Annotated in this window: 109 protein-coding genes, 4 tRNA genes, 5 pseudogenes and 1 riboswitch (2 of these 119 cut by a window edge); of the genes and pseudogenes, 79 read left to right on the top strand and 39 right to left on the bottom strand. The window is 44.0% G+C overall.

Annotated elements, in window-relative coordinates; translation table 11 throughout:
* Both UJ203_RS17150 and UJ203_RS17145 read right to left on the bottom strand, forming a co-directional pair.
* Window positions 1-602, bottom strand: partial view of an MFS transporter gene (locus UJ203_RS17150; protein WP_322012694.1) — the beginning only. Its footprint begins 607 nt before the window's first position; the window shows 602 of its 1,209 coding nt (coding positions 1-602); its start codon is at window positions 600-602; its stop codon lies off the left edge, out of view.
* A 72-nt stretch (window positions 603-674) separates the two neighbouring features.
* The gene (locus UJ203_RS17145) at window positions 675-815 is read right to left on the bottom strand and encodes a YycC family protein (protein ID WP_322012692.1); all 141 of its coding nucleotides are present in this window, start codon (window positions 813-815) and stop codon (window positions 675-677) included.
* A 120-nt stretch (window positions 816-935) separates the two neighbouring features.
* Here UJ203_RS17145 and UJ203_RS17140 point away from each other — a divergent pair, with 120 nt between their 5' ends.
* Window positions 936-1,139, top strand: a complete 204-nt coding sequence (locus tag UJ203_RS17140; RefSeq protein WP_059335329.1) for a hypothetical protein — start codon at window positions 936-938, stop codon at window positions 1,137-1,139.
* A 51-nt stretch (window positions 1,140-1,190) separates the two neighbouring features.
* Here the strand turns inward: UJ203_RS17140 and UJ203_RS17135 are convergent, their stop codons facing one another.
* The gene (locus UJ203_RS17135; RefSeq protein WP_044160214.1) at window positions 1,191-1,391 is read right to left on the bottom strand and encodes a DUF2188 domain-containing protein; all 201 of its coding nucleotides are present in this window, start codon (window positions 1,389-1,391) and stop codon (window positions 1,191-1,193) included.
* Between the two features lie 170 nt (window positions 1,392-1,561).
* Between UJ203_RS17135 and dnaB the strand changes: the two genes are divergently transcribed.
* From dnaB to UJ203_RS20940, 14 genes and pseudogenes are all read left to right on the top strand, one after another.
* Window positions 1,562-2,926 carry a replicative DNA helicase gene (gene dnaB, locus UJ203_RS17130; protein ID WP_024123520.1) on the top strand — a complete coding sequence of 455 codons (1,365 nt, stop codon included), beginning with the start codon at window positions 1,562-1,564 and terminating at the stop codon, window positions 2,924-2,926.
* Between the two features lie 118 nt (window positions 2,927-3,044).
* Window positions 3,045-3,464, top strand: a complete 420-nt coding sequence (locus UJ203_RS17125; RefSeq protein ID WP_248337722.1) for a VOC family protein — start codon at window positions 3,045-3,047, stop codon at window positions 3,462-3,464.
* Between the two features lie 206 nt (window positions 3,465-3,670).
* Window positions 3,671-4,963, top strand: coding sequence for an adenylosuccinate synthase (gene purA / locus UJ203_RS17120; protein ID WP_256766555.1), 1,293 nt, complete (start codon window positions 3,671-3,673; stop codon window positions 4,961-4,963).
* A 222-nt stretch (window positions 4,964-5,185) separates the two neighbouring features.
* Window positions 5,186-5,261 (top strand) — tRNA-Lys (locus tag UJ203_RS17115).
* A gap of 10 nt (window positions 5,262-5,271) precedes the next feature.
* Window positions 5,272-5,343: transfer RNA gene (locus tag UJ203_RS17110), tRNA-Glu, on the top strand.
* 82 nt (window positions 5,344-5,425) lie between these two features.
* Window positions 5,426-5,502 (top strand) — tRNA-Asp (locus tag UJ203_RS17105).
* Between the two features lie 35 nt (window positions 5,503-5,537).
* A tRNA-Phe gene (locus UJ203_RS17100) sits at window positions 5,538-5,610 on the top strand.
* Window positions 5,611-5,993: 383 nt separating this feature from the next.
* On the top strand, window positions 5,994-6,701 hold the full coding sequence (gene walR, locus UJ203_RS17095; protein WP_010332599.1) for a cell wall metabolism DNA-binding response regulator WalR: 708 nt from the start codon (window positions 5,994-5,996) through the stop codon (window positions 6,699-6,701).
* Window positions 6,702-6,707: 6 nt separating this feature from the next.
* Complete coding sequence (gene walK / locus UJ203_RS17090; RefSeq protein ID WP_044160205.1) at window positions 6,708-8,543, top strand: cell wall metabolism sensor histidine kinase WalK; 1,836 nt, start codon at window positions 6,708-6,710, stop codon at window positions 8,541-8,543.
* Window positions 8,533-9,900, top strand: a complete 1,368-nt coding sequence (yycH, locus tag UJ203_RS17085; protein WP_322012682.1) for a two-component system activity regulator YycH — start codon at window positions 8,533-8,535, stop codon at window positions 9,898-9,900. Before walK ends, yycH begins: the two co-directional genes overlap by 11 nt.
* Window positions 9,887-10,732, top strand: a complete 846-nt coding sequence (locus UJ203_RS17080; protein WP_024123516.1) for a two-component system regulatory protein YycI — start codon at window positions 9,887-9,889, stop codon at window positions 10,730-10,732. The genes yycH and UJ203_RS17080 overlap by 14 nt, the downstream gene beginning before the upstream one ends.
* Before the next feature lie 14 nt (window positions 10,733-10,746).
* The gene (locus tag UJ203_RS17075) at window positions 10,747-11,541 is read left to right on the top strand and encodes an MBL fold metallo-hydrolase (protein WP_024123515.1); all 795 of its coding nucleotides are present in this window, start codon (window positions 10,747-10,749) and stop codon (window positions 11,539-11,541) included.
* 81 nt (window positions 11,542-11,622) lie between these two features.
* On the top strand, window positions 11,623-12,822 hold the full coding sequence (gene htrC, locus UJ203_RS17070; RefSeq protein ID WP_105991102.1) for a serine protease HtrC: 1,200 nt from the start codon (window positions 11,623-11,625) through the stop codon (window positions 12,820-12,822).
* A 19-nt stretch (window positions 12,823-12,841) separates the two neighbouring features.
* Window positions 12,842-12,954: pseudogene (locus UJ203_RS20940) on the top strand (hypothetical protein); the annotation flags it as partial.
* Window positions 12,955-13,046: 92 nt separating this feature from the next.
* Here the strand turns inward: UJ203_RS20940 and rocR are convergent.
* Window positions 13,047-14,429, bottom strand: a complete 1,383-nt coding sequence (gene rocR, locus UJ203_RS17065) for an arginine utilization regulatory protein RocR (protein WP_322012678.1) — start codon at window positions 14,427-14,429, stop codon at window positions 13,047-13,049.
* A gap of 239 nt (window positions 14,430-14,668) precedes the next feature.
* Between rocR and rocD the strand changes: the two genes are divergently transcribed.
* The 3 genes from rocD to rocF all read left to right on the top strand — a co-directional run bounded on the left by rocD (window position 14,669) and on the right by rocF (window position 18,466).
* Window positions 14,669-15,874, top strand: coding sequence for an ornithine aminotransferase (gene rocD, locus UJ203_RS17060; RefSeq protein ID WP_322012677.1), 1,206 nt, complete (start codon window positions 14,669-14,671; stop codon window positions 15,872-15,874).
* 224 nt (window positions 15,875-16,098) lie between these two features.
* Window positions 16,099-17,502: an amino acid permease gene (locus tag UJ203_RS17055; protein ID WP_095712589.1), complete on the top strand. Its 1,404-nt coding sequence runs from the start codon at window positions 16,099-16,101 to the stop codon at window positions 17,500-17,502.
* A 73-nt stretch (window positions 17,503-17,575) separates the two neighbouring features.
* Entirely contained in the window at window positions 17,576-18,466 is an 891-nt protein-coding gene (gene rocF / locus UJ203_RS17050; protein WP_024123509.1) for an arginase, read from the top strand.
* Window positions 18,467-18,506: 40 nt separating this feature from the next.
* Here rocF and UJ203_RS17045 read toward each other — a convergent pair whose 3' ends face one another.
* Complete coding sequence (locus UJ203_RS17045) at window positions 18,507-18,623, bottom strand: Phr family secreted Rap phosphatase inhibitor (protein WP_010332587.1); 117 nt, start codon at window positions 18,621-18,623, stop codon at window positions 18,507-18,509.
* Window positions 18,624-19,721: a Rap family tetratricopeptide repeat protein gene (locus tag UJ203_RS17040; RefSeq protein WP_322012672.1), complete on the bottom strand. Its 1,098-nt coding sequence runs from the start codon at window positions 19,719-19,721 to the stop codon at window positions 18,624-18,626.
* 109 nt (window positions 19,722-19,830) lie between these two features.
* On the opposite strand from UJ203_RS17040, the gene UJ203_RS17035 reads away from it, so the two are divergent.
* The 3 genes from UJ203_RS17035 (at window position 19,831) to UJ203_RS17025 (ending at window position 22,361) form a co-directional block, all read left to right on the top strand.
* Window positions 19,831-20,301 carry a GNAT family N-acetyltransferase gene (locus UJ203_RS17035; protein ID WP_322012671.1) on the top strand — a complete coding sequence of 157 codons (471 nt, stop codon included), beginning with the start codon at window positions 19,831-19,833 and terminating at the stop codon, window positions 20,299-20,301.
* Window positions 20,302-20,450: 149 nt separating this feature from the next.
* Complete coding sequence (locus tag UJ203_RS17030; RefSeq protein WP_322012670.1) at window positions 20,451-21,188, top strand: YiiX/YebB-like N1pC/P60 family cysteine hydrolase; 738 nt, start codon at window positions 20,451-20,453, stop codon at window positions 21,186-21,188.
* 9 nt (window positions 21,189-21,197) lie between these two features.
* A complete protein-coding gene (locus tag UJ203_RS17025) occupies window positions 21,198-22,361 on the top strand; it encodes a hypothetical protein (RefSeq protein WP_322012669.1) in 1,164 nt (387 codons plus the stop codon).
* A 73-nt stretch (window positions 22,362-22,434) separates the two neighbouring features.
* Here the strand turns inward: UJ203_RS17025 and UJ203_RS17020 are convergent, their stop codons facing one another.
* Window positions 22,435-22,731: a hypothetical protein gene (locus tag UJ203_RS17020; protein WP_322012668.1), complete on the bottom strand. Its 297-nt coding sequence runs from the start codon at window positions 22,729-22,731 to the stop codon at window positions 22,435-22,437.
* 132 nt (window positions 22,732-22,863) lie between these two features.
* On the opposite strand from UJ203_RS17020, the gene UJ203_RS17015 reads away from it, so the two are divergent.
* Window positions 22,864-23,034: a hypothetical protein gene (locus UJ203_RS17015; protein WP_322012666.1), complete on the top strand. Its 171-nt coding sequence runs from the start codon at window positions 22,864-22,866 to the stop codon at window positions 23,032-23,034.
* A 64-nt stretch (window positions 23,035-23,098) separates the two neighbouring features.
* Window positions 23,099-24,325, top strand: a complete 1,227-nt coding sequence (gene fdhA, locus UJ203_RS17010) for a formaldehyde dehydrogenase, glutathione-independent (protein ID WP_322012664.1) — start codon at window positions 23,099-23,101, stop codon at window positions 24,323-24,325.
* Between the two features lie 33 nt (window positions 24,326-24,358).
* On the opposite strand, the pseudogene UJ203_RS17005 reads toward fdhA, so the two are convergent.
* A pseudogene (locus UJ203_RS17005) lies at window positions 24,359-24,767 on the bottom strand (hypothetical protein).
* Window positions 24,768-24,951: 184 nt separating this feature from the next.
* Between UJ203_RS17005 and UJ203_RS17000 the strand changes: the two are divergent.
* The 5 genes from UJ203_RS17000 to UJ203_RS16980 all read left to right on the top strand — a co-directional run bounded on the left by UJ203_RS17000 (window position 24,952) and on the right by UJ203_RS16980 (window position 31,334).
* The gene (locus tag UJ203_RS17000) at window positions 24,952-25,122 is read left to right on the top strand and encodes a CxxH/CxxC protein (RefSeq protein WP_003236479.1); all 171 of its coding nucleotides are present in this window, start codon (window positions 24,952-24,954) and stop codon (window positions 25,120-25,122) included.
* 80 nt (window positions 25,123-25,202) lie between these two features.
* On the top strand, window positions 25,203-25,682 hold the full coding sequence (gene rlmH / locus UJ203_RS16995) for a 23S rRNA (pseudouridine(1915)-N(3))-methyltransferase RlmH (protein ID WP_003226975.1): 480 nt from the start codon (window positions 25,203-25,205) through the stop codon (window positions 25,680-25,682).
* A 357-nt stretch (window positions 25,683-26,039) separates the two neighbouring features.
* A complete protein-coding gene (locus UJ203_RS16990; RefSeq protein ID WP_322012658.1) occupies window positions 26,040-27,059 on the top strand; it encodes a DUF4297 domain-containing protein in 1,020 nt (339 codons plus the stop codon).
* Window positions 27,060-28,727, top strand: coding sequence for a hypothetical protein (locus UJ203_RS16985; RefSeq protein WP_322012656.1), 1,668 nt, complete (start codon window positions 27,060-27,062; stop codon window positions 28,725-28,727).
* A 381-nt stretch (window positions 28,728-29,108) separates the two neighbouring features.
* A complete protein-coding gene (locus UJ203_RS16980) occupies window positions 29,109-31,334 on the top strand; it encodes a protein kinase domain-containing protein (RefSeq protein ID WP_322012654.1) in 2,226 nt (741 codons plus the stop codon).
* Window positions 31,335-31,916: 582 nt separating this feature from the next.
* Here the strand turns inward: UJ203_RS16980 and fbp are convergent.
* Entirely contained in the window at window positions 31,917-33,842 is a 1,926-nt protein-coding gene (gene fbp, locus UJ203_RS16975) for a fructose-1,6-bisphosphatase (RefSeq protein WP_322012652.1), read from the bottom strand.
* A 303-nt stretch (window positions 33,843-34,145) separates the two neighbouring features.
* A riboswitch (glycine riboswitch) is annotated at window positions 34,146-34,226 on the top strand.
* Between the two features lie 115 nt (window positions 34,227-34,341).
* Here fbp and UJ203_RS16970 point away from each other — a divergent pair.
* From UJ203_RS16970 to UJ203_RS16960, 3 genes and pseudogenes are all read left to right on the top strand, one after another.
* Window positions 34,342-34,683 (top strand): annotated as a pseudogene (locus tag UJ203_RS16970) (amino acid permease); the annotation flags it as partial.
* Window positions 34,684-36,021: 1,338 nt separating this feature from the next.
* Window positions 36,022-37,332 carry a hypothetical protein gene (locus UJ203_RS16965; RefSeq protein WP_322012650.1) on the top strand — a complete coding sequence of 437 codons (1,311 nt, stop codon included), beginning with the start codon at window positions 36,022-36,024 and terminating at the stop codon, window positions 37,330-37,332.
* A 101-nt stretch (window positions 37,333-37,433) separates the two neighbouring features.
* Window positions 37,434-37,676: a hypothetical protein gene (locus UJ203_RS16960; RefSeq protein WP_322012648.1), complete on the top strand. Its 243-nt coding sequence runs from the start codon at window positions 37,434-37,436 to the stop codon at window positions 37,674-37,676.
* Window positions 37,677-38,151: 475 nt separating this feature from the next.
* Here UJ203_RS16960 and ahpF read toward each other — a convergent pair whose 3' ends face one another.
* From ahpF to gntR, 6 genes are all read right to left on the bottom strand, one after another.
* Window positions 38,152-39,681, bottom strand: a complete 1,530-nt coding sequence (ahpF, locus tag UJ203_RS16955; protein WP_059292151.1) for an alkyl hydroperoxide reductase subunit F — start codon at window positions 39,679-39,681, stop codon at window positions 38,152-38,154.
* 13 nt (window positions 39,682-39,694) lie between these two features.
* Window positions 39,695-40,258 (bottom strand): alkyl hydroperoxide reductase subunit C, encoded by a 564-nt coding sequence (gene ahpC, locus UJ203_RS16950; protein WP_024123485.1) that lies wholly within the window; start codon window positions 40,256-40,258, stop codon window positions 39,695-39,697.
* A gap of 290 nt (window positions 40,259-40,548) precedes the next feature.
* Window positions 40,549-41,964, bottom strand: a complete 1,416-nt coding sequence (gene gnd, locus UJ203_RS16945) for a decarboxylating NADP(+)-dependent phosphogluconate dehydrogenase (RefSeq protein ID WP_322012643.1) — start codon at window positions 41,962-41,964, stop codon at window positions 40,549-40,551.
* 25 nt (window positions 41,965-41,989) lie between these two features.
* Window positions 41,990-43,336, bottom strand: coding sequence for a gluconate permease GntP (gene gntP / locus UJ203_RS16940; RefSeq protein WP_322012641.1), 1,347 nt, complete (start codon window positions 43,334-43,336; stop codon window positions 41,990-41,992).
* 28 nt (window positions 43,337-43,364) lie between these two features.
* Window positions 43,365-44,906, bottom strand: a complete 1,542-nt coding sequence (gene gntK / locus UJ203_RS16935; RefSeq protein WP_322012639.1) for a gluconokinase — start codon at window positions 44,904-44,906, stop codon at window positions 43,365-43,367.
* Window positions 44,899-45,630, bottom strand: coding sequence for a gluconate operon transcriptional repressor GntR (gntR, locus tag UJ203_RS16930; RefSeq protein WP_322012637.1), 732 nt, complete (start codon window positions 45,628-45,630; stop codon window positions 44,899-44,901). Before gntR ends, gntK begins: the two co-directional genes overlap by 8 nt.
* 193 nt (window positions 45,631-45,823) lie before the next feature.
* On the opposite strand from gntR, the gene UJ203_RS16925 reads away from it, so the two are divergent.
* Together UJ203_RS16925 and UJ203_RS16920 are read left to right on the top strand one after the other, a co-directional pair.
* On the top strand, window positions 45,824-46,972 hold the full coding sequence (locus tag UJ203_RS16925) for a glycerate kinase (protein ID WP_322012635.1): 1,149 nt from the start codon (window positions 45,824-45,826) through the stop codon (window positions 46,970-46,972).
* A gap of 87 nt (window positions 46,973-47,059) precedes the next feature.
* Complete coding sequence (locus UJ203_RS16920; RefSeq protein WP_322012633.1) at window positions 47,060-48,088, top strand: polysaccharide pyruvyl transferase family protein; 1,029 nt, start codon at window positions 47,060-47,062, stop codon at window positions 48,086-48,088.
* A gap of 147 nt (window positions 48,089-48,235) precedes the next feature.
* Here UJ203_RS16920 and UJ203_RS16915 read toward each other — a convergent pair whose 3' ends face one another.
* Together UJ203_RS16915 and UJ203_RS16910 are read right to left on the bottom strand one after the other, a co-directional pair.
* Complete coding sequence (locus tag UJ203_RS16915) at window positions 48,236-48,646, bottom strand: hypothetical protein (RefSeq protein WP_322012631.1); 411 nt, start codon at window positions 48,644-48,646, stop codon at window positions 48,236-48,238.
* A 14-nt stretch (window positions 48,647-48,660) separates the two neighbouring features.
* Window positions 48,661-50,130 (bottom strand): lipase, encoded by a 1,470-nt coding sequence (locus tag UJ203_RS16910; RefSeq protein WP_322012629.1) that lies wholly within the window; start codon window positions 50,128-50,130, stop codon window positions 48,661-48,663.
* Window positions 50,131-50,191: 61 nt separating this feature from the next.
* Between UJ203_RS16910 and UJ203_RS16905 the strand changes: the two genes are divergently transcribed.
* Complete coding sequence (locus UJ203_RS16905; RefSeq protein WP_322012627.1) at window positions 50,192-50,692, top strand: DUF1433 domain-containing protein; 501 nt, start codon at window positions 50,192-50,194, stop codon at window positions 50,690-50,692.
* Between the two features lie 131 nt (window positions 50,693-50,823).
* Here the strand turns inward: UJ203_RS16905 and UJ203_RS16900 are convergent, their stop codons facing one another.
* Together UJ203_RS16900 and UJ203_RS16895 are read right to left on the bottom strand one after the other, a co-directional pair.
* Window positions 50,824-51,516 (bottom strand): LrgB family protein, encoded by a 693-nt coding sequence (locus UJ203_RS16900; RefSeq protein WP_322012625.1) that lies wholly within the window; start codon window positions 51,514-51,516, stop codon window positions 50,824-50,826.
* Window positions 51,486-51,890, bottom strand: a complete 405-nt coding sequence (locus UJ203_RS16895; protein ID WP_322012623.1) for a CidA/LrgA family holin-like protein — start codon at window positions 51,888-51,890, stop codon at window positions 51,486-51,488. Before UJ203_RS16895 ends, UJ203_RS16900 begins: the two co-directional genes overlap by 31 nt.
* A gap of 223 nt (window positions 51,891-52,113) precedes the next feature.
* Between UJ203_RS16895 and UJ203_RS16890 the strand changes: the two genes are divergently transcribed.
* A complete protein-coding gene (locus UJ203_RS16890; protein WP_095712611.1) occupies window positions 52,114-52,545 on the top strand; it encodes a MarR family winged helix-turn-helix transcriptional regulator in 432 nt (143 codons plus the stop codon).
* A gap of 71 nt (window positions 52,546-52,616) precedes the next feature.
* On the opposite strand, the gene UJ203_RS16885 is transcribed toward UJ203_RS16890, so the two are convergent.
* Window positions 52,617-53,687: an SDR family oxidoreductase gene (locus UJ203_RS16885; RefSeq protein WP_322012620.1), complete on the bottom strand. Its 1,071-nt coding sequence runs from the start codon at window positions 53,685-53,687 to the stop codon at window positions 52,617-52,619.
* Window positions 53,688-53,817: 130 nt separating this feature from the next.
* On the opposite strand from UJ203_RS16885, the gene yxaF reads away from it, so the two are divergent.
* The 3 genes from yxaF to UJ203_RS16870 all read left to right on the top strand — a co-directional run bounded on the left by yxaF (window position 53,818) and on the right by UJ203_RS16870 (window position 56,846).
* Window positions 53,818-54,393, top strand: coding sequence for a transcriptional regulator YxaF (gene yxaF / locus UJ203_RS16880; RefSeq protein ID WP_322012618.1), 576 nt, complete (start codon window positions 53,818-53,820; stop codon window positions 54,391-54,393).
* An 89-nt stretch (window positions 54,394-54,482) separates the two neighbouring features.
* A complete protein-coding gene (locus UJ203_RS16875) occupies window positions 54,483-55,496 on the top strand; it encodes a quercetin 2,3-dioxygenase (RefSeq protein ID WP_322012617.1) in 1,014 nt (337 codons plus the stop codon).
* A 147-nt stretch (window positions 55,497-55,643) separates the two neighbouring features.
* Entirely contained in the window at window positions 55,644-56,846 is a 1,203-nt protein-coding gene (locus UJ203_RS16870) for a DUF418 domain-containing protein (RefSeq protein WP_322012615.1), read from the top strand.
* 53 nt (window positions 56,847-56,899) lie between these two features.
* Here the strand turns inward: UJ203_RS16870 and UJ203_RS16865 are convergent, their stop codons facing one another.
* The gene (locus UJ203_RS16865) at window positions 56,900-57,355 is read right to left on the bottom strand and encodes an RDD family protein (RefSeq protein WP_010332551.1); all 456 of its coding nucleotides are present in this window, start codon (window positions 57,353-57,355) and stop codon (window positions 56,900-56,902) included.
* Window positions 57,356-57,512: 157 nt separating this feature from the next.
* Between UJ203_RS16865 and UJ203_RS16860 the strand changes: the two genes are divergently transcribed.
* From UJ203_RS16860 to UJ203_RS16845, 4 genes and pseudogenes are all read left to right on the top strand, one after another.
* Window positions 57,513-57,890 (top strand): MerR family transcriptional regulator, encoded by a 378-nt coding sequence (locus UJ203_RS16860; RefSeq protein WP_322012611.1) that lies wholly within the window; start codon window positions 57,513-57,515, stop codon window positions 57,888-57,890.
* 86 nt (window positions 57,891-57,976) lie between these two features.
* Window positions 57,977-58,918 (top strand): aldo/keto reductase, encoded by a 942-nt coding sequence (locus tag UJ203_RS16855; protein ID WP_322012609.1) that lies wholly within the window; start codon window positions 57,977-57,979, stop codon window positions 58,916-58,918.
* Between the two features lie 144 nt (window positions 58,919-59,062).
* Window positions 59,063-59,491 (top strand): DUF5391 family protein, encoded by a 429-nt coding sequence (locus UJ203_RS16850; protein ID WP_322012607.1) that lies wholly within the window; start codon window positions 59,063-59,065, stop codon window positions 59,489-59,491.
* A gap of 139 nt (window positions 59,492-59,630) precedes the next feature.
* Window positions 59,631-59,910: pseudogene (locus UJ203_RS16845) on the top strand (hypothetical protein); the annotation flags it as partial.
* Between the two features lie 127 nt (window positions 59,911-60,037).
* Here the strand turns inward: UJ203_RS16845 and UJ203_RS16840 are convergent.
* Both UJ203_RS16840 and UJ203_RS16835 read right to left on the bottom strand, forming a co-directional pair.
* Window positions 60,038-61,207 carry a hypothetical protein gene (locus UJ203_RS16840; RefSeq protein WP_322012605.1) on the bottom strand — a complete coding sequence of 390 codons (1,170 nt, stop codon included), beginning with the start codon at window positions 61,205-61,207 and terminating at the stop codon, window positions 60,038-60,040.
* 625 nt (window positions 61,208-61,832) lie between these two features.
* Window positions 61,833-63,170, bottom strand: coding sequence for an aldehyde dehydrogenase family protein (locus tag UJ203_RS16835; protein WP_322012603.1), 1,338 nt, complete (start codon window positions 63,168-63,170; stop codon window positions 61,833-61,835).
* A 141-nt stretch (window positions 63,171-63,311) separates the two neighbouring features.
* Here UJ203_RS16835 and UJ203_RS16830 point away from each other — a divergent pair, with 141 nt between their 5' ends.
* The gene (locus UJ203_RS16830) at window positions 63,312-64,472 is read left to right on the top strand and encodes a TetR/AcrR family transcriptional regulator (protein ID WP_322012601.1); all 1,161 of its coding nucleotides are present in this window, start codon (window positions 63,312-63,314) and stop codon (window positions 64,470-64,472) included.
* Between the two features lie 33 nt (window positions 64,473-64,505).
* Here UJ203_RS16830 and UJ203_RS16825 read toward each other — a convergent pair whose 3' ends face one another.
* Window positions 64,506-65,327, bottom strand: coding sequence for an SDR family oxidoreductase (locus UJ203_RS16825; RefSeq protein ID WP_322012599.1), 822 nt, complete (start codon window positions 65,325-65,327; stop codon window positions 64,506-64,508).
* Window positions 65,328-65,445: 118 nt separating this feature from the next.
* Between UJ203_RS16825 and UJ203_RS16820 the strand changes: the two genes are divergently transcribed.
* Together UJ203_RS16820 and htpG are read left to right on the top strand one after the other, a co-directional pair.
* On the top strand, window positions 65,446-65,697 hold the full coding sequence (locus UJ203_RS16820; protein ID WP_024123458.1) for a hypothetical protein: 252 nt from the start codon (window positions 65,446-65,448) through the stop codon (window positions 65,695-65,697).
* A gap of 189 nt (window positions 65,698-65,886) precedes the next feature.
* Complete coding sequence (gene htpG / locus UJ203_RS16815) at window positions 65,887-67,767, top strand: molecular chaperone HtpG (protein WP_105991069.1); 1,881 nt, start codon at window positions 65,887-65,889, stop codon at window positions 67,765-67,767.
* Between the two features lie 44 nt (window positions 67,768-67,811).
* On the opposite strand, the gene UJ203_RS16810 is transcribed toward htpG, so the two are convergent.
* From UJ203_RS16810 to iolR, 7 genes are all read right to left on the bottom strand, one after another.
* The gene (locus UJ203_RS16810) at window positions 67,812-69,197 is read right to left on the bottom strand and encodes a sugar porter family MFS transporter (protein WP_227598463.1); all 1,386 of its coding nucleotides are present in this window, start codon (window positions 69,195-69,197) and stop codon (window positions 67,812-67,814) included.
* 126 nt (window positions 69,198-69,323) lie between these two features.
* On the bottom strand, window positions 69,324-69,836 hold the full coding sequence (locus UJ203_RS16805; RefSeq protein ID WP_322012595.1) for an HPP family protein: 513 nt from the start codon (window positions 69,834-69,836) through the stop codon (window positions 69,324-69,326).
* A 112-nt stretch (window positions 69,837-69,948) separates the two neighbouring features.
* A complete protein-coding gene (locus UJ203_RS16800) occupies window positions 69,949-70,515 on the bottom strand; it encodes a CGNR zinc finger domain-containing protein (protein WP_322012593.1) in 567 nt (188 codons plus the stop codon).
* A 220-nt stretch (window positions 70,516-70,735) separates the two neighbouring features.
* Window positions 70,736-71,044, bottom strand: coding sequence for a DUF2653 family protein (locus UJ203_RS16795; protein WP_322012591.1), 309 nt, complete (start codon window positions 71,042-71,044; stop codon window positions 70,736-70,738).
* Between the two features lie 3 nt (window positions 71,045-71,047).
* Window positions 71,048-71,698, bottom strand: a complete 651-nt coding sequence (locus tag UJ203_RS16790; RefSeq protein WP_322012588.1) for a hypothetical protein — start codon at window positions 71,696-71,698, stop codon at window positions 71,048-71,050.
* A 214-nt stretch (window positions 71,699-71,912) separates the two neighbouring features.
* Window positions 71,913-72,845 (bottom strand): aldo/keto reductase, encoded by a 933-nt coding sequence (locus UJ203_RS16785; RefSeq protein ID WP_322012586.1) that lies wholly within the window; start codon window positions 72,843-72,845, stop codon window positions 71,913-71,915.
* A gap of 53 nt (window positions 72,846-72,898) precedes the next feature.
* A complete protein-coding gene (gene iolR / locus UJ203_RS16780) occupies window positions 72,899-73,654 on the bottom strand; it encodes a myo-inositol utilization transcriptional regulator IolR (protein ID WP_024123450.1) in 756 nt (251 codons plus the stop codon).
* A 406-nt stretch (window positions 73,655-74,060) separates the two neighbouring features.
* On the opposite strand from iolR, the gene iolA reads away from it, so the two are divergent.
* The 15 genes from iolA (at window position 74,061) to UJ203_RS16705 (ending at window position 90,260) form a co-directional block, all read left to right on the top strand.
* A complete protein-coding gene (iolA, locus tag UJ203_RS16775) occupies window positions 74,061-75,524 on the top strand; it encodes a methylmalonate-semialdehyde dehydrogenase (RefSeq protein ID WP_322012582.1) in 1,464 nt (487 codons plus the stop codon).
* 74 nt (window positions 75,525-75,598) lie between these two features.
* The gene (iolB, locus tag UJ203_RS16770; RefSeq protein ID WP_322012580.1) at window positions 75,599-76,414 is read left to right on the top strand and encodes a 5-deoxy-glucuronate isomerase; all 816 of its coding nucleotides are present in this window, start codon (window positions 75,599-75,601) and stop codon (window positions 76,412-76,414) included.
* A 23-nt stretch (window positions 76,415-76,437) separates the two neighbouring features.
* Window positions 76,438-77,415: a 5-dehydro-2-deoxygluconokinase gene (gene iolC / locus UJ203_RS16765; protein ID WP_322012578.1), complete on the top strand. Its 978-nt coding sequence runs from the start codon at window positions 76,438-76,440 to the stop codon at window positions 77,413-77,415.
* A gap of 32 nt (window positions 77,416-77,447) precedes the next feature.
* A complete protein-coding gene (gene iolD, locus UJ203_RS16760; RefSeq protein WP_322012576.1) occupies window positions 77,448-79,361 on the top strand; it encodes a 3D-(3,5/4)-trihydroxycyclohexane-1,2-dione acylhydrolase (decyclizing) in 1,914 nt (637 codons plus the stop codon).
* 15 nt (window positions 79,362-79,376) lie between these two features.
* Window positions 79,377-80,270, top strand: a complete 894-nt coding sequence (iolE, locus tag UJ203_RS16755; protein WP_322012574.1) for a myo-inosose-2 dehydratase — start codon at window positions 79,377-79,379, stop codon at window positions 80,268-80,270.
* A gap of 14 nt (window positions 80,271-80,284) precedes the next feature.
* Entirely contained in the window at window positions 80,285-81,604 is a 1,320-nt protein-coding gene (locus UJ203_RS16750; protein ID WP_322012572.1) for an MFS transporter, read from the top strand.
* Between the two features lie 22 nt (window positions 81,605-81,626).
* Entirely contained in the window at window positions 81,627-82,661 is a 1,035-nt protein-coding gene (iolG, locus tag UJ203_RS16745) for a bifunctional inositol 2-dehydrogenase/D-chiro-inositol 1-dehydrogenase (protein ID WP_305934196.1), read from the top strand.
* A 21-nt stretch (window positions 82,662-82,682) separates the two neighbouring features.
* Window positions 82,683-83,552: a sugar phosphate isomerase/epimerase family protein gene (locus UJ203_RS16740; protein WP_059335278.1), complete on the top strand. Its 870-nt coding sequence runs from the start codon at window positions 82,683-82,685 to the stop codon at window positions 83,550-83,552.
* Window positions 83,553-83,638: 86 nt separating this feature from the next.
* Window positions 83,639-84,475 (top strand): 2-keto-myo-inositol isomerase, encoded by an 837-nt coding sequence (iolI, locus tag UJ203_RS16735; RefSeq protein ID WP_322012569.1) that lies wholly within the window; start codon window positions 83,639-83,641, stop codon window positions 84,473-84,475.
* A gap of 20 nt (window positions 84,476-84,495) precedes the next feature.
* A complete protein-coding gene (iolJ, locus tag UJ203_RS16730; protein ID WP_322012567.1) occupies window positions 84,496-85,368 on the top strand; it encodes a 6-phospho-5-dehydro-2-deoxy-D-gluconate aldolase in 873 nt (290 codons plus the stop codon).
* A 107-nt stretch (window positions 85,369-85,475) separates the two neighbouring features.
* The gene (gene yxdJ, locus UJ203_RS16725; protein WP_322012565.1) at window positions 85,476-86,165 is read left to right on the top strand and encodes a two-component system response regulator YxdJ; all 690 of its coding nucleotides are present in this window, start codon (window positions 85,476-85,478) and stop codon (window positions 86,163-86,165) included.
* Window positions 86,162-87,139, top strand: coding sequence for a two-component system sensor histidine kinase YxdK (yxdK, locus tag UJ203_RS16720; RefSeq protein ID WP_322012563.1), 978 nt, complete (start codon window positions 86,162-86,164; stop codon window positions 87,137-87,139). The genes yxdJ and yxdK overlap by 4 nt, the downstream gene beginning before the upstream one ends.
* A gap of 143 nt (window positions 87,140-87,282) precedes the next feature.
* Entirely contained in the window at window positions 87,283-88,056 is a 774-nt protein-coding gene (yxdL, locus tag UJ203_RS16715) for an ABC transporter ATP-binding protein YxdL (protein WP_024123437.1), read from the top strand.
* A complete protein-coding gene (yxdM, locus tag UJ203_RS16710; protein ID WP_322012560.1) occupies window positions 88,031-89,899 on the top strand; it encodes an ABC transporter permease YxdM in 1,869 nt (622 codons plus the stop codon). Before yxdL ends, yxdM begins: the two co-directional genes overlap by 26 nt.
* A gap of 13 nt (window positions 89,900-89,912) precedes the next feature.
* On the top strand, window positions 89,913-90,260 hold the full coding sequence (locus tag UJ203_RS16705) for a YxeA family protein (RefSeq protein WP_227598475.1): 348 nt from the start codon (window positions 89,913-89,915) through the stop codon (window positions 90,258-90,260).
* Between the two features lie 41 nt (window positions 90,261-90,301).
* Here UJ203_RS16705 and UJ203_RS16700 read toward each other — a convergent pair whose 3' ends face one another.
* Window positions 90,302-91,267, bottom strand: a complete 966-nt coding sequence (locus tag UJ203_RS16700) for an iron-hydroxamate ABC transporter substrate-binding protein (RefSeq protein ID WP_322012558.1) — start codon at window positions 91,265-91,267, stop codon at window positions 90,302-90,304.
* 177 nt (window positions 91,268-91,444) lie between these two features.
* On the opposite strand from UJ203_RS16700, the gene UJ203_RS16695 reads away from it, so the two are divergent.
* The gene (locus tag UJ203_RS16695; protein WP_024123433.1) at window positions 91,445-91,843 is read left to right on the top strand and encodes a hypothetical protein; all 399 of its coding nucleotides are present in this window, start codon (window positions 91,445-91,447) and stop codon (window positions 91,841-91,843) included.
* A gap of 43 nt (window positions 91,844-91,886) precedes the next feature.
* On the opposite strand, the gene UJ203_RS16690 is transcribed toward UJ203_RS16695, so the two are convergent.
* Both UJ203_RS16690 and cotNE read right to left on the bottom strand, forming a co-directional pair.
* Window positions 91,887-92,240 carry a hypothetical protein gene (locus UJ203_RS16690; RefSeq protein WP_105991057.1) on the bottom strand — a complete coding sequence of 118 codons (354 nt, stop codon included), beginning with the start codon at window positions 92,238-92,240 and terminating at the stop codon, window positions 91,887-91,889.
* Between the two features lie 246 nt (window positions 92,241-92,486).
* Window positions 92,487-92,852, bottom strand: coding sequence for an inner spore coat protein CotNE (gene cotNE / locus UJ203_RS16685; protein ID WP_095712641.1), 366 nt, complete (start codon window positions 92,850-92,852; stop codon window positions 92,487-92,489).
* Between the two features lie 104 nt (window positions 92,853-92,956).
* Here cotNE and UJ203_RS16680 point away from each other — a divergent pair, with 104 nt between their 5' ends.
* The 18 genes and pseudogenes from UJ203_RS16680 (at window position 92,957) to UJ203_RS16595 (ending at window position 109,466) form a co-directional block, all read left to right on the top strand.
* The gene (locus UJ203_RS16680) at window positions 92,957-93,379 is read left to right on the top strand and encodes a DUF3255 family protein (protein WP_044160075.1); all 423 of its coding nucleotides are present in this window, start codon (window positions 92,957-92,959) and stop codon (window positions 93,377-93,379) included.
* Window positions 93,369-93,929, top strand: a complete 561-nt coding sequence (locus tag UJ203_RS16675; protein ID WP_105991056.1) for a hypothetical protein — start codon at window positions 93,369-93,371, stop codon at window positions 93,927-93,929. The genes UJ203_RS16680 and UJ203_RS16675 overlap by 11 nt, the downstream gene beginning before the upstream one ends.
* Before the next feature lie 39 nt (window positions 93,930-93,968).
* Window positions 93,969-94,781, top strand: a complete 813-nt coding sequence (gene yidA, locus UJ203_RS16670; RefSeq protein ID WP_322012555.1) for a sugar-phosphatase — start codon at window positions 93,969-93,971, stop codon at window positions 94,779-94,781.
* A 150-nt stretch (window positions 94,782-94,931) separates the two neighbouring features.
* Complete coding sequence (yxeI, locus tag UJ203_RS16665; protein WP_322012553.1) at window positions 94,932-95,918, top strand: penicillin V amidase; 987 nt, start codon at window positions 94,932-94,934, stop codon at window positions 95,916-95,918.
* A pseudogene (locus UJ203_RS16660) lies at window positions 95,854-96,134 on the top strand (hypothetical protein). The gene yxeI and the pseudogene UJ203_RS16660 overlap by 65 nt, the downstream one beginning before the upstream one ends.
* Before the next feature lie 185 nt (window positions 96,135-96,319).
* Entirely contained in the window at window positions 96,320-97,645 is a 1,326-nt protein-coding gene (locus UJ203_RS16655; RefSeq protein ID WP_322012551.1) for an LLM class flavin-dependent oxidoreductase, read from the top strand.
* 13 nt (window positions 97,646-97,658) lie between these two features.
* Entirely contained in the window at window positions 97,659-98,156 is a 498-nt protein-coding gene (locus tag UJ203_RS16650; protein WP_322012549.1) for a GNAT family N-acetyltransferase, read from the top strand.
* Window positions 98,157-98,179: 23 nt separating this feature from the next.
* Entirely contained in the window at window positions 98,180-98,974 is a 795-nt protein-coding gene (locus UJ203_RS16645; protein ID WP_095712644.1) for an amino acid ABC transporter substrate-binding protein, read from the top strand.
* A gap of 22 nt (window positions 98,975-98,996) precedes the next feature.
* Complete coding sequence (locus UJ203_RS16640) at window positions 98,997-99,671, top strand: amino acid ABC transporter permease (protein ID WP_024123423.1); 675 nt, start codon at window positions 98,997-98,999, stop codon at window positions 99,669-99,671.
* 12 nt (window positions 99,672-99,683) lie between these two features.
* Window positions 99,684-100,433 carry an amino acid ABC transporter ATP-binding protein gene (locus tag UJ203_RS16635; protein ID WP_105954550.1) on the top strand — a complete coding sequence of 250 codons (750 nt, stop codon included), beginning with the start codon at window positions 99,684-99,686 and terminating at the stop codon, window positions 100,431-100,433.
* Between the two features lie 15 nt (window positions 100,434-100,448).
* Complete coding sequence (locus UJ203_RS16630; protein WP_322012543.1) at window positions 100,449-101,591, top strand: M20 peptidase aminoacylase family protein; 1,143 nt, start codon at window positions 100,449-100,451, stop codon at window positions 101,589-101,591.
* Entirely contained in the window at window positions 101,588-102,934 is a 1,347-nt protein-coding gene (locus tag UJ203_RS16625; protein WP_322012541.1) for an MmgE/PrpD family protein, read from the top strand. The genes UJ203_RS16630 and UJ203_RS16625 overlap by 4 nt, the downstream gene beginning before the upstream one ends.
* 72 nt (window positions 102,935-103,006) lie before the next feature.
* The gene (gene eutH, locus UJ203_RS16620; protein ID WP_322012539.1) at window positions 103,007-104,116 is read left to right on the top strand and encodes an ethanolamine utilization protein EutH; all 1,110 of its coding nucleotides are present in this window, start codon (window positions 103,007-103,009) and stop codon (window positions 104,114-104,116) included.
* Between the two features lie 64 nt (window positions 104,117-104,180).
* Window positions 104,181-105,011 (top strand): DUF1206 domain-containing protein, encoded by an 831-nt coding sequence (locus UJ203_RS16615; RefSeq protein WP_305934209.1) that lies wholly within the window; start codon window positions 104,181-104,183, stop codon window positions 105,009-105,011.
* A gap of 132 nt (window positions 105,012-105,143) precedes the next feature.
* A complete protein-coding gene (gene deoR, locus UJ203_RS16610) occupies window positions 105,144-106,085 on the top strand; it encodes a DNA-binding transcriptional repressor DeoR (protein WP_103672009.1) in 942 nt (313 codons plus the stop codon).
* 105 nt (window positions 106,086-106,190) lie between these two features.
* Entirely contained in the window at window positions 106,191-106,862 is a 672-nt protein-coding gene (gene deoC, locus UJ203_RS16605) for a deoxyribose-phosphate aldolase (RefSeq protein ID WP_024123415.1), read from the top strand.
* A 92-nt stretch (window positions 106,863-106,954) separates the two neighbouring features.
* Window positions 106,955-108,136 (top strand): nucleoside permease NupC, encoded by a 1,182-nt coding sequence (gene nupC / locus UJ203_RS16600; RefSeq protein WP_024123414.1) that lies wholly within the window; start codon window positions 106,955-106,957, stop codon window positions 108,134-108,136.
* A 28-nt stretch (window positions 108,137-108,164) separates the two neighbouring features.
* Window positions 108,165-109,466: a pyrimidine-nucleoside phosphorylase gene (locus tag UJ203_RS16595; protein ID WP_268510177.1), complete on the top strand. Its 1,302-nt coding sequence runs from the start codon at window positions 108,165-108,167 to the stop codon at window positions 109,464-109,466.
* Window positions 109,467-109,508: 42 nt separating this feature from the next.
* Here the strand turns inward: UJ203_RS16595 and UJ203_RS16590 are convergent, their stop codons facing one another.
* From UJ203_RS16590 to hutH, 5 genes are all read right to left on the bottom strand, one after another.
* A complete protein-coding gene (locus tag UJ203_RS16590; RefSeq protein WP_059292197.1) occupies window positions 109,509-110,936 on the bottom strand; it encodes an amino acid permease in 1,428 nt (475 codons plus the stop codon).
* A 76-nt stretch (window positions 110,937-111,012) separates the two neighbouring features.
* Entirely contained in the window at window positions 111,013-111,972 is a 960-nt protein-coding gene (hutG, locus tag UJ203_RS16585; RefSeq protein ID WP_322012526.1) for a formimidoylglutamase, read from the bottom strand.
* On the bottom strand, window positions 111,965-113,230 hold the full coding sequence (gene hutI / locus UJ203_RS16580) for an imidazolonepropionase (RefSeq protein ID WP_322012524.1): 1,266 nt from the start codon (window positions 113,228-113,230) through the stop codon (window positions 111,965-111,967). Before hutI ends, hutG begins: the two co-directional genes overlap by 8 nt.
* 12 nt (window positions 113,231-113,242) lie before the next feature.
* Entirely contained in the window at window positions 113,243-114,901 is a 1,659-nt protein-coding gene (hutU, locus tag UJ203_RS16575) for a urocanate hydratase (protein WP_322012522.1), read from the bottom strand.
* Window positions 114,898-115,343, bottom strand: the end of a protein-coding gene (gene hutH, locus UJ203_RS16570; RefSeq protein ID WP_322012520.1) for a histidine ammonia-lyase. The gene runs 1,081 nt beyond the window's last position; only the last 446 of its 1,527 coding nucleotides appear in the window; the start codon falls outside the window, past its right edge; its stop codon occupies window positions 114,898-114,900. Before hutH ends, hutU begins: the two co-directional genes overlap by 4 nt.

Genomic DNA, 115,343 nt, shown 5'->3' with positions numbered 1-115,343 from the left:
TTAAGCTGCGGCGTCTGGTTGGACGCATCCCGATGGCGAAGCTGAGGTATCCAAATCAGCAAGGCTAGAAATGCCAAGCCTCCCCATAAAAGAAATCCCTGTTTCCATCCGCCATCCAACTGGGACGCTAAAGGAACGCTGATACCTGATGCTAAAGCAGCGAATATATTCATAGATGTCGTATACAGGCTGATCATGATCCCTGGCTTTTCAGGGTATTTATGTTTGATTAAGCTTGGCAAAAGTACGTTTCCGATCGCAATTCCGATTCCGATGAGTGCCGTTCCGAAAAACAAAGCGGGGGTATAGCCGGCAGATCGAATCAAAACACCGATAAACAGTATCAGGAGACCAAGCCATAAGGTTCGCTCATTTCCGAGACGCCGTCCGAGCTTAGGCGCGAGCGGAGAAAGAACGGCAAACGAAAGCAGCGGCAGTGCGGTCAAAAAACCGGCTGCCCCATTGGACATGTGCAGCTCGGTCCTGATGGAGCTGATGACCGGCCCGACTGAAGTGATTGCGGGTCTTAAGTTAAACGCGATAAAGATAATACCGGCAATCAGCCAAAACGATTGGATTTTTTTATTTTGTGGATGTGGCAAAGCAGTTACTCCTCTTTTCTAACATATACTTAATATCATTCCGATACATGTAAGCAAGTATGCGAGTGCAGGTTATGATTTGTCCTCTTTCTGCAATTCAGCCATTTGGGCAAGCAGAATATGTTGAGGCATATGCATGATCTGTTCAAGCGGCAGATTCAAAGACTCTGCAAGCTTTTGTGCAGTTTCAGCAGAAATTTGCAAAGGTCTCACAAAGATCCCTCCTCTCTTTTGTCCATTGTACAAGAATCAGATGTGAAACGTAAGAAGATATCACAAAGGGATGGTGCATTCGGAAAATGCCCCTTATAAAAGAGATAAGGAGGGTTCATCATGAACAAACCGTTATCATTATTAAAACAAATGCTGTATGAGCATCAGATAGACACAGAGAAAGCTGTCACATTGGAAGAATATATTGCATTGCGGCATAAGCTTCAGGAGCTGATGGGGAAATTTGCTTCCTTTGAAGAGTGGGAACTGTATCAAAAGGCGGCGGATCTCATGATGCGTATTGGATTCAAATGGATGGAATAGCGTGTCGCACCCGCTAAAAAAAGCCCCGCGGCAGCGAAGGCTTTCAGTTTGTTAGAAAGAGAATTCATCTTCCACATTTTTATGCTGGTCATAAATCACAAGCTTTGCCGGGCTGTTCTCTTTGGCTACCTGCTTCGCTTTTTCAATAGCGGCGTCTTTTGAGGTGTATAAAGCTGTAGGCGCCACATTCTCCACTTTGATAAACCAGCCGTCCGCATCGACGTTGGGTGTTACGGCGTATTTTTTCAGCATCATTCATTCCTCCCTCAAGATTTATCAATTTTTTTCCCAGCCTGGCACTGTCCGAAACTATCCAATCTGCTGACTGAAAAAAATGGGAAACAAAGAATTTTTCTATTTTTTTTCTGGATAAATGGTAAAATGGAGTTTGGAGATTTTTTAATGAGAGGACGGTGCTTAGCATGACAGACCTTCTGAATGATCGGCTGCCGCCGCAAAATATAGAAGCCGAACAAGCCGTGTTAGGCGCTATTTTTTTACAGCCGTCTGCTTTAACACTGGCTTCAGAGGTATTGATTCCAGATGATTTCTATAGAATGTCCCACCAAAAAATTTATAATGCGATGCTGGTGCTCGGAGACCGCGGTGAACCGGTTGATTTAGTTACGGTAACGTCAGAGCTTGCCAACACGGACCTGCTGGAAGAAGTGGGAGGCATATCGTATCTGACTGATATCGCAAACTCGGTGCCGACAGCGGCTAACATAGAATATTACGCAAAGATCGTGGAGGAAAAATCAATTCTTCGCCGGTTAATCAGAACAGCGACAACCATCGCTCAGGACGGATATACCCGCGAGGACGAGGTCGAAGATTTACTCAGTGAAGCGGAAAAAACGATTATGGAAGTGGCGCAGCGTAAAAATACAAGCGCCTTCCAAAATATCAAGGATGTCCTTGTTCAGACGTATGACAACATCGAACAGCTTCACAATCGAAAAGGCGATATTACCGGGATTCCGACAGGATTTTCTGAGCTTGATCGGATGACTGCCGGATTCCAGCGCAATGACTTAATTATTGTGGCTGCCCGTCCGTCAGTAGGGAAAACGGCCTTTGCCTTGAATATCGCACAAAACGTAGCGACGAAGACCGACGAGAGTGTAGCCATTTTCAGTCTTGAGATGGGTGCCGAGCAGCTCGTTATGCGTATGCTTTGTGCCGAGGGAAATATCAATGCCCAAAACCTTCGTACAGGAAATCTGACAGAAGAAGATTGGGGCAAGCTGACGATGGCGATGGGAAGCCTGTCTAACAGCGGGATTTATATCGATGATACACCCGGTATCCGTGTCAGTGAAATCCGCGCCAAATGCCGCCGTTTGAAGCAGGAAAGCGGTCTTGGCATGATTTTGATCGATTACTTGCAATTGATCCAGGGAAGCGGACGTTCAAAGGATAACCGTCAGCAGGAAGTATCAGAAATTTCCCGTGAACTGAAATCGATCGCCAGGGAGCTTCAAGTCCCTGTTATCGCGCTTTCTCAGCTTTCACGTGGCGTTGAGCAGCGTCAGGACAAACGTCCGATGATGTCTGACATCCGTGAATCAGGAAGTATCGAGCAGGATGCGGATATTGTCGCGTTCCTTTATCGTGATGACTACTATGACAAAGAATCTGAGAACAAAAACATTATCGAAATCATTATTGCCAAACAGCGTAATGGCCCGGTAGGAACCGTGTCTCTTGCGTTCGTAAAAGAATACAATAAATTCGTCAACCTGGAACGGCGTTTTGATGACGCAGGTGTTCCGCCTGGCGCGTAAACCCCAAGAGCTTCTTCTTGGGGTTTTTTCATCCAAAAGACTGAAGAGGAACCAGCCACTTAGCGGATGTAAAAATGAAAGCGTTTTAATAAAATGAGACAAAAAGGAGAGGGTAACAATGAGACATCGTTTTTCACAATTTCATGCCGCACAAATTCGGATAGCAAGACCGACGGGCCGGCTTGATCAGATCATTCGCTTTTATGAAGAAGGGCTGGGCTTAAAACGAATTGGTGAATTTCATCAGCATAATGGGTTTGACGGAGTCATGTTTGGCCTCCCGCATACCGATTACCACTTGGAATTCACCCAGCATGAAGAGGAAAGAACAGCCCCCGTTCCCCACCCAGACAGCCTGCTCGTCTTTTATGTGCCGAGCGAAGAAGAAATCAAAGCCATCACTGCAAAATTAAAAAGCATGGGCTACCAGGAGGCTGAACCTGAGAACCCGTACTGGAGTCATGGAGGGGTGACGATAGAGGATCCAGACGGCTGGCGGATCGTGTTCATGAACACAAAAGGGATTTCAGGCAAGTGATTCTTTCTTCTGCTAAAGGATAAAAGTTTCATGAACTTTTCAAGGCAAATCTTTAAGAAAACGCTTCTAAAGTCAATTAAAGCGAACAAATTTGGATTTACAAGAATTTAATGTTCGGATTTACAATTGACTTTCTGTTTCTTCACTGATAAACTTGATTTGTTTGAATAGAATCGTTTTTGAAAGGTTAACGGAGGTGCACGGACATGTCTTCAGTAGTTGTAGTAGGTACGCAATGGGGCGATGAAGGGAAAGGCAAAATCACAGATTTCCTGTCAGAAAATGCAGAAGTGATCGCCCGTTATCAAGGCGGAAATAACGCAGGGCACACAATCAAGTTTGACGGAGTCACATACAAGCTTCACTTAATCCCGTCTGGAATTTTCTATAAAGATAAGACGTGTGTGATCGGAAACGGAATGGTTGTAGATCCAAAAGCATTAGTCACAGAGCTTGCGTATCTTCATGAGCGCAACGTCAGTACAGATAACCTGAGAATCAGCAACAGAGCTCACGTGATTCTGCCGTATCATTTGAAGTTGGATGAAGTGGAAGAAGAGCGAAAAGGAGCAAACAAGATCGGCACAACGAAAAAAGGAATCGGCCCTGCTTATATGGATAAAGCAGCCCGTATCGGCATTCGTATCGCGGATCTTTTGGATCGTGACGCGTTTGCGGAGAAACTCGAACGCAATCTTGAAGAAAAAAACCGTCTGCTTGAGAAAATGTACGAGACAGAAGGATTTAAAATAGAAGATATCTTAGATGAGTATTATGAATACGGACAGCAGATTAAGAAATATGTCTGCGATACATCCGTTGTTTTAAATGATGCGCTAGATGAAGGACGCCGCGTGTTATTTGAAGGCGCACAAGGGGTTATGCTTGATATCGATCAAGGAACATACCCGTTTGTTACGTCATCTAACCCGGTTGCCGGCGGTGTCACCATCGGTTCAGGTGTCGGCCCGACAAAAATCCAGCACGTAGTCGGTGTCTCAAAAGCCTATACGACCCGTGTCGGCGATGGTCCTTTCCCGACTGAGCTGAAAGACGAAATCGGCGATCAAATCCGTGAAGTCGGACGTGAATACGGAACAACAACAGGCCGCCCGCGCCGTGTCGGCTGGTTTGACAGTGTCGTTGTCCGCCACGCCCGCCGTGTCAGCGGAATCACAGATCTTTCATTGAACTCAATTGATGTGTTAACAGGTATTGAAACACTGAAAATTTGTGTGGCTTACCGTTACAAAGGAGAAGTCATCGAAGAGTTCCCTGCAAGCCTTAAAGCACTTGCAGAATGTGAACCGGTTTATGAAGAAATGCCAGGCTGGACTGAGGATATCACAGGTGCGAAGAGCCTTAGCGAGCTTCCGGAAAACGCGCGCCACTATCTTGAGCGTGTGTCTCAGCTGACAGGCATTCCACTTTCTATTTTCTCTGTCGGTCCAGACCGTTCACAGACAAATGTCCTTCGCAGCGTGTACCGTGCGAACTAAGCAGAATACCCGCAAGCCCCTGTTTTCAGGGGCTTGTTTTTTGTTTGAAAACTGCAGATAAGTTGGTCTGAGAAAAAAATATGAAAAAAAACCAAAAAAGTTATTGCCACTTCTATTTGTTCGTGATATTATAAATCTCGTTGTTACGGAAACTGCTTCAATAGAGTACAAGATGAGAACTTGATCCAAGTCGTTTGCTCTATGAAAAATCCGGCATCTTAAGAGCCATTAGCTCAGTTGGTAGAGCATCTGACTTTTAATCAGAGGGTCGAAGGTTCGAGTCCTTCATGGCTCACCATTTTTGTGAAGGCCCGTTGGTCAAGCGGTTAAGACACCGCCCTTTCACGGCGGTAACACGGGTTCGAATCCCGTACGGGTCATTGATTTACTTTAGCGTTATTGCTAAATTCCTTATTTGTCTGCGAGAGTTGACACGACAACTCTCCAGACAAATTACTGTAAGGTCCGGTAGTTCAGTTGGTTAGAATGCCTGCCTGTCACGCAGGAGGTCGCGGGTTCGAGTCCCGTCCGGACCGCCATTTTACTTTACTTAGTAGAGAAAAATAAATCATTTGGCTCGGTAGCTCAGTTGGTAGAGCAACGGACTGAAAATCCGTGTGTCGGCGGTTCGATTCCGTCCCGAGCCACTTACCAAACGCATCTGCAATCGTAGGTGCGTTTTTTCTTTATAAAAAGGATAAACATGCGGAGTGTTATAATGGAAGAAAAAGGGAGAACCGGCCCTGCGGCCGGTTCAAAGAAGAAGACGTCAATGAAAAGACGCACGCAGGTGAGGGGAGGTTTCATTTAAATTATCTTTTTTAAGAAAAGTTGAAAAACATGACAAAAGATAGACAACTGGTGGATGAAGGTGAAAAATGTGTTTTTTTCTAAACCTTTATTTTTTTTATCTTTTGACCTTAAACCGTTATAATAGACAAGGACCCATTGTTCTATTTGGGCCATAAGTGATGTAACGAATGTGATATAGATGAAATGAAGACCATTCGGCAGGAGGAAATCAAAAATGATGGATAAAAAGATCCTTGTAGTAGATGATGAAAAACCGATTGCAGATATATTAGAATTTAACTTAAGAAAAGAGGGCTATGAAGTGCATTGCGCCTATGACGGAAATGAAGCCGTTGAAATGGTGGAAGAGCTTCAGCCTGATTTAATTCTTTTAGATATTATGCTTCCGAATAAAGACGGCGTTGAAGTATGCCGTGAAGTCAGAAAGAAATACGATATGCCTATCATTATGCTGACGGCTAAGGATTCAGAAATTGATAAGGTCATCGGGCTTGAAATCGGCGCGGATGACTATGTTACGAAACCATTCAGCACACGAGAGCTTTTAGCCCGTGTGAAAGCGAACTTGCGCCGCCAGCTGACAACAGCGCCAGCGGAGGAAGAATCATCTTCCAACGATATTCATATCGGCTCCCTCGTCATCTTCCCTGACGCGTATGTAGTGTCAAAACGGGATGAAACGATCGAATTAACCCATCGTGAGTTCGAGTTGCTGCATTACCTGGCAAAACACATCGGACAAGTCATGACTCGAGAGCACTTGCTGCAAACAGTATGGGGCTACGATTACTTTGGGGATGTCAGAACGGTTGACGTAACAGTGCGCCGCCTTCGTGAAAAAATTGAGGACAACCCGAGCCATCCAAATTGGATTGTCACACGCCGCGGCGTCGGTTATTACTTGAGAAACCCAGAACAGGACTAATGCCCAATGAATAAGGTTGGTTTTTTTCGGTCGATCCAATTTAAGATTACCTTGATTTATGTGCTTTTGATTATCATCGCGATGCAAGTCATTGGTGTGTATTTTGTCAATCAGGTAGAGAAGTCGCTGATTACCTCTTATGAACAATCGCTTAATCAGCGAATCGACAACCTTTCTTATTATATTGAGCAGGAATATAAGAGTGATAATGACAGCACCGTCATTAAGGATGATGTCAGCCGTATTTTGAATGACTTCACGAAGAGTGATGAGATTCGGGAAATTAGTTTTGTTGATAAAAGCTATGAAGTGGTTGGCTCTTCAAGGCCATATGGAGAAGAAGTTGCAGGGAAACAAACGACGGATCTCATTTTTAAAAGAATTTTTTCTACTAAACAGTCTTATTCTAGAAAATATTATGACCCGAAAAGCAAAATAAGAGTCCTCATTTCCGCAAAGCCCGTTACGACTGAAAACCAAGAGGTTGTCGGAGCGATTTATGTAGTAGCGAGCATGGAAGATGTCTTTGGCCAAATGAAGACCATCAACACGATACTGGCCTCCGGCACTGGTTTGGCCCTCGTTTTGACAGCCCTCCTCGGTATTTTTCTGGCCAGAACCATTACCCACCCGCTTTCAGATATGAGGAAGCAGGCAATGGAGCTTGCGAAAGGGAATTTCTCCAGGAAGGTTAGAAAGTACGGACATGATGAAATTGGACAGCTCGCCACAACGTTTAATCACTTAACGAGAGAGCTTGAAGATGCTCAGGCAATGACAGAGGGTGAACGCAGAAAGCTTTCCTCTGTTATTGCCTATATGACGGATGGCGTTATTGCCACAAACCGAAACGGCGCGATTATTCTCTTGAACAGCCCGGCGCTGGAGCTGCTGAACGTTTCACGTGAAACAGCCTTAGAAATGCCGATTACAAGCTTGCTGGGGATTCAAGAGAATTATACTTTTGAAGATTTAGTCGAACAGCAGGACTCTATGCTGCTCGAAATTGAGCGCGACGATGAATTGACAGTGCTTCGTGTCAATTTCTCCGTGATTCAAAGGGAGCATGGCAAAATCGACGGTTTAATTGCTGTCATTTACGATGTAACCGAGCAGGAGAAAATTGACCAGGAGCGCAGAGAGTTTGTAGCGAATGTATCACACGAGCTGCGGACGCCGCTTACGACCATGCGCAGTTATTTAGAGGCGTTAGCTGAAGGCGCGTGGGAAAATAAGGACATTGCACCGCGTTTCTTAATGGTGACACAGAATGAAACAGAGCGGATGATTCGGCTTGTAAACGATTTGCTTCAGCTTTCTAAGTTTGACAGCAAGGATTATCAATTTAATCGTGAGTGGATTCAAATCGTCCGATTTATGTCGCTCATCATTGATCGTTTTGAAATGACGAAGGAACAGCATGTGGAATTTATCCGCAATCTGCCGGACAGAAACCTGTATGTGGAGATTGACCAGGATAAAATTACGCAGGTGCTCGATAATATTATTTCCAACGCTTTAAAATACTCACCTGAAGGCGGACATGTCACCTTCTCGATTGACGTAAATGAAGAGGAAGAACTTCTCTATATCAGCGTTAAGGATGAAGGGATCGGGATTCCGAAAAAGGATGTCGAAAAAGTCTTTGACCGCTTCTACAGGGTTGATAAAGCGAGAACGAGAAAGCTCGGCGGGACCGGTCTGGGGCTTGCTATTGCCAGGGAAATGGTTCAGGCACACGGCGGAGATATTTGGGCAGACAGTGTAGAAGGAAAAGGCACAACGATAACTTTTACTCTTCCATATAAAGAGGAACAAGAGGATGATTGGGATGAAGCGTGAAAATATAAAAACAATATTACTTACGGTACTCGTCGTCATCAGTCTTGTTTTTACATGGAGCATATGGACATTTCAGCCTAATTTTTCTGAAGACTCGTCATCAGCAGAGTCTACGGTGCGTGAGAAGCATAAAATTGAAAAAAATACCCAAAAGCTGTCTGAAACGGTAAAACCGCGGGAAATGTTTATTCATGATGACGGTGCTCATTATAAGGTCGATGATGAAACGCTTTATGATGAAGTCTGGTCAGATTTGCCACATTGGGATGTAAAAGGCATTAAAGATATATCGGATCAATATGATAAGGCCGGATTTAAGAGCTGGTTTTATGGAAGAGGCGGTTCTGCTGCCAAGCTTGATCTGCAATTCAGTGACACGATACCTATTGATATTATTCAAACGCTGTTTAAATGGTCCAATCAATCGTTTGAATACAGCTCGTTTGATCATATTATGATCCCATTCGATGAAACAAAAACGAATAAGAAGATTTATTTGGTATCTTACAGCAAGCAGCTTATTCTGGAAGTGACGGTTGAATCAGCAAACTACCGGAATATCATGAACGATTTAAAAAACAAAGAATCAAATATGCCTGCGTACAGCTTGTTCTCGATCGGCACAAAGAAAGAGTTTTTGCTTCCGAACAAATCGCTTACGATGGATAAAAAGGAATTTGTTACGGAATCAATTAAAACAAACACTTTTAAACAAGCGCTGTTCAGCGATCCGAGCATTGTAAGAGAAGATTCGAATTATAATAACAGAAATGTACTGACGGACGGCATCAGCCGTTTAGATGTCAGCCTGACCCAGCGGCAGGTTCAATTCCAGCAGCGTAATTTAGTGCAGAGCACTTCGTATCAAACAGGTGAATTAATCAAAAAGAGCCAGAAGTACCTAGAGGATACAGGAAGCTGGACGGATCACTATCAATTTTTTAATATCAACGACAGCCAGCAGCTGAGCTTCTATATCTTTATGGATCAGCTCCCGGTCATTAACAGCATGTCTAAACCGTTTGGCGGAACTTCGGCAATCACCGTCCAATGGGCCAATGACGATATTCTCAGCTATAAACGGCCGAACTACAGTCTTGGAACGAATCCGATTAAAACAAGTGAGACACAGCTGATGAGCGGCAGGGAAGTGAGGGCCCTTCTGTCCAAACAAACGGCGTATGATACGGACAAAATTGATCAGATTTTCCCTGCGTATCAGATGATTTCAACATCAACCAACGATGATCCTCTTGTTGAGCTTGAACCGGTTTGGACTATGAAAATAAACGGAAAAATGGTGCCGATTACGAAGGAATTATTGACGAAGGAGGGGGCAGACAATGGAGTGGAATAAGACAAAAACAATCTTCATCGTTGCCTTCCTCATTTTAGATATTTTCTTAGGCTATCAGTTTTTTGAGAAGCGATCTAATAGTAAAGAATATGAAGTCATTAAAAATGATGTAGAGCATGACATGAAGGCAGACCATATCACGTATGAAGGTCTGGATAAAGAAGCGATAGAAGGCTATCGGATCACAGCGAATCAAAAAGTCTTCACGAAGGATGATATTGAATCACTCAAGGATCAAAAGCCTATGATGGATATGCCTAGTGATGATCATAAAGTAACGAACCTAAAGATGAAGTTTACGAGCCCGATAGCCCTTTCAAAGAAAAACATAGAGGACGATGCACAGGCGCTTGTGTCTTCTAAAATTCAAGATGGTGAAAAATATAAGCTTTGGAAGGTGGATAAATCTAAAAAAGAAATCATTTACTTCCAAACGTATGAAGGCCATTACATTTATCAGAAGACTGACAACTCCTCTAATATGATCGGACAAGTAATTTTGCACTTAAACGATAAAAACGAGGTTGTGTCATACGAGCAGTCGACGCTTGAAACCTTTAAACAGATTCAGAAGGAAAACTTAATTACTGAGCTTGATGCGGTTGAATTATTGTACTATCAAAATCAATTAAAAGAATACTGCACCATAAAGAGTGTGAAATTCGGCTATGTGGCGCAATATCCGCTGACAAGCACGCAGGTGCTGGCTCCGGTATGGAGAGTTACGGTGGAGTATGATAAAAAAGTGAACGGCGAGAAAAAGAAAGTGCAAGAGTATTTTACTGTGAATGCTTTGGAGAGTACGATTTTAGATACAGATCAATCAAAATAATGGAGTGAACTGAAATGAGCTTGCAATTTAGCGTTCTTGCGAGCGGGAGTACGGGAAATGCGTTTTACCTGGAAACAGAGGATCACGCGTTTTTAGTGGACGCCGGTTTGAGCGGGAAAGCCATGGATGGATTAATGGCGCAAATCGGACGTAAGCTGGATGATGTGGACGGCATTTTTGTGACGCATGAGCATAGTGACCATATTAAAGGCCTCGGCGTTATCGCCAGAAAGTACAAGCTTCCGATCTATGCGAACGAGAAGACGTGGAAGGCGATGGAGAACCAGATCGGCAAAATTGATACCGATCAAAAGTTTGAGTTTCCGATGGAGACGGTGAAGTCGTTTGGCGGACTTGATGTAGAATCGTTTGGCGTCTCTCATGATGCGGCAGAGCCCATGTTTTATGTGTTTCATTGTAATGGGCGCAAGCTCGCGTTAATGACAGATACAGGGTATGTCAGCGACCGGATGAAGGGCATTATCCGCTCGGCGAATGTGTTCGTTTTTGAAAGCAATCATGATGTCGGCATGCTGCAAATGGGAAGATACCCTTGGAGCATTAAGCGGCGGATTTTAAGTGACGTCGGGCACGTTTCAAATGAAGATGCTGCGTTGGCGATGACGGATGTCATCGGCGACGAGACGTCTCGTATCTACCTCGCTCATTTGAGTCAGGACAACAATATGAAAGAGCTGGCCAGAATGTCGGTCCAGCAGACATTGGCTTCTAAAGGATTTGTGACAGGCGAAACATTTGATTTGTTTGATACCGATCCGAAAAAGGCTACTCCGCTTTGCGCTGTATAATTTTTTCTTGTGTAACATGACTATTATAGGAGTTTCTAATCCACAATATAACCATATCAACGTTCTCTGAAAGGATGGAATATGGTGGATTACGAGCGTGAGGAAGAACATAATACTCCTGAACAGCCGAAGAGAAGCAAAAAAGGTTATTTTCTTTCAAGCCTGATTGGGGTGATTGTCGGCGCTGTATTGATGGCGTTTATTATGCCGTACCTTTCAAATGAGGGGTTTGATACGGGCGAGGCGGATCAGCAGCAGACCAACGGCCGGGAATCAATTCGAACAGTGAATGTCAGTGTGAACAACGCTGTCACTCAGATTGTCAGCAATGTGTCGCCGGCTGTTGTCGGTGTCGTAAACATTCAAAAAACAGATATTTGGGGAGAAAGCGGTGAGGCTGGGAGCGGCTCAGGCGTCATCTATAAGAAAAATGACCACTCTGCTTATGTCGTGACCAACCATCATGTGATCGAGGGCGCTTCCCAAATTGAAATCAGTTTAAAAGACGGTTCGCGTGTGTCTGCTGAGCTTGTCGGCAGCGACCAGCTGATGGATCTTGCCGTTTTGCGGGTGAAAAGCGATAAAATCAAAGCTGTCGCTGATTTTGGCAATTCAGATAAAGTAAAATCTGGGGAACCGGTAATTGCGATCGGCAATCCGTTAGGCCTTGAATTTGCAGGCTCTGTCACACAGGGCGTCATATCGGGAACAGAGAGGGCGATTCCGGTTGATTCCAATGATGACGGTCAGCCTGACTGGAATGCAGAGGTGCTGCAAACCGATGCAGCCATTAACCCGGGGAACAGCGGCGGAGCTTTGTTGAATATGGACGGAAAAGTCATTGGCATCAATTCAATGAAAATCGCGGAGTCAGCGGTTGAAGGGATTGGCCTGTCCATTCCATCTAAGCTTGTGATCCCGGTGATAGAGGATATAGAGAAATACGGCAAAGTGAAACGTCCGTTCCTTGGTATTGAAATGAAATCGTTAAATGATATCGCAAGCTACCATTGGGACGAAACGCTGAAGCTTCCTAAACATGTGACCAACGGAGCTGTGATAATGGGTGTAGATGCCTTATCACCTGCCGGAAAAGCGGGACTCAAGGAGCTGGATGTCATCACTGAATTTGACGGGCAAAAAATAAATGATATTGTGGATCTTCGGAAGCGGCTTTATCAGAAAAGAGTCGGTGATCGGGTGAAGGTGACGTTTTACCGCGGCGGAAAAGAAAAATCCGTTGAAGTGAAGCTGTCCTCCGCAGATCAGTTAGGAAGTTAATACAAGCAGTCTGGCACTGATGCCAGGCTGTTTTTTTATGCAAAAAAACGGAACGGGATCACGCCCGTTCCATTTCAAAAAAAAGATCGAATATGAAGAAAATACAAGATGGATGTTACACGTGAAACAGCGTGTAAGGGCTTGTCAGCTTTCCATTTTCAGCGTTTATTTTAATGGTTTGTTCTGTATGATTACTGGTTGTTATTTTAATGATGTACATAGGTTTATTTTGCGTGCAGAGAAAACTTCTTCAGCCGGTATTGCAGGCTTTGTCTGCTGATGCCGAGCTCCTGAGCGGTTTTTGAAATGTTATGGCCGTGTTTTCTAAGGATGTTTTCGATCACATATTTTTCAAAGCTCTCCATTTTTTCTTTCAAATCAGCGGCGGGCTGATGCCCTGCGGGTTCCGGCTTCGAGATGTCTGCCGGCTTGATTTTCATGCGGTATTGATATGGCAGATGGTTGGCCGTAATCGTTTGTTCATCTGTCATGAAATTCATCGCGCCCTCGATCATATGCTCAAGCTCGCGAATATTTCCCGGCCAATCGTAGGATAAGAAAAATTGCTTCACATCTTCACTGATATGTTCGACATTCATTTGAAACAGGTGGTTGTTTTTCTGGATGAACTCTGACGCGAGAAGCAAAATGTCCTCTTTGCGTTCCCGAAGCGGCGGGATGATCAGTGTCACGACGCTCAGCCTGTAATACAAGTCCTTGCGCATTCGTTCTCCCGCAATGGCATCAATCGGGTCTTCGTTCATCGTGGCGATAATGCGCACGTCAATCGGTGTATCCTTGGTCGAACCAATGCGTCTGATTTTCCGTTCTTGCAGGGCGCGCAGCAATTTTGCCTGCAAGCTCAAATTCAGTGAGTTGATTTCATCTAACAGAAGTGTGCCGCCATGGGCTTGCTCAAACAGGCCAGGCTGGTCAACGGCACCTGTAAACGCGCCTTTTTTCGTACCGAACAGGATGCTTTCCACCAGGCTGTCAGGCAAAGCCGCACAGTTTTGAGAAATAAACGGGCCGCTTGATCGGTCGCTGCCGTTATGGATACTTTGTGCGAACAGTTCTTTTCCCGTCCCGGTTTCACCTGCGAGAAGAACCGATGAAGACGTGCGGGTCGCCCGCTTGGCGTTTTCGATGACATCCTGAATCGCCGGACTGGTGCCGAGAATGCTGTCAAATGTGTAAGTCGCGTTTCCTTTTTTATGCATATTCTCTCTGATCAGGCGTTCCAGCTTTGTCACGTCCTTGGCAATTTCGACAGCCCCTTTGATGTTGCCGTCTTGGACGATCGGATATGTATGATTGATTGTCGTGATTTCCTGGCCTTTATTGTTGAAATAGCTCTGCTTTACATTTTTGATCGTTTTGCCTTCCTGGAGGGCTTGCACAAGTGTGCTGTCCTGCTGCTTCGAAAACATAAATACATCCATCAGGTTTTTATTTAAGACGTCCTGCTTCTCCATATCTTCAATTTGCATCATTTTGTTGTTATAAACAATCGTGTTTCCATGCTCGTCCACGACGTGCAGGCCGACATCAATTTCATCCAAAATGCTCTGAAACACTACTGTGAGGAATTCGCTGTCTTTCACCAAGTATAAACCTCCCTCATTTATTTTCTTAATATTGCTTCTATTTTATAAAAGAATAGAGAGGATATGCAAAAGAATTTTGCACTTTATGAAAATTTCGCGCGAAATATCTGAATATTTTTGCACCCTTCCCTCGAATACTGTAGAAAATACACGAATGTGCGAGTTGGCACGAAACTTGCATTTATAAAAAGGGAAAGCAGGATATAGTGTTGAAACAGAAAACAAGGGGGAATTCAAATATGCCAGCTTTATCAAAATCCAAAGAAATTATTGATCAGACGTCTCATTACGGTGCCAACAATTATCATCCGCTGCCAATTGTTATTTCTGAAGCGCTGGGTGCTTGGGTAAAGGACCCGGAAGGCAATGAATATATGGATATGCTGAGTGCTTATTCTGCGGTGAACCAGGGGCACAGACATCCGAAGATCATTCAGGCGTTAAAGGATCAGGCTGATAAAATCACGCTGACGTCTCGCGCGTTTCACAACGATCAGCTCGGACCGTTTTACGAAAAGGCGGCTAAGCTGACGGGCAAAGAAATGATTCTGCCAATGAATACGGGGGCTGAAGCGGTTGAGTCTGCGGTGAAAGCAGCGAGACGCTGGGCTTATGAAGTAAAGGGCGTGGCGGACAATCAGGCGGAGATCATTGCGTGCGTTGGAAATTTCCATGGCCGGACGATGCTGGCGGTTTCTCTTTCTTCTGAAGAAGAGTATAAAAGAGGGTTCGGCCCGATGCTTCCGGGAATCAAACTAATCCCTTACGGAGATGCGGAAGCGCTGCGCCAGGCGATTACGCCAAACACAGCGGCATTCTTATTTGAACCGATTCAAGGTGAAGCGGGCATTGTGATTCCGCCTGAAGGATTTTTGCAGGAAGCGGCGGCGATTTGTAAGGAAGAGAATGTGCTGTTGATTGCCGATGAAATTCAGACGGGTCTCGGACGTACAGGCAAGACATTCGCTTGTGACTGGGATGGCATTAATCCTGATATGTACATTTTGGGGAAAGCGCTTGGCGGCGGTGTGTTCCCGATCTCATGCATTGCGGCGGACCGGGACGTTTTAGGCGTGTTTAACCCGGGCTCACACGGCTCCACATTTGGCGGAAATCCGCTGGCATGTGCGGTGTCCATCGCCTCACTGGAAGTGCTGGAAGATGAAAAGCTGGCGGAGCGTTCTCTTGAGCTTGGAGAGTATTTTAAACAAGAGCTGGAGAGCGTTGATAACCCAATCATTAAAGAAGTCCGCGGCAGAGGGCTGTTTATCGGTGTGGAACTGACGGAAGCGGCGCGTCCATATTGTGAGCGTTTAAAAGATGAAGGACTTTTATGCAAGGAAACGCATGATACCGTCATTCGTTTTGCACCGCCATTAATCATTTCCAAAAAGGATTTGGATTGGGCGATTGAAAAAATTAAGCATGTGCTGCAAAAGGCATAAATCCGCATCATGGCGGGATATTCACTTCGTTTGTATAAATTTACAACAGAAAAATTAGCACTCCCTATTTGCTCAGCTACAGTATTTTAGTATAATGTATCTTTATGAGAAGAAGTGAATTTTATATTAAATAGATAGAGACTCTTTGGACAGCAAACTGGGATACGCATCACGATAGATGTTCCAGCTTAGATCCAATACAAGTTGCTGAAGGGGTGCAGAATGTGAATACGAACCAAGATAACGGAAATCAGCTCCAGCGGACAATGAAATCTCGCCACTTGTTTATGATTTCATTGGGCGGAGTGATCGGAACCGGTTTCTTCCTGGGAACCGGGTTTACCATTAACCAAGCGGGACCGCTCGGCGCGGTTCTGTCTTATTTAGTGGGCGGCTTTATCATGTTTTTGACCATGCTCTGCTTAGGGGAGCTTGCGGTCGCCTTTCCTGTATCGGGGTCCTTCCAGACCTATGCGACAAAATTTATCAGCCCGGCCTTCGGATTTGCGTTCGGCTGGCTGTACTGGCTCGGCTGGGCAGTTACATGCGCAATAGAATTTTTGTCAGCGGGGCAGCTGATGCTCCGCTGGTTTCCGCACGTTGATGTCTGGATTTGGTGTCTGGTCTTTGCGGCCCTAATGTTTACCTTAAATGCAATAACCGCGAAAGCCTTTGCAGAATCTGAATTTTGGTTTTCCGGCATTAAAATATTGATTATCCTTTTATTTATTATTCTCGGCGGAGCCGCTATGTTCGGCTTCATTGACCTAAAAGGCGGAGAGCAAGCGCCGTTTCTGACGCATTTTTATGAAGATGGGTTATTCCCGAACGGCATAAAGGCAATATTGATAACGATGATTACCGTGAACTTCGCATTCCAGGGAACTGAGCTGATCGGGGTTGCAGCCGGAGAAAGTGAAAACCCTGAAAAAACGATTCCGCGGTCCATCAAACAGACAGTATGGAGAACACTTGTCTTCTTTGTTCTTTCAATCATTGTCATTGCCGGCATGATTCCGTGGAAACAGGCGGGTGTTGTGGAAAGTCCGTTTGTTGCCGTATTTGAGCAAATCGGAATTCCATATGCCGCTGATATTATGAACTTTGTTATTTTAATCGCGCTGCTATCCGTTGCGAATTCAGGTTTATACGCATCGACTCGTATCCTGTACGCGATGGCGAATGAAGGACAGGCCTTCAAAGCGCTCGGCAAAACAAATAAAAGAGGTGTGCCGCTGAACGCGTTAATTGTAACGATGGCTGTAGCCTGCCTGTCGCTTCTGTCAAAAGTAGCGGCGGCCGAAACCGTGTATATGGTGCTTCTATCCTTGGCGGGCATGAGCGCACAGGTCGGCTGGATCGCGATTTCACTTTCCCAAATCAGGTTCAGACGCAAATATATCCGTGAAGGCGGCAAGATAGAAGATCTAAAATTTAAAACACCGCTATACCCGGTGCTTCCGCTGATCGGCCTGACGTTAAATACAGTCGTTCTCATCAGTCTCGCGTTTGATCCGGAGCAGCGTATCGCGCTGTATTGCGGAGTGCCGTTTATGGTCATTTGCTACATCATTTATCATGTTGTCATTAAAAAACGCAAGCAGGCAAATCGTCAGCTAGAGCTTTAAAAACGTTGTCCGCAAGTCATCTTTGTTAGAACCCGCATAGGACATTATCTTATATGTTGAGGTGGAATCACAGATGGATAAAACGATTTCGGTTATTGGAATGCCAATGGATTTAGGACAAGCACGACGCGGAGTGGATATGGGCCCGAGTGCCATCCGGTATGCCCATTTGATTGAGAGGCTGTCAGAAATGGGTTATACGGTTGAAGATCTCGGTGACATTCCGATCAGCCGTGAAAAGATCAAAAACGATGAAGAACTGAAAAACCTAAATTCCGTGCTGGCAGGAAACGAAAAGCTCGCTCAAAAGGTGAACACCGTCATTGAAGAGAAAAAATTCCCGCTTGTCCTGGGCGGCGATCACAGTATCGCGATCGGCACGCTCGCAGGTACAGCGAAGCATTACGATAAGCTCGGCGTCATCTGGTATGACGCGCACGGTGACCTGAATACACTAGAAACATCACCTTCAGGCAATATTCACGGCATGCCGCTGGCCGTCAGCCTCGGCATCGGACACGAGTCACTGGTGAACCTTGAAGGGTATGCGCCTAAAATCAAACCGGAAAATGTCGTCATTATCGGCGCCCGGTCACTTGATGAAGGAGAGCGCCAGTATATTAAGGAAAGCGGCATGAAGGTGTACACCATGCACGAAATCGACCGCCTCGGCATGACAAAGGTGATCGAAGAAACCCTCGATTATTTATCAGACTGCGACGGCGTCCATCTCAGCCTCGATCTGGACGGACTTGATCCAAACGACGCACCGGGTGTCGGAACCCCTGTCGTCGGCGGCATCAGTTACCGCGAAAGCCACCTGGCTATGGAAATGCTGTATGACGCAGGCATCATTACCTCAGCTGAATTTGTTGAGGTCAACCCGATTCTTGATCACGAAAACAAGACTGGCCAAACAGCAGTAGAGCTCGTAGAATCCCTGCTAGGGAAGAAATTGCTGTAGACATGTGAAAACCCCCGCATCCCAGCGGGGGTTTTCTTTATTATCCAATCATTTTCTCAGCGACTTTCATCTCTTGTGAGTGTGATTGGTGATCTGCAATAAACCAGCCGGATAAAATCACTGCTGCAACGCCTGCGCCAATTAGAAACTTTTTCATTTACATAACCTCCGTTTGTTTAATGAGTTCTTCAATCTGTAACGCTTCATAAAAAAAGTGGGCAGCTTCTTTATAAAGCTCATTTTCCCTATACCGTTCGCCAGCCAAAATGGAAAGTTCTCTTACACTGTCGTATTCTCTCTCCGACATCAACACACCCATATGTTCTTTGCATAAGTGAAACGTTTCCGCATGACCTCCTTCTGCGTAAATGGCATATAAAATATCGATTTTTGCCTCACATATCTTATTCGGCTCAGTATTGAATTTTTCCTTCAATTTTTGGTAATAAGCTAGGGCATGTTCTTTCTTTTCAATCTTAAACAGCTCTCGTATCAGCAAGTAAACAGAATGATAGTAATAGGCAGATCGGGCGTACTCTTCGTTCTGTAAAGCCTCTTCTAATGTTGAGATGGCCTTGTCTGATTTGCCGCTTTGAGCATGGAGAAGCCCAAAGTTATGTAAAAGCTGGGCTTCAAAAAAATAGTCCTGTAATTCTCTCGTCATGCGAATGGCTTCATCCAAATAGGTTTCCGCCTCTTCAAACTGGTTCATCTCGGTAAAATTGCCTGACATCGTAATTAATGCGGAGGCGAGTTTCTTTTTGTAATCCGTTTCTTCTCTGAACGTTTTGACCGCTTGCCTTGTATGGTTGAGAGACACAATATTTTGTCCCAGCTTATAATAGAGCTTGCCGACCTTCAGATGAAATTCGGCTTTTTCGATCGGATCGGGGATGTTGCTGAGATACTGCTCCGCTTCTTTATAGAGCCCGATGGCAATTTCATAATTATTTTTATAGGCTTCATACATGCCTTCAAACAGAAAAAAGTAATATTTCAGCATGTCTGACGTAGCATTCATATGAGGAGACTCCTCATGCTCAAAGCCCAGCCCTCTCGCTTCATGAAGCAATACTTTATGGCGCAATTCTAATAAGGAGAAGTAGGCAAGCACCTCCTGATCCTCTTCCATATCATCCAATAAAGGCTTCACTTCTTCAAAGATACGGGCGGACTCTTCAACTTCATGTTTCTTGATCGCAAGGTACCAATCGTTGAGCATGTTAGCGATTTCTGCGGGTGCAATCTTATTCATTTGAAACTCCCTTCTCTATTCATTTATCAATCTATTTGCTTATCTTGATAGTAACACCTCTTTCTATTTTATGTAAAATCCTCTAGTCAATAAATAAAGGAGAGGCGATATGACCATCACGCTAACCCCCATGCAGATCGAAGAATTTCGATCCTATCTGACATACACGACTAAGCATTATGCAAAAGAAAAGGTAAAGGCAGGATCGTGGCTCCCTGATGAAGCCATGCTTTTGTCCAAACAGACTTTTTCTGATTTGCTGCCGAATGGGCTGCAAACGCATCATCACCATTTGTGGAGTATCATCCTGAACGGAAAGGAAACGGCTGGCTGGCTCTGGATTCACGCAGAACCGGAACACCCGCAGCAGGAAGCGTTTATTTACGATTTCGGGCTGTATGAATCATATCGGGGAAAAGGTTTCGCGAAGCAAGCCTTGAACGCACTGGATGAGATGGCGGGAAACATGGGCATTCGAAAGCTGTCTCTTCACGTATTTGCTCATAATGAGACGGCAAGGCAGCTGTATGAGCGGGCTGGATTTCAGGAGACTGATGTAATCATGAGTAAGAAGCTCTAGGCCTGGGGAAGGCCTTTTTTTGTGAGATAACCTTCCTGTAAATGATTTCTAAAAATTCTGTAAATCACCTAGATACCTTCCACACTTCCCTAATATAATGTTGATAAAGGAAATCATCTTTCCTAACACACATGAAAAGAGGAGATGTTATGAGTATTAAGGGAAAAATGTTTATTGGTTTGGTAGCGCTTACAATGTGCAGCAGCCTGTTTATTTCTCCCGCCAAAGCTGTGAAGGCCACGAACTATGCTGAAGAAATCGCAGCGCTTCAGCCAGGCACGACCCCAGAAGAAATCACAAAATCCGCCAGCCAGATTGCCAAACAGCAGCGCGTAAAGACCGATGTCATTCTCAAACAGTTTTACAATGAAATCACCGCCGATAAAGCAGAAGGAGACCAGCTCGCCAAGGAAAGCGGCATGTCCATGATGGGCGGCTCATCCGGTACGAAAAAACTTCCCACAAGCTCGAAAGGAAACATCTACTACACCAACTCCTACACAGCCTACTACAACCATGGCCACGTCGGTATGTACTCCGCCGCTGACAAAATTGTTGAATCTGTTCCAAGCGACGGCGTCAGACAAATTGCTTATAACGCCAGAGACGTGGAAGACAACTCCATCGTACAGACAGTCAATGTCACTTCTTCACAAAAAACATCCGCTGCCGACTGGGCGGTATCGAAAGTCGGCGACTCATACTCGTTTAACTTCGTCAATAACAGAAATACCGGCCATGACGGCGCCAAAAACTGCTCCAAGCTCCTGTGGTCCGCATTTTTGCTCAAGGCCGGCATTGATATCGACAGCAATAAAGGGTTAGGCGTTTACCCGCGCGACATCACAAGTTCTTCCTATACGACAACCGTCATGACGATCCATTAAGGAGCGGATATGAAAAAGTGGATGATCACCATCGCCTTGCTGATGCTCGCAGGAATCGCATTAGTTGTCTTCGTTTCTCCTCTAAAAAGCCATAAAGCCGTGAGTCAGCAGGATCTCCGAGACCCTGATTTTCTGGACGGCAAGGACATTCTGCTGTATGTCTCAACCTCTGCGGATCAGGATGCATTCGGCGGCGGGAAAAGCTATGCCCTGTTTATCAGCAAAGACGGGTCTCTGTCTTCATTTAAGATGAAGGGCCTTGAGCTGGGTTCCGCCAAGGTTCATGACGACAGTGTGATGCTGGAGGATAAAAACACGATTTTCACGATCAAAGATGGACTGCACTCCCATAAAAGAGCCTATCAGCATACAGGCGACAGCGCGGGCTTTCTGCAAAATACGAACGGTTTTTATACCCTCTACAACTCCGGCTATGACAAAAAGGGAGACGGATACCGCTCAGAGCTGTACCGCCAGATGGACGGAGAGTGGAAAAAAGACGTCATCCCCTACTACATCCGAGCCTCGGGTTTTCACGATGGCGCCATTTACGCACTTGTCCCGACAGACGACGAGAAAGGCTATCAGCTCCTTCAGATTCAAGCCGATCAAAAGAAGCTCACATATCAAACCATCACTGAATGGCAGTATCGGGAAGGAGCCTCAATCGAATCTCAGCTTGCTGCGGACGATCAAGCTGTATATGTGATGGTTCGGGGGCAAAAAGCCAGCAATCTCTATCAAATGGTGAAAATTAATAAGAAAAACGGTAACGTGGAGCTTTACGATATCGTCGAATACAAAAACGACGAGCAAACCATATACAGCTCTATGCCGTTCAGCTTCAAAAAAAGCTTTTTCCCGTATCAGGGGTCCCTGTATTTCATTGACGGCTTCGGAAAGGTATACAAGATCGATGCAAAGACAGGAAAAAGCCGGATTGCTTTCGCCCTTTCCCCAGAAAAAATGAAGGCCGATTTCAAAGAAATCACACAAAAAGGCAGCAGCCTCTATTTGTTCACATACACCTACAACCAGCCTGCATACATTGAACAATACAGCCTGAAAACCGGAAAGAAAGTGAAGGAAAAAGAGATCGGGAAGGTAAAGGAGATCGTGGCGCCGAAGAGTCATTTGAAGCTGTATGATTTTGAGGTGATGAAAGAGTTTTAGGCGGCAAGTATTGTCACATTATTTCTCAGGAAATACGAAAAAGAGACTTGCAGGAAGTCTCTTTTTCTGTTGTTTAATTTGATACATATCCTTGATAGAATGCTGTCCAGCCTCCATCTGAACGTGGCTCGAAATTATAAAGTTCCAATGTTCCTTTATAACCGCCACTTGAGTAGTTATAATAGTCGGGAATATCGTTGTAACTAGAAAGCCCCCAGTAAGTCACTTTATAACCCGTCACATATTTGATATCCTGTGCTTTGACTTCCTGTGTAGAGACTTCGGCCGCAGAAGCCGGACTAGCAAAAGTGCCCCCAACACCTAGTGAAATTCCCAAAGCTAATGTACCAATCACAATTTTTTTAAACATTTTTTACCCTCCCATTTTTTTGAAATCGAATATAAAATTCAAGAGATTTCATGGGATTTCCTTCTATTTAAAATTAATTTTGTGTTAAAATTGTGAATTATTGTAAAATAAATATGGTGAAGGAGGAATCGCATGCTTACCAAACGGGTCATTCTTCTGGCAGTTATCATCAGTCTGATTTCAGCGGCTACGATGTTCCTGTTACACGGAGGTAAAGCAGATTGGTTCGACATCATCGGAACCATTATCGGCTGCTTTCTTGGCATATTTGTTGTTGTAAGAATACAGAAAAAGCAGGCGTGAAAAAGGGAAAGGGTCATGCCGAACCGAAGTCATGTTCAAGGACCAAGAGTCCAAAAAGACATGAATGGGAGGAATGGCGTTGACAGGAAACAAAGCGGTTGTGTACAAAGGCAAAGGAAACGTGGCGGTGGAGGATATCGGCTATCCGGAGTTAATCTTGAGGGACGGGCCCGGCGTTCCGAAGGCGAATGTAAACCGGAAATGTGAGCACGGGGCTATTTTGAAGGTAATTACCACAAACATTTGCGGAAGCGATCAGCACATGGTCAGAGGCCGCACGACGGCGCCTGAAGGCTTGGTGCTCGGGCATGAAATTACGGGAGAAGTCATTGAAACGGGGCGGGACGTTGAATTTATCAAAAAAGGCGACATTGTATCAGTGCCCTTCAACATTGCCTGCGGACGCTGTGTGATGTGCAGAACGCAGAAAACGCATGTGTGCCTGAATGTCAATCCGGACCGGCCGGGATCGGCTTACGGTTACGTCGATATGGGCGGCTGGGTCGGCGGGCAGTCGGAATACGTCATGGTGCCGTACGCCGATTTTCAGCTGTTGGTCTTCCCGGATAAAGAACAGGCGTTAGATAAAATTCTTGATTTAACCATGCTGTCTGACATTTTTCCGACCGGATTTCACGGGGCATATACAGCGGGTGTGCAAACAGGGTCGACCGTCTATATCGCAGGAGCGGGACCTGTCGGCTTAGCCGCCGCGCACTCCGCCCAGCTCCTTGGCGCTTCCACAGTGATTGTAGGCGATTTGAATGAAGACAGACTGGCACAGGCCAGAAGCTTTGGCTGTGAAACGGTCAACGTGCAAAAACACGACCGCCTCGGCGAACAAATTGAACAAATACTAGGTGAACCAACCGTTGATGCCGCAGTGGACTGTGTCGGCTTTGAAGCATCCGGACACGGCAGCCAAGGAGAAGCGCCGGCCGCCGTACTGAACTCGATCATGGATGTCACCCAGGTCGGCGGAAGTCTCGGTATTCCAGGCTTATACGTGACCGAAGATCCCGGTGCAAAGGATGCGGACGCCAAAACAGGCTCTTTAAAAATCCGCTTTGGACTCGGCTGGGCCAAAGCCCACACCTTCGTCACCGGGCAAACACCCGCTATGACATACAACCGCAACTTGATGAAAGCGATCCTGAGCGGCAGGGCGCAAATCGCAAAAGCCGTCAACGCCACTGTGATTTCTCTGGACGATGCGCCAAACGGCTACAGCGACTTTGACAAAGGAGCGGCCAAAAAATTCGTCATCGACCCGCACGGGATGCTGAAGTAAAAGAAAAAGCCGGACGTTCTCATAACGCCGGCTTTATTGCTGATAATCGGTTTCTTCAAAGCGATCTCCTGATTCGTCCTGGACAATTAAATCCCCTTCGATTTTATCCAGACCAATCAGAATATAAGGGTTTTTCTCTTTTGCTTTGGGAGCTGGTTTTCGCTTCACAGTTACAATCGTTTCTTTAGGTGAATATTTGACGCCTGACACCTCAAGCTTCATTTCTTTCTCGCTGCTTCCGAGAGAAACCACAACCATTTTTTTGCCTTCTGAAATAGTGAAGACTTGATACCCTTTTACGTCATCATGTGTTTGAAGATCATTTGCATACAATTCTAGCTCTGAACTGTCTTCACCGATCCTTCTCTAACACCCAATAAGACGGCTGACATCCAGCAAGCAGTAACATGATCACAAAAAGCCAAACCCACTTGAAGCGCAAATGCAGACCTCCCCAAACATCGATTACCTCCAAATTAACATACGAGCGAAATAGAGTCATCAACAGCTTGTTTGTCGATTTGTGGATAAAACCCAGCCCGAAGCACTACTAACATGTGAATAAATAGGTTATATTGGGAAGAGAATATTTGCAAAAATGCAAGAAACCATCGGAGGATTTGAACATGAAACAAACGTATTATTCCTGTGAAGAACACATCGAAACCGTGCTGGATATGTACATAGACGACCACGAGCTGCCGCCCGAAATCAGAAAAATCGAACATACTAACAGTTTATCCACAGCCTGTGAATTATGTGGAGACCCCGCAGTATATATAGTGGGGAACGAATGATCTTACACAAAATACAGAAAAGATATCCACAATTGTGGACAACATATATGAATAACTTGTTTTTAAAGTGGGGATGACCTGTGAATATCAATATTGTGACAATCGGAAAACTAAAAGAAAAATACCTCAAGCAAGGCATTGAAGAATACACGAAACGACTTTCGGCCTACGCAAAAATCGACATCATCGAACTCCCGGACGAAAAAGCGCCGGAAAACCTAAGCGACCAGGACATGAAAATCATAAAAGACAAAGAAGGCGACCGCATCCTATCAAAAATCAGCCCCGACGCCCACGTCATCGCCCTCGCCATCGAAGGAAAAATGAAAACATCCGAAGAACTAGCCGATACAATAGATAAGCTGGCTACTTATGGAAAAAGCAAAGTCACCTTCGTCATCGGCGGATCACTCGGATTGAGTGACGCGGTGATGAAGCGAGCGGACGAGAAGCTATCGTTCTCGAAAATGACGTTTCCTCATCAGTTAATGCGTCTTATTCTGGTGGAACAAATTTATCGGGCTTTTCGGATTAATCGTGGGGAGCCGTACCATAAATAGAGTTGAAGATAGGGTGGATATTTTATTACCATTAGAAGGTAAAATGTGGGATCTTAAGTGTTTCCATAAAATCAAATGAAGTTCAACTTTGTCTATATGGCATTCTAGACTTGATGATCTGTATACTTATGGGAATTCACCCCAAACGAAATTGAACTATTTCAGGTGAATAACTTTTGTATCTGATTTGTTATTTCCATTGTTAGGTACCATACCTTGTTCAAATGCTACTTAATAGAAGTGGTAGTATAATTGGCTTTGTTTGAACGATGATTTACTTTTCCTTCAAGCTTGGACAAGACTCCAAAGATCATCTGAGCATAATTAATATTAGTTATATATGAAAGGAGTATGGCAATGACAGAGGAAACGGAAATTAGTAAATTTGATAATGGTGGAGCAGAAGCTATTAAAGGGTTCAATTTTCAAAAGGCAAATTTAATATTACTATCAGTAAATAATTACCAAAAGGATAATTTTAAGATTTATATTGAGGCCGAAGATGATATTGTCGTCAGTTATGAAAATTACAAAGCATTTATACAAGTAAAAAAACAAGTACATACTTTTAAGACCATTACAAAGAAAGAAATGAAAAAAATAAATGATCCAAGTGGAAAGAGTAAGAAGAAAATCAGTGTACCTTCACCTTCTATCTTGGAAAAAAATTTAAGTTCAGGTACAGAGGAAAATACATTTAAGCTTATTGTCAAAGATGTAGGTCAAAAAGATAAAAAGCAATTAAAAATTAAAAGACCGGGTTCGATATGCTCTGAATTACATGTATTAAATGATACAGCAAAAGAAACACTTATCAAGTCACTACCGGATGAATTAGTAAAGAAAATAGAAAACTTTTATTTTTTTGTTTCTCCAGTCCATGAAGATCTTAATGAAGCAGAAAAATATTTGATAGGTTGTCTAACGGCTGTAGGTGTATCAGTTGATGATAAAAGAGGAAGATTAATTATTGCAGAATTGTCTTTAACAATAGATCAAAAAGCTCAATACGTTATTACTAACGAGGTCGATAAAGAGCTTAAATTAATGGACAAGGACTACTTCTCTAGAATTCTACAAACAAGTGAATCTTTAAATAGATTTGATAACGTTTTAAATTCACTTGATTACAATATGATAATAAAAAAGCACATAAAGAAAGAAAAATTAAAAATTGAGTTAAATAAAATTGAATTAAAAGAGGATATTAAGAATGCTATAAATGAATATATTGAGAATCAAAATGATGCCCTTAAAATTTCCGATAAAGAAATAATAGAGTACGTGGTGAATGAATTTAAGTCAACTAAAATTGAAGATATAACTTTAATCGCAGTTGCAATTGAGAGTTTATGTGAGTTAGGGGATGAATTATAGGTGATTATTAATAAAATTATAATTTATGATTATATAGAGAAAAGAATTAGAGAGTTTGTCTTTACACCTAATACTAATATATTTGTAAGCAGACTTAATAGCGTTGGGAAGTCTAGTTTAATAAAGTCTATATATCATTGTCTAGGTTACAGTATAAAAATATGGCCAAGTAATTGGGATATAAATAATATGATGTTTCAAGTAACAGTAACTAATAATGATAGAAAACACCTAATAACTCGTCATAAAAACTTATTCTATATCGATGGTAGGGAACAAATTCTCAACGAAAAGGAATATTCATCTTGGCTTCAGGACTTTTTAAAAATCCATATAAAAATTAAAAATAAGAAAACTAAAACTTTATCTGATGTGTATGCAAGTGAAATATTATTGCCCTTTTATATAGATCAGGATAAATCTTGGAATGGTTATGTATATACTAAAACTGCAGACTCATTTGCTAGGTATAACAATACAGTCAAGAATGTATTTGATTTTTATTTTAATGTAGCTAACAAATATATGACAGATTTAGAGATTAAAAAGAGTAGTATTGAAACTGAAATAAGTAATAATCAGAAAAAGATAGAGGCACTTAGTCTCTTGAGTAAAGAACAAACTGAATTTTCAAATCCGAAGAATGTGATTTATGTAGAAGCTAGTAATGAGGAACATATTGATAAATATCTAAGTTTTATTAATGAGTTGAATATAGCTGTAGCAGAAATAGAAAATAAAATCATTGAACTAGATACAAAGATTAGTGAACATAGAAGAGAAATTAAAGAGTTTAATAAGTTAAAAAAATCATATGATAAAAAATTTGCGGATATTAAATATTCTTGTATCCATTGTAATTCTAAATTGACTCAAGAACAATCATTGACGAGACTTAAAATCAGAAATAATCAGTATGAAGTCATTGAGCAAATTGATAAAGGTAAACAACAGATAGAAATGTATGAAAAAGAAAGGGAACAAGTGATTTCGGAGAAAAATAAAGTTCTCGATAAAATTAAAGAAACAGAAAGAGAATTACGAGAAACTAACGAGTATACCAAAATAGATGCCTATATAAATGATAGGGTCAATCAAGAAATAACTAATAACTATATTACTGTTGAACAAAAACTTGTTAATGAAATATATCAAAAGGACATGAACATAAGAGAGTTAAACAGAGTTATTTCTACAGAAAGAAAAATCGGAAATAAAAAAAAATCAAAGATTAGAAAGAAATACCAGGAATTATTAAATGAATACGAAAGGTACTTTCATGACATCAAGTTAGATGATATTAAGTTTTATAGCTTTAAAGAGATTTCAGGTAGTGGGGTGGCTGCAAACAAAAAAATGTTAGCTTTATATACCCTTTATTCCAATTTAGTAAGTGATTTTTCGGTAGTTCAAGCGCCATTCGCTATGGACTCTTTTATTAAAAATGAAACTGCCGAAGAATTGAAGAAACAAATGTTTGATTTTTTATCAAAACATTATTTGTCATTGAACGGACAAATTTTCTTTTCAATAATTAAAGAAAATGTTAAATATTTAGACAAAAATGTGGAATATAATTTTATTAATCTAGAAAAACCTATTTTGGAGGAAGTAAGTACCCCAAATAAAGACTTAGTTAAATATTTTGAAATAATTGATAAACATTAGCGTGCTTTCTTTCATAATATATATTCAATAACAGAAAGATTAATCTACTATATGAAAATAATAATAAATATAAAACAGAGTGCGTAAATTAACGTTATTGCACTCTGAATTTACAACAAAAATATAACAGATAACGAGTTAGTTATTTGGTCCTCCTCAAATTATTTATAAAGCATAATGTTTTGTGCAAATGCAAAAAATTATTATGTTTTATTTTTTCGCTCTAAGCGTATGGCTATAACATCACCACTAGATAATAGGTGCTTCTTAGATATTCAAGAGAACATTGTCATATTAATGGTCATTGACCATGCTGTATTCAAGAAAGAATTTTTAAGAGAAAAGTTGAAAGTATTTTTATAAATATCAAGGAGAGTAAAAATGTATAAAAATGGTGATGTATTATATAACAAAGTTGAAACAAGCCCTATTGGTAGTGGAGGAAATGCAAAGGTTTTTAAAGCTAAAACAACTAATGGAGAAATATTAGCTTTAAAGGAATTAAAAACTGGTGGGCGTAACTTTAATAAGAAGAAAGAACGCTTTAATTTAGAAATTAAAATAGTAAAAAAGATTCAGAGTGAATTAAATGGAATAATTCCAATAATAGATTTTGCATTACCTGATGAAGAAGGAAAATATTGGTATACTATGCCGATTGCACAACCATTAAATAAAAAGTTACCTAAAGAAGCGAGAATTGAAGAAATTGCTGAGTGTATAATTCAATTGGCAAATGTAATGTCTAAAATTCATGATAGAGATATTGTACATAGAGATATAAAACCAAGTAATATTTATTGGTACAATGGTAACTATTGTTTCGGAGATTTTGGCTTAGTAGATTACCCTGATAAAGAGAATCTAACCGCTACTAGAGAATCAGTTGGTCCGAGGAATACCATAGCACCAGAAATGAAAAATGATGCCAAAAATTCTGATGGGAAAAAAGCAGATGTGTATTCTTTAGCGAAAACTTTGTGGATGCTATTAACTAAGAGTCCTTATGGATTCGAAGGCACTTATGACGAATCCAGTAACATCATGGGATTAAATAGGTTTTTCCCAAATCAACATCTAGTCGAATTAAACTCCTTATTATATGACTCTACTAGGGAAGAACCAGAGTTAAGACCCCTAATGAGAGAATTTTCTGGAAGATTATCAGAATGGCTATCAGTAAGGGCTGATTTTGAAAAAAGTAATTTAAGCCAGTGGAGGTATATTCAAAATAAACTCTTTAAGGATTTTATTCCAGATACAGCTATTTGGACAGATATCAATGACATAGTTAATGTATTAAATTTACTAGGATCAATGCCAAGTTTAAATCATATGTTTATACCTACTGGTGGAGGTCTTGATTTAAGAAACGTTAGACTTTCATATGAAGATGGATGTATTGAAATAGATGCAATGGAGAAATATGTTTTAAAACCAAAAAGATTAATTGTGGAAAATATAGCGAAGGATTATATTTGGAGTTATTTTCGATTAGAACTAGCTGAATTAAAGCCTATTTTTCCAGATGAAGTAAATAGGGATTATGAACGTTTGACAGATGATTCACAAGGAAATTATTTGTCATGGATATGTGGTAACTATGGCTACTATGAAGATGGAACCCCTTTACCGGAAAACTATAAAATGGTTAGCCGTTATCTAAAAGGCAGTTTTGTGATGTTTTCTAAATCGTCTATTTATAATGAAATCACTGGTACATATGATGCGAGACATAACAAATTTAATTCAGAACAATTCAGAAAATATGTTGAATTTTTAAGAGTTACATTTTTAAGCATTCCTGAAGAACTCTTTTTTGAGTTGTGTAATAAGGACCCTTTTGAAATAGAAGATAAAGATATGGAAAACAGGAAAGTTAATGAATTTCGAAGAAGAAGAAATATAGAAAAAATTTCTAAAAAATTTATTGCTGAAAATATTACAAAACTTAATTTTCATTCTTTATTTATAAATAGTCCTAGTGTAAATGGAATTATTGCTTATCTTTTTAAGTATATAGTAAATGGCAATAAATTGTGGGATAGAAAAGAGTTTTATCTAAATAAAGATGGAAGATTCAAAAGTAATATTCAAAAAAATGATGATAATTTATATATAATTTATTCTGAAGAAGATGCAGTAACTTTTATGGAGCAATGCAATCAGTTTCTTAAAAAGGAATGTCAAAATAATGGTATAGAATATATTAATGATTTTCGAGCATTAAATGTAGAAGGCAAGAGAATAGGTCCTCCAGAGCATCTTTTTACAAGAGCTGAATTAAAAAAACTATTGATTAATGGAAATGATCATGTGAACAATACACTAGTTGTAAATAATAAAGGTTATTTGGAGTTGTTAGAGAATCATAGTTTCAATGATTTTGAACTTATAAAATATCCAGTAAGACATGAAGGATTTCAAGCTTTCAATAATTACGTAGGGAAATACTCTAATCTATATCATTTTGAAGAAACATATATAACTTCTTTGCAAGGCTGGCTAATGTACTTACAAAGAGGAGGGACAGTTTATTTAGATTATGTTAGAGAAAATAGAGACGAAAAATTATTATTAAAAGAGATTCTTTCATTCTACAAGTAGGTGTTTGGAAAATAGGTATAGCTTTAATACCCCCATGATTAAAAAGTGAGAGAAGAATATGATGTTGTAGTTTATTATTATGGAAATACCTTTAGAGTGCGAAAATAGATATTATTGAACTCTTAAATTAATTGGTTATATAAAAATCATACAATAAAACCAGTAAAATACTTCCGTAAATAGGATGAACAAGACAAAGGAGTACACCAAAATGGAACACTTTCTGAGGAAAGTTTAATATAAAGCCAATTATTCTCAGCACTTGAACAACTGGCTTTCTTATTGGCATTGTAAAGACTGAGTGTACCTTAGAATATTTCATTTATAGTGATTATCACCAAATTATCGTGTGGATAAAGATATCGTCTAAGTTTTAAAAAATGTAACGTTCAAGTGGATTAATAGGTTATTATTTCGATTTCTAGGATTTTTGTTTGTGTCATAAAACGTCCTCCTAAATTTGTACGGGGCTTATTTATGTACTATTATTGAGCAAAGAATCTCAGCAATTTACAGAGTTAAATTAAACACTGAAAACCATAAAAAAGAGCCCAGAGAAAGTCATCTCTGAACCCTATACCCTCACTTCATATACCGATACTCCCGCAAACTCTCCAAAATCGCAACTTCCTGCAACAACTCCTCACCCACATTCGTTTCCTTCACTTTCTTCCGCTCTAGCTCTTTATCAACTAATCGTTTCACCGTTAAGACGTCGGTTCCGGTGCTTAGGACTTCTGCCTTGGAGTTGAAGTGTTTATGGGCGACGAGCTGCATGCCGTAGGAGTTGTATAGCAGCGTGTAGCCGGCGATGCCTGTTGTGGATTGGTAGGCTTTGGAGAAGCCGCCGTCGATGACGATCATTTTTCCGTTTGCTTTGATTGGGTCTTCTCCTTCGATTTCTTTTACGGGTGTATGGCCGTTGATGATATGGCCATGATCTGGATTGAGGCCGAATTCTGCCAGGATGTTTCGGCAGGTTGCCTCGTCCTCGCGTAAATAATAATACGGGTTTTTCTTTTCTTTATGCGTTTCCTTCTCTTTAATGAAATACCGCTCAAATGTCGTCATGGCGCGTTTTCCGAAGAGGGAAGAGTACTCGCCTGTCCATAAATACCAAGCCATATCTGTCGCAAGATCATCGGTTTCTTCCGGGTGGGCAAACGCTTCCCGCAAGAACCGTTCAAATACATCGAGCAGCTCACGGCCCGCATACGGTTTATCCTCAATCATCATCGTTTCCATATTGCCGTTTTCATCGACAGGAATACAGCCGTGAATCAACAGGTTGCCGTTATATTTTAAATAAAGGCTCCCTTTTTTCATCATAAAATTCATATGACGGCCCAGCTTTTCGGAATGCTGGACAGAGAATAGCAGCTTGTCTATGACTTCTGCTTCTTCTTCTAATAGCTGATCTGGCTGTTCGGGATTAATTGTCGCAAAGCAGGTGTTTTCCAGCTGATATGTTTTTCCGTGCAGCGTGATTTCATTTTTATCGTAATCAATTTTCTCTAGTAACAAGCGTTCTTCCATATTAAAGTTCGGCCGTCTCTTGATAATCGGGCTCTCAAGCTTGAATTGGATCATGGCAATCGCTTGATGGATTTTTGTGATTTGCTTAATCTCATCCTCAGGCCTGTTGTCGTCTGCTTTTGGACGGAACGCTGGATTATCGTCATAGTATTTTTCGGCCAAGTTCAGCAGCGGTCTTAAATTGATGCCGTACACGTCTTCAATAATATCCAGGTTGTCATAGCGGGCACAGATACGGATAATATTGGCCAGGCACACTTTGGAACCGGAGTAGGCGCCGATCCAAAGGACATCGTGATTTCCCCACTGAATATCGACAGAATGATAATTGATTAGCTCCTCCATAATCCGATCCGGCTTCGGGCCGCGGTCGTAAATATCGCCGACCACATGCAGATGGTCGACCACCAATCGCTGAATGCTGTAGGCAAGACCGGTGATCAATTTATCGGCTTGGCCAAGCGCAATGATCTGATCTATGATTTCGGAGTAATATTGCTCCTTGTTGCCAGCTTGTTCTGTTTTGTATAGCAGCTCCTCCGTAATATAAGCAAACTGGGCAGGCAGTGCTTTACGCAGTTTGGAGCGGGTATACTTCGAGGAGCAATAAGAAACGAGCTTAATCATTCGGTTAATCGTTTCTTTATACCACTCGTTTAATGCTTCTTTCTCATCAAAGTCATGTTTGATTAACTTCAGTTTGTCTTCCGGATAATAGACCAATGCTGCTAAGTCATCAATTTCTTTATCGTAAATGACACCACTGAAAATGTCGCGTATCTTCTCTTTTACTCGTCCCGAACCATTACGCAGCACGTGCTGGAATGCCTGATACTCCCCGTGCAAATCACTGACAAAATGCTCGGTGCCTTTTGGCAGGTTCAGTATCGCTTTCAAATTAATGATTTCCGTTACCACTTTTTCTTCACAATCGTATTTTTGTGCGAGTAGATCTAAATACTTGCTTTCCAAAACTGTCCATCCCCTTTTTAGAATAAACCCCTATTTATGAGCGTGTGCATATCAGGTTAATTTAAAAGTATGTCATTATTTCATCATTGGACCTTTATATGATAGTACCTCATAAGTCCTTTTTGAGACAAACAAAACAGAAAAATGCGGCGCTTAAGGCATCAAAATATACCCTCCGCAGACAGCTCATCAACCTGTTGATAAGTGATTAAACTTCTATTAAAATAAAAGGTTAGCTGATAGTTATTTCTATCGGAAACTTAATACGTAGCAGGCTATGATTGCTGTGGGTGCACTACAGCAGGAGCAGCTTCTGGAGAGACCGCGGATTTTTCGCGGCGCCGAAGGGTTCACAATCTCAGGCAAAAGGACAGAAGAGTACTGAATATGTATTTGGCATGCTGTTGATTATCAGCGGAGCAAATATAATTTGATATTCTTATGACCATGAGATTGGAGGGCATCCAATCTCTTTTTTTACTGGCTTTATTTTCTCCTCGTTGTTCTGTCAGCAGGTGCTCTTTTAAGTAAATTGATACCGGAAGAAGCGTTTGGCATCGTGACCACCATCAGCGCGATTTGTTTCATTTTGGTGTGGGGCGTGATTCTTGTCTGCCATACCAGATACAGGAAAACCCGTCCGGACTTACACGCAAGCTCGTCTTTCAAGGCGCCGTTCGCGCCGTTTATCAATTACGCCGTGCTGGCGCTGTTTGCCGTCATTCTGGTTATAATGCTGTTTGCGGATGCGACGCGCCCGGCTTTGCTGCTGACGCCGCTGTGGTTTATTGGACTGTTTCTTATCTATCGGGCGAGAGGGAGCAAGAAAAGAAGGATCTAACATTATGCTGAGCGTTCACTTGTTGGAATTGGTGAAAGCATATGTTACGGCGAGCCACATTTAAAAGGAGCATTTTTAAGGTCAACCATCGGAATGCTCCTTTGAATGTGGATAAGATCATATCTCCCCAATATCCTTAAATATTGCTCACGCTTTCCACATCAGAATATTCTATAAGAATATCATCCTTCCTCACTATACTTACTCCCATCACTACATCTGTTTTCTGGATGTGCCGAATACGTCATTTTGTGACCTATTTGTATTAATAGTTTAGGTCAGGTGTGACCCATTGATTATTACCTAACAATATTATCCTTAAACATAATAGTTCTGATAACATGGTGAATGTTATCTTTATAAAGTTCCTTTTCCGTTTTCGGCATCATTTTTTGGCATATTGTACTGCTTTCTGTTGTCCACTCATAACTTCATTGATGATCAATTTTCTCAATCAAAAAATCACTACGGTTAGTGTATATAGTCAGATTAAGATGAAAAGGGTTTTACTAGAAAAATATAGCACAATGTACTTTTTTCTTTTATTATAACTAGAAAGGGAAACATTGGAGATGGTCATACGATAAATTCAATGTCTTAACTGTCGTCATATGACAAAAAACGTTTTTACCCAGGAAAAGCGGTTAAAATAAATATAAAACAGGACATTAATTTGTGGTTAATTTCAAGAAGACAACAAAAGTATTAGATGCAATAACTATTGCGACAGAAGAAGATTATAAGAGCTCAAATCATGGGAAAAACATAGCTAAAACCAAAGCCCTTCATTGTTTATTGCGTTTTTATCCCAACGGGAAGGAGTGGAATCCGAGTGACCATGGTTTTTATTTTTTGAAGTGCTCAAAGGGATCCGCGACTTTCACCGTTACAATTGCCAGCGGTTTGGCCATTTTAATCCGATCGGATCTGTTAATGAATAACGGCACTATACTTAAGTAAATGGCTAACAATGCGGCAGTCCGCATTGTTCAGCACATTGAAGAGATCGATACAAAGGTGGACGAATCTGTTAAATGTGTCAGATCCACGCATTATCGGGTAGTTGGGTTTTGTGAGTATAATCAATTATTAGCGGCCGTTGTTTTTGAAGTGATACAACAACTTGCCTACCATCGAAAAGGATTTTTTGAATTCCGAAGAATATGATAAATCATGATGAAGCGCTGAATATTTATATGGTGCGTCTCTCCGCCATCGGTAGTGACATAGATCATATGGACAAGGATAATCATGATGCAGATATGACATTAGCGAATAAAATGGGGATTTATTCAAATCTCTATTAGGTTAGATAAGGTTAAAAAGGAGGCTACGAAATTGAAATCCCCCAGTTCTATATTGATTTCTGAAGGGTTATTAGCAACTGCAGCTATGTCTAAATTTATTGATCGGTTAATGAAAAAAAAGGATTATTCCAAATTAGTTGTCATCATTTGTAATCTTTTATTTAGTGCCTTTATATCTTTATTTCCTTCATCACTAATCTCATTTATAATTAGCATGTTTAATCATCAGTTTCTTTTAGAATTTAAAACGTATTATCTCTTCTTTATGGTGATTTTTATTTTGATGATATCAGCAAATCTATTTACTGAACAAATTAATATACCCATGATACTTTTGCGAATTACATTTTATATTAAGTTAAAATATAAATCTGCTAGTAAAAATTATGTAATAGCTCTAGTGACAACTCTAATATTGTGCTGGCTAGGAAAGCAGTTGTTTAATATTCTCTTTTCAGCGTTAAACAGATATGGGGTTCAAGAAGAAATTGCAGGTATAATGAGTATTATTTTAGCTGTAGGGATAACTATATCTGGTTATTATACATTCCCAACAAAGAAACAAGTTAGAGATATTAATGAACTATTGTTTTCTCCTTTTTTTATAATAATATCAATTGGTATGAGTTATGTTGTAAGTGAGAGAAATATGATAACAAACTTTGCTGAGGGAAATAGAGAAATATCAGCTTATATATTGGCAGTGTTTATGTTAACAGCTATTAACCAAATAATAAATTATCTAAAAAAGTTATTTGAAAAGATGCATGAATCTCCAGAAAATAAAGAAACGATTGATCCGATTGATTTATATATAAGTTCAGCATGTAGTAAATATGTTAGTCGAAGGAAACAGTTTAAAAAACAGTTGGGATTATTGAAAGTTAAGATAATTAAATTATGTACTTTTATAAGAAAGAATTATAAAAACAAAAGGTTTTATATAAAAACCACGGCAATATTAGCCTTATTTATAGCATCATACTTTATATTGAAGAAAGTTAATATATTTCTATCTGAGTTTAAAATCCCGGAATATATAATAAATTTTTTGTCCCCATTGTTCATTATAGGGGGGTTCTTGTATATACTTTTTAAAATGATATGCTTAACCATTTTTAAACTGAGAGGAGCACCGAAAGAAAAATTTGTTGTGTTGAAGTGTTTTAGTATATTGTTATTTTTTCTAAGTGCATTTTTATATATTATAACTGATTATATATTAGGTGGTAACTCTCATCATCTTACTAATATTAGTGCTGTATTATTTGGTGTAGCATCAATTCTTTATGCAGTTAGCTATTTAGTTGAATGGTTAATAAGTGCTAGAGGAAGAGTATAGGAAGATTAATTAAATATAATAAAAGGAGTTTTCTAATTGATATTTTTAAAAAATTATTAGACGCAGATAGCTTTTTGTAAAAGCTGGAGATACGATATTATATGATTTCCTTGAATACTGCGGACTTGTCGCTCGAAAAGCTTGCGGCTAAAGATGCGTATCAAAGCCGGCAAAAAATAATACTTGTTCAAACTGTTCGCTGCCAGCTTCAATATGTGTTGAAAGTCGCACATAAGATGTGGGCCATATTAGATGAGATAGGAATGCTTGATCACGAAAGTGAAGTCCTCGGGCGATACGATAAAAGACGGTATGCCAGAGAAGGCGATCGACGATCTGACTGAGAAGATAGATGAACAGTTATCAAATGAGAGTATGCGCAAGCATGATTCAAAACTCATTGAGTCCATAAAAGTCTAATCATTAAAAAACCGGTGTACTGTCATTCAGTACACCGGTTTTATCTTTACATCTACTTGATGGTAGAATTATTTTTTTACATAACAATAAGAACCTTCCGGCGTACTAGACCAACCATAGAGTACATTTGTATTGTGGAAAACAAACAGCAACGACTGATGGAATGCATGCTGATAATAAAGAGGACGTCTTTACACCAATATGGAAGGGAAAGGAATCGGCTGTTATGAGTTGACGGAGTTTTAATAATAACATTTTTCCTCAAATGTTTGACTGGCCATATCCGTACATTTTGATCATATGTTTGTCGTCCATGATGTGAAGCCTTATTTATATGAGCTATTATAAAAAAAGCGCTATCCTGCCGTGTAAGCAGGGTAGCGCTTTTAAACATTAACATTAATTCCGGATCAAATAATCAAACGCGCCGAGAGCGGCAGTTGCTCCTGATCCCATTGAAATAATGATTTGGTTGTAAGGACCGTCTGTGCAGTCGCCGGCAGCGAATAAGCCTGGGACGCTTGTAGCGCCATTTTTGTCGACTACGATTTCGCCGATGCGGTTGCGTTCAACGGTTTCGTCTAACCATTCTGTGTTTGGCACGAGACCGATTTGGACGAATACACCTTGGAGTTCAACGTGTTTTTCTTCGCCTGTTTCGCGGTCTGTGTATGTGATGCCGTTTACGCTCTGATCGCCTGTGATTTCTTTTGTTTGTGCATTTTTGAGTACAGTGACGTTTGGCAGGCTGTAGAGACGTTTTTGCAAGACTTCGTCTGCCTTCAGTTCCGGCGCGAACTCTAGCACAGTGACGTGATTGACAATACCTGCAAGATCAATCGCTGCTTCGATACCAGAGTTTCCGCCGCCGATAACGGCTACGTCTTTGCCTTCAAACAATGGGCCATCACAATGCGGGCAGTAAGCGACACCTTTGTTTTTGAACTCTTGTTCACCAGGTACGTTGACATTGCGCCAGCGGGCACCTGTTGAAAGGATGACTGTTTTACTTTTTAGGACAGCACCATTTTCGAGTTCAAGTTCGAACAGATCTTTTTTCTCAAGTCGTTTGGCGCGCTGAAGGTTCATGACATCAATATCATATTCCTTCACGTGCTCTTCAAGACTTGCAGCAAGCTTCGGTCCTTCAGTTGCTTTTACGCTGATGAAGTTTTCGATGCTCATGGTGTCGAGAACCTGTCCGCCGAAGCGTTCAGCGACAACACCTGTGCGGATTCCTTTACGTGCCGTATAAATGGCAGCACTTGCGCCGGCAGGTCCGCCGCCGACAACAAGAACGTCGTAAGGATCTTTGTCAGCGAACTCAGATGCATCTGCGCCGCTGCCCATTTTCGCAAGAATCTCTTCGAGGGTCATACGGCCGCTTCCGAAGGATTCGCCGTTTAGGTAAACCGTTGGCACTGCCATAATGTTTTTGCTTTCAACTTCTGATTTGTATGCCGCACCGTCAATCATAGTGTGCGTGATGTTCGGGTTCAGCACGCTCATCATGTTTAAAGCTTGTACAACATCAGGACAGTTGTGGCATGTCAGGCTGATATAAGATTCAAAGTGGTATTCACCGCTGATCTTCTTCACCTGATCAATGACTTTCTGATCTACCTTAGGCGGTCTGCCGCTCACTTGCAGCAATGCCAACACTAAAGAAGTGAATTCGTGTCCAAGAGGAATACCGGCGAAAGTGACGCCAGTGTCTTCTCCGGCTCGGTTCACACTGAAGCTTGGCGTTCTGTTCAATTCAGCTTTTTCAACAGTGATTTTAGATGACATGGAAGCCAGCTCATCAACGAGAGCCAGCATGTCCTTAGAAGTGTCATCTTCACCTGCACTCACTTTGAGAACAATGTCGTTCTCAATTAGCTGCATGTATTGATTTAATTGTGCTTTGATATTTGGATCAAGTACCAATTGAATGCACTCCTTAGATTTTACCTACTAGATCAAGGCTAGGTGTAAGCGTTTCGCCGCCTTCTTCCCATTTAGCCGGGCAAACTTCACCTGGGTTTTGACGAACGTATTGTGCTGCTTTTACTTTGCTGATCAGGTTGCTTGCGTCACGGCCGATACCGCCTGCATTGATTTCAACAGTTTGGATCACGCCATCTGGATCGATGATGAATGTTCCGCGGTCAGCAAGACCAGATTCTTCGTCAAGAACATCGAAGTTGCGAGAGATCGTTTGAGATGGGTCACCGATCATTGCGTAAGTGATTTTGCCGATTTTTTCAGAGCTGTCATGCCAGCCTTTGTGTACGAAGTGAGTATCTGTAGAGATAGAGTACACTTCAACACCTAATTCTTTAAGTGCAGCGTATTGGTTTTGAAGATCTTCAAGCTCAGTTGGGCATACGAAAGAGAAATCTGCTGGGTAGAAGCAGAATACGCTCCATTGACCTTTTAGAGATTCGTTTGTTACATCGATGAATTCACCGTTTTTGAATGCTTTTGCTTCGAATGGTTGTACTTCTTTACCGATTAAAGACATAATGTTATTCCTCCTAAAAATGGTTTAGAAAGCAATAGTGCTTTCAATAATAATTCTAATTATATATGAATTATTAATTAATATATATTTTTTGTCAAGACAAAACCCCTTAATTATTTTCTCTTTTTCCTTTCATCGTGTAGGAAAGTGCTGGTGTTATCAGCATAAATTGCTCTTTGACAAATATTCAAATTTTATATGTCTGATTCTCAATTAGTTGTGATTTGTGAGTTTATCCTATAAAAAAAGCTGGCAGCTGGTATAAAAGCTCCAGCTGTCAGCCTTATCTATTAGTTTGCATCATCAGACCAATTGGTATGGAAAACGCCATCCATATCTGTCCGCTCGTACGTATGGGCGCCGAAATAATCGCGCTGCGCTTGTAATAGGTTGGCATTGGAACGCCCTGTACGGTAGCCGTCGTAGTAAGAGAGCGCGGTGCTTAAGCATGGGAACGCGCTTCCGGCGCTGATTCCCTCGCAAACGACTTTTCGCATGCCTGTCTGATAAGCTTTAAGCTTTTCTGAAAAATAAGGTGCAATCAGCAGGTTTGAGAGATCTGGCTGCTCTTTGAATGCCTCGCTGATAACGTTCAGGAAATCCGCGCGGATGATGCAGCCGCCGCGGAAAATCAAAGCGATGTCTTTAAGCGGCAGGTTCCATCCGTAAAGCTCAGATGACATTTTATATTGAGCAAAGCCTTGTGCGTAGGCGCATACTTTTCCCATGTATAAGGCTTGTCTGACGTATTCAATCCAGAGATCCTTATCGTAATGTTTTTCCTCTGTTTCCGGACCGGCTAACAATTGTTCAGCCGCCATACGTTCTTCTTTTAAGGACGACAGGTAGCGGGCAAACAAGGACTCGGTGATAATAGCGGATGGAATGCCGTTATCAATAGCTTGCATGCTTGTCCATTTTCCTGTGCCTTTCTGGCCGGTTTTATCAAGAATGACATCGATCAGCGGCTGACCTGTATGTTCGTCCTTTTTCCGTAAAATCTCCGCTGTAATCTCTATTAAATAGCTTTTCAGCTCACCTTGATTCCACGTTTCAAAGATGCTGGCGATTTCTTCGAGCGGCAGACGAAGCGTTTCTCTAAGAAATGTATAGGCTTCAGCAATCAGCTGCATATCTGCATACTCAATGCCGTTGTGCACCATTTTTGTAAAGTGCCCTGCCCCTTTTGGTCCGATGTAGACACAGCATGGGTCTTCTCCGACTTGTGCGGCGATTTTGGTCAGGATCGGAGCGGCTTTTTCATAGACGTCTCGATCTCCGCCCGGCATGATGGAAGGCCCTTTTAATGCGCCGACTTCACCGCCGGAAATGCCGATTCCCAAGTAGCCGATTCCTTTTTCCTTCAGCTCGTCATATCTTCTTTCTGTGTCTTCGTAGTGGGAGTTTCCTCCGTCCATGATGACGTCTCCTTCTTCAAGCAAAGGCATTAACGAATGGATGACGGAATCGACCGGTTTTCCCGCTGTGACCATCAGAAAGATTTTTCTGGGTGTTTCTAGTGATTGAACAAAATCTTGAAGCTCGTAGTACGGGCTCAGCGATTGTCCATCCAGCTTTTTCACAAGCTGGTCCGTTAAATCTCTGGTGTAATTATAGACGGCGACTTTTTCGCCTTTATTTTCCATGTTTAAGGCGATATTGCTTCCCATTACGCCTAAGCCTATGACACCAATTGTATTGAACATGTGTGTTACATCTCCTTCATTAATTTCATACAACTAAACTTAACAATAATATAAATCCTAGTCCAGCAACGGAGATAATTGTTTCCAGCAAGGTCCATGTGGCAAAGGTTTCTTTCATGCTTAATCCAAAGTATTCTTTGAACATCCAGAAGCCGGCATCGTTGACGTGTGAAGCGATGACGCTTCCTGCACCTGTTGCGAGCACCACTAATGCAAGGCTGGCATCGGACTGTCCCAGCAATGGAATGACGAGCCCCGTCGTGCTTAATGCGGCAACGGTTGCTGATCCTAAGGAGATGCGCAGGATCGCTGCGATGAGCCATGCCAGCAGAATCGGCGATAATGCCGTTTCTCTGAATAAATCCGCTACGTAGTCGCCGACACCGCCGTTGATTAGCACTTGTTTAAAGGCGCCGCCTCCCCCGATGATCAACAGCATCATGCCAATTTGCGAGATGGCTGTTGAACAAGAGTCCATGACGGTTTTGATGGGAATGTTGCGTGCGATCCCCATTGTGTAAACAGCGACGAGCAGCGAGATGATCATGGCAGTCGATGCATTCCCGATCAAACGGATGAAAGCCAGAAGACCGTTATCCGCAAATCCTATTGTTTCCTGAAGCAAATCAATGATGGTTGCAATCGACATAATGATAATCGGAAGCATTGCTGTAAACACACTGATTCCAAATCCTGGTGTTTCTTCAAGTTTGAATGTTTTTTGTGTGCCGAGTGACGAGATATTTCCGTTTTTCGCAAATGATGCAGGAACGATTTTTTTCGCGAACTTTGTAAATATTGGCCCTGCAATCAGGACTGTCGGAACAGCAACAATGAAGCCGTACAGCAGTACTTCCCCGATATTTGCGCCGTATTCTCCGGCAATTGCTGTCGGTCCCGGGTGCGGCGGCAGGAACCCGTGTGTGACGGATAATGCTGCGACCATCGGAATACCGAGATATAAAATAGAAATCTTCAATTCTCTTGAAATTGCGAATACGATCGGGATTAATAGAACCAATCCTACTTCAAAGAACAACGCGATTCCGATAATAAAGGAAGCAATCACAACAGCCCACTGTATATTTTTCTCGCCGAATTTGTTGACGAGCGTCATTGCTATACGCTGTGCGCCGCCTGAGTCAGCAATCAGCTTGCCCAGCATCGCACCGAGTCCGAAGATGAGTGCGATGTGGCCAAGTGTCCCCCCTATACCTTCTTCAATGGAGCTGACAACTTTATCAAACGGCATCCCAAGTGCCAGTGCCACGCCGAATGATACAACTAATAAGGAAATAAATGTATTTAATTTCAAGCCCATAATCAAAAATAGTAATGCTAAGATCCCAAGTGCAACAATGATTAATGGCATGATAATGCCCTCCCCTTCATGTCATGTGCTATTTGTGTGTAATTAGGCTTCTTTGATAATTTGCAATTTGGGTATATTGATTTTCTAATGATCTCGATAGATTGATGAATATCGGCATTAATGTTCTATATTCTTTGGCTGAGTCTTCGATTGGCGTATGTCTGTACGTACTGCCGATCATGTCGGACACGGCTTCGAACGAGTCGATTTTTCCTGTCGCATACAGGCCTAAAATGCAGGCGCCGAGACATGAGCTTTCGTAGCTTTCAGGAACGACGACTTCAGATTCAAATATGTCCGACATCATTTGCCGCCAAACCTCTGATCTTGCAAAGCCGCCAGTCGCTTGAATTCGGGTGACCGGTCCGTCCATGCATTCTGTTAGCGCCAGGAACACAGTGTACAGATTGTAAATGACCCCTTCTAATGCTGCACGTATCATATGTTCTTTTTTATGTGACATGGTCAGGCCGAAAAATGAGCCGCGTACATCCGGGTTCCATAACGGAGCGCGTTCCCCGGCAAGATACGGGTGGAACAGCAGGCCGTCAGAACCCGGTCTGACGCGTTCAGCAATCTTCGTCAGCACGTCATATGGGTCAATTCCCAGTCTTGTTGCTGTTTCAATTTCTGACGAAGCAAATTCATCTCTGATCCAGCGAAGAACGATGCCTCCATTGTTCACCGGACCGCCGATGACCCAATGCTTGTCCGTTAACGCGTAGCAGAAAATTCTCCCCTTTTCATCGGTTTGCGGCTGGTCGATAATGGTTCGGATAGCGCCGCTCGTTCCGATTGTAACGGCGATTTCTCCTTTTTTAATGGCATTAACACCGAGATTGGACAGTACGCCGTCGCTCGCGCCGATGACAAAAGGTGTTTCCGGATCGATCCCCATCTGGATCGCTAATTCCGGGCTGCAGTGCTGAAAGATCTCGGTTGTCGGCACGAGTTTGGATAAGTGATCCGGCGTGATCCCTGCGATGTGTAACGCTTCTTCGTCCCAATTCAAGCTTTTGAGGTTCATCATGCCAGTCGCTGATGCTAAGGAATAGTCGATGACATATTCATCAAACAGCTGTTTAAAGATGTATTCTTTAATGCCGATATATTTTTTTGTCTTGGAAGCGATTTCTTTCCGTTCGTTTGTGATCCAGGCAATTTTGCTTAACGGTGACATGGGATGAATGGGTGTTCCTGTTCGTTTGTAGACCTCATGCCCGTTGAGTTCATCTTTAATCTTATGCGCCCAGCCCTCGCTTCGATTGTCTGCCCACGTGATGCATGGTGTCAGAGGCTGATCATTTTCGCCCATGGCAATGACGCTGTGCATGGCGCTGCTGAAGGAAATAAATGAGATCTGTTTTTCTGGGTGCTGTTTCGTGATTTTTGCAGTTGTATGGATAACAGCCTGAAAAATCAATTCCGGGTTTTGTTCAGCCGTTGAGATGTCTGGCGTATGGAGCGGGTAGCCGATGCTTTCTTTCTGTACCACGTCTCCGTTTTCAGTGAATAATACAGCCTTTGTGCTGGTCGTACCGATATCGATTCCTAACATATAACTAGTCATTTTTGTGTTCAGCTCCTTTTGCCAGCATTTGTTGTGAGAGCCAGAGGTCCTCTACTTTTTCTTGTACATCGTCAAAATTCTGGTGCAGAGACTGAATCATCAGCGCCCTGTCCTTTGTTTTGATTGCTTGAATATAAAGCTCATGGTTATCCAGAATCCTTGAGAAATCTTCGTACTTTTCCTTTAACCGTACCCGCATTGATAAAAGAATAAAGCTTTCCATTACGGGTTTTAGATTGTTCCAGATCATCTGAATGTATGAGTGATCAATGGCGCGGATAATCGTTTCATGGAATAACACATCCTGAAATGAAAACTCGTCCGCGTCCTCGTATTTGATGGAGACTTTCATTATTTCTAGAATCTTGCTGAGATCTTTGACTAAAGGCTCAATGTCGATTTTGACAAGCCGTTCAAAGACAAACGTTTCTAATAATAAACGCACGTCATATATTTCTGCGATTTCCTTTTCAGTTAACCCAATCACAACCGCTCCCATTCGTTCTAAGCGGATAATTTTTTCGGAAGCCAGTATTTTTAACGCTTCGCGAACCGGCGAACGGCTTACTGAAAACTCAGCCGCGATTGTATTTTCTGATAGAATGGTACCGCTTTCAATCGTGCCTGAAATAATCCGCATTCTCAGCTCGCATGCGACGCGAACGCCGGTTGACGCTTTTGAAAGCCATTTTGCGGGATACAACAGGTCCTTGGAGTCTAGCATACGCTCACCTTCTTCACTAAGGAGTATACTTGTATACAAGTATGATAACGCGAATATTTTATTAATGCAAACACTTTCATTTCTAATTTTTAATAAAATTTTTCCTGATAAATTGGTATATATCTCCAAAAGTAATTGTGGTAAATTGAAGAAAAGACAGTGTGAATCATCACTTTTTGAAAGAGGCGATTGGATGAAAATCATTATTGCACCAGATTCTTTTAAGGAAAGCTTATCAGCGTTAGAGGCGGCTCACGCCATAGAAAGAGGCTTCAAAACAGTTTTCCCGAATGCTGAATATCGGAAGCTGCCGATGGCGGACGGCGGTGAGGGAACGGTACAGTCATTAATCGATGCCACGGGCGGAACCATAACAGAGCAGATTGTCACGGGTCCGCTGGGGGAACAGGTAAAAGCGTTTTTTGGCCTAATGGGAGACGGAAATACGGCTGTGATTGAGATGGCTGCCGCATCGGGATTGCATCTTGTGCCAGCAGAGAAGAGGGATCCGCTTGCCACTTCTACTAGAGGAACGGGAGAATTAATCGCAGCGGCTCTTGATGCGGGTGCAGAGCATTTGATCATCGGAATCGGCGGAAGCGCCACAAACGATGGCGGAGCCGGGATGGTTCAGGCGCTGGGCGGAAGGCTTCTTGATGAATCAGGTCATGAGATCGGTCCCGGAGGCGGTGCGCTTTCTCAGCTCGCCTCAATAGATGTGTCAGGACTAGATCCCAGATTACGAAATGTAAAAATCGAAGTCGCCTGCGACGTGGATAACCCGTTAACAGGGCCAAGAGGGGCTTCCGCTGTTTTCGGTCCTCAAAAAGGCGCCACGCCTGACATGGTGCGTATACTTGACCAGAACCTGTCTCACTTTGCGGATGTGGCAGAAACAACGCTTGAAACAAGCTTCAGGGAAACAGAGGGCGCCGGTGCAGCAGGCGGTCTCGGTTGGAGTCTGCTTACTTTTCTCCGTGCTGATTTGAAAAGAGGCATTGATATTGTCCTCGATGCGGTCCTGTTTGAAAGTGAGGTTCAGGATGCAGATCTTGTGATTACCGGCGAAGGGCGGATTGACAGCCAGACAGTTTACGGCAAGACGCCGATTGGCGTGGCCAAAGCGGCTAAGGCATACGATGTGCCTGTCATTGGACTTGCGGGATCAGTTTCGCGAGACAGTGATGCGGTCTATGCACACGGGATGGATGCCCTTTTCAGCATCGTGCCGGGAGCCGTGCCCCTTGCAGACGCACTTGAGCATGCAGCCGAGAATATGGAAAGAACGGCAAGAAATATTGCGGCATCTTTAAAACTGGCGAAAACGATGGATCTGATATAAAGCCGGTCAAGCACATGCCCGTGCATATTCACCCTCCTTTCTGGGTACAGACAGGTAACAAGCACAACCTAGAAGGAGGACGCAGATATGACTGTACAAGAAATCAAAGGCAAACTAGTAAAAGGGATTGCGCCGAATGTAAAACCCGAAGCCTTATTAAATGATAAACGAAAAGTATTTTTGTTTGGTTCCCCGAGTTACACAAACATCGGAGACCAAGCGATTGCGTATGCGGAAGAGAAATTTATTAAAAATCATTTTCCGTACTATGAATATATTGAAATTATGGACTACGCGACGGACGAAGGCATCGAATTGGTGAAGGAGATCATCCGTGAAGACGATATTGTCTGCTTTACCGGCGGAGGAAATCTGGGCAACCTTTACCTTGATATTGAGGAGGACAGAAGGAAGGTCTTTGCAGCGTTTAAAGACTATAAATCCATTTCTCTTCCGCAATCCGTCTATTTTGAAGATACAGAGGACGGAAACAAAGAAAAGAAAAAAACACAGGATGCGTACCATCAAAATCCAAATTTAACGATTGCCGCGCGGGAGACACAGACGCTCGATGTTGTGAAAGAAACCTTCAATTCAGATGTCATTTTTACACCGGATATGGTGCTGTCTTTGGATATCGTACCGAAAGAGCTTGAACGGGACGGCGTTCTTTTTATTTTAAGAGCGGACAAGGAGAAGGTAACCGATGAAGATTTTATTTCACACATGATGAAATGGGCAGAAAAAACAACCTACGCGGAGCGTACAGACACGGTGCTTGATACGGTCGATATGATTGATTACGAGGATCGGGAAAAGCATTTCATGGAAATGCTCGACCGCATTGGTTCCAGTCAATTGGTTGTGACAGACCGCCTTCACGCTATGATCTTTTCGATTATCACAAAAACGCCATGCCTCGTCTTTGGAAATAGCTACGGCAAAGCTAAACATTCATACCGGGATTGGCTTGAAAGCTTAAACTTCATTGAATACACAGATAAAAATGATATTGAGGAATTAGAGCAAATGATTGACCGCCTGCTTCAAGCAGAGCCGAATGACGTTGATTTGTCTAAGGACTTTCAGCCGCTGATTGATTTCTTTAGATCGTAATGGGAAAAAGCAGACTGGGAACAGTCTGCTTTTTTCTGTGCTAATGATCGTTTTCCAGACGCACAGTTTCATTCGTGATTCGTTCTCGCTGCGCCACTTCGTCGGAGATGATATCTTCTTTATTTTAAGCTATATTGACTCTTTACCTTATAAGCCAATGGAATTGATTACACTCGAAACATCAGAATGAACTTTATCAAATGAAAGGTGATCTTTCATTTTATCAGTGACACTATCTATTGCTTTTCCAGACATATGATGGTTGAGGATTTCTCGATTTGTCTTTATAGCCTGCTCGGCATCTGTAATGTTTTCAAGGATCGAAGACAAATTCTTACGGTCTTCCTGAAATGCATAGCTTAATTGTTTTTTGATTGAATTCATCAACGCCAATTTTTGTTCTTGTCTCTTCTTCTCTTTGAACGCCGCCAATTGTTCAGGTGTCATTTCAGAGGTATTTACATTAGTGTTTGAAAAAATCGAAGTGCTTGAATGCTGACTCATCACTCTTTGCATAAAACGGTCAGCATCTGTTGGTTTCTTATTCATAAAATCCATGTTTCTTTCTCTCCTTATGAAATCCCCATTCGACTGGCCGCTGCCAGATCTGCATCATGATACGCATGTCCCATATGTCCGAGATCATCTGCAATCATCTGTAGAAAGTGTTGCAGATTGAGCGCTGCATCTACTGCCTGATCATATTTTTCTTTTGAGTAAAAAAGGTGGTGCGGTTTGTTCATTTTGATCTTATTGATCAGATCATCGACATCGGAAACTGATAATTCATCATAGGCGCCAAAACCAACCATTCGTGTATGCATATTCCTGACATCCTCAATTGAATCCTTTACTTTGTCATCAATTCTTTCAATCTGGCGTATCATTTTTGACCATTCCGTTTCGGCAATATGTTTCAACTGAGTACTTGTATTCATTAATACATGTGATTTGATAAGAATCGAAACACTTGTATTGGCCTTCACATTCGTTGATTTCATTTGGTTTAGCATCGTTAATGCAAAGTCAGGGTTGTTCTTTAAAACATCATCCACAGTTTGGGCAGAGCCATCTGAATGGAAGCTGTATCGATCCAAGCCGTGACTTCCCATCAAGGCTTCAGCAAATAGTGTGATATCAAGAGATTGATTGCCATAATGTTTCAGTCCAAGACCCAGCATTTTCACTTCATCAGGGAGGCTATTATTCTGTACACCATTGGGCAAAGCTTCGTCATACATCACTTTTACTTTGCCTACTTCAGCAGCATCCCGATTCAGCAAGGATAATCCATCATTTAAATTAATATATTCTGTTAAACGGCTGCGAAACTCTCCCTTTAACGCCTGGGCTTTTACATCCTCAGGCAGGTTTTCATATATGTTAGGATTCTCGAAAGTGACACCGCGGTCTATAAAGTCATTCATAACGACTGCATAGCTTGCATTAGATCCGCCTAATGAGTGACCGGTGACTTGAATGTCAGCATTTTTAAAGTCTTTATGTATTTTTTTTGCATATTGATCTGCCTGAATGGCCTGGTTATCTGTTCCATCATCAAACGGCTTTTTGCCAACTAGATAACTAGTATCCATGTGAAGCCAATCTTGGATGATTTCATTTGCATATTCAGAGAAACCTGTTACTGAGTCAAAAGAAGACCCATCTTCTTCAGCTGGAATATTGATCCCTTTTTTCTCTAGTTCTTTAATGAGCTCTTCTCTTTTTCCACGCTGATTTGTTTCCTTAATCGTTTCTTTTAATTGGTTAGTGCTGATAGGTTCAGATCCGCGGTATGCAATGATGGCGTTTTGGATTTTTTCAGGGTGTTTGCCTTCATGAGAATTACGGTAATCCTCACGAGAAACAAGAGTAAGAGCGTTAAGGCCCTTTTCTGTTTTTTTATAATCGATAACGTATAGCTTTTGCCTGTTACTAGTATATATAATCTCACCAATATGATAGTTTTGAATATCGTAGGCAGCACTCGATATACGGTTATAATCCTCATCCGTAATTTTTATAGACTTATTCTTAGCCAATTACGCCACTCCTAATCTTTGTACATATCTTGTATAATAAAATAAAAAGGATGAATTGCCAATGATAACCATGAGGAAAATGATAAGTGCAGGTGCGATTATAATAATTTTAATTGCAGGTGCCTTATACTTTTATTTTGATAAAACCAATGAAAAAGAAACAACTGGAGGCAACAAAAATATGAACAGTGAAGAAAAGAGCGATCGAGAAAAAGCGGAAGAATATGCTGAAAAAATGAAGACTAAAGTAGAAGAGACATTAAAGAAAGAAGACATTCATCATTTTATAAAAACGATAACCTTTGAAAAAGAAATAGAAATAAACCCGATGGGGAGAATCATTATAGATGGCTATGTAAACGGGGACCCAGAAAAGTTTCATTTTTCTGCTGATTTAATCTATCATTCTAACAAGGTTGATGGCATGAGTTTCTCTAAAGACTTAGCGGATCGATTTGAAAACTGGGATGATTTTGATAAAGAGGTTAAAGAAGACTTTTTAAATAGTTTGACGAAAGAAGAACGGGAACAATATTTAAAAGACATTGGAGAATTAAAATAAACAGGCGAAATGCCTGTTTATTTTGATCGGTTTACTTTCTCCTCTTTGCCATTTTCCAAGACGCCAGTTCGGCATCAGCAGCGTAAAATAGATATGGAAAAAGACTGCCCGCTGAAGGCAGTCTTTTTTTGTTAAATATGAAACAGCCAGACGACGAGCGGCCCAAAGAATGAGCCGAGTACCGCACAAAGCGTCATTGAGACCGAACTCATGGATACGGCCAGTTCACCATATTCAAATGCTTTTGAGGTGCCGAGTGCATGGGAGGCGCTGCCTAATGCGATACCTTTTCCGAGTGAACTGCGTATGCGAAGCCATTTTAGGACAAGCGGCCCGAGGATGACGCCTGAAAAGCCCGCGATCATGACAAATACGACTGTCATGGAAGGAACACCGCCAAGGCCGGCGGCAATTTGGATAGCGACTGGGGTTGTGATCGACTTCGGCAGAATGGACAATACGAGATCATGATTGACCCCGAATGCTTCTGCGAAAATGAGTCCGCTGATCATCCCCATACACAAACCGACCAGCACACCGCCTATAATGGGAATACTGTATTTCATAATAATGTGCCGTTGTTTATAAAGCGGATATGCCAGTGCCACAACAGCTGGCCCAAGCAAAGAATTGATCCATTTTCCTCCGATCATATAGCCTTCATACGAAATATGGAACATCACCAAACACGCGACAATCAAAATTGTCGTTGTCAGAACAGGGATAAGAAATGGAAAAGGGAATCGCTTGTAGAGCTGTACCATCGCTAAGTAAGCCGCAACTGTCAAAAGAATTATAATGATTGCGATACATGCTTGCTGCATTTCTTTTTCTCCTTTCGTTTGTTGGCTCTTTTTTCCAGAACCTGGCTGGCGGCTCCTGCTGCAATGATCGTGAAGATGGTGCTCAAAACGACTGTAATCAGCAACATCAACCCATTTAATGAAACGAGAGATGGATACTTCATCACCCCGGTCATAGCCGGAATGAATAACAATGGCAGAAAGGACAATAAAAACCCGGCTCCGTCTTCAATAATGGCAACCGGCACAATACGGAGGGCTAAGCAGATCAGCAGCAATACCAAGCCGACTATGCTTCCTGATATCGGTAAATGAAACAGATGCTGAAGTGCTTCTCCGATGATAAAAAACACATATAATATCAACACTTGCAAAATTATTCGAATGACTTTCACAGCAAGTACTGCTCTCTATTAGAACAGCTTCCTCCTTTCTGGTTGACTTCCTTTTGGTTTGTTCTGAGGAATGACTTTACTTTCTTTTTATATGGTTGTACTATACAAGTAAATAAATAGATTTTATCATCCAACACTTATTCATACAGATCTTATACATTTGTATTATACAAGTATATAGAATGATGTCAATGTCAAACATCGGAATGGGGAGCGAAAGCCATTGCAAAAACAGAATCCAGTCGAATTGATTGAATATGAGCTGACCACGTTTATCAGGAGAGCTGTTTATCTAGATCAATCAGAGAAAAGAACAGGGAATTTGGAGAGATCCTCTTACTTATTATTGAGACAATTGGATGAGTTTGGACCCGCTCGTGTAAAAGAGCTGGCGGAGTCGTTTAAGCTTGATATTTCTACTCTTTCCAGACAAGCTGCAGCTTTAGAGGCCAAGGAGCTCATTTATCGTTTTACCGATCCTTCCGATAGAAGAGTCAGTCTGTTTACCATTACAAAACTCGGCAAACAAGCATTAAAGGCAGATCAGCAGATGCGCTTAGAACGTTATGAACAGATGCTGAAAGAGTGGTCAATACATGAAAAAGAGATGTTTGGCGAACTTCTGCAGCGTATGAACAAGGCCTTTGTCGATTAACATCAAAAAACCCATGCGTTATGTTACATCTGCATGGGTTTTTATGGTGTGCAATCATATGATGGAAGGTCTCATTTGGTGCGTTTAACGGCAGCCCAGACACAAGCAAGCCCGACAGCCGCAGCCGCAGTTACCGCCGGGCGCTTTGTGGCCTTTACATAATAGCTTCTTGACCGAAGCCACCCTTTATTTGGCCCCCTGTCATGCATGCCGTAGCCCGCATAGTAAAGCGCGCTTTCTTCACGCGGTTTGGACGGTCTTTCCGCATGCTGGCTGCAGTACATGATTTTTTCCATCAGCCTGTCGGTCAGCCGGGGAAAGAGTGCACCCAGCATGGCGATGGCTTTTGCCTGCGAGCCGATGTACATGTCGCGTTTCGGATGTTCAGCGGCAAACAGAATGGCTTCGGCTGCAGCTTCCGGCGGGTAGATCATAGAGCGGTAATGAGCCGGCTGTTTGTCCAGGTAGCTTCTGGCGTGTTCGTTGTAAGGCGTGTCGATTCTGCCTGGATGGATGAGTGTGACCGAGACGGGTGCCTGTTCTTTTTCAAGCTCCATTCGGATGCTTTCTGTCCATCCGTGAAGCGCGAATTTCGCAGACGCGTAGGTGGATTGAATAACGGTTCCTCTGTCGCCGAACAGGCTTCCTACATTGATGAGAGCACCCGGACCGCCTCTGCTTGTAAAGTGTTTGACGGCTGCCCTTGTTCCATAGACCGGACCCCAGAAATTGGTGTCAAACACGCGCTTCATGTCTTCGGTGGTAACATCCATGGCGTGTCCGAAAACCGAAACAGCGGCGTTGTTAACCCATGTGTCAAAGCGGCCGAATGTGCTGATCGCGGTTTCTGCGATGCGGTTGACGTCTTCTTCTTTTCCCACATCCGCTTTTACATAGATGGCTTCGTGCCCTTTTTTCTTTACTTCATCAACGAGCTCCTGAAGGGCGTCTTCATTTCGGGCTGCTGCGACGACTTTTGCTCCTTTTTCAGCCGCCATTCTCGCGGTGACGAGGCCGATTCCGCTTGTAGCACCGGTAATGACGATGACTTGATCCTTTACTTTTTTCAGTTTGAGCTTCGTTTTCGGGTTTTGCTGTTTTTCAAGCTGTTCCGTATTGGTGACCGTATCATCAGTTGTCATCGAGAATCCCCTCCTAGACATGTTTGTCTACATTTACCCCTTCCAGGAGGTTCTTACCCCTTTTGACAATCCCATGGTTCTTTTTTATATTATATAAGTCGCTCTACCATACCTAGGAGGGAATGTTTCAATGACTAGCAGAGGAGATTCACGTGAAAAAATCCTTCACACAGCGTCACGTCTGTTCCAGCTGCAAGGATATCACGCGACGGGCTTAAACCAGATTGTGAAAGAAAGCGGTGCTCCTAAGGGATCGCTTTATCACTTTTTTCCGAATGGCAAAGAAGAATTAGCAATTGAAGCGGTTACATATACGGGTAAGATCGTTGAACATGTGATACAGAAAAGCATGGATGAATCCTCTGATCCTGTTGAAGCGATTCAGCGTTTTATCAAAAAAACCGCCAGCCAGTTTGACAATACGGAAAGCATTCAAGGGATTCCAGTCGGCTTGCTGGCGAGTGAAACGGCGTTAATCAGCGAGCCGCTGCGCACGGTTTGCATGGAGGTATTTAAAAGCTGGGAAGCGGTTTTCGCCAGAAAATTAATGGAAAACGGATTTGCAGAAGAAGAAGCAAGCCAGCTGGGAATGCTGATCAATTCGATGATTGAAGGCGGCATTATGCTTTCTTTAACGAATAAAGACAAAACGCCCCTTCTTCTCATTGCCGAACAAATTCCAGTATTGGTGAGGAAAAAAGGGTAGCATTTTGTTATCCTTTCCCCTACAATTATATAGAACGGTCTAGTCGGAAACCCATAATATATAGACTGGTCTAAATTGGAGGACGTAACATGAAAACGTTAAGTAAATATTCATTGCCCAAAGAAAAAGTGCCTTACTTGCTTCGCAGCGGAGAGGGAGAGCGCTATTTGTTCGGCAGACAGGTCGCGACAGTGCTGGCAAACGGAAAGAGCACGGGAGATTTGTTCGAGATCGTGCTGCTTTCTGGGGGAAAAGGAGATGCCTTTCCGCTTCATATTCACAAAAATACGCATGAAGGGCTTCTTGTTCTGGACGGTAAGCTTGAACTGACGCTTGATGGAGAACATCATCTTTTAGTAGCTGGTGATTATGCGAACATTCCGGCCGGAACGCCGCACAGCTACCGGATGCATAGCCACAGAACACGGCTGGTGTCTTACACAATGAAAGGGAACGTCGCACATATGTATTCCGTGCTTGGAACGCCGTATGATCACGCTGAGCATCCGCCGCACGTAAGCGAAGAGGTATCAAAAGAGCGTTTTGCAAAAGCGGCTGAGGCGGCGGACATTATATTTGCGGAGGATGAAAACCGTGCCGGTGCTCCAAAACTAGTGGAGAATACAGAACTTCCGGCTGGCGTTGTTCCATACGTGCTTGAGTCCGGAGAAGGAGACCGCCTATTGACGGGCGATCAGCTTCACCGCATTGTGGCTGCGCAAAAGAATACGGACGGGCAATTTATTGTTGTATCATCTGAAGGCCCTAAAGGCGATCGCATCGTTGATCATTACCATGAGCATCATACAGAAACTTTCTATTGCCTTGAAGGGCAAATGACGATGTGGGCCGATGGTGAAGAAATTCAGCTTAATCCTGGAGATTTCCTGCATGTTCCTGCCAACACTGTACACTCATATCGCTTGGATTCTCACTATACAAAAATGGTGGGAGTATTGGTTCCGGGCCTATTCGAGCCGTTTTTCCGCACGTTAGGAGATCCGTATGAGGGGCATATCTTCCCGAGTGAGCCTCAAGCTTTGCGATTCGACCGTGTCTTGCAGAATATCGAAACATTAGATTTAAAGGTCATGAAACCATAATATCTCCGGGTTTCCTGTGAAGCCTGGTTTTTTATTGTGAAGGTGACGAGATTGTAAGGTTTTTCCTTTTCGCTGCCACCTAAATCGATGTTTCTTCGCTTCTTTTTTTCATACGCTTGAGGTATAGAAAAAAGGAGCGTGATCCATATGGCTTCATTACAGCCGACTCTGACAAATGAGCGGATTGGTGTGCTTGACGTGTTAAGAGGAATTGCCATTTTCGGCATCCTATTTGTGAATTTGGCGCACTTCAGTTATCCGGATATGTATTTGTCTATGCTTGGAAAGAATAATTTTTTCACGGAAAAGTGGTCTGGTGCAGACTTTGCTGCAGCAGAAATATTGAAATTTTTGATTCAAACCAAATGTATTTTACTGTTTTCATTTTTATTTGGGTTTGGCATGGTGGTGATGATGGAGAGAGCGTTAAGCAAAGGAAAACGTTTTGTCCCGCTTTATATCAGAAGATTATTGGCACTCTTCATCTTTGGAACCATTCATGCTTTTTTGATATGGGACGGGGATATCTTAACGGAATACGCCCTGCTTGGTTTGGTTTTACTTTTGTTCAGAAAAGCAAAGCCGAAAACACTGTTGATATGGGCAGTCTCTTTGTATCTCCTGTTTTCTCTTCCGTTCATTTTGGCAAGCTTTCATCAAGCAAACGGACAAGAATGGGCACAAGCAGCCATTCAGCAAGCGAAGCAGGCGCTGCATGCTTACGGAAACGGCAGCCTGAAAGACATTGCGGAACAGCGAATCCACGATCGGCTCGTTTATATGTCAATGAATGGCATGCTGACCTATAATCCGCTGAATTTCTTTTTTGCCTCCATCCCATATTTCAGTATGTTTTTGCTGGGAGCCGCGGCGGCAAAATCAAGATTTTTGCATCAGCCGGAAAAGCACCGCAAAGCGTTAAAAAGAGTATGGCTGTCTGGGCTGGTCATTGGCATCAGCGCTCATATATTGTACAGTGTGACCGAAATGGAAGTATTTTTGCTGGTTGGTGCGCCTTTTCTTATGTTTTTCTACGTCACAACGATTGTGTATCTTTATCATAAGACAAGACTGGCTAAGCCGCTGCAATACTTTTCCGCAGTCGGGAGAATGGCATTTACTAACTATCTCATGCAATCAATCATTTGTACGTGGATTTTCTATCACTACGGGTTAGGGTTATACGGAAAAGTATATCCGGCTGCGGGCGTGCTGATCACGATCGCGGTATGTGCCCTTCAAATGATCATCAGCCATCTTTGGCTGCGGGCATTCCGAATGGGGCCGTTTGAGTGGCTTTGGAGGAGCCTTACGTATATGAAGTGGCAGCCGATCTTGAAGAAATCATAGATAAATAAAAGTCTAGACTCATAATTGACGTCTAGACTTTTTCATGTTTTCAATTATTTATATACAACCCGTGTACGGCAAATGATGTCATGAAGGCCCTTTTTCTCTCCGAATGCCACCATGATAAAACCGATATAAAAGATAATTCCAGATAATATGTACGCAAAGTAACGGCCGATTGCCTGCCCGATAGACACGCGTCCGCCTTGTTCATTGACTACTTTCAGCCCGAGAATTTTCTTGCCGAGCGTGCCTTGCATTTTAGAAGCTGTAAGCAGACCGTAATATAACACACTGATGACGATCATAATCAGCATGGTTGGCAAAAATGCCAGCGTTAAGTATTTCACCATATATTCGTCTTTTGTCATGTATGGGTCTGTTGCGATGGATCCAGCGATAAATACGGAATTGATAATAAATAGAATAATATAGCTAGGAACAGATACAATAATGCCATCAATCAAATAAGCTAAAACACGAATCCAAAATCCTGCCGGTTTTTCCATGTATATTTCTCTCTCCTTTGAATTAATCTGGAACAGTATACGTTGTAAAAAAAGCTTTTGCAATATGATATGGTGATAAAATCCTGATATTACTGAAAAATGAGTCTTTTATCCTTTCTTTTCTACTATATAAAACTACCACGGACGGTGAAAAAACATGCCTTATACATTAAAAGAAGTCATGGAGCAGTGCCAAATGACTGAGGATGCGGTTCGTTATTATGAGAAAATCGGCTTGCTTCCGACGGTTAAACGAAAAGCGAACGGCCATCGGGTGTTTAGTGAGGATGACAAGAAACGTCTGCTGTTCATCAGATGTTTGAAGAAAACGGGCATGTCTTTAGAGGAAATGAAGCCGTTCCTCAGCCTGCAGGAACAGACAGATCGCTTGGATAATACTCAGCGCGAGCTGCTGATAAATTACCAGGAGAAATTGAAACAGAAGCAAAGTGAGCTGCAGCAGGTGTGGGAGCTGATCGAAGCGAAGCTGGAGAGCGGGGAAGGGTTTGGCCCTCCGCATCATATCAAAAAATAGGTATTGACCTGGTGTTAACACCAGGTTTTAGCATAAAACACAACCCTGAAAGCAGGGGAATGCATATCTAGGGGAGTGTTTTATACATGAACAGAGTAACGATTGGAAAAACAGGACTGAGTGCTTTCAGCATTGGATTAGGTGCAGGTGTTGTCGGCAATACAATGATGTATCCCAATGTGACGGAAGCGATGGGGAAAAATCTTATTCACGCCGCATTTGATGAAGGCATTGATTTTGTTGATACAGCTTATTTATATGGCTTGGGCAGGTCTGAGGAGCTGATTGGCGAGGCGGTGAACCAGCGCGGCAATCGTGAGAAAGTCGTCATTTCAACGAAACTTTCTCCGTCTCCAGAGTATGTGAACGGGACTGTTAAGACCGACATTCGCCCGTCAGCACTGCGCAAGGCTGCGGAAGACGCACTTGTCCGATTGAAAACGGATTATATCGACATCCTGTTTCTGCATTTTCCAGACAGCAGGACCCCGTTAGGTGAAGCTGCAAACGCACTGGCCGATTTAAGAAAGGAAGGCAAAATAAGAGCCATTGGCGCATCAAACCTGGACTTCCGCCAGCTGCAAGAGTTTAATGCTGGCGGCCATCTTGACGTGTTTCAAACCGAGTATTCTTTACTTGCTCGACATGCGGAGGAGCACATCCTTCCATACTGCATGGAAAAAGAAATTTCTGTTATCCCGTTTTATCCGCTGGCCGCGGGACTGCTTGCCGGACGGTACAAAGCGGATGATGTTTTTACTGACGCATCAAGAGCAAATCACCCGCTTTTTCAGTGTGATGCGTATCTGAAAAACCTTAAGAAGGTGGAGAAATTAAAGCGGTTTGCTGAACAAAAACAAGCGGAGCCGGCACAGGTCGCTTTGTCATGGCTGCTGCATCAGCCTGGGATTGATTTGATCATCCCTGGAGCCACTAGGCCTGGCCAGCTCAAGACGAATATCAAAACAGCAAATCTTCATTTATCAAAAGATGAACTAAAACAAATGGATCAGATATTCAGTTCTTAACGTTTTTTCCAGATATACTCTATTTCAAATGAATGGAGTATATCTTTTTTTATGGGTGTTTTTAGAAAACCCATCGATTTCTATTAGATTTTACCTTATGATAATAAAGGTTAATATTTCTATTTTAGGAGGTGCCAATTGATCATGTCCAGAAAAAATAGCGTGATGATCGTGACTGCGATTTCTGCGTTCCTTTTTTGCGTGATGATTGCTGCGGCTTCACTTTCTCCGCTGGCAGACACGGGGTCCTCAGCCAATCAGTTCAACTCTATCGGTATGTGGTCGGCAATTGGTATGATACTTGTTTTCTATCTCATTCCAATCCTCATTTACATGCTGGGTGTGGATGCAATGAGATTTGTGATGGCGGCGCTTTGCGGCATGGGTTTGCTGATTCACTTATCTACTGCCGCCATTGTGCTGATGGTCAGTATATTCGGTGATCATCCGCTCTCTGATGTAATCACTGTGATGGGGCTCTGTCTCGCTTCAGCGGCTGTAAACATCATTTGGTTTTTTGCAGCGTTTCGTTCTGCGCCAAAGAAGCCTGTCACAAGGGATTTGCATAATTAACCAGTTGTCGTTAATGTAAGATTTTTAGTTAATTATATTTGTTAAGTGTGTGTATCACGTATTGGAAATCACAGAAAAACTATAAAGTGATTTCGTATGAAAGCTTTGGTTGGTGGATGCTACAATAGCTCAAACGGTTTCTCCAGTTCAGGACCATAACGGACACATTTATATCGGCTCAGGAAGCGGAGAATAGTTTTCAATTAGCAAAGGTGGAAACATGAACTAGTCGTTTAACACAGAAAGTCCGGTCAGAACGACGCTGATTGACCGCGAAGGAAGGATTATTTCGGATCTGATGATATGTAGATCGATGCAGCGAACGCAAACGGCAACGAATGACGGTCCTATTAAACCGAAAGCGACGCAGTTCTTTACCTCTGCTTGCTGATGATGGGGCGATTTATATTGAAAGCTAGGCGAAACCGATGGCTTTAGGGGAAACGTAAGTATATTCTTAAAAAAAGACATTTTCTTTCTAAGGAAAATGCCTTTTTTATATTAATTAGTAATCATATAGCTTAGGTAAATCTTATATAGTGTAATTTATTTTCCAAAAAACCAATCAGGTAAAGTTAGTTTTGAATTTTTATCTAATATACGAATATATTGCTGGCTTAAAATATAATAATAAATAGAATCCTCAAAGGTTGTAGTTAGTCTATTTTTAAAATCAATTACAGCCCTTTGTAGATTTTTTTCTTCTCTCGATATTATATCTTCTATAGAGTTGCTGGTATAGTATTTATATTCCTCAGTAAATTGTTCAACCGATAAATCTCCGATCTTTAACATGTTTACCTTATTAAAAAAGTCAAATAAATAACTATATTTATCGAATGAATTATTAGCAAGTGCTAATAAGAAATTACGGTCAATAAGGAATTGATCTAACATTACCTTACCAAAGGGATTGAGGTGTAATTTCCATCTTTCATAAGATGAAGATTTATTAACTTTAAAATATGTTTGAGTAAGAAATTCATTATTCATTGACTCTAAACAATTTTCAATTTTTTTAAGTTCCTCATTAAATGAGTTGAAGTCTTTGAGTTGCTCCATGTCACTGTTATGCTTAAGACTCCAATTAGAGTTTTCACGGGTTTTTAATTCACCATTTGCAAAGTAAAAATTTGAAGATGATAATGTTTCGCAGAAACAACTTGTTAAATAATCTATTCTTGATTCTAAGTAATTAATATTTTTTTCAGCTAAATATAAACATTTGCTTAAAGAAGTAGATATAATGATTTGATACTTTATAACCTGTTCATATTTTTCATCTTGTATTTTTCTTTTTGCTTTTGATCTTAAAAGATTGGTCCTAAACATTATTAGTGTAAAAATTGATATTAAAAGTGCCAAAAAACCAGTGATTGCATTTATTGTTTTGTAATCTATAGTTTTTATAAAAGCCCAAGATTTTCGCCAAGATAAAATGTCAGATATTTGGTTGAGCATAGTGGGATTATGAATTGAGAATATAGTTATCCAAATAAGTACATTAATAAGTGAAAATCCAAACAGTGTTTTTAAAAAAGATATTATTATATTATAAATACCAATAGGGCTGAAGGCTTCGGATCTTTTTAAAGAGTTATTATCGTTAAATTCATACGTCAATACATGTGGAGATATAAGAAACAAAAATTTATCTATTAGATAGTAGAATTCTGAAATAACTCTAATTACTTTAATTTTCTTATGCCTGATCATTCTCTTGTAAAGTCTACTTAGAAATTTAAATCTGAGTTCGGATAAACCTAGTTGAATAAACGCTAGTATAATAGTAAGTAATATCAACAAAAAAATGTACTCTAGGAGAAGTGAAAATATAAAAGATTTTGTTTGAGATTCAATAAAAGAGAAAGATTTGACAAAAAAATTATAAATAAACTTACCTGAATAAAAGTCTTTCGAGTCCATTATTTTCCACATTTTTAATAATTGAGTTCCTCCTAAAATGTATTTTGAAGGATTTCTTAAACTAAAAACTTATTAATTTATCGCTGGATATAAAAGTATAAATACGTATAAAATATACATAAATGTAATTGAGAATTCAATAGTTTAAGATTAAAATCCACCTTAATAGACAAACTATGTGCCTTTTTTGAGTGAATACTAATCAAAATATCAAAAAATGTTAATTGAGAAAAACTTTCCTTTTGTATCTATACATTTAAAAGTGAATGACTGCAGTTCTTTCAATTTTAATTCAAGTTGCTGTCGATATTCAAAGAAAAAGAGCACTAGTTTTATATTGTTCTTTAATTAGCTGGTTTTATTCAAACAAATAAGTTCAGGCGCTTCCCGGGAGGAGCGCCTTTTGATTATCTAATTATTGAACTGCTTGAATAAACACACCTTTTTCATGAGAAAACTCTTTAAATCCGTATACCCCATGGTAAGAGCCGATTCCGCTTGTATTTACGCCGCCGAATGGCAGGTTGACGTCACTGAAATGAACGACGACATCATTGATCGCTGCATTTCCTGATGTGGTGTGCTGAAGGACGTTGTCAATCAGGTCTTGGTTGTGGCTGAATACATAAAGCGCTAGCGGTTTATCGCGGTCATTTACGTAATCAATGACCTCATCGATGTCTTCATAGTTCATCATCGGCAGGATCGGTGCAAAGATTTCTTCCTGCATGATTTTCATATCTGGCGTAACGTTTTTCAAAACGGTTGGCGAGATCGTACGGTCGCTTGCATCAAATACGCCGCCGAACACGACTTCCGCGCCTTTCTCGATGGCATCATCGTATAACGCTTTGACGCGGTTAAAGTTGCGGTCATTGACAATTTGCGTAAATTTGTTTCGATCCGGCGTGTAATCATCTTCCATAAATCCTGCGTTGACAATGGTTTGTAAAATGCCTGCGAACTTGTCCTGCACGTCTTTTTTAATGAAGATATAATCCGGTGCGATGCAGGTTTGGCCGGCATTTACGAACTTGCCGACAGCAATTTTTTTCGCTGCGTCCATTAAGTCGTATTCACTGTCGATGATGGTCGGACTCTTGCCGCCAAGCTCAAGCGTGACAGATGCCAAGTGTTTGGCGGCGGCTGTCATGACGATTTTTCCGACATTTGTGCTTCCGGTGAAGAAAATGTGGTCGAACGGCTGATCAAGAAGCTCAGTGGCCACTTCAACCTCTCCTTCAAAAATGGCAACTTCTTTTTCGTCAAAAGCATCTCGGATGACTTTTGCAGCAATGTTGCTCGTGTTCATTGTAAAGTCTGACAGCTTCACAATGGCGCTGTTTCCTGCAGCGATAGAAGCGGCAAGCGGCGCCATCGTCAGCATAAACGGGTAGTTCCACGGACCGAGTATAAGCGTAACGCCTTTAGGCTCGTACATAAGGATTCCGTTGGCATCAGAGCTTAAGGATGAACCGACTTCTTTGGGTGCCATCCATGTTTCCAGGTTGTTCATATTATCTCTGATCGCTTTTTTTGTACCCTCGATTTCCGCTTTTTTGACCTCGTGATATGGCTTCCGCACGTCTTTGCGGATCGCTTCGATGATTTCCTCTTCATGTGCAATGACGGAATCCAAAAAGCGCTGAAGCTTTTCTTTACGCTGTTCCGCTGTTGAAGCGCGCAGCACTTTTTGCTGTTTTTTCTGAAGCTGGAAGACGCGCTGAATGTCGTCTTTTACTTGCTGTTCCATTGTAAAATCCCCCTCATTTGCTTTCTGCTTATCTCGGAACTATTATAAAGTGGTATCTTTTCTATAAGAAAGACAACGGAGAATCATCTATACGTTACCGTACATATATCGAACATCTGTCTAAGTTTGGAGGTGACTCTTTTGCCGGAATTTGCTGAGGCTCAAATCAAACAGGCGCTTCTGGATTTATTAGAAAAAAGGGATATTCGACAGATTACAATGAAAGAAATTGCTGAACACGCACAAGTGAGCCGCGGGACGCTCTATCTTTATTACGAGGATAAGTTTTCAATCATTGAGGATTTGATGAGTGACATGCAGGAAGGATTGAGCGAAGCGCTCTACGAAGCCTTCAAGCACATGGATACACTTCATCTCAGCCAAAAGAGGCAAACAGTGCATCCGACATTGTCTTTTGTTCATCAGCATCAATCTTTTTTTTCAGCAATGATGGTCAGAGACAACGTACCGTATCACAATTTCCACCGGTTTTTTAAAGATGTGTTTCAGCAGGATGTCATGCTGTCTCCGATTCATGTGAATTTGACGCCGATGGAGCAGGAGATTTACGGACATTACAGGGCTTTGTATACGTATGCGATTATTTTGTACTGGCTGAATGAGGATGCGTCTGCATCTCCGCAAGCCATCAGCCACAAGGTATGGGACCTCGTTTCTCAGAAACGGTTTTATTGGCTGTTTGGGCAGGCTGCTGAAGCGGAGCCGGAGGAGAATAAGCAAATTGACCGGCGTGTTGTCCGCACGAGACAGGCGCTGCAAGAGGCTTTGCTGGACGTATTGGCGGAGAAAAAAGACTATTCGGCGGTGACCATTTCGGATATCACCAGAAAAAGCAACATCCGCAGGGCGACCTTTTATGATCACTATGCCAATAAAGATGAACTGTTACAAGCGATGATTCATCAATCGTGTGCAGATATGATTGATCGGCTGACGGTGAGTGCCAGTCCGGATGAGCTTTCTTTAGCGGAAGCTGAGACGGCGCTTGCCAGCCTGCTTTCTGCATTATCGGAACGCTCGCCCATTGTCCGGTTTCTCAATCCTGAATGGGGAATTCCTCATGTGATACCCAGCATGTTCAAAGCGCTGGAATCTTTTTACCTGCACCAGCAGCTTGATATCCGCGCGGGGAAGAAACTTTATGCTTATTATGTTTCCGCTATGATTATCGGTTTGATGTTGTATCGGCTGGATGAGGGAAAGGCGCACGATCCGAGGGTGCTGGCCAGGGAGTTTTTGCAGTTTTTGGATGTGAAGAAGTATAAGATTATATTGCTTTGAACAACAAAAAAGAGAGGGGCTGAATCCCCTCTCTTATTTCGTTTCTTCCTTCCATTTCTCATCAATCAACATCTTGCCAGGCCATGTATACGCCATGATGCCGCCGTCTGCGGTGATGTCTTCGCCTGTGACGTATGAGCTGTCGTCAGATGCGAGGAACAGCGCCACCGTCGCCATTTCCTTCGGTTTGCCGAGACGGCCGAGCGGCGTGATCCATTTGTTGGCTTCGCGGAATTTCTCGCCCATTTCCTGTTCCTTGGTGCCAGCTAATTTGTCAATAAGCGGCGTTTCAATCGTACCCGGTGAGATGGAATTGACCCGGATGCCGCTTCTTGCGTAATCAATTGCCATCGCTCTTGTCAGGTTTGTGATTCCGCCTTTTGCGGCGTTATAGCCGGAGCGGTCAAGGTCCGCAGCCCTGCCTGACATGGAGGAGGTGTTGATAATGGAGCCTCCCTTTTCGAGCATGAGCGGGATCAGATATTTGCTGCAAAGAAACGTGCCGCGCAGATCGACTGCGATAATGCGGTCAAACAGATCTACGGGATATTCGTGCACTTTTCCGCCTTCCTGATCGACGCCGGCGTTGTTAAAGAGAATATCAATCGTTCCGTACGCGTCTTTGAGTTGATCAGCAAATTGCTTCACGTTTTCTTCATCTGACACATCAAGGTAAAAAGCCTCAGCTTGTCCTCCGTTTTGTCTGATCGCTTCGACTGTCTCTAACATTTGATCTTCATTCATATCGCCGACAATCACACGCGCGCCTTCATTGGCAAAAACCTCTGCCGTTGCTTGTCCAATGCCTGTCGCAGCACCTGTGATCACAGCGGTTTTGTTATCAAGTCTTCCCATAACACGAATCCTCCTTTTTCTAGTTGTCTTCCCGCTGTGTGCAGTGATAAACATGTGAGAAAAGTAATACCTGTATATGTTAAAATGAACTAGAAATTGTTGGGAGGTTTTATGTGTTTTGAAGATACAGCATAAGAAGGAACTCAAATTTTATTGTCTCATTACGATTCCGGCTGCGTTTGCTGTGCTGACTGTCATCTCTTTTTTATTGCAAGAGATTACGTTTCCGGTGACAGCTAGCGCATTTCTGAATGCTTCATGGCATAATCTATTGTTTCTGATACCGTTCTGTTTGTTTTTCTATCCGGTGCATATTTGGATGAAGCGGGAGTTTAGCCGATGGAATGATGCAGGACAAAAGAGAGGCTGATCCTCTCTTTTTCGTATCAGACTGTCTAGAAAAAATAGTGAAAACACACCCAACTAATGTTAAATTTACATATATATGCATCTATCAATCTTTGATGAAAACCGTATTGACATGAGTCATCATATATGATAAATAGATGCTGAAAAGAGTTTACATAACATCACAAAGCATGAAAAAGGAGCGAGCTGAATGGCCAAAAAAGAGTTTAAAGCAGAGTCCAAACGACTGCTGGATATGATGATTAACTCCATTTACACTCAAAAAGAAATCTTTCTTCGCGAGTTAATTTCCAATGCGAGTGACGCGATTGACAAAATCTATTACAAAGCGCTGACAGATGATGCGCTAACCTTCGATAAAGACAATTACTACATAAAAGTCGCGGCTGACAAAGGCGCGAGAACACTGACCATTACGGATACAGGGATTGGAATGACAAAGGACGAGCTTGAACAGCACCTCGGTACGATTGCGAAAAGCGGCTCTCTTGCGTTTAAAAAAGAAAACGAACTGAAGGACGGCCATGACATCATCGGGCAATTCGGTGTCGGATTTTATGCGGCGTTTATGGTTGCCGATGTGGTGACCGTTATCAGTAAGGCGCTCGGCAGCGAAGAAGCGTATAAATGGGAATCTGCTGGCGCAGACGGCTATACAATTGAGCCGTGTGAAAAGGATTCTGTCGGCACAGACATTATCCTGAAGATCAAAGAGAACACGGAAGATGAGAGCTATGATGAGTTTTTAGAAGAATATCGTTTAAAAGCGATCATCAAAAAGTACTCTGACTTCATTCGCTACCCGATCAAAATGGATACAACGGTTAATAAGCCGAAGGAAGGCAGCGACAATGAATTTGAAGAGGTGCAGGAGGAACAGACGGTTAACAGCATGGTGCCGATCTGGAGAAAAAACAAGAGCGAGCTGACAGATGAGGACTATGAAACGTTCTATTCTGAAAAGCATTACGGATTTGATAAACCGCTCACTCATGTCCATATCAGTGTTGACGGTGCCGTGCGCTACAACGCCATTTTATTTATTCCTGAAAACATGCCGTTTGACTATTATTCTAAGGAATATGAGAAAGGCTTGGAGCTCTATTCCAACGGCGTGCTCATCATGAACAAATGCGCGGATCTGCTTCCGGACCACTTCAGTTTTGTGAAGGGTATGGTTGATTCTGAGGACCTGTCGCTGAACATTTCCAGAGAAATGCTGCAGCATGACCGCCAGCTGAAGCTGATTGCGAAAAACATCAGCAAAAAGATCAAAAGCGAGCTGCAGAGCCTGCTGAAAAAAGACAGAGAAAAATATGAGACCTTCTACAAATCGTTCGGCAGACAGCTGAAGTTCGGCGTGTACAATGATTTTGGCGCGAATAAAGATCAATTGAAGGATCTCTTATTATTCTACTCTTCCAAAGAGAAAAAACTGGTCAGCCTGGACGAGTACGTATCCAGAATGCCTGAAGAGCAGAAATATATTTACTACGCGACCGGTGATTCATATGATCGCATTGAAAAACTGCCGCAAACGGAAATGGTAGCGGACAAAGGCTATGAAATTCTTTACTTTACAGAGGACATCGATGAATTTGCGATCAAAATGCTCGCTTCATATCAAGAAAAAGAGTTCAAATCTGTTTCAAGCGGCGATCTTGGCATCGATTCAGAAGAGGATCAAAAGCAGTCTGAAGAAGAGGAAAGCAAGTACAAGGATCTGTTTGAGGAAATGAAAAATATTCTGTCTGACAAAGTGAAAAACGTCAGAGTATCGAAACGCCTCAAATCTCATCCGGTCTGCCTTGCAGCTGACGGTGAAGTGACAATCGAGATGGAAAAAATCTTAAATGCGATGCCGGACAGCCAAAATGTAAAAGCGGACAAAGTGCTGGAAATCAATCCGAATCACGAGGTATTCAACACGCTGCAGAACGCTTTCGAACAAGATAAAGAGAAACTAAGCCTGTACACAAATCTCCTGTACAACCAGGCGCTTCTGATCGAAGGTCTGCCGATTCAGGACCCTGTGGAATTTACGAACAATATGTGCAAGGTGATGGTGTAATCATAAAAAAGGAATCGTCCCGATGAGACGATTCCTTTTTCTATTTATGACGTCCGTTCATTGAGCATACGGCTTTGTCCGTTGTTCTTTCTTTTAAAACGTTTTTTCAGGCTTGCTTCAATTTCTTCTAAGCTTCTCCCTTTGGTTTCAGGAACCATGTAAAGGGCGAAGAAAAATGAGAGAAGACAAATGACTGAAAAAATTGTAAACACCCATGCAATGCCCATGGCGCTGAGCATCAGCGGGAAGACCAGCGACACGATCAGGTTGGTTGCCGATAACACCAAAGTGGTAAAGCCCGTCGCGGCTCCACGCGCTTTGGATGGGAAGAGCTCAGGCATCAGAACCCATACAACTGGACCCCATGTCGCCTGGTAGAATACGATATAAACTCCGAGAAAAACGACGGTCAGCCAAGCTGTTGATGTTGAGAGCCCCAGCGTCAGGAGCACAGCCGATAGTGCGGCCAAGCTCAGCGTAATACCGACGCTTCCCCAGATCAGCAGCTTTTTGCGGCCGATGCGGTCAATTAAAATCATAGCTGTAATACACATGATGACGTTGAGTACGCCGATTCCCATTGTGCCGAGCACCGATGCAGATGTGCCGAGACCGGCCTTAGTGAAAATGGTTGGCGCGTAGTAGATAACCGTGTTAATCCCGACAGCCTGCTGGAAAACGGCGAGGCCGACGCCAATGAGAAGCATAGGGCGAATCCATTTGGCTTTTAGCAAGCCGAGTGTTGTTTCTTTTTTCTCTGCTTCCCCTTGTTTCATATCTGCCAGTTCACGTTCAATATCTTCTTGATCATGAGTGATTTTCATGATGTGTTTCGCTTCATCTTCACGCCCGCGCTTCACGAGCCATCTTGGTGATTCAGGCATAAATGCGATCCCGATTAATAAAAGCACGGCAGGCACCGCAGCCAGCCCCACCATCCAGCGCCACGCTTCAAACGGTGTGAATAGATAGTTTACGATATATGCAAGTAAAATACCGGTGACAATCATTAAATTGTTCATCGTGCCGAGAGTTCCGCGGATTTTTGTCGGTGCCATTTCGGAAAGATATACAGGCACCAGCGCCGTTGAACCGCCTACAGCCAAGCCGAGAATGACCCGAGACGCGATCAGCATGGTAATGGTTTGAGAAAATGCACAAGCAAGCGCCCCGACGATAAAAATGATAGATAAAACAAATACGACTTTTCTCCTGCCCCAGCGATCGGAGCACGTGCCGCTTAAGGCGGAACCGAAAATCGCGCCGAGGAGCAGCATGCTGACAACCAATCCTTCTGTCAGTGTTGTTAAAGGGATATCATTGTTGATAAACAGCAGCGCTCCCGAGATGACGCCCGTATCATAACCGTAAAGCAGCCCCCCTAAAGCGCCGAAAAAGTAGATCATATATTTCCTTGTGTTTGTCTTCACAAATGTTCCTCCTCAGTCTTTGAGCCAATGAGTATGTACGATGTAACAAAGTTAATAGATTAGTACCCTTCTCCTAATCAATTTGAAACATTTGTTTGAAAAAAGATTGATTTCACAAAAGGAAATTCAAAGCCAAAACGAGGGATATTGACGGTTTTTACGCAAGTTATTGATCACGAGAGCGATGATCACGATGATGGCAGATCCAATGAAAACGGGAAACAGTAAATAACTCCAAGCATACGCCCCTTGAATGACCACAATGGGATCTGCGCCGGCAGGAGGATGAGTGGTTTTGGTCAGCATCATGAAAAAGATGGCAAGCCCTGTCCCCAATGCAAAAGTCCAGGGATGAGCCCCGAATATATGAAGGACAGCCAGCCCGGTAAGTGCAGATATAAAATGCCCGCCAATCACATTTCTCGGCTGTGATAAAGGTGCATTCCAAGCGCTGAATACCAGCACGCAGCTCGCTCCAAAAGGGGCCATTAACCATGGGCTTGATGTATAAGAGGTCAATACTGCAAGCGCCAGAATGGTGATGAATCCTCCTAAAAATCCCGTGACGGCGTCCTTTCCGTGTACCTGTAAAGGTGTTTTTCCTTTTCCTTGCATTTTCAAAAAGAAGTTGTTTTCCAAATTTATCCCTCCCAGTATGTATAGGATAATAGCTATAAACTAACCTGTCAATTTTATTTTTAACGGTTAGTTTTAACTTCGATAAAAAAACCGTTCTCTGGGGAACGGTTTTTTACTCATTATTGATTTTTTTATGATGGCGTGAGACTTTTTGTCTGTTGCCGCATATCTTCATGGAGCACCATTTTCGCCTTCCTGTTTTATCAAGAAAAAGCAAAATGCACTTTTCGTTTGCGCACCGTTTCAGCTGTTGGATTTCTTTTGTATGAATCAGCCATAATGCATCGTAAGCGATAAGCGATAAAATAGAATCATCTGGTTTTCCATTCGGAATGCGGGCAAGTTTGTCATCTAGGATTTGATAAGAAAAAGGAGCGGCGGCGATTTGATCTTGCAGGAAAGCGATAAAAGCTAGAGAAGGTTTACTGCCTTCTGCGATACTCTCAAAATGTTCTCTCAGCTCAGCGCGGAATTGATGAATCCGTTGCAATTGTTCTTGGACTTGCTGCAGCGTAAAAGACTTGAGAAAAGGAGCAGTTTCTCCCATTATTTCAAACCATGCCATCAGATCTTTTTCTGACTGGATGAGATCGTGCCGTTTATCATAGCTTATGATTTCAGTATTAACGAGATCGAGAGAAAGGTTTTGTGTGATAAGAGGGAATTGAGCATTTGCCATTGTAATCATTCCTTTCAAAATCATTGTAAGCGCCAAAACCTTTTTCACGCAAGGATATGAGTAAAAGGAGGCTTTTTCCCATTTTATCTGTCAGGCAGTCTGCTGATCATTAGGGATGGTGCTCCTCCCATTACCGGAAACAGCCGTTTCTGTACCTGCATTTCAAAAAACATCATAAAAAACCTTACTCGCCCGGAGTAAGGTTCTGATTAGGACATTTTTATTCTTCACCCGCGTTGACGAAAACCAAGGCGGAGAATCCTTTTTTCTTATCAAATTGCAATTCAACGACGGTAACGTCTGGATTGAAGTTGTGGTATTCCTCTAAGAACTGAATAATGCCTTCTGAAATGTCATCTGACTCAAGCTGCTTGTGATGCAGGCCATATTTGGCTTCAGCGAAGAATCCTGTACGCTTGTTGTAAGACAGCTCTTTTACTTCAACGTCCTCAGGGTAAATCTCTTCTTCATTAGAAATATACACACAAATCCCGTCTACAATTTCTTGCTCATTTAATACCAATTTCATGACCTAAAAGCTCCTTCTGTACGTCTTCGGTGTTTTAAATGCGCGAATCAGTGCGATGACAATGATTAAAATAATGATCAAAGCGATGACATCAACGATCCAGGCAATGGGTGAAGCGCCATAAGAAACATAGCCCGGGCCCCCGACTGGATGATAGGTGTAACCCCAAGGGTGCATCATGCTGATCATGAACATACTCGTTGTGAATCCGCTATAATAGCCAAACCATCCTGATGGCGAGAATCCGGCATTGTAATAATGATTCACTGAAACATAACGTCCGCCAACATAAGCTTTAGATGTTTTTCCGCTGTATGTCTTTCCGCTTACTTTTGATGTGGCGCCGGAAAACGTGCCTGACGATGTTTTAGAGCTTGATGAGCTTGTCTTTTCGGAAGATTTCTTTTTCAGTGAAATCGATGATGATGAATCATCAGACGTTTTGGACTTTTTGCTTGAAGAGCTTGATCCTGAACCGTAGCTTGATTTCGGGCTGGATTTATAGCTTCCGCTGTATGACGAGCTTGAACTTCGGCTGCTGTGACTGGATGAGGAGCGGCCGCTAAAACTTTTTGCATGAGAAATGGTTGTTGGCAGCAGTACACCTAAAGCAACGGTTACTGCAACTAAGGCTTTTACATATTTCAGTTTCATTCTGTTTCCTCCGTAGACCGCAACGGCCCGTTATTTCTGGTTTGAATCATATCAATCTTTCATATCATGTTTAGCTTTTTCAATCACTTTCTTTCTGAGATAAACTACCTTTATTTTATCGGATTCATGGCTCTTTTTGTAAGTTTTGTATCAAAATCAAACCAATTTATGGGCAAAAAAAACAGCCTTCCCCATGGAGAAGGCTGTTTTTTTCTTATGCGAACAGCTTATCAATAAACGAAATATCCTCTTGAGAAAGCGTTACATCAGCTGTTTTGATGTTATCAATCAGCTGATCGGCCCGTTTTGCTCCAGGGATTAAAATATCAATTTCCGGTCTTGCCAAATACCAAGCCAATACGATGTGAGGGATGTCCACGTTGTGCTTTTCAGCAATCGGCGCCAGTTTGTTGACCTTTCTGATATTTTCTTTGAAACGCTCGCCCTTGAAGTGTTCCTGTTCGTTTCGCAGGTCTCCTTCAGGGAACGTCGTATCTTCCGTATATTTTCCGGCCAGTAATCCTGATACAAGCGGGAAGTAAGGGATGAATGAAATATTGTGTTCCTTCGTATACGGGAAGAAGGTTGTTTCCGCTTCACGGTTTAACAGGTTGTATTCACCTTGAAGCACATCGACCAAAAAGTCTCTGTTGGCTTCCTTCAGCTGTTCCAGAGAGAAATTGGAGACACCGATGGAACGGATTTTTCCGGCTTGCTTCATTTCATTCAGTGCGTTAACCGCTTCATCCTTCGGCGTATGTTCATCCGGAAAGTGAATGTAGAACAGATCGATATAATCGGTATTCAAACGTTTCAGGCTTTCATCAACTGATTTTTTCAGAAACTCAGGCGAATTATCAAAAACAAAGTCATTTCCTTCTTTTCTGTGCGCGGCTTTTGTGGCAATGACGACATCTTCACGATTGAACTCGCGCAGCACTTCACCAATTAGCTCTTCCGAACGGCCGATGCCATAAATATAAGCAGTGTCTAACATGGTCACGCCATTACGAATGGCCTCGCGAACCAATTCTTTTCCGGTTTCTTCATTCAGATTCGGGTAGAGGTTATGTCCACCTACAGCATTTGTTCCTAATCCGATAGGGAATACCTGCAAATCTGATTTTCCGAGCGTTGCTTTTTTCATGATCTACCTCCTGGAATAAAATTGATGAAAGACTCTCAACACTATTGTAAACGTTAGGCCAGATGAATGCCGATTTGGTGCTCATGGCAGTACTGCGTGTACTCGTCATCTAACGGCTGAGAGGTCACAATACAGTGCAGTCTGTCAAAGGGCGCATAGGTGAGCAGCGTTGATTTTCCGAATTTTGAATGGTCGGCCAATAAATACACTTCTTTCGCTTTTTCAGAAATCCTCTTTTTAATGTCATACTCGAGCAGATCCGAATTGGTCAGTCCGTGTGTCAGTGTTGTTCCGGTTGCAGACATAAAGGCTTTATTGATATTGTACTTCTCCAAAGTGCCCGGATCATCCATGCCGACAAAGGAGCGTGTTTTTCTCTTATAGTTGTTTCCGATAATGATTAAGTTGATATTCTTCATAGCAGATGCCGCATTGATAATATCCAAGCTGTTGGTTAAAATGGTGACATTTTTGTTCGGATCAAGCGTATCGAGAATCGATTTGGTCGTTGTTCCTGAGTCAATGAAGATTAAGTCATGGTCTTCAATAAACCGGGAAGCATAATGGGCAATTTTTGTTTTCTCATCTTGGTGCTGGATGGTGCGATTCTCAAAAGGAACAAGTGCGGTTTTCTCAATTGATGTTACGCCGCCGTATACTTTTTCGATCGCACCCTTTTCCGTCAGCTTGTTGATATCGCGTCTGACTGTGTTTTTCGACACATTGAAAACCTGGCACAGCTCATCTAAGGAAACAGTGCCATGCGATAAAATGTACTCCTCCATTTCCTGTATCCGCATCAATTTCATACAAAAAACTCCTTCTTGAATCTTAAAGTAATGTAAATATATAATAAAAACCAAAAGTTAATCAATAGTTGCTTAAAAAATGATAACATTGGTATGTATCTTTTGCAAGATTCGCCGGACTTCCAGGCGGTCTCTTGCATTACTGAAAGATTAGTATAATAAAAATAATGAAAAAATGTAGTGTTTATGATTGACTTATGGGTATTATACGATTAAAATATAACCAAGAAATGACCAAGAAGTAACCTGTTGTGTGTGATTTCAGTGATGATATGGTTGCTTACATAAAAAGTGTATCTAACCATTGATTTTTTGTTTTTTTGAAAGCGTTTAATTGTTATCTTATGAATCTATCCTGAACCATCCATACAAGTGTATGTGTTTACTAATGAAGGAGGCAATAAGAATGGCAGAAATCAGAAAATTAAAAAACTATATCAACGGTGAATGGGTTGAAAGCAAAACGGATCAATATGAAGACGTTTTCAATCCGGCTACGAAAGAAGTGCTGTGCCAAGTGCCGATTTCTACAAAAGAAGATATTGATTACGCGGCTCAAACAGCAGGTGAGGCATTTAAAACATGGTCGAAAGTGGCGGTTCCGCGCCGTGCGAGAATTCTATTTAACTTCCAGCAGCTGCTGTCTCAGCATAAAGAAGAACTTGCTCATCTGATTACCATCGAAAACGGCAAAAACACAAAAGAAGCTCTGGGAGAAGTGGGACGCGGGATTGAAAACGTTGAGTTCGCAGCCGGCGCGCCTTCTCTGATGATGGGTGACTCACTTGCTTCTATTGCGACGGATGTGGAAGCGGCCAACTACCGCTACCCGATTGGAGTTGTCGGCGGAATCGCACCATTTAACTTCCCGATGATGGTTCCTTGCTGGATGTTCCCAATGGCCATTGCACTCGGCAACACATTTATTTTAAAGCCGTCTGAGCGTACGCCGCTGTTAACGGAGAAATTGGTTGAGCTTTTTGAAAAAGCAGGCCTTCCAAAAGGTGTTTTCAACGTCGTATACGGTGCGCATGACGTTGTGAATGGCATCCTCGAGCATCCTGAAATTAAAGCGATTTCATTCGTAGGCTCAAAGCCGGTCGGTGAATACGTCTACAAAAAAGGAAGCGAAAATTTAAAACGCGTTCAATCTCTGACAGGCGCCAAAAACCACACGATTGTCCTGAATGACGCGAATCTCGAAGACACGATCACAAACATCATCGGAGCAGCCTTCGGTTCAGCCGGAGAACGCTGCATGGCTTGTGCGGTTGTGACAGTTGAAGAAGGTATCGCTGATGAATTCATGGCGAAGCTCCAAGAAAAAGCCGCTGAGATTAAAATCGGAAACGGCCTTGATGACGGCGTATTCTTGGGACCGGTTATTCGTGAGGACAACAAGAAACGCACGCTCAGCTACATTGAAAAAGGGCTGGAAGAAGGCGCGAGACTCGTTTGTGACGGACGTGAAAATGTGTCTGACGACGGCTACTTTGTCGGCCCGACAATCTTCGATAATGTCACAACAGAGATGACGATCTGGAAAGACGAAATCTTTGCTCCTGTCCTATCCGTCATTCGTGTGAAAAACCTGAAAGAAGCCATTGAGATTGCCAACAAGTCTGAATTTGCGAATGGCGCCTGCCTGTTCACATCCAATTCGAATGCCATCCGCTACTTCCGTGAAAATATTGACGCGGGAATGCTCGGCATCAACCTGGGTGTGCCGGCACCGATGGCGTTCTTCCCATTCTCCGGCTGGAAGTCTTCATTCTTCGGAACGCTGCACGCGAACGGTAAGGACAGCGTTGACTTCTACACGCGTAAAAAAGTAGTGACAGCAAGATACCCGGCACCTGATTTCAACTAAACGACGAACAGCCGAACGGCGTGTCTCTGCGCTGTTCGGACTCATTCTTACCATAGAAAGAGGAGGGCTTAACCATGAGTCATTTGTTGCGTAAGCCGCAGTCGAATGAAGTATCAAAAGGCGTCAAACTTGTGCATGAAGTAACGAAATCAAACTCAGATCTTACCTATGTAGAGTTTAAAGTGTTAGAACTCGCATCCGGTTCAAGCTATACAGAAGAATTGAAAAAACAAGAAATCTGCATTGTGGCAGTGACGGGAAAAATCACAGTGACGGATCATGAATCTACGTTTGAACATATCGGTACGCGTGAAAGCGTATTTGAGAGAAAACCGACAGACAGCGTCTATATCTCCAATGACCGTGCCTTTGAGATTACGGCAGAGCGTGATGCGAGAGTGGCGCTTTGCTATTCGCCATCAGAGAAACAGCTTCCGACAAAGCTGATCAAGGCGGAAGACAACGGGATTGAACATCGCGGAAAGTTTTCCAACAAACGGACCGTTCACAACATTCTTCCGGATTCAGATCCTTCAGCTAACAGCCTCTTAGTGGTTGAAGTGTATACAGACAGCGGAAACTGGTCCAGCTACCCGCCTCATAAACACGATCAAGACAACCTGCCGGAGGAGTCCTTCTTGGAAGAAACCTACTACCATGAATTAGATCCGGGCCAAGGCTTTGTATTTCAGCGCGTTTACACAGATGACCGCTCCATTGACGAGACAATGACTGTAGAAAATGAAAACGTTGTCATCGTTCCTGCGGGATATCACCCGGTAGGTGTGCCGGACGGATATACGTCCTACTATTTAAATGTCATGGCAGGACCGACACGAAAATGGAAGTTTCATAATGATCCGGCTCATGAGTGGATTTTAGAACGCTAACAAGTGAGGAGTGGCTGTTTACGATGAAGTATACATTCAATGAAGAGAAGGACTTTGATATTGTTGCCATTGGCCGGGCGTGTATTGATCTGAACGCGGTTGAATACAATCGCCCAATGGAAGAAACGATGACATTTTCGAAATACGTCGGCGGTTCGCCTGCGAATATCGCGATCGGCAGCTCAAAGCTCGGCTTAAAAGCGGGCTTTATCGGCAAAATTCCAGATGACCAGCATGGCAGATTCATAGAGTCCTATATGAGAAAAACCGGCGTAGACACAACGCAAATGGTCGTTGATAAGGAAGGGCATAAAGCCGGTCTCGCATTTACTGAAATTCTGAGCCCGGAAGAATGCAGCATCTTAATGTACCGCGATGACGTGGCCGATCTTTATCTTGAGCCTTCAGAGGTAAGCGAGGACTACATCGCAAATGCGAAAATGCTGCTCGTTTCCGGGACAGCGCTCGCCAAAAGCCCGTCACGGGAAGCGGTGTTAAAAGCTGTTCAATATGCGAAAAAGCACCAGGTAAAAGTCGTGTTCGAACTGGATTATCGCCCATATACATGGCAGTCAGCCGATGAAACAGCTGTTTACTATTCTTTGGTCGCTGAGCAGTCCGATATCGTCATCGGAACACGAGATGAATTCGATGTCATGGAAAACCGCACAGGCGGCAGCAATGAAGAGTCTGTCGATTCTTTATTTGATCATTCAGCCGACCTCGTCGTCATCAAGCATGGCGTAGAAGGCTCGTACGCATACAGCAAATCCGGCGAAATCTTCCGCGCCCAAGCGTACAAGACAAAAGTGCTGAAAACCTTCGGAGCCGGTGATTCATATGCTTCGGCCTTTATCTACGGACTTGTCAGCGGCAAAGACATTGAAACGGCATTGAAATACGGAAGCGCCTCAGCCTCCATTGTTGTCAGCAAGCACAGCTCATCGGAAGCCATGCCGACGGCGGATGAAATCGCTCAGCTTATTGAAGCACAGTCATAATTGAAAAAGATCGAGTAAAGGTGGGATCGTTTGTGGGGAAGAAAATTCGCTTAACAACAGCACAAGCGCTGATTACATTCTTAAACCAGCAGTACATCCATGTTGATGGCAAGGAAGAGCCTTTCGTAGAAGGGATTTTCACGATTTTCGGTCATGGAAATGTTTTAGGGATTGGGCAGGCGCTTGAGCAGGATGCTGGCCATTTAAAAGTGTACCAAGGGAAAAATGAACAGGGAATGGCGCATGCCGCAATGGCGTACAGCAAGCAAATGCTGAGAAGAAAAATTTACGCGGTCTCAACATCTGTCGGACCGGGAGCGGCCAACTTAGTGGCGGCAGCCGGCACTGCATTGGCAAATAATATTCCTGTTCTCTTCATTCCGGCAGATACATTTGCGACAAGACAGCCCGACCCTGTACTGCAGCAAATGGAGCAAGAGTACAGTGCGGCGGTTACAACAAACGATGCATTGAAGCCTGTATCGAGATACTGGGATCGCATTACACGCCCTGAGCAGCTGATGAGCAGCTTGCTTCGCGCTTTTGAAGTCATGACTGATCCGGCAAAAGCGGGTCCGGCGACCATTTGCATTTCTCAGGATGTGGAAGGCGAAGCGTACGATTTCGATGAAAGTTTCTTCGTCAAACGGGTTCACTATATTGATCGCATGCAGCCGAGCGAGCGTGAGCTTCTAGGTGCGGCGGAGCTGATTAAAGCCAGCAAAAACCCTGTGATCCTCGTAGGCGGAGGCGCGAAATATTCCGGTGCGCGCGATGAATTAATCGCCATTTCTGAGGCCTGTGACATTCCGCTGGTTGAAACACAGGCAGGCAAATCGACTGTGGAAGCTGATTTTCCGAACAACTTGGGCGGAATGGGCATCACAGGAACACTCGCGGCAAATAAGGCGGCCCGCCAGGCTGATTTGATTATCGGTATCGGCACAAGATATACGGATTTTGCGACATCCTCTAAGACCGCTTTTGATTTTGATAAAGCGAAGTTTCTGAACATCAATGTCAGCCGAATGCAGGCGTATAAACTCGATGCGTTCCAAGTGGTGGCGGATGCGAAAGTGACGCTTGGCAAACTGCACGGCCTGCTTGAAGGCTATAAGAGTGAATTCGGCTCAACGATTCAAGAGCTGAAGAACGAATGGCTCGCTGAACGCGAACGCCTCAGCAAAGTGACGTTTAAACGGGAAGACTTTGATCCGGAAATCAAACATCATTTCTCTCAAGAGGTTCTAAATGAATACGCTGACGCGTTGAATACTGAGCTTCCGCAAACAACGGCATTGCTGACGATTAACGAGACTATTCCTGAAGACAGCGTGATTATCTGTTCGGCAGGCTCTCTTCCGGGAGATTTGCAGCGTTTGTGGCACTCCAATGTCCCGAATACGTATCACCTGGAATACGGATATTCCTGCATGGGCTATGAAGTGTCCGGCACACTGGGGCTTAAATTGGCTCACCCAGACAGAGAAGTGTATACGATTGTCGGAGACGGCAGCTTCCTGATGCTTCATTCCGAACTGATCACAGCGATTCAGTATAACAAGAAGATCAATGTGCTGCTTTTTGACAACTCAGGATTCGGATGTATCAACAACCTGCAAATGGACCACGGGAGCGGCAGCTACTACTGTGAGTTCCGCACAGATGACAACCAAATCTTGAATATCGATTACGCGAAAGTCGCTGAGGGTTACGGCGCGAAAACGTACCGTGCTAACACAGTAGAAGAGTTAAAAGCGGCGTTAGAGGATGCGAAGAAACAAGACGTATCAACGTTGATTGAAATGAAAGTGCTGCCAAAAACAATGACTGACGGCTATGACAGCTGGTGGAATGTCGGAGTGGCTGAGGTATCTGAACAAGAAAGCGTTCAAAAAGCATATGAAGCAAAAGAGAACATGCTCGAATCTGCTAAGCAGTATTAGAGGGGAGGCATCATGATGGGCAAACATGAAATCCTGTGGGGGATCGCTCCCATTGGGTGGCGGAATGATGATATGCCTGAAATCGGAGCGGGAAATACACTTCAGCATTTGTTAAGTGATATTGTTGTCGCGCGTTTTCAAGGTACGGAGGTCGGGGGCTTTTTCCCCGAGCCTTCCATTCTTAATAAAGAGCTTAAGCTTCGGAATTTACGCATTGCGGGAAAATGGTTCAGCAGTTTTATTTTGCGTGACGGACTTGGTGAAGCGGCGAAGGCATTTACCCTGCATTGTGAGTATTTGCAGCAAGTCAATGCGGATGTCGCAGTTGTCTCTGAACAAACCTACAGCGTGCAAAGTCTGGAGAAAAACGTGTTCACAGAGAAGCCGCATTTTACTGATGAGGAGTGGGAACGGCTTTGCGAAGGGCTGAATCACCTGGGCACAATTGCTGACCAGCATGGCTTGAAGCTTGTCTATCATCACCATCTCGGCACCGGTGTCCAAACAGCGGAAGAAGTGGACCGCCTGATGTCAGGAACAGATCCTGCGCATGTACACCTCCTCTATGATACAGGCCATGCATATATTTCTGACGGTGACTACTTGGGAATGCTGAAGAAGCATATCAACCGCATTAAGCACGTGCACTTTAAAGATGCTCGCCTGAATGTCATGGAACAATGCAGGCTTGAAGGGAAATCGTTTCAGCAATCGTTTTTAAAAGGCATGTTTACGGTTCCCGGTGACGGCTGCATTGATTTTAGAGACGTATATCAGCTGCTGTTAAAACACAATTATTCCGGATGGATTGTCATTGAAGCTGAACAGGACCCCGATGTCGCAAACCCGCTTGAGTATGCATTGATCGCGAGAAACTATATTGATGAGCAGTTGCTGGATCTGGCGTAATGGGGACTGGATATATGGGCAATACCAATGCAGATTCGGCCTTCAATAAACGGACAATCGCGGCAGCATTGGCTAACTACATTGATGCCGGTTCGATTGTGGCTGGATCTGCTGGTTTATCGTTATGGGTCAGTTACCTGAAGCTGTCAGATACCCAAATCGGATTGCTCGGCGCGTTGAGCGCGAATGCCATCTCTGCCGCTGTCGGCGCTTTGCTTGGGGGATTTTTGGCGGATAAAGTCGGGCGAAAAGCTGTTTATACGAACAGCATGCTGATTTATGCGCTGGGGATTTGTTTCGTCCTGTTTAGTGTTAACTTCCCCATGCTGTTAAGCGGTTACATGATTATCGGGCTATCAGTTGGCGCAGATATCACCGCCTCATGGACGATCATCGCGGAAAACGCGCCTAAGAAAAACCGGGCCCGCCACTGCGGCGTGGCACAGGTTGCGTGGGCCGCAGGGGCAGTCGCTGTTCTGCTTCTCTCTGTGTTGGTCGGTGATTTAGGTCTGTTGGGAAATAAAATTGTGTTTGCTCATCTGCTGGTGATTGCGCTGATTACGTACGTCCTCAGAATCAGGCTTCCTGAGTCAGACGCGTGGCAGCAGAAAAATAAGCCCGCAGACATACAGGTGGCAGAGAAGCCGGCTGTACTACACAAAACCTCATATTTTGATTTGCTCAAGCCTAAGTATGTAAAAAGCATCCTGTTTTTAATGGGTGTGTACTTGGTTTGGAACTTAGCCGCCGGCGTTATGGGCTTCTTTATGCCTTACATTTATCAGCAGGTCGGCGGGGTATCTGCCAACATGGCAATCCTTTTGCAAATGGGTCTGTTTATCTTTACCGGCTTTGGGGTCGCTCTGATTTTTATGCCCTTTGCAGATCAATATAGAAAAACGGTTTTTGGAATCGCTGCTTTTATGGCCGTCATCGGCTGGACGCTGTTTCTGCTCCCGGTTGAAGGAATACCGGTCCTGCTTCTGTTTATCGTGGTGATGGGGATCAATAACGGAGCCGGCCAGCAGGCGAACTATCAATTATGGGCCAGCGAAATTTTTCCTACTCAATACCGTGCTTCCGCCCAAGGACTGATGTTTTTTCTTGTTCGTATCTCAATAGGGATTTGGAGTCTGTTTGTCCCAATGATTATCAGCCATTTCGGCATTGGAACGATGGCTGCAATTCTCCTCGGGTGTGTGACGGCCAGCATGATGATCGGGCTTCTTTTCGCGCCGAATACATCTGGCAAGTCGCTTGAACAAATTCAAGAGGAACTCTACGGATCGCCTCACAATCATGTAAAGCAAGGCAAAGAAAGCAAAATGATGTAACAAACAGAGGGAGTGGCTGTCAATGAGTTTACGTATTGGTGTTATTGGAACTGGAGCAATCGGAAAAGAACATATTAACCGCATCACAAACAAACTGTCCGGCGCAGAAATTGTAGCTGTAACGGATGTGAATCAAGAAGCCGCACAGAACGTCGTCGAGCACTACCAATTAAACGCAGCAGTATATCCTGATGATGACAGCCTTCTGGCAGATGAAAATGTAGACGCTGTCTTAGTGACTAGCTGGGGGCCTGCGCATGAATCGAGTGTGCTGAAAGCCATTAAAGCCCAGAAATATGTGTTCTGTGAAAAGCCGCTCGCGACAACGGCTGAAGGATGCATGCGCATCGTCGAAGAGGAAATGAAAACGGGGAAACGCCTTGTTCAAGTCGGCTTTATGCGCCGTTATGACAGCGGTTACGTACAGCTGAAAGAGGCGCTCGACAACAATGTCATCGGCGAGCCGCTCATGATTCACTGCGCGCACCGCAACCCGAGTGTAGCTGATAACTATACAACGGATATGGCCGTAGTCGACACGCTTGTTCATGAAATTGATGTGCTGCACTGGCTCGTCAATGATGACTACGAGTCCGTTCAAGTCATCTATCCGAAAAAATCAAAAAATGCCCTGCCGCACTTAAAAGATCCGCAAATCGTAGTCATTGAAACAAAAGGCGGTATCGTCATCAATGCTGAAATCTATGTGAACTGTAAATACGGCTATGACATTCAATGTGAGATCGTCGGAGAAGACGGCATCATCAAGCTTCCTGAACCATCAAGCATCAGCATGAGAAAAGAAGGCAAATTCAGCACAAATATTCTGATGGATTGGCAGAGACGCTTTGTGGATGCGTACGATGTGGAAATCCAAGACTTCATTGATTCGATCCAGAAAAAAGGTGAAGTCAGCGGGCCGACGGCATGGGACGGCTATATTGCTGCCGTTACGACTGATGCGTGTGTAAAAGCCCAGGAATCTGGACAAAAAGAAAAGGTTGAATTGAAGGAAAAACCGGAATTCTATCAATCCTTTACAACAGTGGAAAACTAGGAATATGGAGGAGTGAAAAAAATGAAATTAGCATTGGATCCATCGATGTATCGAGATGATTTAACGTTGGAGGAAATGGTCTATAAAACGGCGGAGCTTGGCTATGAATATATTGAACTTTCCCCGCGCGAGGATTTTTGTCCATTCTATAAATATCCGAAAGTCGATTCAGCAAAGATCAAACAATTAAAGCGGCTTTTAAGGGATACAGGTGTTAAGCTTTCATCACTCCTTCCGCTTTACCACTGGGCGGGTCCTGAAGAAGACCGCCGCCAGGCTGCGGTGCGCAACTGGAAAAGGGCGATCGAAATTGCGGTTGAACTTGAAGTGGATTTGATGAACAGTGAATTCAGCGGTTCAAAATATGATCCTTTAACAAGCGAAGAAAAATTTATCAAATCCATGGATGAGCTTCTGCCAGTCTTTGAAAAAGAAGGCATTAAACTCAATCTTCAAGCCCATCCGTACGATTTTATCGAAACGCACAAAGGTGCGATGGATATGATCCGCGCGCTCGACAAGGACTGGATCAACCTTGTCTACTCGACTGCGCATACGTTCTTCTATGATGACGGAAAAGGCGATATCGCGACAATGTTTGACGAAGCCGGCGACCGTCTCACACATGTTTTATTTGCAGATACCTTTAATCATAAAGCGGCTCACGGCCTGCGCTATATCGTCAATCCGCCTGACGCGAAAGTAACGGTTCACCAGCATTTGGACATTGGTCAAGGCGAGGTTGATTTTGATACGATTTTCAGAAAGCTGAGAGAGATGAAGTTCGACGGAATTGCGACGAATGCCGTGTTTGCTTGGGTAGACGAAAGAGCGGATGAATCAAGCCGATTTATGCTTAAAAAAATGAAAGAAGAATTAGGTCTGGCATAAGCTGAGCATGGAGTTCGGCGGGATATGGCGAACAGCCTCCCTGCCGAACTCCCTTCATATCTAAAACGCAGATGGGGGAGTCTGACATGAAACTGTGTTTCAATGAAGCAACAACATTGGAAAACTCAAATCTTAAACAGGATGTAGAGCTATGCGAAAAGCATGGCTATGATTATATTGAAATCCGCACAATGGATAAGCTGCCGGAGTACTTAAAAGACCATTCATTGGCCGATCTTGCGGAATACTTTCAAACCCATCACATTAAACCGCTTGCCTTAAACGCACTCGTTTTCTTCAATAACCGTGATGAAAAGGGCTATCAGGAGATCATTGCTGAATTTAAGGGCATGATGGAAACCTGCAAAACCCTCGGTGTGCAATATGTGGTGGCCGTTCCGCTTGTGACGGAGCAGAAAATCTTAAAAGAAGAGATCAAAAAGAGCTGTGTAGAGGTGCTGACTGAGCTTTCTGATATCGCCGAACCGTACGGCGTAAAAATCGCCCTTGAGTTTGTCGGCCATCCGCAATGTACGGTCAATACATTTGAACAGGCGTATGACATCATCAATACTGTTAGCCGCGACAATGTCGGGCTTGTCTTTGACAGCTTCCACTTCCATGCGATGGGATCAAATATTGAAAGCTTAAAGCAGGCGGACGGGAAGAAAATCTTTATTTATCATATTGACGATACGGAAGATTTCCCAATCGGCTTTTTAACGGATGAAGATCGCGTATGGCCCGGCCAAGGGGCGATTGACTTGGATGCCCACTTATCAGCCCTCAAGGAAATAGGCTTCTCTGAGGTGGTATCCGTTGAGCTGTTCCGGCCTGAATACTATAAGCTCAGTGCGGAAGAAACGATTCAAACAGCGAAAGAAACTACAATTGATGCGGTATCAAAATATTTCAGCATGTAATTGATAAAGGAGGGGTGAACATGGCTTTTGTATCGATGAAAGAGCTTCTTGAAGATGCAAAGCGGGAGCAATACGCGATCGGACAGTTTAATATCAACGGCCTGCAGTGGACGAAGGCGATTTTGCAGGCGGCGCAAAAGGAGCGATCACCAGTCATCGCCGCGGCTTCCGATCGCCTTGTCGACTATTTAGGCGGATTTAAAACGATTGCCGCCATGGTCGGCGCGTTAATGGAGGAAATGGCGATTACCGTTCCCGTGGTGCTTCATCTTGATCACGGAAGCAGTGCGGAACGCTGCAGACAGGCCATTGATGCCGGATTCAGCTCAGTGATGATTGACGGCTCTCATCAGCCGATTGACGAGAATATCGCGATGACAAAAGAAGTCACCGATTATGCCGCAAAGTACGGTGTGTCAGTAGAAGCCGAAGTCGGCACGGTCGGAGGAATGGAAGACGGGCTGTTCGGCGGGGTCCGCTATGCCGATATCACGGAATGTGAGCGGATCGTCAAAGAAACCAATATCGACGCGCTAGCCGCTGCCCTCGGCTCTGTACACGGCAAATATCAGGGTGAGCCGAATCTCGGATTTAAGGAAATGGAGGCTATCTCCCGCATGACTGATATTCCCCTCGTTCTTCACGGGGCATCCGGGATTCCGCGGGATCAGATCAAAAAAGCCATCACGCTCGGCCACGCGAAGATCAATATCAATACGGAATGTATGGTAGCCTGGACAAACGAAACACGCCGCATGTTTCAGGAAAACAGCGATCTGTACGAACCGCGCGGCTATATGAAACCCGGCATTGGAGCCGTGGAAGAGACAGTGCGAAGCAAAATGAGAGAGTTCGGATCAGCCGGTAAAGCAGCTAAGCAGCAGGTCGGCTGAAGAGACCTGAAACCGCCGAGATGGCGGTTTTTTTGTGCGGTGTTGCGTCCGTACCCCCGAAACGATTATGATGATGGCAGCAGTGTAAGAAACGGGAGTGGTTCAGTTTGAATAAAATCATGATTGTGGAAGATAGTGAAGACATTCGCGGACTATTGCAGAATTATCTTGAAAAATACGGATACCAAACTGTGGTCGCCGGGGATTTCACGGCTGTTCTTGATGTCTTTTTGCGAGAAAAGCCTGATGTGGTGCTGCTTGATATCAACCTACCGTCCTATGACGGCTATTATTGGTGCCGCCAGATCCGCCAGCACTCCACAAGCCCGATCATTTTCATTTCAGCCAGAAGCGGGGAAATGGATCAGGTGATGGCGATTGAAAACGGCGGAGACGATTATATCGAAAAACCGTTTTCCTACGATATTGTGCTGGCGAAAATCAAAAGCCAGATCCGCAGGGCATACGGAGAGTACGCCGCAAAACAGGGGGAGAAAGTGGTTGAATATACCGGCGTGCAGCTCTTTGTGGAACGGTTTGAACTGCGTTTTCAGGATGAAAAAAGCGAGCTTTCTAAAAAAGAAAGTAAGCTTTTGGAAGTGCTGCTGGAGCGGGGAGAAAAGGTGACGGGAAGAGACCGGCTCATGGAAAAAGCGTGGGACACCGACATTTTCGTCGATGATAATACACTTAACGTGTATATCACGCGGCTCAGAAAAAAACTGCGGGAGCTGAATGCGCCTGTTTCTATTGAATCGGTGCGGGGCGAAGGCTACCAGCTGAGGGCGCAGTCATGAAGCTGTTTCTCCGGTCTCATGCAGTGCTGATTCTGCTTTTTCTTCTTCAAGGGCTGTTTGTCTTCTTTTATTACTGGTTTGCGGGTCTTCATTCTTTTTCTCACTTGTTTTACATATTGGGCGTGCAGCTTCTTATTTTGGCGGGTTATCTTGCCTATCGCTGGTACAAAGACCGCGGCGTGTATCATTGGCTCAGTTCAGGACAGGAAGGGACGGACATCCCGTATCTCGGTTCTTCAGTGTTTTGTTCAGAGCTGTATGAAAAGCAGATGGAGCTGACCCGGCTTCAGCACCAGAAGCTCCATGAGACCGAAGCCAAGCTTGACGCGCGGGTGACGTATATGAATCAATGGGTGCATCAAGTAAAGACGCCGCTGTCGGTCATTAATTTAATCATTCAGGAAGAGGATGAGCCCGTTTTTGAACAAATCAAAAAAGAAGTCCGGCAGATTGAGTTCGGGCTGGAGACGCTTCTTTATTCTTCAAGGCTCGACCTGTTTGAACGGGATTTTAAAATTGAAGCGGTTTCCCTGTCCGAGCTTCTTCAATCAGTTATTCAAAGCTATAAACGATTTTTTATTCAATATCGCGTTTATCCGAAAATGAACGTTTGCGATGATCGTCAGATTTACACCGATGCAAAATGGCTCAAATTTGCGATCGGCCAAGTGGTCACAAATGCGGTCAAGTATTCAGCGGGCAAGAGTGACAGACTTGAGCTGAATGTCTTCCGCGATGAAGACAGGACGGTGCTTGAAGTCAAAGATTACGGCGTCGGGATTCCCTCGCAAGACATCAAGCGGGTGTTTGACCCTTATTACACCGGTGAAAACGGGCGGCGTTACCAAGAATCTACGGGAATCGGCCTCCATCTCGTCAAAGAAATTACAAGTAAGCTCAATCATACTGTGGACATCAGCTCGTCTCCCGGTGAAGGGACATCAGTTCGATTTTCATTTCTTACAAAAATGTAAGGCTGCGTTAAGAAAACAACATAGCCCGCTTTGTTTCCCCTTGATAACATGGATTTATGTCAAGGGGATTTTTATGTTGAACGCCCCGGCACTACATGAAAGCAGCCCAGATCAACAAGAATAAAACCATAAGGAGGATTCTCATGGCGAATATGCTTGAAGTCAAACATATAAATAAAACTTATAAAGGACAAGTATCCTATCAAGCCTTAAAGCAAATTTCATTTTCAATAGAAGAAGGCGAGTTTACGGCGGTGATGGGGCCGTCCGGGTCCGGAAAAACAACGCTTTTGAATATCATTTCAACGATCGACCGTCCGGATTCAGGCGATATCCTGATTCACGGAGAAAACCCGCATCGCCTGAAGCGGACAAAGCTCGCTCATTTCCGCCGCAAGCAGCTCGGATTTGTGTTTCAGGATTTCAACCTTCTGGACACGCTGACAATCGGTGAAAATATCATGCTGCCGTTAACGCTTGAAAAAGAAGCACCATCTGTAATGGAAGAAAAACTGCAAGGCATCGCGGCAAAGCTCGGTATCGAAGACCTGCTCAACAAACGGACGTTTGAAGTGTCCGGAGGCCAGCGCCAGCGGGCCGCCATCGCAAGAGCGGTCATTCATAAGCCGTCACTCATCCTGGCCGATGAACCGACGGGAAACCTTGATTCCAAAGCGTCAAAAGACGTCATGGAAACGATGCAGAGCCTGAATCAGGATGATCATGTCACGGCTTTGATGGTGACCCACGATCCTGTTGCGGCAAGCTACTGCCGCCGCGTCATCTTTATAAAAGACGGTGAACTGTTTAATGAGATTTACCGCGGGGAAAACCGCCAAGTATTTTATGAACAAATTCTCGATGTGCTGTCTATGCTGGGGGGAAACGCAAATGACCTTTCTTCAGTTCGCTTATAAAAACGTCACGAGAAACAAAAGGGCTTATCTTGCATTCTTTTTAAGCAGTGCCTTTTCCGTTTTGATCTTCTTTACCTTTGCGATGTTCCTGTTTCATCCGGCATTAAAGGAAGGCTATCTAAATAACATCGCCAAAAAAGGCCTAACCGCCGCGGAATGGATGATCTTTGTTTTTTCTTTCTTATTTGTTCTGTATTCGGTTAATGCATTTTTGAAATCAACAAATAAAGAATTCGGCATCCTGCTCATGCAGGGCATCACGCCGGGGCAGCTGAGAAAGCTCATTACTGCGGAAAACATGATCATCGGCGTCATGTCAATTGCAGCCGGCATAATCGGAGGATTCATTTTTTCAAAGACGTTCTTTACGGTCGGCGCTTATATTTTAGAAATGGACGCGCTGCCTTTGTATATGCCTTGGAAAGCGCTCGGTATTACGGCCGGCGGATTTCTGCTCTTATTTTTCTTTTTATCGCAGTTTACGATCCTTTTTGTCAGATCAAATACGGTTATCAAATTAATAAAGGGCACTGACAAGATTAAGCCGGAGCCTAAGCCGTCCGTGCTTCTGTCCTTATTCGGCATCGCCTGTCTTTGCGGCGGGTACGGCATGGTTCTTAAAGGCAATGTCCACGGGGCCGAACCGTTTATCATTTTACTGCTCACCGTCATCGGAACATATTTCTTTTTCAGCCAAAGCAGCATATGGATTCTGCGCGCGCTGAAGAAGTGGAAAACCTTTTATCTGCGCGGGAAAAATGTCATTTGGGTTTCTGACCTTGTCTATCGTTTAAAAGACAACGCCCGCCTGTTCTTTATTGTCAGCATTATTTCCGCGGTTGCGTTTACGGCTACGGGTGTGCTCGCGATGTACAAATCGACCGTCGGGGCGGAAGAGTCCGCTTATGAGATGGAGTATATATCTTACAGCGGCAATCCAAAAGAAGAGACTCATTTGAAAAAAATTGACCATGAACTGAAAACACACGGTTTTACGTATAAGAAAGACGAAATAAATGTTTCTTATGTTCGCTATCAGGAAGGAGAAACTGTTCCCCCTGTTTACATGATCAGCGAATCGGATGTATCAAAATACTTCCATGTCAAGCTGAACGGCCTGAAAAATGATGAGGCTATCTTTTTCCCGGGCACGTATGACCGAAATTTCAAAAACGAAGCGCCGGATCAGCTGAAGCTGCTGAACCAAAAAGGCAAGCTGTCCGGACAAAAACTGTCAGTAATTGAAGTTAAAAAACCGCTGATCTCATTGAACGCCATCATCGCGGTGAACGATAAAACCTTTGATCAGCTCAAATCACTCGGTGATAAAGCGTCATTATACGGCTACAGCTATGATCATTGGAAAGACAGTCTTGGGATCAGCCAATCCTTGAAAAATGAGATTTACGGCAACTATATTGATGTGCATTCTGATTTTATGGCAAAAGCCGGCACCTACTATGATACGGTGCAGCTGCCGAGCTTGAGTTTATTCATCGGCCTGTTTATCGCGATCGTCTTCTTTGTCGCGGCAGCAAGTTTCTTATATTTCAGGCTGTTCACCGATTTAGAAGAAGATCGGGAGCGCTACCGTTCGCTGGCCAAAATCGGTTTGAGTGAGCGTGAGATGTCACAAAGCGTGACGATACAATTGGCGATTCTCTTTTTCTTTCCATTTGTCATTGCTGTTATGCATACGCTGTTTGCCTTGAGAACATTGGCCGTGGATGGCTATTCCGATGTAGCGGGACCGCTCAGTCTCACCATCGGAGGGTTTTTCCTTTTTCAGCTTCTATTCTTCCTCGCGGTGCGGTCAAGCTATTTGAAAAAAATGAACAAGTAAGGGGAGGGTAAAGATGAAAAAAGCATTGGCAATCCTGGTCGTTTTGGCGGCTGCTGCCGTAATATGCGGGCTTCTCTTTTTTCATAACGATGTTACAGACAGATTTAATCCGTTTATTCACCAGCAAGATGTCTATGTGCAGATTGATCGAGATGGTAAACATCTTAGCCCAGGCGGTACTGAGTATACATTAGACGGATATCACGCATCCGGAAAAAAAGAAGAAGTGACCTTTTTCGCCGGTAAAGACCTTCGGAAGAACGCATATTTGAAGGTGAAGGCAAAAGGAAAGTATGTCGAGACTTGGGAAGAAGTCAGGTTTGAAGATATGCCGCACTCCGTACAGTCAGCATTAAAGTGAATCATAAAAAATGGCACAGTGTCATAACTGTGCCATTTTCTTTATTTTTTATTTTCTTCGGCCCGTTTGATCAGCATGTCGGTGATGATATCCACCTGTTTGCTGACGGAAATCGGATCGTACGGATAGAAGGTGTCGAAATCATTCATAAACACACGGTTATGTTTCACAGCGTCTAGGTTTTTCCAAATGGAGGATTCCTTCAGCTTGTCGAGTGTTTTGCTTTCGCCTTTCGGATTGTAGTCCGTAATGAACATATAATCTGCGGCATACTCAGGAATCACTTCTTGAGAGAGCTGTTTCATCTCGCCTTTTTTGATGACATCTTGTTCAATCTTTTCAGGCGCTTTTAACCCAAGCGCGTTGTATACAGCTTGGCCGCCGCGACCGCCATTGTCATTGAAGACCCAGAATTCGCCCTTGTCCGTGTTTTCATAAATGCCGAAGGTCGCATCTTTGTCGATGACGCCGGCTATTTTCTTTTTGGCTGCTTCCGCTTTTTTGTTAAAGTCAGCCATAAATGCTTTTGCTTTATCCTTGGCGCCCGCAATATCTCCGAACATTGCTACGGTATCTTCGACGTTTTTCGCGGTGTTATAAGGAACGACAACGGTTGGAGCGATTTTCTTTAATTTATCGACATTCTCTTCATTCATGACAACAATTAAGTCAGGCTGAAGCTCCATTACTTTCTCAACGCTGATCGGATCACCGACATCCTTTACATCTTTCAGCTTTGATTTTAAAAATGGATTATCAAATGACCATGAGCCCGAGCCGACCACATTTGCCCCGACAGACAGCAATTCCCCAGCATAAAAATCAGTGACGATGCGTTTCGGATGTTCAGGAATTTGGACGTTGCCTTTTGTTGATTTGTATGTTCTCATTTCTGTCTTTTCGGAAGCTGAATCACCTGAGCTTCCTTTCGAAGCCGTGCCGCTGCAAGCACTGACAAACATGAGAAGCAGCACCAGCATGCCCGCGAGCAATGTGTTCTTTTTCATCAAGAACCCTCCAATATGTATTTTGATTCATTAGTAATGATTATCATTATCAATTAATAATATAGCAAGAAACCTGTTCTCCGTCTATCACTATTTTTAAGGGCGAAAAGTTTTTCCTGTTTATGGGTGACGAGGTATGATTAATCGATTATTATAGGTAAATAGGAGGAGGAAAATATGGAAATCACAAAAAGAGGTGCCGCATGGGAATGGCTGCATAGCTGGTGGATGCTGTTTATTTTCATGCCTTTTGCCATTACCAGTTTTTTTGCCTTTTTATTTATTGGCATTAAAGTTAGAAATAAAAAGTGGATCATGTACGGAATCATTTATTTTTTCGTATTTGCGTTTGCTTTCGTGCTGCCTGATCCGCCCGGATTGCTTATTGTGCTCCCGTTGTGGGCTGTGACGATTATTCACGGTTTTAAAGTGCGTCCGCTGTATCTGATTCAGCTGGATGTCTACAAAGACAATGTGGAGGCACGGGCCTTTGCTGAGGCAAGAAGTGAAGCCGAGAGCAGATTTCATGCGCCGAAACAGTCTATTCAAGATATACATATTCGCAAAGAACGGTAAGAAAAAAGCTCAACACTAAACATTGTGTTGAGCTTTTTATATGCTACTGCTGATAGGACTGCTGCTGGAATGGCGTTTGTTGACCGAATGGAAGTGTAGACACATTCGTATTCATCATGCTGGATTGCCCAGTAAGTTCCTGCTGCATTTGGTTGCACATGTTGACAACCTGCTGACATTTTTGAATGGCTGTGTCATGTCCGTGCAGCGCTTGCTGAATGGTATGTGCAGCTTGTTGTTCGTGGTTTAGAATCTGTTGCAGCATTTGGATGTTTTGCTGCTCCTGATGAAGCATTTGACGATATTGGTTGCTGCTTTGCTGTGTTTGCTGAATAAGCTGCTGAGCTGTCTGGCGGCACTGGTTCAGCTGCTGCAGGCTGTGTTGCGTATTGTGCATAAATGACCCCTCCGTATGTTCAATTGACATTTGTCGGTATTATCATGCGACCCGAACCAAAAGAAATTCTGCAAAAGGGGAACTACAATTATTTTCCTTCCCCCCTCTATCTTTGAATGAAATCGGCAAAGATTGTATACTTGTAAAAACCCTTTTTATGTAAATGTCCCGCTCTGCACATAAGAATAGCGGAAAACGAAACTCCGAAATCTGGAGAATCGTATTCCGCTTTTTTCTTTTCTTGCTTCAGAAACCGCCTTCGCCCGCAGTAAATGGGATATTTAATCTGTTTTCTACCGCGCGGAGGCGCTGATTGAGCCGGTTTAAGCGGCGTGTATGGCGTTCAACAGTCTGGCTTAGCTGATTGACCTGATCGGCCATTCTTGCAATTTCCCGGTTTTGACGGCGATCCTCATTCGACAGACGGGTTAATTCTCTTGTCTGCTGTTCGTTTTGCCGTTCAAGAGCAGCGATTCTTCTTTCCAATGCCGGCTGTCTGTCCGTCTGGTATGGCTGGTATACATCCTGCTGCGGATATGGATTGTATTCATATTGGCTATAGTAGGGTTCCTGCTGAGGGAGCTGCGGGCTGTAATATTGATAAGGGTTCATGTAATCAATCTCCTTAAAAAGTAATGTGGGTGAATTCCTTATAATCTATGTAGTCATTGGCACAGTGCCACGGCATTCGCCTAAAAAAGTAAGAAAGGACGGTGATGACGCTGAGCAGAAAAGGACCTGTTATTGTGTTCCTGTCTGCTGTATGTCTCATCATTTCGGGCTGTCAGCAGCCAAAAGACGAGACGCCGTTTTATTACGGAACTTGGGATGAGGGCATTATCCCCGGTCCCATGGATGGCGTGAAATCAGCAACGGTCACATTTACCAAAGACAAGGTGCTGGAGACGGAGGTGATTGAAGGGAGAGGAGAGGTGCAGCTGCCCTTTATGGAATACAAGGTAATATCTCAAAGCGCTGACGGTTCCATTGAGATCCAGTACCTTGGCTCCTATTATCCGCTCAAAAGCAAACTGAAAAGAGGGAAAGACGGGACGTTGATATGGGAGCAAAATGGTCAGGAAAAAACGATGACAAGAATCGAGTCAAAGGCCCGCAAGGAGGAGAAACATGAGAAATAAAAAAGCGGAAAGACTGGTGTTAACAGGCCTTATTTTACATATTATTCAGTGGTTGTTGGTATTATGGGCTTTTCTCAAAATCAAACATTTATTTAGTGACTATACGATCTACAATCCGAATGTCATAAACGGAACGATGCAGTCGTTATCGTTTATGCAAATGCTGCGTTCTATGATGTACTCGGGCGCCATGGTGAATTATGTTCTGTTTTTTGTGATTGCATTGCTTATCTATTGTTTAGTGCTTCATGCGGTCATGATTGTTCTGGAAATGGCTGCTTATGTGATGATCAGACGGAATCCTTCATCTTCATGGGCATATTTTTTGACGGCGGCGGGTGTGAAGCTTGCAATCTTAAATATCACGGGTATTCCATTTTTAGCTGCCGGCTTCCTGCTGATGAAACAGAAACAAGCAGAAACCGGCGAAAAGGGAGCAGAACCAAAGCGAAAGCCGCGCACGCGGATCCGGAGACAAGGCAGACGTCTAAACAGAAACAGGAGAAAATCATCGCTTTCAGTTGAATATCAAAAAGAAAAAACGATATGATGGGACTATAGCCTGAAAACGACACGAAGGAGATGCAGGATGTACAAATTAATAGCAATTGATATGGACGGAACACTTTTAAATGATCATCATGAAGTGACGGCGGAGGTCCGCGACGCGCTGCATGCCGCAAAAGCGGAAGGGGTAAAAATTGTTCTTTGCACCGGCCGGCCTATCGGAGGTGTTCGGAGATACTTAGATGAACTCAATTTAATTGAGGAAGGCGACTACGTCATTGCCTATAATGGGGCGCTTGTTCAAAATACGCATACAAAAGAAGTGGTGACGGAATTGTCTCTAGGATATGATGATTTGGCATCATTATATGATCTGAGCTTAGAGCTGAAGACACCGATGCACTTCTTCGACTCAGCCAACCTGTATACGCCTAACCGTGATATCAGCGAATTTACCGTATATGAGTCGTACGTGACACAGGTGCCGCTTCATTACCGCAAGATTGAGGAAATGCCTAAAGACATTCTCATTCCGAAAGTGATGTTTATTGATCAACCAGAGCACTTAAGCCGCGTCATTACATCGATACCGAAAAATGTGAGAGAAAAGTATACGATGGTCAGAAGCGCTCCTTTCTTTTACGAAATTCTGCATCCGGAAGCAAGCAAAGGAAACGCTGTGCGTCAGCTGGCGAATCTGCTCGGAATCAAGCAGGCTGAAGTCATGAGCATAGGCGACAACGGCAACGATCTGACAATGATCGAATGGGCCGGCTGCGGCGTTGCCATGGCAAACGCCATTCCGGAAGTGCTTGAGGCCGCAAACTTTCAAACGCGCTCCAATAATGAACATGGCGTTGCGCATGCGATTCACGAGCTTGTTTTGGCTAAATAAAAAATCCAGCCTTTTAAAGGCTGGATTTTTTCGTTTTATTGATATAATGTCAATTCTTTGACGAATCGATTTGACTTTCGTTATGCTGATAAAACCAATTCGTTCACAATATGTATGATATTAATCTGAATTGAAAAGGGGACTGATCAGATGTGCACAAGTCTTACATTGGAAACTGCTGACTGTAAACATGTATTAGCGAGAACAATGGATTTTGCATTTCAGCTGGGGACAGAGGTTATTCTCTATCCGCGCCGTTACAGTTGGAGTAGTGAAGCTGACGGAAAGGCCCATCAGACACAGTACGCGTTTATCGGTATGGGGAGAAAACTTGGTAATATTTTATTTGCAGACGGCGTTAATGAAAACGGTTTATCGTGTGCTGCATTGTATTTTCCGGGCTATGCGGAGTACGAAAAAACGATACGGGAAGACACCGTACACATTGCCCCGCATGAGTTTGTGACATGGGCGCTGTCAGTCTGTAAGTCTTTGGATGACGTGAAAGAAAAGATTCGATCTTTAACGATTGTAGAGAAAAAATTAGATCTATTGGATACGGTTTTACCGCTTCACTGGATATTGTCAGACCGGACGGGACGCAGCCTGACGATAGAACCGAGAGCAGATGGCCTCAAAGTCTATGACAATCAGCCTGGTGTCATGACGAACAGCCCCGACTTTATATGGCATGTAACCAATCTGCAGCAATATACAGGAATCAGACCGAAGCAATTAGAGAGCAAAGAGCTGGGCGGATTAGCCCTTTCCGCTTTTGGCCAAGGCTTAGGAACTGTAGGCCTGCCGGGGGATTATACACCGCCTTCCCGGTTTGTCAGAGCTGTTTATTTGAAAGAACACCTAGAGCCGGCAGCCGATGAAACGAAAGGTGTAACAGCCGCTCTTCAAATTTTGGCAAATATGACCATACCCAAGGGCGCAGTGATAACGGAAAAAGACGAAATTCATTATACGCAATATACTTCCGTGATGTGTAACGACACGGGAAACTACTATTTCCACCACTATGACAATCGGCAAATCCAAAAAGTAAATTTATTTCATGAAGACCTTGACTGTTTGGAGCCTAAAGTGTTTTCCGCTAAAGCAGAAGAAAGTATTCACGAGCTTAATTAATTCACATCAATCAGCTGATTCCGGTTTGAATCCGGAGTCAGCTGTTTTTTTATACGATCGTTACGGCGTCTGAGTGGATAGGCAGTTTGCTAAAAGCGAAAGAAAAGGCAAGGAAATGGCGAAATCGTATATCCATTTTTTGAATAAAAACTTAGTCTTTGCTTCATCAGACTCAGTTTTCTTGCCGATATAGAGGTTATTGCACTAGTTGAATGAACCAATGCCGTTCCCTTATGGTCACGCAAGGGTCTTTTCAGCTTAAATAGAAAAAATTAATCTCAACTCATTGACAAACTCGCCATACAAATGTACATTTTGATTTATTCATATTAAACGACTAGGAATATAGGAGTTTATTTTTCGGACTTTTCAGCCTAAAACATTATAAAAGGAGTAACGTCATGACAAGCAAAAAGAAGCAAATCAAATTAGGAGTTTTTCTTGCGGGGACCGGACATCATGTTGCGTCTTGGCGGCATCCGGACGCGCCTGCGGATGCGAGTATGAACTTGGATTATTTTAAAGAGCTGGCGAGAACAGCGGAGCGGGGCAAGCTGGATATGCTGTTTTTAGCAGACAGCCTGTCAATCGACAGCAAATCGCATCCGAATGTGCTTACAAGGTTTGAGCCATTTACTTTGCTTTCAGCTCTGGCGCAGGTGACTTCAAGAATTGGCCTGACAGCGACAGCTTCTACTACTTATAGCGAGCCGTTTCATATTGCCAGACAATTCGCCTCACTGGATCACCTGTCCAACGGCCGTGCCGGATGGAATGTCGTGACCTCATCCATTGAGTCAACAGCGCAGAATTTCAGCGGGGAAAAGCATCTCGAACACCACTTGCGCTATCAGCGGGCAGAAGAATTTGTCGAGGCCGTAAAAGGGCTTTGGGATTCATGGGAAGAGGACGCCTTTATCCGCAATAAAGAAACAGGTGAATTCTTCGATAAAGAAAAAATGCACGAGCTCAACCACAAAGGAAATTATTTCTCAGTCCGCGGGCCTCTGAACGTTTCAAGAACGCCGCAGGGCCAGCCGGTCATTATTCAGGCGGGCTCATCAGGGGATGGGAAAGCGCTGGCTGCCAAAACGGCTGAAGTGATTTTCACGGCGCAAAACCATTTGGAATCGGCACAGGAATTTTATCAATCAATTAAAAAGCAGGCAGCCGAGTTTGGCCGCGATCCTGAGAAAATCGCGATCATGCCGGGCATTTTTCCGGTCATCGCAGACACTGAAGAAGAGGCGCAGGCTAAATATCAAGAGCTTCAAGATTTAATCATTCCATCTGTCGGTCTGCAAATCCTTCAGAATTATTTAGGCGGAATTGATTTGTCTGCATATCCGCTTGACGGGCCGCTGCCAAAGCTTGACGCGAATGCATCCAATGCGGTGAAGAGCCGATTTAAGCTTGTTCAAGAAATGGCTGAACGAGACAATATGACAATACGAGAGCTTTACAAATACGTTGCAGGCTCCAGAGGCCATCACATTTTTGTCGGAACGCCGGAACAGCTTGCCGACAAGATGCAGGAATGGGTCGATCATAAAGCTTGTGACGGATTTAATATCATGCCTCCGCTTCTTCCAGAAGGAATTGAACTGTTCGTTGACAAAGTGGTTCCGATTTTACAGGAGCGCGGCGTGTTCAGAAAAGAATATGAAGGCACAACATTGAGAGAGCATTTTGGTTTAGAAAAACCGGTAAACCGTTATGCGAAGTAAGGAGGAACGCTCGATGAAGACGCAATATCGCCTCGCAGCTGAACGTGATGCCGAACAGCTTCTCGAGCTGACATGGCGCGCCTATGAACCGATTCGAAAGCTCGGCATTCGTTTTGCCGCGGCCCACGCGGATCTGGATCTGGTCTTAAACAATATCCGAAAAAACGCCTGTTACGTCATGGAAGAAGACGGGCGGATCATCGCGACCATCTCCTTGCGAATGCCTTGGGGACAGCAGCCTGGACCATATGGCGTTCCTCATATCTGGTGGTTCGCTGTTGATCCTGAAACCGGGCAAAAGGGAGTCGGGACAAAGCTGCTTCAATGGCTTGAGCAGACCATCCTGCGCGATACGTTAAAGGTTCCGTTTGTATCGCTAGGAACAGCGGATAAGCACCCGTGGCTGATCGAGATGTATGAAAGAAAAGGATATGTCCGAGCAGGCGAGAAGGATCTGGGCAAAGGACATATGACAGTCTATATGAAAAAACAACTGCGACATGACCTATAAAAGATAAAAGGCGGGAAAATCAAATGAAAATGAAAAAATGGACTGTGCTGTTAGTTGCTGCGTTATTAGCCGTGCTATCAGCTTGCGGCAATGGAAACAGCAGCAGTAAAGAGGATGACAACGTACTTCATGTGGGTGCGACCGGACAGAGCTACCCGTTCGCTTATAAAGAAGACGGAAAGCTGACAGGTTTTGATGTAGAAGTAATGGAAGCTGTTGCAAAGAAAATCGGCATGAAACTGGACTGGAAGCTGCTCGAATTCAGCGGTCTGATGGGAGAGCTTCAAACAGGCAAGCTTGACACCATTTCCAATCAGGTAGCGGTGACAGATGAACGCAAGGAAATGTACAACTTCACAGAACCGTACTCTTATGCAGGAACACAGATTGTCGTCAAAAAAGACAACAACGACATCAAATCAGCAGACGATTTAAAAGGAAAGACAGTAGCTGCTGTTTTAGGTTCAAATCACGCGAAAAATCTTGAAAGCAAAGATCCTGACAAAAAAATCAATATCAAAACATACGAAACACAAGAAGGCACCCTGAAGGATGTCGCATACGGACGTGTGGACGCTTACGTAAACAGCCGAAGTGTGCTGATCGCGCAAATTAAGAAAACAGGCTTGCCGTTGAAGCTAGCCGGAGATCCGATTGTGTACGAACAAGTCGCATTCCCATTTGCCAAGGATGACGCGCACGACAAGACCCGTAAAAAAGTCAATAAAGCGCTCGATGAACTGCGCAAAGACGGAACGCTTAAAAAGCTTTCAGAAAAATATTTTAACGAAGATATCACAGCAGAACAGAAGCATTAAGAAACGGCGGTGAACCACCAGAATGAATACGATTGATTGGGAATTCATGATCTCAGCATTCCCGACTTTAATTCAGGCCCTTCCGATTACATTGTTTATGGCTGTAGCAGCTATGATTTTTGCGATTATCGGAGGACTTATTCTCGCACTCATTACAAAAAACAAAATTCCAGTGCTTCATCAGCTGTCAAAGCTGTATATCTCATTTTTCCGGGGCGTGCCGACACTTGTGCAGCTGTTCTTAATTTATTACGGGCTGCCGCAGCTGTTTCCGGAGATGAGCAAGATGACAGCTCTCACAGCTGCCATTATCGGTTTAAGTTTAAAAAACGCCGCCTATTTGGCAGAAATCTTCCGCGCCGCCCTTAACTCTGTTGATGAAGGGCAGCTGGAGGCGTGCCTGTCTGTCGGTATGACGAAACTTCAGGCTTACAGACGAATTATCCTTCCGCAAGCAGTCAGAAATGCGATACCGGCAACGGGTAATACATTTATCGGCCTCCTAAAAGAAACCTCATTGGCATTTACTTTGGGTGTCATGGAGATGTTTGCGCAAGGCAAGATGTATGCATCAGGAAATCTGAAGTATTTTGAAACCTATTTGGCGGTTGCGATTGTCTACTGGGTTCTTACAATCATTTACAGCATCCTGCAGGACTTGTTTGAACGCGCCATGAGCAAGCCATACCGGACTTAGAGGTGAAATCAGTTGATAAAAGTAAAAAATATTCGCAAAGCGTTTAAAGATCTGGTCGTGCTGGACGGAATCGACCTTGAAGTAAAACGCGGAGAAGTGGTGGCGATCATCGGTCCGTCCGGTTCCGGAAAATCAACGCTTCTTCGGTGCTTGAATCTATTGGAGCGCCCTAATCAAGGCATCATTGAAATTGGAGAAGCCAAACTGAACGCGGAAAAGTTTACACGCAAGGAAGCGTACCAGCTCCGTCAGCAAACGGCCATGGTCTTCCAAAATTACAATCTGTTTAAAAATAAAACCGCCCTGCAAAACATTACTGAGGCTTTAATCACGGCTCAAAGAAAATCACGAGATGAAGCGAACCGTATTGGGATGGAGATTCTGAGGCAGGTTGGTTTAGAGCATAAAGCTGACAGCTACCCGATCACAATGTCCGGCGGCCAGCAGCAGCGAATCGGCATCGCGCGGGCACTTGCGGTTAATCCGCATGCGATTTTGCTGGATGAACCGACTTCGGCGCTTGACCCGGAGCTCGTGGCGGGTGTGCTTCAGGTCATCAAATCGATTGCGGAAAAACAAACAACAATGATCATCGTCACCCACGAAATGGCATTTGCAAGAGAGGTTGCCGATAAAGTGATTTTTATGGCAGACGGCCATATTATCGAGCAGGGAACGCCTGAGGAACTGTTTGACCATCCGAAAAACGAACGGACGAAACGATTTATCAAGCAGGTGGGAGAGCCTGCAGAGCTTATATAGAAGGGAAGAAGAAGAATGGCCGAAGAAACGTTTCATACACGTTTAATCAATATGCGGCGTGACCTTCATGCACACCCTGAACTTTCATTTGAAGAGTTTGAAACGACAAAAAAAATCCGCCGCTGGCTCGAGGAAGAACATATAGAGATTCTTGATGTTCCTCAATTAGAAACAGGTGTAATTGCGGAAATCAAAGGGGAGTCAGACGGACCTGTGATCGCGATACGAGCGGACATTGATGCGCTCCCGATCCAAGAACAAACGAACCTGCCGTTTGCCTCTAAGATTGACGGCGCGATGCATGCGTGCGGGCATGACTTTCATACAGCTTCCATTATCGGCACAGCCATTTTGCTGAATAAAAGAAGAGACGAGCTGAAAGGCACGGTCCGCTTGATCTTTCAGCCAGCGGAAGAAATCGCCGCAGGAGCAAGGAAAGTCATAGAAGCAGGCGTGCTGGACGATGTTTCCGCCATTTTTGGCATGCACAATAAGCCTGATTTGCCTGTCGGCACCATTGGGATAAAGGAAGGTCCGCTCATGGCAAGCGTAGACCGGTTTGAGATTGTTGTGAAAGGAAAAGGCGGACACGCCGGCATTCCCAATAACAGCATTGATCCCATAGCAGCGGCAGGCCAAATGGTCAGCGGTCTGCAATCTGTGGTCAGCCGCAACATCAGCTCACTGCAAAACGCGGTCGTCAGTATCACAAGATTACAGGCAGGCAGTTCATGGAACGTGATTCCGGACCAGGCTGAAATGGAGGGCACCGTTCGCACCTTCCAAAAAGAAGCGAGAAAGGCCGTTCCGGAGCATATGAAACGAGTGGCTGAAGGAATCGCCGCGGGCTACGGGGCACAGGCCGAATTCCGGTGGTTTCCTTATTTGCCGTCCGTTCAGAATGACGGCACGTTTTTGAACGCGGCGTCAGAAGCTGCGGCCCGGCTTGGCTATCAAACGGTTCATGCGGAGCAATCTCCGGGCGGAGAAGACTTCGCTCTGTATCAAGAGAAGATCCCGGGATTTTTTGTGTGGATGGGAACGAACGGTACAGAGGAGTGGCATCACCCGGCGTTTACATTGGATGAAGACGCACTACAAGTTGCATCCAGCTACTTTGCTGAGCTGGCTGTTATTGTACTGGGGTCAATCAAATGATCCAAACAGAACTGACAGCAGGTCTTGCAGAGGCTGTGAGAACGTCACAGCCTGAGAACGCCACTGACGCGATGCGTGAAGCCAAAAAGGGATTGCTCGATTTTACAGCCGCATCATTTGCCGGAAGAGAAGAAAACGGCATTCAAAAGCTTTTGCATCTGATCGAAGAGGAAGGCGGCACGCCACTTGTCCCTATTATCGGACAAGGGAAAAAGGCAGCGCCATTACAATCTGCGCTGCTCAATGGATTTATCGCCCATGCTTTGGATTTCGATGATGTCCATTCCGATGTAAGGGGACATCCGAGTGCAGTTATTTTGCCGGCACTCATTGCTTCAGCTGCCGCTCGAGAAAGTGACGAGCGGCTTCTTGGCGCTTATATTGTCGGTGTGGAAGTAATGGCAAGGCTTGGGGAGTCGATTGGCAGCCCGCACTATGAAAAAGGCTGGCACAATACGGGAACGCTCGGAGCCATAGCCGCCGCCTGTGCTGTAGGGTACGCGGAGGAGCTCACTCAAGAAGAACTGGAAATAGCAATCGGTTTTGCCGCAACGCAGTCTGCCGGAATGAGGGTGCAATTCGGTACAGAAATGAAACCGCTGCACGCAGGGCTGGCAGCTCAATCAGGCTTGCTTGCTGTTAAACTGGCCCAATCTGATGTTGGAGGCTCTCGTACGGCACTGGATGGAGAAAAAGGTTTCTTCAGCCTATACGGTGATTTAGACAAGGCTCAAACCACGCTGTTAAGCCATTGGGGCAAACCATGGAGAATCGTGAAGCCAGGTTTATGGTTTAAAATCTATCCATTTTGTTCTGCGGCGCACCACGCGGCAGATGCCATTCGCGAGCTTATCTCTCAGGAAGCCATTTCTGCTGACAATACAGAACGGATTGAAGTCGTTTTTCCGCCTGGCGGAGATGCTGCATTAACGGCAAGATCACCAAAAACAGGAGAGGAAGGCCGCTTCAGCGTTGAATATGTCATTGCCCTTGCCCTGCACGGAAAGAAGCTGATTGCTGAACATTTCAACAGCGAGCCCATACCAAATCATATGCAGGCCGCAATGCGTCATATTCAGCGTGTGTATGACAATCGCATTCAGCCGGCCTCTCAAGCGGTTCCGAAAGGCCGTTTCACCATTGTTCGGGCGTTTTTATCAGATGGACGCATATGTGAAGCGCGGGTGGACTGCCCGAAGGGAGCTCCCGGAAACGGTCTGTCTGAAGAAGATGTAAAAGAAAAATTAAAATCAGCGCTGCCAAGTGATGTGCAAAAAGCATCGCATATCATAGAGGCCATTGAGCGCGCTGACATGAAAGGATTTTTATCGCGTTTAGATTAGAATCCGCCTCTCATCCCCTCCTTCAGATGATATGATAAAGCCAAATCATACGTTTGAAAAAGGAGAAAGGCCATGACGGTGAATGATGCGGTTGTATGTATTCTGGCAGTCTTTTTATTAGTGGGAGCAGCCGATTATTGCTTGGGAAACAGGTGGGGGCTTGGCGAGCGGTTTGCGGATGGCTTTAAGGCCATGGGGCCGCTTGCGCTGTCAATGGTCGGGATTGTGTCGCTGGCGCCAGTGCTTGCGGCCATACTGATTCCCGTCGTGTCTCCGGTCTATGCCGCCATTGGCGCAGACCCTTCCTCCTTTGCCAACACCATTTTGGCCATTGATATGGGAGGCTATGCGCTGGCAGAAGAAATGGCGAAAGATCCGGACGCCGGCTTGTTTTCATGGGTATTTCTGGGGACGATGATGGGGCCGGCGATCGTGTTCACCATTCCCGTCGCTCTTGGCATGATTGAAAAACAGGATCACCCGTATTTTGCAAAAGGCATTTTAATCGGACTGTGCACTGTGCCGATCGGATGCTTCGCAGGCGGGTTAGCTGCGGGATTTGAGATGGGATTGATCCTGAAAAACATTCTGATTCCAAGTCTTTTTTCTGCGGTTATCGCTTTTGGACTATGGCGCAGCACCGACAAGACAATCCGCGTATTTCACGTTTTCGGGAAGGCTGTCAGTATTGTTGCGATCATTGGGCTTGTTGCTGTCTCGATTGAAACAATGACAGGCTTTGTATTAATACCTGGCCTCGAAAAGATTGAAACAGGCATACAAACCGTAGGCACCATCGCGGTTGTATTGGCGGGCGCTTTTCCGCTGACAGCTTTTATTACAAAAGCTTTTGAGAAACCGCTCCATACATTAGGCAGGCTGTTACACTTAGATCAGGCAGCGACAGCGGGAATGGTTGCTTCTTTGGCACATCTTATCCCCATGCTCGCCTTATTAAAAGACATGACGCCGAGAGGAAAGGTTATCAATGTCGCGTTTGCGGTCAGCGCAGCCTTTGTGCTCGGCAGCCATCTCGGCTTTGTGACGGGAATGAAGAAGGAAATGGCGGCGGCCATGATCATCGGGAAATTAACTGGCGGCATCACAGCTGTCGCGGCAGCTGCTTGGACGACACCCGCCTATACGGCCAAAAAGCAAAGACACGATTCTCTTGAAGGATAGTCTGTTTCAACTCTCCTCATTCGGGAAATGATACAGTAACGTTTCCGGAAAGAGGGTTGGGCACATGGATGCGAAGGACCAGTGCATCTCTAAAATAAAACAGGAAACCAAGCCTTGGATACAGCGATTCGGAAGGCTTGGTTATTTTACATTCGGCGGCGTTTTTATCTTGCTCGGGATTCTGGCATTGATGACGGCTGCCGGAGCTGGCAGCGGGGCAAAGGATTCAAGCGGAGCGCTCCAAACCTTATCACGCATGCCATACGGATCGATTCTGCTTTTCTTCATCGGGATTGGACTCATCGGGTATGTCATATGGATGGTGCTGAGTGCGATTAAGGATACAGAGGGCCATGGCACGGGAAGACGGGGCCTGTCGCGAAGAACAGGAAATTTATTCAGCGCCGCCATATACGCATCGATTGCGTGGAATGCCCTTCGGTTTGTCTTTGATCAAGGGAGTGGCAGCACTTCTGAACAGACGTGGTCCGCTTATGTATTGGCGCAGCCGTTTGGCCAGTGGCTGACGGGACTCACAGGAGCGGGATTTATCCTATTTGCGATGGTTCAATTCATGAAAGGTATCCGGGCTTCTTTTATGAGAGAATTCGATATGTCAAAAATGAGCAAAGAGATGATATGTATTGCAAAAAACACAGGACGCGCAGGCAACATCGCCCGTGCCATTATTTTCTCAGCCATCGGCTTCTTTCTCATAAAAACCGCTCTCACCTCTGATCCGGACGACACAAGAGGCTTTGACGGGGCGCTCGCCGAACTCGCGCAGCAGCCGCATGGCAGAGTGATTCTGATCTTTTTGGCGTGCGGGCTTGTGTTATATGGAATATACGCCATCATGAAAGGCATTTATCAATATATGAAGTGGGAAAAATAAGCTCTGGGCAGATCTGTGCCAGAGCGTTTTTCAGTTTCTTGCAAATCAGGTGGATGAAAGCTGTTGCCAGCCTGTATAATAAAAGCAAATCAAAAGCAGGTTCACCATGAACTGATCCAAGGGAGGTGCGGAATGGATCGGGAAAAACAACAATTAAGCATAGAAGCGGCAAGGCTTTATTATCAGTCTGACTACAGTCAGCAGCAAATCGCAGAGCAGCTCAGCATTTCAAGGCCGACCGTTTCCCGATTGCTGCAATACGCAAAAGAAAAAGGATTTGTCCAAATTCGCGTGATGGACCCTTTTGAGGATTTAGATGCGCTCGGTTCCATGCTGGAAGAGAAATACGGGCTTCTCGAAGCGCACGTTGTGTTTTCTCCGACACCGGACTATGCAGCAATCACACATGACTTGAGCCGTTACGGTGCAGAATATATGCATGAAACGGTAAAAGACGGCGACATCGTCGGCGTCAGCTGGGGAACCACCATGTATCAGATCGCGCAAAACATGCAGCCAAAGCAGGTAAAAGGCGTAGAGGTCGTCCAGCTGAAAGGCGGCATCAGCCATTCCCGGGTAAACACCTATTCAGCTGAAACGATTCAGCTGTTTGCAGAGGCTTTTCAAACGATGCCGCGCTATCTTCCGCTTCCCGTCGTGTTTGATAATGCGGATGTGAAGAAAATGGTGGAGAAAGACCGTCATATCGAGCGGATCATTGAGATGGGCAAGCAGGCGAATATCGCTCTTTTCACGGTGGGAACAGTCCGTGACGAAGCGCTGTTATTCCGGCTCGGCTATTTTAACGAAGAAGAGAAAGCGTTGCTGAAACATCAGGCTGTCGGAGATATCTGTTCGCGTTTCTTTGACGAGGAAGGGAAGATTTGCAGCACCGCCATCAATGACCGGACCATCGGCGTCGAGCTTGAGGATCTGAGGCTGAAGGAACGCTCTATACTAGTGGCCGGCGGAAGCCGAAAAGTGTCCTCCATCCATGGTGCGTTAACAGGAAAATATGCCAATGTGTTAATCATTGACCAGCATACCGCAAGGGCACTTGTTAATGATTTGTGACACCTTCAGACCGTTCGCTGAACAAAATTTCAATTACCAATTTACATATGTTCAAAAGTCGGGTATGCTAAAAAATATCTTAACAAAAAAGGAAGTGTGCGAAGGATGACATTAGCCAATAAAATTGATCATACAGCTTTGAAACCGCATACACAAAAAGCGGATATTTTGAAATTAATAGAAGAAGCGAAAACATACAAATTCGCTTCTGTATGTGTAAACCCGACATGGGTGCAGCTGGCTGCAAAAGAGCTTGAGGGCACAGGAGTTGACGTATGTACAGTCATCGGCTTCCCGCTCGGCGCCAACACAACAGAAACAAAAGCGTTCGAAACGAAGGATGCGATTTCAAAAGGCGCCACTGAAGTGGACATGGTCATTAACATCGCTGCTTTGAAAGACAAAGAAGATGACGTGGTGGAAGCGGATATTCGCGGTGTGGTGGAAGCTGCAGCCGGAAAAGCGCTTGTCAAAGTCATTATTGAAACATGCCTGCTGACAGATGAAGAAAAAGAGCGTGCATGCCGTTTAGCGGTTTCTGCGGGAGCGGATTTCGTGAAAACTTCAACAGGCTTCTCAACAGGCGGCGCAACGAAGGAAGATATCGCTTTAATGCGCAAAACAGTAGGTCCTGATATCGGCGTAAAAGCATCCGGGGGTATCAGAACGAAAGAAGATGTAGACACAATGATCGAAGCAGGTGCGAGCCGCATTGGCGCAAGCGCAGGCGTTTCCATTGTAAAAGGAGAGAACGGAGCCGGCGGAGACGATTATTAAGAAGCAGACGGAAGGCACATCGCTTTCCGTGCCCTTCTTTTCTTTCCGGGGAAATAATAATGTAAGCGAATACAAATAAAGGAGAAACACATATGAAGTATTTGATTGGGATTATCGGTTTAATCGTGTTTTTAGGCCTTGCGTGGATCGCGAGCAGCGGCAAAAAAAGAATTAAGATCCGCCCAATTATTGTCATGCTCATTTTGCAGTTTATTCTCGGTTACATTCTCCTCAATACGGGGATCGGGAATTTTCTCGTAGGAGGATTTGCACAAGGATTCAGCTACCTGCTTGGCTATGCGGCAGAAGGAATCAACTTTGTGTTTGGCGGTTTGGTGAATGCGGATCAATCGACATTCTTTATGAACGTTCTCTTGCCGATTGTATTTATTTCAGCACTCATCGGGATTCTGCAAAAATGGAAGATCCTCCCGTTTATTATTAAATACATCGGCCTTGCCCTCAGCAAGGTTAACGGGATGGGAAGACTGGAGTCGTACAATGCTGTTGCATCTGCGATTTTAGGGCAATCAGAAGTATTTATCTCCTTAAAGAAAGAACTCGGTTTACTGTCACAGCAGCGGTTGTACACGCTTTGCGCTTCTGCGATGTCAACCGTATCCATGTCAATCGTCGGCGCTTACATGACGATGCTGAAGCCTGAATACGTCGTAACGGCTCTTGTATTGAACTTATTTGGCGGTTTTATCATTGCCTCTATTATTAATCCTTACGAGGTCGCTAAAGATGAGGATATGCTTCGTGTAGAAAATGAAGAAAAACAATCCTTCTTCGAAGTGCTCGGAGAATACATCTTAGATGGTTTCAAAGTAGCGGTTGTTGTCGCAGCGATGCTGATCGGATTTGTCGCGATTATTGCTTTGATCAATGGTATTTTTAACGCTGTACTCGGTATTTCCTTCCAAGACCTGCTTGGATATGTGTTTGCTCCATTCGCTTTTCTTGTTGGTATTCCATGGAATGAAGCTGTTAACGCCGGAAGCATTATGGCAACAAAAATGGTATCGAACGAATTTGTCGCCATGACGTCTCTTTCGCAAAACGGTTTTCATTTCAGCGGCCGTACAACAGCGATTGTATCAGTATTCCTCGTTTCGTTCGCGAATTTCTCTTCCATCGGTATCATTGCCGGTGCTGTAAAGGGTCTGAATGAAAAGCAAGGAAACGTCGTTGCTCGCTTCGGTCTGAAATTATTATACGGTGCCACGCTTGTCAGCTTTTTAACAGCGGCAGTTGTAGGTCTGATTTACTGAACATAATCGAAAAGGATCGGTGACTATAATGAGAATGGTAGATATTATCATCAAAAAACAAAACGGAAAAGAACTCACCACAGAAGAAATCCAGTTTTTCGTGAACGGCTATACGGACGGAAGCATTCCTGATTATCAGGCAAGCGCGCTTGCCATGGCGATTTTCTTCCAGGATATGAGTGATCGTGAACGGGCGGACTTAACAATGGCTATGGTGAACTCCGGTGAAACGATTGATCTTTCTGCCATCGAAGGAATTAAAGTGGATAAACATTCAACCGGCGGCGTCGGCGACACGACAACACTCGTGCTTGCACCGCTTGTCGCGGCTCTTGATGTGCCGGTTGCCAAAATGTCCGGCCGCGGCCTCGGCCATACAGGCGGAACAATTGATAAATTAGAGGCGATCGACGGGTTTCACGTGGAACTGTCAAAGGAAGAATTTATTAAGCTTGTGAACCGCGACAAGGTTGCCGTCATTGGCCAAAGCGGCAACTTAACGCCGGCGGATAAAAAACTGTACGCCCTGCGAGATGTAACGGGTACGGTGAATTCCATCCCGCTTATCGCTAGCTCCATTATGAGCAAAAAAATCGCTGCCGGAGCAGACGCGATCGTGCTTGACGTGAAAACGGGAGCGGGCGCCTTCATGAAAACAGAGGAAGATGCGGCTGAACTCGCGAAAGCAATGGTACGAATCGGCAACAAGGTCGGCCGCCAAACGATGGCTGTCATCTCCGACATGTCCCAGCCGCTCGGCTTTGCGATTGGAAATGCGCTTGAAGTGAAAGAAGCGATTGACACGCTCAGAGGCGAAGGCCCTGAAGACCTGCACGAGCTTGTCTTAACACTCGGCAGCCAGATGGTCGTGCTTGCGAAAAAAGCAGGTACATTAGACGAAGCAAGAGCAAAGCTTGAAGAGGTCATGAAAAACGGCAAAGCGCTTGAGAAATTCAAAGATTTCTTGAAAAACCAAGGCGGTGACAGCTCGATTGTTGATGACCCGTCTAAGCTTCCGCAAGCGGCTTATCACATTGATGTGCCAGCCAAAGAAGCGGGTGTCGTCTCCGAAATTGTCGCAGACGAAATCGGCGTCGCAGCCATGCTGTTAGGTGCTGGGCGCGCCACAAAAGAAGACGAAATCGATTTAGCCGTCGGCATCATGCTCCGCAAAAAGGTCGGCGACAAGGTAGAAAAAGGCGAACCACTCGTTACGCTCTATGCCAACCGGGAAAATGTCGATGAAGTCATCGCGAAAGTATATGACAATATCCGTATCGCAGCGGAGGCGAAGGCGCCAAAGCTGATTCATACGTTAATTACAGAATAAAAATAAAGCACATCCCATCCTGAGTGGGGTGTGCTGTTTTGATTAAAGGATGTGATCAACCTGATATTCCTCTTGTCCGATTTTTTTTGCTTTCGTAAGGTTTCTTCTGAAATAGTAGATGAGATAGCATAGAATGATACAAGGAATTCCGCAGAAGAGAGCGATTCTTTGATTGGGATCAAAAGCGAGACCGATACAAGAAGCTGAACATAATAAAAGAGCGGCTATAGGCATAAGAGGATAAAGCGGTGTGCGAAATGTCAGATCTTTCACATTCCCCCCTTTTTTAAGAAATCTCTTTCGGAACAAGAGTTGAGACAGCGCAATGCTCATCCAGACCACGACCCCTGCAAATCCAGCAATCGCTACCATCACCACATAAACAGTTCCCGGCGCCACAATACTGGAAACGAGAGATAAACAAGATACAGCCATACTGATGATTAAGGCATGTAGCGGAATGCCTTTAGATGTGACTTTTTTAAAACGAGAGCTGATCATGTTTTCATTTGCCAACGACCACAGCATACGGGTTGAGGCATATAGGCCTGAATTGGCAACGGACAGCAAGGCTGTTAATATAACAAAATTCATAATATCTGCGGCGTACGGGATTCCGATTTCTGCAAATACTGCTACAAAGGGGCTTTCGATTACTCCTGCTTCTTTCCATGAAATCAGTCCGGATAATACGAAGACGGCACCGATGAAAAAAATGACTGTCCGCCATGCGACATTACGGATGGAGCGCGGAATATCCTTTTGAGGATTTGCGGATTCTCCTGCTGTGACTCCGATTAATTCTGTTCCGGAAAAGGCAAAACTCACAGATATCATGGCGATAAATACAGCGAGAAAGCCGTTCGGAAACAATCCTCCATGACCTGTGAAATTTGAAAACATAGGGGCATCAGCCGTCCCGTTTAAAGAGATCAAGCCAAACATGGCGGCGCCTCCTAAAATGATAAATAAAATGATGGTGACAATCTTCACGCTCGAAAACCAAAATTCAGTTTCCGCAAATAATTTGACTGAAAATGCGTTGCATACGAAAAGGAGAGCTGCAAAAATCGCACTCCACATCCATACGCTGCTGTCAGGAAACCAGCGCTGCATGAGAATACCGGATGCGGTAAACTCAGAACCTACCGTCACCACCCAATTCACCCAGTACATGATGCCGACCATAAAACCGGTAGATGGCCCGATGAATGTTGTGGCGTATTTTTGAAAGGAACCGGTCACCGGCATGGCGACCGACAATTCACCGAGACATTGCATGACGAGGTACATCATCAATCCGCCGATTAAATAAGCGAGTATTGTACCGCCGGGACCGGCTTGGCTGAGTGTATAGCCCGTACTGAGGAAAAGTCCTGTTCCGATGACGCCTCCCAATGAAATCATAAATAAGTGCCTGCTTTTCATTGTCCGTTTTAGCTGATGGCCGCTTTTCTCTTGAAGACCCACCGTTTCGTCCTCCTTTTAGCTGCCGTTGATCAGGCAGATGAGTTTTCTTGTAACCAAAATACAACCTGCCGGAAGATCACTTGAATCGGAAGCGTTTCATTCCTTTTAATGCGTGTAACAGAACGTGAGCTGCGGCTCTGCTTGTCATATCCCGAAAATCGAGGGTGGGATCAACTTCAACGATTTCGATCCCTGCGACATTGGGCTCTTGTGCGATGTACTTGATTGATTCGAGTAATTCGTCTGTATAGAGGCCGCCCGGGCCAATCGCTGGACAGCCGGGTGCATGGGACTGGTCTAAGACATCCATATCAACAGATATAAAAATGAAGTCTGTTCTTGTTTGAACGGCAGACAGGATCTCTTTAATGGTCGGGATCAGTCCTTTTTCACGAATCATTCCCATCGTGCGGATGTCCACGTGATGATTTTTCGCGTATGTTTCATAGGCCAAGCTGTTGCTGAATTCTCTGATACCCAGTTGAATCAAATGCTGGCGTTCTATGATCTCTTCATCCAAAAGGCGGCGGAAGGGGGTGCCGTTTGTCGGCCCTCCGTCCTCCGTGTTCCGCACATCATGATGGGCATCAAATTGAATAACGGCTGTCGTTCCTTTCGTTTGCGCAATCGCTTTTATGGTGGAGTAGCTGATGGAGTTATCTCCCCCAAGTATGAGCGGTACCCAATCTGGGTGATCTGAAAGCAGAGCATGCATGGTTTGGAAGATTTGATCATGTGATTTCACGATATCAGTCACATGAATATCGACATCCCCCAGATCATAAAGAAAATCTGATACGACATGTTCCCCAAGCTCCGCAGAATAAGCCGATGAATGCTTTAGAGCCTGGCGGATTGTTCCGGGGGCAAAGGAAGCGCCGGAATGACTGATGGATGATTTTGACAGGGGGACACCTATCAGCGCCGGCCCCTTAATGCCTTGGCCGTCCCATTTTGCGATCAGGTCACTCATTTTTGTCACATCCCGGTCTTTAAACGAAGAGCCTGCCTCTCTGAGAAAAGGGTATTTATCCAAGAATGGCTCCCTCCCTGTTGACAACAAATGTCCCCTTTTTCATGACTTGATGTACATGATTGACGCCGTAGTGATACGGAATATACATGTAATTCGAGGCTTGCCAAATGACAAGATCTGCTGAGCGGCCAGCTTTGAGCTGCCCTGCTTCTTCGCCTTTTCCTATGGCATATGCGGCGTTGACTGTGACTGCATGCCATATTTCTTCTGCGGTCATTTTCAGATGAAGCGCGGCAATCGACATGATCAGCTGAATATTTTCAGTTGGGGAGCTGCCCGGGTTAAAGTCCGTTGCCAGGCTGACACGTACACCCGCATCAATCATGTCTCTTGCCCTGGCATATGTGTGTTTGCCGAGATAAAATGTTGTGCCCGGCAAGAGGACGGCGATGGTTCCTGATTCAGCCATTTGCTGTATGCCTTCATCAGAGGCGCCCACCAAATGATCGGCTGAGACAGCTCTTAGCTCAGCCGCTAATTCAGCTCCTCCAAGAGGGTCAATTTCATCAGCGTGGATTTTTAATCCGAATCCCGCCTCAGCCGCTTTTTTTAAGTAACGTCGGGATTGACTGACTGTAAAAACGCCTGTTTCTGTAAAAATATCTGCAAAGGCTGCGAGCTCTTCCTCTTTTATTTCTGGCAAGAGATTCAGCATGCGATCTAAAAATTCATCGGGGCTGTCCTTATCTTCAGGAGGAATGGCATGAGCTCCCATGAAAGTGGAGACAAGGTCAATGGGCTGGCTCTCGTGCAGTTTTTTCACGACGCGCAATTGTTTCAGCTCTGTATCTTTATCTAAGCCGTAGCCGCTCTTCACTTCAGCCGTGGTCGTGCCGTATGACAGCATTCTTTGCAGATGAAAACGGCCTTTTTGCAGCAGCTCTTCTTCTGAGGCGGCCCGGGTGTCTTTGACAGTGGACAAAATACCGCCGCCCTGCGCGAGAATATCTAAATAAGAGATGCCCTGGAGTTTAAGATTCATCTCCTTTTCCCGAGATCCGCCAAATACAAGATGGGTATGCGGATCGACGAGGCCCGGCGTTACAAGCCGTCCCGAACAATCAATGATGTCGTCTGCCTCGTAACCGGCTTCGGCCCCTTTTTTTCCGGCGAACACAATCTTCTGTTCGTGGATTCCAACCACAGCGTCTTCGATCACATGAAGATCCTGCATGCTTTTGCCCGCGCGTGGGCCGCTGCTTTCCATCGTCAAAAGCTGACCGATGTTGATGAGAATCGTATCAATTTGTTTCGGCATGTTATCACTCCCTTATTTTTGCATCGGCACGATAATGTCCTGTTTCTTCGCTACTTCAACGGCACGTTCATAACCCGCATCCGCATGGCGGATAATGCCCATCCCCGGATCGCTCGTTAAGACCCTGGCGAGCCGTTCGTCAGCCAGCTCACTTCCATCGGCAACTGCGACCATACCGGCATGCAAGGAATAGCCCATTCCGACGCCGCCGCCATGGTGGAAGGAAACCCAGCTCGCACCCGCCGCCGTGTTGACAAGTGCATTGAGCACAGCCCAATCGCCGACAGCGTCACTTCCGTCCTTCATCGCTTCAGTTTCCCGGTTTGGAGAGGCGACAGACCCGCAGTCCAAATGATCTCTCCCAATCACGACAGGCGCTTTTAGCTCCCCGTTTCGGACCAATTCGTTAATGGCAAGGCCCATCTTTTTTCGTTCTCCATATCCAAGCCAGCAAATGCGGGACGGCAAGCCTTGGAACGTGACTTTTTCCTGTGCCATATCGATCCAGCGGTGAAGGGCCTTGTTTGCCGGGAACAGTTCTTTTAATAACGCATCCGTACGGTAAATATCTGCCGGATCACCGGAAAGTGCCGCCCAGCGGAATGGTCCTTTTCCTTCACAGAATAAGGGACGGATGTAAGCAGGGACAAACCCCGGAAAATCGAAGGCATTCTCCAGCCCTTCATCCTTTGCAACTTGCCGGATATTGTTGCCGTAATCAAATACAATTGAGCCCTTTTGTTGAAATGCCAGCATGGCTTCCACATGTTTTTTCATGCTTTGTTTCGCAAGGCGCACATAAAGGTTTGGATTGTCTTGGCGCAAACGATCAGCTTCCTCAAGTGAATAGCCCTCGGGAACATAACCGATTAATGGGTCATGGGCAGACGTCTGATCCGTCACAATATCGATTTTGACGCCTCGGTTCAAAAGTGTGTGGTGAACCTCAGCCGCGTTTCCGAGAAGAGCAATGGATAGAGGTTTTCCTGCCAGCTTTGCCTCTTCAGCCCACGCTAAGGCTTCCTCAATCGAGGCTGTTTTTCGATCGCAGTATCTTGTTTCGATCCGCTTGTCGATACGTTTTTCATCAACCTCGACGGCAATGACGACTCCTTCATTCATCGTGACAGAGAGCGGCTGGGCGCCTCCCATTCCGCCGAGACCGGCTGTCAGCGTCAATGTTCCTTTTAAGCTTCCTCCGAAGTGCTGTCTCGCAAGCTCAGCGAAAGTTTCATAGGTTCCTTGCAATATGCCCTGTGAGCCAATGTAAATCCAGCTGCCTGCCGTCATCTGTCCGTACATCATTAACCCTTTTTTCTCAAGCTCGTGGAAATGCTCCCAGTTCGCCCACTTTGGAACAAGAACAGAGTTTGCTAAAAGCACGCGCGGCGCCTGCGGGTGCGTACGGAACATGCCAACGGGCTTTCCGGATTGCACGAGCAGTGTCTCATCATGTTTTAGTGTTTTCAGAGAATGCTCAATGGCGTGAAAAGCGTCCCAATCCCGTGCGGCTTTGCCAATCCCGCCGTATACGATTAGGTCCTCGGGCTTCTCGGCGACATCTGGGTCAAGGTTGTTGCGAAGCATCCGAAGCACCGCCTCTTGTTCCCACCCTAAACATTCAAGCTCTGTCCCCCGGTTGGCACGGATTGATTTTTTCACATTAGTCATATGTTCATCCCCCTCAATTCTTCGTTCTGTTGATATGGTAATAAAGATTCCTTCTTCAGCCAGGCAGTCAAGCGTTCGATGTCATAGGAAAAAACGCGGTCCTGCTGAATAGACGGCACGACTTTTCTCATTTCTTGAAAAAGCTGTTTGGTGTAGGACGCTGCATGTTCTATGCCTCTGTATTCAACAGCCTGCAATGCGCAAATCGCTTCAATCGCAATGACTCTCCTTGTATTTGCGATCACCTGATAAGCATGCCGAGCGGCGATGGTTCCCATGCTGACATGGTCTTCTTGGTTGGCGGATGACGGAATAGAATCCACACTTGCGGGATGGGCCAGTGTTTTATTTTCAGAAACAAGCGAGGCAGCGGCATACTGCATGATCATTGCACCGGATTGCAGACCGGGATGAGGGCTTAGGAATGGCGGCAGGTCATTCA

This window comes from Bacillus sp. V26 (genome assembly GCF_034296245.1).
Classification (GTDB): domain Bacteria; phylum Bacillota; class Bacilli; order Bacillales; family Bacillaceae; genus Bacillus; species Bacillus halotolerans.
Note: the sequence above shows the minus strand (reverse complement) of the source record. Positions and strands in the feature narration are given on the sequence as shown.

Bases quoted from the DNA above. Each gene is read 5' to 3' on its own strand.
- UJ203_RS17140 (WP_059335329.1), top strand. From the start codon at position 936: ATGAACAAACCGTTATCATTATTAAAACAAATGCTGTATGAGCATCAG.
- UJ203_RS17135 (WP_044160214.1), bottom strand. From the start codon at position 1,391: ATGCTGAAAAAATACGCCGTAACACCCAACGTCGATGCGGACGGCTGG.
- dnaB (WP_024123520.1), top strand. From the start codon at position 1,562: ATGACAGACCTTCTGAATGATCGGCTGCCGCCGCAAAATATAGAAGCC.
- UJ203_RS17125 (WP_248337722.1), top strand. From the start codon at position 3,045: ATGAGACATCGTTTTTCACAATTTCATGCCGCACAAATTCGGATAGCA.
- purA (WP_256766555.1), top strand. From the start codon at position 3,671: ATGTCTTCAGTAGTTGTAGTAGGTACGCAATGGGGCGATGAAGGGAAA.
- walR (WP_010332599.1), top strand. From the start codon at position 5,994: ATGGATAAAAAGATCCTTGTAGTAGATGATGAAAAACCGATTGCAGAT.
- walK (WP_044160205.1), top strand. From the start codon at position 6,708: ATGAATAAGGTTGGTTTTTTTCGGTCGATCCAATTTAAGATTACCTTG.
- yycH (WP_322012682.1), top strand. From the start codon at position 8,533: ATGAAGCGTGAAAATATAAAAACAATATTACTTACGGTACTCGTCGTC.
- UJ203_RS17080 (WP_024123516.1), top strand. From the start codon at position 9,887: ATGGAGTGGAATAAGACAAAAACAATCTTCATCGTTGCCTTCCTCATT.
- UJ203_RS17075 (WP_024123515.1), top strand. From the start codon at position 10,747: ATGAGCTTGCAATTTAGCGTTCTTGCGAGCGGGAGTACGGGAAATGCG.
- htrC (WP_105991102.1), top strand. From the start codon at position 11,623: ATGGTGGATTACGAGCGTGAGGAAGAACATAATACTCCTGAACAGCCG.
- rocD (WP_322012677.1), top strand. From the start codon at position 14,669: ATGCCAGCTTTATCAAAATCCAAAGAAATTATTGATCAGACGTCTCAT.
- rocF (WP_024123509.1), top strand. From the start codon at position 17,576: ATGGATAAAACGATTTCGGTTATTGGAATGCCAATGGATTTAGGACAA.
- UJ203_RS17045 (WP_010332587.1), bottom strand. From the start codon at position 18,623: ATGAAAAAGTTTCTAATTGGCGCAGGCGTTGCAGCAGTGATTTTATCC.
- UJ203_RS17040 (WP_322012672.1), bottom strand. From the start codon at position 19,721: ATGAATAAGATTGCACCCGCAGAAATCGCTAACATGCTCAACGATTGG.
- UJ203_RS17035 (WP_322012671.1), top strand. From the start codon at position 19,831: ATGACCATCACGCTAACCCCCATGCAGATCGAAGAATTTCGATCCTAT.
- UJ203_RS17030 (WP_322012670.1), top strand. From the start codon at position 20,451: ATGAGTATTAAGGGAAAAATGTTTATTGGTTTGGTAGCGCTTACAATG.
- UJ203_RS17025 (WP_322012669.1), top strand. From the start codon at position 21,198: ATGAAAAAGTGGATGATCACCATCGCCTTGCTGATGCTCGCAGGAATC.
- UJ203_RS17020 (WP_322012668.1), bottom strand. From the start codon at position 22,731: ATGTTTAAAAAAATTGTGATTGGTACATTAGCTTTGGGAATTTCACTA.
- UJ203_RS17015 (WP_322012666.1), top strand. From the start codon at position 22,864: ATGCTTACCAAACGGGTCATTCTTCTGGCAGTTATCATCAGTCTGATT.
- fdhA (WP_322012664.1), top strand. From the start codon at position 23,099: ATGGGAGGAATGGCGTTGACAGGAAACAAAGCGGTTGTGTACAAAGGC.
- UJ203_RS17000 (WP_003236479.1), top strand. From the start codon at position 24,952: ATGAAACAAACGTATTATTCCTGTGAAGAACACATCGAAACCGTGCTG.
- UJ203_RS16990 (WP_322012658.1), top strand. From the start codon at position 26,040: ATGACAGAGGAAACGGAAATTAGTAAATTTGATAATGGTGGAGCAGAA.
- UJ203_RS16980 (WP_322012654.1), top strand. From the start codon at position 29,109: ATGTATAAAAATGGTGATGTATTATATAACAAAGTTGAAACAAGCCCT.
- UJ203_RS16960 (WP_322012648.1), top strand. From the start codon at position 37,434: ATGATTTCCTTGAATACTGCGGACTTGTCGCTCGAAAAGCTTGCGGCT.
- ahpC (WP_024123485.1), bottom strand. From the start codon at position 40,258: ATGTCTTTAATCGGTAAAGAAGTACAACCATTCGAAGCAAAAGCATTC.
- gnd (WP_322012643.1), bottom strand. From the start codon at position 41,964: ATGTTCAATACAATTGGTGTCATAGGCTTAGGCGTAATGGGAAGCAAT.
- gntP (WP_322012641.1), bottom strand. From the start codon at position 43,336: ATGCCATTAATCATTGTTGCACTTGGGATCTTAGCATTACTATTTTTG.
- gntK (WP_322012639.1), bottom strand. From the start codon at position 44,906: ATGACTAGTTATATGTTAGGAATCGATATCGGTACGACCAGCACAAAG.
- gntR (WP_322012637.1), bottom strand. From the start codon at position 45,630: ATGCTAGACTCCAAGGACCTGTTGTATCCCGCAAAATGGCTTTCAAAA.
- UJ203_RS16925 (WP_322012635.1), top strand. From the start codon at position 45,824: ATGAAAATCATTATTGCACCAGATTCTTTTAAGGAAAGCTTATCAGCG.
- UJ203_RS16920 (WP_322012633.1), top strand. From the start codon at position 47,060: ATGACTGTACAAGAAATCAAAGGCAAACTAGTAAAAGGGATTGCGCCG.
- UJ203_RS16915 (WP_322012631.1), bottom strand. From the start codon at position 48,646: ATGGATTTTATGAATAAGAAACCAACAGATGCTGACCGTTTTATGCAA.
- UJ203_RS16905 (WP_322012627.1), top strand. From the start codon at position 50,192: ATGATAACCATGAGGAAAATGATAAGTGCAGGTGCGATTATAATAATT.
- UJ203_RS16900 (WP_322012625.1), bottom strand. From the start codon at position 51,516: ATGCAGCAAGCATGTATCGCAATCATTATAATTCTTTTGACAGTTGCG.
- UJ203_RS16885 (WP_322012620.1), bottom strand. From the start codon at position 53,687: ATGACAACTGATGATACGGTCACCAATACGGAACAGCTTGAAAAACAG.
- yxaF (WP_322012618.1), top strand. From the start codon at position 53,818: ATGACTAGCAGAGGAGATTCACGTGAAAAAATCCTTCACACAGCGTCA.
- UJ203_RS16875 (WP_322012617.1), top strand. From the start codon at position 54,483: ATGAAAACGTTAAGTAAATATTCATTGCCCAAAGAAAAAGTGCCTTAC.
- UJ203_RS16870 (WP_322012615.1), top strand. From the start codon at position 55,644: ATGGCTTCATTACAGCCGACTCTGACAAATGAGCGGATTGGTGTGCTT.
- UJ203_RS16865 (WP_010332551.1), bottom strand. From the start codon at position 57,355: ATGGAAAAACCGGCAGGATTTTGGATTCGTGTTTTAGCTTATTTGATT.
- UJ203_RS16860 (WP_322012611.1), top strand. From the start codon at position 57,513: ATGCCTTATACATTAAAAGAAGTCATGGAGCAGTGCCAAATGACTGAG.
- UJ203_RS16855 (WP_322012609.1), top strand. From the start codon at position 57,977: ATGAACAGAGTAACGATTGGAAAAACAGGACTGAGTGCTTTCAGCATT.
- UJ203_RS16850 (WP_322012607.1), top strand. From the start codon at position 59,063: ATGTCCAGAAAAAATAGCGTGATGATCGTGACTGCGATTTCTGCGTTC.
- UJ203_RS16840 (WP_322012605.1), bottom strand. From the start codon at position 61,207: ATGATCAGGCATAAGAAAATTAAAGTAATTAGAGTTATTTCAGAATTC.
- UJ203_RS16835 (WP_322012603.1), bottom strand. From the start codon at position 63,170: ATGGAACAGCAAGTAAAAGACGACATTCAGCGCGTCTTCCAGCTTCAG.
- UJ203_RS16825 (WP_322012599.1), bottom strand. From the start codon at position 65,327: ATGGGAAGACTTGATAACAAAACCGCTGTGATCACAGGTGCTGCGACA.
- htpG (WP_105991069.1), top strand. From the start codon at position 65,887: ATGGCCAAAAAAGAGTTTAAAGCAGAGTCCAAACGACTGCTGGATATG.
- UJ203_RS16800 (WP_322012593.1), bottom strand. From the start codon at position 70,515: ATGGCAAATGCTCAATTCCCTCTTATCACACAAAACCTTTCTCTCGAT.
- UJ203_RS16795 (WP_322012591.1), bottom strand. From the start codon at position 71,044: ATGAAATTGGTATTAAATGAGCAAGAAATTGTAGACGGGATTTGTGTG.
- UJ203_RS16790 (WP_322012588.1), bottom strand. From the start codon at position 71,698: ATGAAACTGAAATATGTAAAAGCCTTAGTTGCAGTAACCGTTGCTTTA.
- UJ203_RS16785 (WP_322012586.1), bottom strand. From the start codon at position 72,845: ATGAAAAAAGCAACGCTCGGAAAATCAGATTTGCAGGTATTCCCTATC.
- iolR (WP_024123450.1), bottom strand. From the start codon at position 73,654: ATGAAATTGATGCGGATACAGGAAATGGAGGAGTACATTTTATCGCAT.
- iolA (WP_322012582.1), top strand. From the start codon at position 74,061: ATGGCAGAAATCAGAAAATTAAAAAACTATATCAACGGTGAATGGGTT.
- iolB (WP_322012580.1), top strand. From the start codon at position 75,599: ATGAGTCATTTGTTGCGTAAGCCGCAGTCGAATGAAGTATCAAAAGGC.
- iolC (WP_322012578.1), top strand. From the start codon at position 76,438: ATGAAGTATACATTCAATGAAGAGAAGGACTTTGATATTGTTGCCATT.
- iolE (WP_322012574.1), top strand. From the start codon at position 79,377: ATGGGCAAACATGAAATCCTGTGGGGGATCGCTCCCATTGGGTGGCGG.
- UJ203_RS16750 (WP_322012572.1), top strand. From the start codon at position 80,285: ATGGGCAATACCAATGCAGATTCGGCCTTCAATAAACGGACAATCGCG.
- iolG (WP_305934196.1), top strand. From the start codon at position 81,627: ATGAGTTTACGTATTGGTGTTATTGGAACTGGAGCAATCGGAAAAGAA.
- UJ203_RS16740 (WP_059335278.1), top strand. From the start codon at position 82,683: ATGAAATTAGCATTGGATCCATCGATGTATCGAGATGATTTAACGTTG.
- iolI (WP_322012569.1), top strand. From the start codon at position 83,639: ATGAAACTGTGTTTCAATGAAGCAACAACATTGGAAAACTCAAATCTT.
- iolJ (WP_322012567.1), top strand. From the start codon at position 84,496: ATGGCTTTTGTATCGATGAAAGAGCTTCTTGAAGATGCAAAGCGGGAG.
- yxdK (WP_322012563.1), top strand. From the start codon at position 86,162: ATGAAGCTGTTTCTCCGGTCTCATGCAGTGCTGATTCTGCTTTTTCTT.
- yxdL (WP_024123437.1), top strand. From the start codon at position 87,283: ATGGCGAATATGCTTGAAGTCAAACATATAAATAAAACTTATAAAGGA.
- yxdM (WP_322012560.1), top strand. From the start codon at position 88,031: ATGACCTTTCTTCAGTTCGCTTATAAAAACGTCACGAGAAACAAAAGG.
- UJ203_RS16705 (WP_227598475.1), top strand. From the start codon at position 89,913: ATGAAAAAAGCATTGGCAATCCTGGTCGTTTTGGCGGCTGCTGCCGTA.
- UJ203_RS16700 (WP_322012558.1), bottom strand. From the start codon at position 91,267: ATGAAAAAGAACACATTGCTCGCGGGCATGCTGGTGCTGCTTCTCATG.
- UJ203_RS16695 (WP_024123433.1), top strand. From the start codon at position 91,445: ATGGAAATCACAAAAAGAGGTGCCGCATGGGAATGGCTGCATAGCTGG.
- UJ203_RS16690 (WP_105991057.1), bottom strand. From the start codon at position 92,240: ATGCACAATACGCAACACAGCCTGCAGCAGCTGAACCAGTGCCGCCAG.
- cotNE (WP_095712641.1), bottom strand. From the start codon at position 92,852: ATGAACCCTTATCAATATTACAGCCCGCAGCTCCCTCAGCAGGAACCC.
- UJ203_RS16680 (WP_044160075.1), top strand. From the start codon at position 92,957: ATGACGCTGAGCAGAAAAGGACCTGTTATTGTGTTCCTGTCTGCTGTA.
- UJ203_RS16675 (WP_105991056.1), top strand. From the start codon at position 93,369: ATGAGAAATAAAAAAGCGGAAAGACTGGTGTTAACAGGCCTTATTTTA.
- yidA (WP_322012555.1), top strand. From the start codon at position 93,969: ATGTACAAATTAATAGCAATTGATATGGACGGAACACTTTTAAATGAT.
- yxeI (WP_322012553.1), top strand. From the start codon at position 94,932: ATGTGCACAAGTCTTACATTGGAAACTGCTGACTGTAAACATGTATTA.
- UJ203_RS16655 (WP_322012551.1), top strand. From the start codon at position 96,320: ATGACAAGCAAAAAGAAGCAAATCAAATTAGGAGTTTTTCTTGCGGGG.
- UJ203_RS16650 (WP_322012549.1), top strand. From the start codon at position 97,659: ATGAAGACGCAATATCGCCTCGCAGCTGAACGTGATGCCGAACAGCTT.
- UJ203_RS16645 (WP_095712644.1), top strand. From the start codon at position 98,180: ATGAAAATGAAAAAATGGACTGTGCTGTTAGTTGCTGCGTTATTAGCC.
- UJ203_RS16640 (WP_024123423.1), top strand. From the start codon at position 98,997: ATGAATACGATTGATTGGGAATTCATGATCTCAGCATTCCCGACTTTA.
- UJ203_RS16630 (WP_322012543.1), top strand. From the start codon at position 100,449: ATGGCCGAAGAAACGTTTCATACACGTTTAATCAATATGCGGCGTGAC.
- UJ203_RS16625 (WP_322012541.1), top strand. From the start codon at position 101,588: ATGATCCAAACAGAACTGACAGCAGGTCTTGCAGAGGCTGTGAGAACG.
- eutH (WP_322012539.1), top strand. From the start codon at position 103,007: ATGACGGTGAATGATGCGGTTGTATGTATTCTGGCAGTCTTTTTATTA.
- UJ203_RS16615 (WP_305934209.1), top strand. From the start codon at position 104,181: ATGGATGCGAAGGACCAGTGCATCTCTAAAATAAAACAGGAAACCAAG.
- deoR (WP_103672009.1), top strand. From the start codon at position 105,144: ATGGATCGGGAAAAACAACAATTAAGCATAGAAGCGGCAAGGCTTTAT.
- deoC (WP_024123415.1), top strand. From the start codon at position 106,191: ATGACATTAGCCAATAAAATTGATCATACAGCTTTGAAACCGCATACA.
- nupC (WP_024123414.1), top strand. From the start codon at position 106,955: ATGAAGTATTTGATTGGGATTATCGGTTTAATCGTGTTTTTAGGCCTT.
- UJ203_RS16595 (WP_268510177.1), top strand. From the start codon at position 108,165: ATGAGAATGGTAGATATTATCATCAAAAAACAAAACGGAAAAGAACTC.
- hutI (WP_322012524.1), bottom strand. From the start codon at position 113,230: ATGCCGAAACAAATTGATACGATTCTCATCAACATCGGTCAGCTTTTG.
- hutU (WP_322012522.1), bottom strand. From the start codon at position 114,901: ATGACTAATGTGAAAAAATCAATCCGTGCCAACCGGGGGACAGAGCTT.